110 protein-coding genes and 2 tRNA genes (2 of these 112 only partly in view) are annotated in these 112,995 nt (G+C 61.1%); 47 read left to right on the top strand and 65 right to left on the bottom strand.

Translation table 11 applies throughout. The annotated features are described in order from the left end of the window. The 3 genes in view from ACSSVY_RS03895 to ACSSVY_RS03885 are tightly spaced (at most 10 nt apart) and all read left to right on the top strand, a layout consistent with a single transcriptional unit that may run on beyond the window. Positions 1-419: the final stretch of a hypothetical protein gene (locus ACSSVY_RS03895; RefSeq protein ID WP_454268116.1), read on the top strand. The gene continues 1,405 nt to the left of window position 1, outside the view; 419 of the gene's 1,824 nt are visible here — the last part of the coding sequence; its start codon lies off the left edge, out of view; its stop codon occupies positions 417-419. After that, a complete protein-coding gene (locus ACSSVY_RS03890; protein ID WP_454268115.1) occupies positions 416-1,009 on the top strand; it encodes an SCO family protein in 594 nt (197 codons plus the stop codon). Before ACSSVY_RS03895 ends, ACSSVY_RS03890 begins: the two co-directional genes overlap by 4 nt. A 10-nt stretch (positions 1,010-1,019) precedes the next feature. Further along, complete coding sequence (locus tag ACSSVY_RS03885) at positions 1,020-2,243, top strand: c-type cytochrome (RefSeq protein WP_454268114.1); 1,224 nt, start codon at positions 1,020-1,022, stop codon at positions 2,241-2,243. 449 nt (positions 2,244-2,692) lie between these two features. Here ACSSVY_RS03885 and ACSSVY_RS03880 read toward each other — a convergent pair. Both ACSSVY_RS03880 and ACSSVY_RS03875 read right to left on the bottom strand, forming a co-directional pair. After that, a tRNA-His gene (locus ACSSVY_RS03880) sits at positions 2,693-2,769 on the bottom strand. A 41-nt stretch (positions 2,770-2,810) separates the two neighbouring features. After that, a complete protein-coding gene (locus ACSSVY_RS03875; protein ID WP_454268113.1) occupies positions 2,811-3,296 on the bottom strand; it encodes an N-acetyltransferase family protein in 486 nt (161 codons plus the stop codon). A 78-nt stretch (positions 3,297-3,374) separates the two neighbouring features. Between ACSSVY_RS03875 and ACSSVY_RS03870 the strand changes: the two genes are divergently transcribed. Continuing rightward, the gene (locus ACSSVY_RS03870; protein WP_009815586.1) at positions 3,375-3,557 is read left to right on the top strand and encodes a DUF6324 family protein; all 183 of its coding nucleotides are present in this window, start codon (positions 3,375-3,377) and stop codon (positions 3,555-3,557) included. On the opposite strand, the gene ACSSVY_RS03865 is transcribed toward ACSSVY_RS03870, so the two are convergent. The 6 genes from ACSSVY_RS03865 to ACSSVY_RS03840 form a co-directional block, all read right to left on the bottom strand. Then, positions 3,558-4,001 carry an MmcB family DNA repair protein gene (locus ACSSVY_RS03865; RefSeq protein WP_454268112.1) on the bottom strand — a complete coding sequence of 148 codons (444 nt, stop codon included), beginning with the start codon at positions 3,999-4,001 and terminating at the stop codon, positions 3,558-3,560. A gap of 353 nt (positions 4,002-4,354) precedes the next feature. Next, positions 4,355-4,690 carry a hypothetical protein gene (locus ACSSVY_RS03860; protein WP_454268111.1) on the bottom strand — a complete coding sequence of 112 codons (336 nt, stop codon included), beginning with the start codon at positions 4,688-4,690 and terminating at the stop codon, positions 4,355-4,357. A 146-nt stretch (positions 4,691-4,836) separates the two neighbouring features. Further along, the gene (gene nusB, locus ACSSVY_RS03855) at positions 4,837-5,319 is read right to left on the bottom strand and encodes a transcription antitermination factor NusB (RefSeq protein WP_009815589.1); all 483 of its coding nucleotides are present in this window, start codon (positions 5,317-5,319) and stop codon (positions 4,837-4,839) included. After that, positions 5,316-5,861, bottom strand: coding sequence for a 6,7-dimethyl-8-ribityllumazine synthase (locus ACSSVY_RS03850; protein WP_454268110.1), 546 nt, complete (start codon positions 5,859-5,861; stop codon positions 5,316-5,318). Before ACSSVY_RS03850 ends, nusB begins: the two co-directional genes overlap by 4 nt. Before the next feature lie 4 nt (positions 5,862-5,865). Further along, on the bottom strand, positions 5,866-7,017 hold the full coding sequence (ribB, locus tag ACSSVY_RS03845; protein WP_454268109.1) for a 3,4-dihydroxy-2-butanone-4-phosphate synthase: 1,152 nt from the start codon (positions 7,015-7,017) through the stop codon (positions 5,866-5,868). Between the two features lie 68 nt (positions 7,018-7,085). Beyond that, positions 7,086-7,886 carry a LysR substrate-binding domain-containing protein gene (locus ACSSVY_RS03840; protein WP_454268108.1) on the bottom strand — a complete coding sequence of 267 codons (801 nt, stop codon included), beginning with the start codon at positions 7,884-7,886 and terminating at the stop codon, positions 7,086-7,088. 189 nt (positions 7,887-8,075) lie between these two features. Between ACSSVY_RS03840 and ACSSVY_RS03835 the strand changes: the two genes are divergently transcribed. Beyond that, the gene (locus ACSSVY_RS03835; protein ID WP_454268107.1) at positions 8,076-9,392 is read left to right on the top strand and encodes an aminotransferase class I/II-fold pyridoxal phosphate-dependent enzyme; all 1,317 of its coding nucleotides are present in this window, start codon (positions 8,076-8,078) and stop codon (positions 9,390-9,392) included. 5 nt (positions 9,393-9,397) lie between these two features. Here ACSSVY_RS03835 and ACSSVY_RS03830 read toward each other — a convergent pair whose 3' ends face one another. Continuing rightward, positions 9,398-10,678 (bottom strand): DUF3422 family protein, encoded by a 1,281-nt coding sequence (locus ACSSVY_RS03830; protein ID WP_454268106.1) that lies wholly within the window; start codon positions 10,676-10,678, stop codon positions 9,398-9,400. Positions 10,679-11,000: 322 nt separating this feature from the next. Between ACSSVY_RS03830 and ACSSVY_RS03825 the strand changes: the two genes are divergently transcribed. Further along, complete coding sequence (locus ACSSVY_RS03825; protein ID WP_454268105.1) at positions 11,001-11,921, top strand: DMT family transporter; 921 nt, start codon at positions 11,001-11,003, stop codon at positions 11,919-11,921. A gap of 73 nt (positions 11,922-11,994) precedes the next feature. Here ACSSVY_RS03825 and ACSSVY_RS03820 read toward each other — a convergent pair whose 3' ends face one another. From ACSSVY_RS03820 to ACSSVY_RS03810, 3 genes are all read right to left on the bottom strand, one after another. After that, a complete protein-coding gene (locus tag ACSSVY_RS03820; protein WP_454268104.1) occupies positions 11,995-13,428 on the bottom strand; it encodes an NAD(P)(+) transhydrogenase (Re/Si-specific) subunit beta in 1,434 nt (477 codons plus the stop codon). A gap of 13 nt (positions 13,429-13,441) precedes the next feature. Beyond that, positions 13,442-15,016 (bottom strand): Re/Si-specific NAD(P)(+) transhydrogenase subunit alpha, encoded by a 1,575-nt coding sequence (locus ACSSVY_RS03815; RefSeq protein WP_454268103.1) that lies wholly within the window; start codon positions 15,014-15,016, stop codon positions 13,442-13,444. Between the two features lie 128 nt (positions 15,017-15,144). Next, complete coding sequence (locus ACSSVY_RS03810; protein WP_454268102.1) at positions 15,145-15,597, bottom strand: methyltransferase family protein; 453 nt, start codon at positions 15,595-15,597, stop codon at positions 15,145-15,147. A gap of 73 nt (positions 15,598-15,670) precedes the next feature. Here ACSSVY_RS03810 and ACSSVY_RS03805 point away from each other — a divergent pair, with 73 nt between their 5' ends. The 3 genes from ACSSVY_RS03805 (at position 15,671) to ACSSVY_RS03795 (ending at position 23,517) form a co-directional block, all read left to right on the top strand. Next, entirely contained in the window at positions 15,671-16,423 is a 753-nt protein-coding gene (locus ACSSVY_RS03805; RefSeq protein WP_454268101.1) for an SDR family NAD(P)-dependent oxidoreductase, read from the top strand. A 189-nt stretch (positions 16,424-16,612) separates the two neighbouring features. After that, the gene (locus tag ACSSVY_RS03800) at positions 16,613-18,865 is read left to right on the top strand and encodes a Hint domain-containing protein (protein ID WP_454268100.1); all 2,253 of its coding nucleotides are present in this window, start codon (positions 16,613-16,615) and stop codon (positions 18,863-18,865) included. A 374-nt stretch (positions 18,866-19,239) separates the two neighbouring features. Beyond that, the gene (locus tag ACSSVY_RS03795; protein WP_454268099.1) at positions 19,240-23,517 is read left to right on the top strand and encodes a Hint domain-containing protein; all 4,278 of its coding nucleotides are present in this window, start codon (positions 19,240-19,242) and stop codon (positions 23,515-23,517) included. A gap of 58 nt (positions 23,518-23,575) precedes the next feature. On the opposite strand, the gene ACSSVY_RS03790 is transcribed toward ACSSVY_RS03795, so the two are convergent. The 3 genes from ACSSVY_RS03790 to ACSSVY_RS03780 form a co-directional block, all read right to left on the bottom strand. After that, complete coding sequence (locus ACSSVY_RS03790) at positions 23,576-24,352, bottom strand: gamma-glutamyl-gamma-aminobutyrate hydrolase family protein (RefSeq protein ID WP_454268098.1); 777 nt, start codon at positions 24,350-24,352, stop codon at positions 23,576-23,578. A 181-nt stretch (positions 24,353-24,533) separates the two neighbouring features. After that, positions 24,534-24,728, bottom strand: a complete 195-nt coding sequence (locus ACSSVY_RS03785; RefSeq protein WP_454268097.1) for a DUF2256 domain-containing protein — start codon at positions 24,726-24,728, stop codon at positions 24,534-24,536. A 1-nt stretch (position 24,729) separates the two neighbouring features. Continuing rightward, positions 24,730-26,268 carry an FAD-binding domain-containing protein gene (locus ACSSVY_RS03780; RefSeq protein WP_454268096.1) on the bottom strand — a complete coding sequence of 513 codons (1,539 nt, stop codon included), beginning with the start codon at positions 26,266-26,268 and terminating at the stop codon, positions 24,730-24,732. A gap of 53 nt (positions 26,269-26,321) precedes the next feature. Here ACSSVY_RS03780 and pepN point away from each other — a divergent pair, with 53 nt between their 5' ends. Further along, positions 26,322-28,874, top strand: coding sequence for an aminopeptidase N (pepN, locus tag ACSSVY_RS03775; protein ID WP_454268095.1), 2,553 nt, complete (start codon positions 26,322-26,324; stop codon positions 28,872-28,874). 63 nt (positions 28,875-28,937) lie between these two features. Here pepN and ACSSVY_RS03770 read toward each other — a convergent pair whose 3' ends face one another. After that, positions 28,938-29,588 (bottom strand): transglycosylase SLT domain-containing protein, encoded by a 651-nt coding sequence (locus ACSSVY_RS03770; RefSeq protein ID WP_454268094.1) that lies wholly within the window; start codon positions 29,586-29,588, stop codon positions 28,938-28,940. 135 nt (positions 29,589-29,723) lie between these two features. Here ACSSVY_RS03770 and ACSSVY_RS03765 point away from each other — a divergent pair, with 135 nt between their 5' ends. Continuing rightward, entirely contained in the window at positions 29,724-31,025 is a 1,302-nt protein-coding gene (locus ACSSVY_RS03765; protein WP_454268093.1) for a hypothetical protein, read from the top strand. 12 nt (positions 31,026-31,037) lie between these two features. Here ACSSVY_RS03765 and ACSSVY_RS03760 read toward each other — a convergent pair whose 3' ends face one another. Together ACSSVY_RS03760 and ACSSVY_RS03755 are read right to left on the bottom strand one after the other, a co-directional pair. Next, positions 31,038-31,406, bottom strand: coding sequence for a hypothetical protein (locus tag ACSSVY_RS03760; protein WP_009815608.1), 369 nt, complete (start codon positions 31,404-31,406; stop codon positions 31,038-31,040). Positions 31,407-31,452: 46 nt separating this feature from the next. Further along, positions 31,453-31,767, bottom strand: coding sequence for an ArsC/Spx/MgsR family protein (locus ACSSVY_RS03755; RefSeq protein WP_454268092.1), 315 nt, complete (start codon positions 31,765-31,767; stop codon positions 31,453-31,455). A 207-nt stretch (positions 31,768-31,974) separates the two neighbouring features. Between ACSSVY_RS03755 and ACSSVY_RS03750 the strand changes: the two genes are divergently transcribed. Beyond that, positions 31,975-32,181, top strand: a complete 207-nt coding sequence (locus ACSSVY_RS03750; RefSeq protein ID WP_008280689.1) for a cold-shock protein — start codon at positions 31,975-31,977, stop codon at positions 32,179-32,181. A 146-nt stretch (positions 32,182-32,327) separates the two neighbouring features. On the opposite strand, the gene ACSSVY_RS03745 is transcribed toward ACSSVY_RS03750, so the two are convergent. The 11 genes from ACSSVY_RS03745 to ACSSVY_RS03695 form a co-directional block, all read right to left on the bottom strand. After that, positions 32,328-32,612 (bottom strand): hypothetical protein, encoded by a 285-nt coding sequence (locus ACSSVY_RS03745; protein ID WP_454268091.1) that lies wholly within the window; start codon positions 32,610-32,612, stop codon positions 32,328-32,330. A 102-nt stretch (positions 32,613-32,714) separates the two neighbouring features. After that, positions 32,715-33,227: a hypothetical protein gene (locus tag ACSSVY_RS03740; protein WP_454268090.1), complete on the bottom strand. Its 513-nt coding sequence runs from the start codon at positions 33,225-33,227 to the stop codon at positions 32,715-32,717. 77 nt (positions 33,228-33,304) lie between these two features. Next, a complete protein-coding gene (locus ACSSVY_RS03735) occupies positions 33,305-34,174 on the bottom strand; it encodes a sulfotransferase domain-containing protein (RefSeq protein WP_454268089.1) in 870 nt (289 codons plus the stop codon). Then, on the bottom strand, positions 34,171-35,001 hold the full coding sequence (locus ACSSVY_RS03730; protein WP_454268088.1) for a sulfotransferase domain-containing protein: 831 nt from the start codon (positions 34,999-35,001) through the stop codon (positions 34,171-34,173). The genes ACSSVY_RS03735 and ACSSVY_RS03730 overlap by 4 nt, the downstream gene beginning before the upstream one ends. A 96-nt stretch (positions 35,002-35,097) precedes the next feature. Next, positions 35,098-36,282, bottom strand: coding sequence for a porin (locus tag ACSSVY_RS03725; RefSeq protein ID WP_454268087.1), 1,185 nt, complete (start codon positions 36,280-36,282; stop codon positions 35,098-35,100). Positions 36,283-36,471: 189 nt separating this feature from the next. After that, positions 36,472-36,858 (bottom strand): carboxymuconolactone decarboxylase family protein, encoded by a 387-nt coding sequence (locus tag ACSSVY_RS03720; RefSeq protein WP_454268086.1) that lies wholly within the window; start codon positions 36,856-36,858, stop codon positions 36,472-36,474. A gap of 123 nt (positions 36,859-36,981) precedes the next feature. Then, on the bottom strand, positions 36,982-38,157 hold the full coding sequence (locus ACSSVY_RS03715) for a porin (protein ID WP_454268085.1): 1,176 nt from the start codon (positions 38,155-38,157) through the stop codon (positions 36,982-36,984). A gap of 206 nt (positions 38,158-38,363) precedes the next feature. Next, complete coding sequence (locus tag ACSSVY_RS03710) at positions 38,364-39,686, bottom strand: NAD(P)/FAD-dependent oxidoreductase (protein ID WP_454268084.1); 1,323 nt, start codon at positions 39,684-39,686, stop codon at positions 38,364-38,366. An 81-nt stretch (positions 39,687-39,767) separates the two neighbouring features. Continuing rightward, positions 39,768-40,550 (bottom strand): dimethylarginine dimethylaminohydrolase family protein, encoded by a 783-nt coding sequence (locus ACSSVY_RS03705; RefSeq protein ID WP_454268083.1) that lies wholly within the window; start codon positions 40,548-40,550, stop codon positions 39,768-39,770. 27 nt (positions 40,551-40,577) lie between these two features. After that, a complete protein-coding gene (locus tag ACSSVY_RS03700; RefSeq protein ID WP_454268082.1) occupies positions 40,578-41,765 on the bottom strand; it encodes a pyridoxal phosphate-dependent aminotransferase in 1,188 nt (395 codons plus the stop codon). Further along, entirely contained in the window at positions 41,762-42,403 is a 642-nt protein-coding gene (locus tag ACSSVY_RS03695; RefSeq protein WP_454268081.1) for a TetR/AcrR family transcriptional regulator, read from the bottom strand. Before ACSSVY_RS03695 ends, ACSSVY_RS03700 begins: the two co-directional genes overlap by 4 nt. Before the next feature lie 92 nt (positions 42,404-42,495). On the opposite strand from ACSSVY_RS03695, the gene ACSSVY_RS03690 reads away from it, so the two are divergent. The 5 genes from ACSSVY_RS03690 to ACSSVY_RS03670 all read left to right on the top strand — a co-directional run bounded on the left by ACSSVY_RS03690 (position 42,496) and on the right by ACSSVY_RS03670 (position 46,620). After that, the gene (locus ACSSVY_RS03690; RefSeq protein WP_454268080.1) at positions 42,496-43,293 is read left to right on the top strand and encodes an ABC transporter ATP-binding protein; all 798 of its coding nucleotides are present in this window, start codon (positions 42,496-42,498) and stop codon (positions 43,291-43,293) included. Between the two features lie 39 nt (positions 43,294-43,332). Then, positions 43,333-44,094, top strand: coding sequence for a transporter substrate-binding domain-containing protein (locus tag ACSSVY_RS03685; protein WP_454268079.1), 762 nt, complete (start codon positions 43,333-43,335; stop codon positions 44,092-44,094). 5 nt (positions 44,095-44,099) lie between these two features. Then, the gene (locus ACSSVY_RS03680) at positions 44,100-44,852 is read left to right on the top strand and encodes an ABC transporter permease (RefSeq protein WP_454268078.1); all 753 of its coding nucleotides are present in this window, start codon (positions 44,100-44,102) and stop codon (positions 44,850-44,852) included. Then, complete coding sequence (locus ACSSVY_RS03675) at positions 44,849-45,634, top strand: ABC transporter permease (RefSeq protein ID WP_454268077.1); 786 nt, start codon at positions 44,849-44,851, stop codon at positions 45,632-45,634. Before ACSSVY_RS03680 ends, ACSSVY_RS03675 begins: the two co-directional genes overlap by 4 nt. Before the next feature lie 122 nt (positions 45,635-45,756). Continuing rightward, on the top strand, positions 45,757-46,620 hold the full coding sequence (locus ACSSVY_RS03670) for a DUF2189 domain-containing protein (RefSeq protein ID WP_454268076.1): 864 nt from the start codon (positions 45,757-45,759) through the stop codon (positions 46,618-46,620). Between the two features lie 5 nt (positions 46,621-46,625). Here ACSSVY_RS03670 and ACSSVY_RS03665 read toward each other — a convergent pair whose 3' ends face one another. After that, on the bottom strand, positions 46,626-47,213 hold the full coding sequence (locus tag ACSSVY_RS03665) for a riboflavin synthase (RefSeq protein WP_454268075.1): 588 nt from the start codon (positions 47,211-47,213) through the stop codon (positions 46,626-46,628). Positions 47,214-47,351: 138 nt separating this feature from the next. Here ACSSVY_RS03665 and ACSSVY_RS03660 point away from each other — a divergent pair, with 138 nt between their 5' ends. From ACSSVY_RS03660 to ACSSVY_RS03650, 3 genes are all read left to right on the top strand, one after another. Continuing rightward, positions 47,352-48,644: a capsule biosynthesis protein gene (locus ACSSVY_RS03660; RefSeq protein WP_454268074.1), complete on the top strand. Its 1,293-nt coding sequence runs from the start codon at positions 47,352-47,354 to the stop codon at positions 48,642-48,644. 146 nt (positions 48,645-48,790) lie between these two features. Next, positions 48,791-49,891 carry a polysaccharide biosynthesis/export family protein gene (locus ACSSVY_RS03655; protein ID WP_454268229.1) on the top strand — a complete coding sequence of 367 codons (1,101 nt, stop codon included), beginning with the start codon at positions 48,791-48,793 and terminating at the stop codon, positions 49,889-49,891. Continuing rightward, complete coding sequence (locus ACSSVY_RS03650) at positions 49,888-51,909, top strand: capsular polysaccharide biosynthesis protein (protein WP_454268073.1); 2,022 nt, start codon at positions 49,888-49,890, stop codon at positions 51,907-51,909. The genes ACSSVY_RS03655 and ACSSVY_RS03650 overlap by 4 nt, the downstream gene beginning before the upstream one ends. Before the next feature lie 16 nt (positions 51,910-51,925). Here ACSSVY_RS03650 and ACSSVY_RS03645 read toward each other — a convergent pair whose 3' ends face one another. Genes ACSSVY_RS03645 through ACSSVY_RS03630 form a run of 4 tightly spaced genes read right to left on the bottom strand, consistent with a single transcriptional unit; the run spans position 51,926 to position 54,882 of the window. Next, a complete protein-coding gene (locus ACSSVY_RS03645) occupies positions 51,926-52,861 on the bottom strand; it encodes an OmpA family protein (protein WP_454268072.1) in 936 nt (311 codons plus the stop codon). A 6-nt stretch (positions 52,862-52,867) separates the two neighbouring features. Continuing rightward, a complete protein-coding gene (locus tag ACSSVY_RS03640; protein ID WP_454268071.1) occupies positions 52,868-53,440 on the bottom strand; it encodes a peroxidase-related enzyme in 573 nt (190 codons plus the stop codon). Between the two features lie 3 nt (positions 53,441-53,443). Further along, entirely contained in the window at positions 53,444-54,163 is a 720-nt protein-coding gene (locus tag ACSSVY_RS03635) for a GNAT family N-acetyltransferase (RefSeq protein ID WP_454268070.1), read from the bottom strand. Then, complete coding sequence (locus ACSSVY_RS03630; protein WP_454268069.1) at positions 54,160-54,882, bottom strand: competence/damage-inducible protein A; 723 nt, start codon at positions 54,880-54,882, stop codon at positions 54,160-54,162. Before ACSSVY_RS03630 ends, ACSSVY_RS03635 begins: the two co-directional genes overlap by 4 nt. A 45-nt stretch (positions 54,883-54,927) precedes the next feature. Between ACSSVY_RS03630 and sfsA the strand changes: the two genes are divergently transcribed. Together sfsA and map are read left to right on the top strand one after the other, a co-directional pair. Then, positions 54,928-55,659: a DNA/RNA nuclease SfsA gene (gene sfsA / locus ACSSVY_RS03625; RefSeq protein ID WP_454268068.1), complete on the top strand. Its 732-nt coding sequence runs from the start codon at positions 54,928-54,930 to the stop codon at positions 55,657-55,659. 40 nt (positions 55,660-55,699) lie between these two features. After that, the gene (gene map / locus ACSSVY_RS03620; protein WP_454268067.1) at positions 55,700-56,512 is read left to right on the top strand and encodes a type I methionyl aminopeptidase; all 813 of its coding nucleotides are present in this window, start codon (positions 55,700-55,702) and stop codon (positions 56,510-56,512) included. A gap of 205 nt (positions 56,513-56,717) precedes the next feature. Here the strand turns inward: map and ACSSVY_RS03615 are convergent, their stop codons facing one another. Then, positions 56,718-58,142 (bottom strand): FAD-binding oxidoreductase, encoded by a 1,425-nt coding sequence (locus ACSSVY_RS03615; protein WP_454268066.1) that lies wholly within the window; start codon positions 58,140-58,142, stop codon positions 56,718-56,720. A gap of 105 nt (positions 58,143-58,247) precedes the next feature. On the opposite strand from ACSSVY_RS03615, the gene ACSSVY_RS03610 reads away from it, so the two are divergent. Genes ACSSVY_RS03610 through ACSSVY_RS03600 form a run of 3 tightly spaced genes read left to right on the top strand, consistent with a single transcriptional unit; the run spans position 58,248 to position 59,793 of the window. Then, positions 58,248-58,700 (top strand): DUF3429 domain-containing protein, encoded by a 453-nt coding sequence (locus ACSSVY_RS03610; RefSeq protein ID WP_454268065.1) that lies wholly within the window; start codon positions 58,248-58,250, stop codon positions 58,698-58,700. Further along, a complete protein-coding gene (gene rnhA, locus ACSSVY_RS03605; protein ID WP_296627378.1) occupies positions 58,700-59,167 on the top strand; it encodes a ribonuclease HI in 468 nt (155 codons plus the stop codon). Before ACSSVY_RS03610 ends, rnhA begins: the two co-directional genes overlap by 1 nt. Next, a complete protein-coding gene (locus ACSSVY_RS03600; RefSeq protein ID WP_454268064.1) occupies positions 59,164-59,793 on the top strand; it encodes a trimeric intracellular cation channel family protein in 630 nt (209 codons plus the stop codon). Before rnhA ends, ACSSVY_RS03600 begins: the two co-directional genes overlap by 4 nt. Here the strand turns inward: ACSSVY_RS03600 and ACSSVY_RS03595 are convergent. The 5 genes from ACSSVY_RS03595 to def (ACSSVY_RS03575) are packed head-to-tail and all read right to left on the bottom strand — an operon-like array spanning position 59,790 to position 62,263. After that, the gene (locus ACSSVY_RS03595) at positions 59,790-60,029 is read right to left on the bottom strand and encodes a GlsB/YeaQ/YmgE family stress response membrane protein (RefSeq protein ID WP_296627386.1); all 240 of its coding nucleotides are present in this window, start codon (positions 60,027-60,029) and stop codon (positions 59,790-59,792) included. The genes ACSSVY_RS03600 and ACSSVY_RS03595 overlap by 4 nt on opposite strands. Before the next feature lie 3 nt (positions 60,030-60,032). Further along, positions 60,033-60,275, bottom strand: coding sequence for a hypothetical protein (locus ACSSVY_RS03590; RefSeq protein ID WP_296627373.1), 243 nt, complete (start codon positions 60,273-60,275; stop codon positions 60,033-60,035). 4 nt (positions 60,276-60,279) lie between these two features. Then, positions 60,280-61,188 (bottom strand): methionyl-tRNA formyltransferase, encoded by a 909-nt coding sequence (gene fmt / locus ACSSVY_RS03585; protein WP_454268063.1) that lies wholly within the window; start codon positions 61,186-61,188, stop codon positions 60,280-60,282. 58 nt (positions 61,189-61,246) lie between these two features. After that, positions 61,247-61,741, bottom strand: coding sequence for a peptide deformylase (def, locus tag ACSSVY_RS03580; RefSeq protein WP_296627368.1), 495 nt, complete (start codon positions 61,739-61,741; stop codon positions 61,247-61,249). A gap of 3 nt (positions 61,742-61,744) precedes the next feature. Then, positions 61,745-62,263, bottom strand: a complete 519-nt coding sequence (gene def, locus ACSSVY_RS03575) for a peptide deformylase (RefSeq protein WP_454268062.1) — start codon at positions 62,261-62,263, stop codon at positions 61,745-61,747. A gap of 98 nt (positions 62,264-62,361) precedes the next feature. Between def (ACSSVY_RS03575) and ACSSVY_RS03570 the strand changes: the two genes are divergently transcribed. From ACSSVY_RS03570 to ACSSVY_RS03555, 4 genes are all read left to right on the top strand, one after another. After that, on the top strand, positions 62,362-63,531 hold the full coding sequence (locus ACSSVY_RS03570; RefSeq protein ID WP_454268061.1) for a MalY/PatB family protein: 1,170 nt from the start codon (positions 62,362-62,364) through the stop codon (positions 63,529-63,531). Positions 63,532-63,551: 20 nt separating this feature from the next. Then, positions 63,552-64,565: an NAD-dependent epimerase/dehydratase family protein gene (locus ACSSVY_RS03565; RefSeq protein WP_454268060.1), complete on the top strand. Its 1,014-nt coding sequence runs from the start codon at positions 63,552-63,554 to the stop codon at positions 64,563-64,565. 110 nt (positions 64,566-64,675) lie between these two features. After that, positions 64,676-65,719: a patatin-like phospholipase family protein gene (locus ACSSVY_RS03560; RefSeq protein ID WP_454268059.1), complete on the top strand. Its 1,044-nt coding sequence runs from the start codon at positions 64,676-64,678 to the stop codon at positions 65,717-65,719. 314 nt (positions 65,720-66,033) lie between these two features. Further along, the gene (locus ACSSVY_RS03555) at positions 66,034-67,734 is read left to right on the top strand and encodes a GSCFA domain-containing protein (protein ID WP_454268058.1); all 1,701 of its coding nucleotides are present in this window, start codon (positions 66,034-66,036) and stop codon (positions 67,732-67,734) included. A gap of 27 nt (positions 67,735-67,761) precedes the next feature. Here ACSSVY_RS03555 and ACSSVY_RS03550 read toward each other — a convergent pair whose 3' ends face one another. Then, positions 67,762-69,612 (bottom strand): sulfotransferase, encoded by a 1,851-nt coding sequence (locus tag ACSSVY_RS03550; protein WP_454268228.1) that lies wholly within the window; start codon positions 69,610-69,612, stop codon positions 67,762-67,764. After that, positions 69,612-69,914 carry a hypothetical protein gene (locus ACSSVY_RS03545; RefSeq protein WP_454268057.1) on the bottom strand — a complete coding sequence of 101 codons (303 nt, stop codon included), beginning with the start codon at positions 69,912-69,914 and terminating at the stop codon, positions 69,612-69,614. Before ACSSVY_RS03545 ends, ACSSVY_RS03550 begins: the two co-directional genes overlap by 1 nt. Positions 69,915-70,314: 400 nt before the next feature. Here ACSSVY_RS03545 and ACSSVY_RS03540 point away from each other — a divergent pair, with 400 nt between their 5' ends. After that, positions 70,315-71,565, top strand: coding sequence for an IS256 family transposase (locus ACSSVY_RS03540; RefSeq protein ID WP_454268056.1), 1,251 nt, complete (start codon positions 70,315-70,317; stop codon positions 71,563-71,565). On the opposite strand, the gene ACSSVY_RS03535 is transcribed toward ACSSVY_RS03540, so the two are convergent. Further along, positions 71,566-72,276 (bottom strand): rhamnan synthesis F family protein, encoded by a 711-nt coding sequence (locus ACSSVY_RS03535; RefSeq protein ID WP_454268055.1) that lies wholly within the window; start codon positions 72,274-72,276, stop codon positions 71,566-71,568. A gap of 1,001 nt (positions 72,277-73,277) precedes the next feature. On the opposite strand from ACSSVY_RS03535, the gene ACSSVY_RS03530 reads away from it, so the two are divergent. Genes ACSSVY_RS03530 through ACSSVY_RS03520 form a run of 3 tightly spaced genes read left to right on the top strand, consistent with a single transcriptional unit; the run spans position 73,278 to position 76,286 of the window. Next, positions 73,278-74,141, top strand: a complete 864-nt coding sequence (locus tag ACSSVY_RS03530) for an SGNH/GDSL hydrolase family protein (RefSeq protein ID WP_454268054.1) — start codon at positions 73,278-73,280, stop codon at positions 74,139-74,141. Then, complete coding sequence (locus tag ACSSVY_RS03525; protein WP_454268053.1) at positions 74,138-75,979, top strand: carbamoyltransferase family protein; 1,842 nt, start codon at positions 74,138-74,140, stop codon at positions 75,977-75,979. The genes ACSSVY_RS03530 and ACSSVY_RS03525 overlap by 4 nt, the downstream gene beginning before the upstream one ends. 22 nt (positions 75,980-76,001) lie before the next feature. Continuing rightward, entirely contained in the window at positions 76,002-76,286 is a 285-nt protein-coding gene (locus tag ACSSVY_RS03520; RefSeq protein WP_454268052.1) for a hypothetical protein, read from the top strand. Between the two features lie 55 nt (positions 76,287-76,341). On the opposite strand, the gene ACSSVY_RS03515 is transcribed toward ACSSVY_RS03520, so the two are convergent. From ACSSVY_RS03515 to ACSSVY_RS03505, 3 genes are all read right to left on the bottom strand, one after another. Continuing rightward, on the bottom strand, positions 76,342-76,968 hold the full coding sequence (locus ACSSVY_RS03515; RefSeq protein WP_454268051.1) for a phage tail protein: 627 nt from the start codon (positions 76,966-76,968) through the stop codon (positions 76,342-76,344). Positions 76,969-77,039: 71 nt separating this feature from the next. Then, on the bottom strand, positions 77,040-77,663 hold the full coding sequence (locus ACSSVY_RS03510; protein ID WP_454268050.1) for a phage tail protein: 624 nt from the start codon (positions 77,661-77,663) through the stop codon (positions 77,040-77,042). An 87-nt stretch (positions 77,664-77,750) separates the two neighbouring features. Next, positions 77,751-78,338 carry a phage tail protein gene (locus ACSSVY_RS03505; protein ID WP_454268049.1) on the bottom strand — a complete coding sequence of 196 codons (588 nt, stop codon included), beginning with the start codon at positions 78,336-78,338 and terminating at the stop codon, positions 77,751-77,753. A 147-nt stretch (positions 78,339-78,485) separates the two neighbouring features. Here ACSSVY_RS03505 and ACSSVY_RS03500 point away from each other — a divergent pair, with 147 nt between their 5' ends. Continuing rightward, on the top strand, positions 78,486-79,472 hold the full coding sequence (locus ACSSVY_RS03500) for a sulfotransferase (RefSeq protein ID WP_454268048.1): 987 nt from the start codon (positions 78,486-78,488) through the stop codon (positions 79,470-79,472). 263 nt (positions 79,473-79,735) lie between these two features. Here ACSSVY_RS03500 and ACSSVY_RS03495 read toward each other — a convergent pair. Beyond that, a tRNA-Leu gene (locus ACSSVY_RS03495) sits at positions 79,736-79,821 on the bottom strand. A gap of 71 nt (positions 79,822-79,892) precedes the next feature. Beyond that, positions 79,893-80,372 carry an Lrp/AsnC family transcriptional regulator gene (locus tag ACSSVY_RS03490; protein WP_296633738.1) on the bottom strand — a complete coding sequence of 160 codons (480 nt, stop codon included), beginning with the start codon at positions 80,370-80,372 and terminating at the stop codon, positions 79,893-79,895. A gap of 104 nt (positions 80,373-80,476) precedes the next feature. Here ACSSVY_RS03490 and putA point away from each other — a divergent pair, with 104 nt between their 5' ends. The 3 genes from putA (at position 80,477) to ACSSVY_RS03475 (ending at position 85,139) form a co-directional block, all read left to right on the top strand. Continuing rightward, entirely contained in the window at positions 80,477-83,908 is a 3,432-nt protein-coding gene (putA, locus tag ACSSVY_RS03485) for a bifunctional proline dehydrogenase/L-glutamate gamma-semialdehyde dehydrogenase PutA (protein ID WP_454268047.1), read from the top strand. 119 nt (positions 83,909-84,027) lie between these two features. Then, positions 84,028-84,774, top strand: a complete 747-nt coding sequence (locus ACSSVY_RS03480) for a rhomboid family intramembrane serine protease (RefSeq protein WP_454268046.1) — start codon at positions 84,028-84,030, stop codon at positions 84,772-84,774. After that, positions 84,771-85,139: a GFA family protein gene (locus ACSSVY_RS03475; protein WP_454268045.1), complete on the top strand. Its 369-nt coding sequence runs from the start codon at positions 84,771-84,773 to the stop codon at positions 85,137-85,139. The genes ACSSVY_RS03480 and ACSSVY_RS03475 overlap by 4 nt, the downstream gene beginning before the upstream one ends. Positions 85,140-85,239: 100 nt before the next feature. Here ACSSVY_RS03475 and ACSSVY_RS03470 read toward each other — a convergent pair whose 3' ends face one another. The 3 genes from ACSSVY_RS03470 to ACSSVY_RS03460 form a co-directional block, all read right to left on the bottom strand. Beyond that, entirely contained in the window at positions 85,240-85,605 is a 366-nt protein-coding gene (locus tag ACSSVY_RS03470; protein ID WP_454268044.1) for a hypothetical protein, read from the bottom strand. Between the two features lie 78 nt (positions 85,606-85,683). Continuing rightward, positions 85,684-86,469, bottom strand: a complete 786-nt coding sequence (locus tag ACSSVY_RS03465) for an inositol monophosphatase family protein (RefSeq protein ID WP_454268043.1) — start codon at positions 86,467-86,469, stop codon at positions 85,684-85,686. 65 nt (positions 86,470-86,534) lie between these two features. Continuing rightward, a complete protein-coding gene (locus tag ACSSVY_RS03460) occupies positions 86,535-88,841 on the bottom strand; it encodes a DNA topoisomerase IV subunit A (RefSeq protein WP_454268042.1) in 2,307 nt (768 codons plus the stop codon). A 159-nt stretch (positions 88,842-89,000) separates the two neighbouring features. Between ACSSVY_RS03460 and ACSSVY_RS03455 the strand changes: the two genes are divergently transcribed. From ACSSVY_RS03455 to ACSSVY_RS03430, 6 genes are all read left to right on the top strand, one after another. Continuing rightward, positions 89,001-89,621: an SH3 domain-containing protein gene (locus ACSSVY_RS03455; protein WP_454268041.1), complete on the top strand. Its 621-nt coding sequence runs from the start codon at positions 89,001-89,003 to the stop codon at positions 89,619-89,621. 39 nt (positions 89,622-89,660) lie between these two features. Continuing rightward, positions 89,661-90,491, top strand: coding sequence for an SDR family oxidoreductase (locus tag ACSSVY_RS03450; protein WP_454268040.1), 831 nt, complete (start codon positions 89,661-89,663; stop codon positions 90,489-90,491). Positions 90,492-90,592: 101 nt separating this feature from the next. After that, positions 90,593-90,799 (top strand): twin transmembrane helix small protein, encoded by a 207-nt coding sequence (locus ACSSVY_RS03445; RefSeq protein ID WP_040650262.1) that lies wholly within the window; start codon positions 90,593-90,595, stop codon positions 90,797-90,799. 4 nt (positions 90,800-90,803) lie between these two features. Continuing rightward, on the top strand, positions 90,804-91,376 hold the full coding sequence (locus ACSSVY_RS03440; RefSeq protein WP_454268039.1) for a cob(I)yrinic acid a,c-diamide adenosyltransferase: 573 nt from the start codon (positions 90,804-90,806) through the stop codon (positions 91,374-91,376). Positions 91,377-91,543: 167 nt separating this feature from the next. Then, the gene (locus ACSSVY_RS03435; protein WP_045682167.1) at positions 91,544-92,302 is read left to right on the top strand and encodes an electron transfer flavoprotein subunit beta/FixA family protein; all 759 of its coding nucleotides are present in this window, start codon (positions 91,544-91,546) and stop codon (positions 92,300-92,302) included. Continuing rightward, positions 92,302-93,228, top strand: coding sequence for an electron transfer flavoprotein subunit alpha/FixB family protein (locus ACSSVY_RS03430; RefSeq protein WP_045682205.1), 927 nt, complete (start codon positions 92,302-92,304; stop codon positions 93,226-93,228). Before ACSSVY_RS03435 ends, ACSSVY_RS03430 begins: the two co-directional genes overlap by 1 nt. Before the next feature lie 49 nt (positions 93,229-93,277). Here ACSSVY_RS03430 and ACSSVY_RS03425 read toward each other — a convergent pair whose 3' ends face one another. After that, entirely contained in the window at positions 93,278-94,111 is an 834-nt protein-coding gene (locus ACSSVY_RS03425) for a DUF6473 family protein (RefSeq protein ID WP_454268038.1), read from the bottom strand. A 161-nt stretch (positions 94,112-94,272) separates the two neighbouring features. Here ACSSVY_RS03425 and ACSSVY_RS03420 point away from each other — a divergent pair, with 161 nt between their 5' ends. Further along, positions 94,273-95,148: a 3-hydroxybutyryl-CoA dehydrogenase gene (locus ACSSVY_RS03420; protein ID WP_454268037.1), complete on the top strand. Its 876-nt coding sequence runs from the start codon at positions 94,273-94,275 to the stop codon at positions 95,146-95,148. A 3-nt stretch (positions 95,149-95,151) separates the two neighbouring features. On the opposite strand, the gene ACSSVY_RS03415 is transcribed toward ACSSVY_RS03420, so the two are convergent. The 7 genes from ACSSVY_RS03415 to ACSSVY_RS03385 are packed head-to-tail and all read right to left on the bottom strand — an operon-like array spanning position 95,152 to position 100,586. Next, positions 95,152-96,039, bottom strand: coding sequence for a lysophospholipid acyltransferase family protein (locus tag ACSSVY_RS03415; protein WP_454268036.1), 888 nt, complete (start codon positions 96,037-96,039; stop codon positions 95,152-95,154). Between the two features lie 48 nt (positions 96,040-96,087). Next, positions 96,088-96,363, bottom strand: a complete 276-nt coding sequence (locus ACSSVY_RS03410) for an HPr family phosphocarrier protein (protein WP_009815666.1) — start codon at positions 96,361-96,363, stop codon at positions 96,088-96,090. 16 nt (positions 96,364-96,379) lie between these two features. Then, complete coding sequence (locus ACSSVY_RS03405; protein WP_454268035.1) at positions 96,380-96,772, bottom strand: PTS sugar transporter subunit IIA; 393 nt, start codon at positions 96,770-96,772, stop codon at positions 96,380-96,382. Between the two features lie 14 nt (positions 96,773-96,786). Beyond that, entirely contained in the window at positions 96,787-97,716 is a 930-nt protein-coding gene (gene rapZ / locus ACSSVY_RS03400; protein WP_454268034.1) for an RNase adapter RapZ, read from the bottom strand. Positions 97,717-97,727: 11 nt separating this feature from the next. Beyond that, positions 97,728-98,228: an HPr kinase/phosphorylase gene (locus ACSSVY_RS03395; RefSeq protein WP_454268033.1), complete on the bottom strand. Its 501-nt coding sequence runs from the start codon at positions 98,226-98,228 to the stop codon at positions 97,728-97,730. Beyond that, entirely contained in the window at positions 98,170-99,885 is a 1,716-nt protein-coding gene (locus tag ACSSVY_RS03390) for a sensor N-terminal transmembrane domain-containing protein (RefSeq protein WP_454268032.1), read from the bottom strand. The genes ACSSVY_RS03395 and ACSSVY_RS03390 overlap by 59 nt, the downstream gene beginning before the upstream one ends. Next, the gene (locus ACSSVY_RS03385) at positions 99,885-100,586 is read right to left on the bottom strand and encodes a response regulator transcription factor (RefSeq protein ID WP_454268031.1); all 702 of its coding nucleotides are present in this window, start codon (positions 100,584-100,586) and stop codon (positions 99,885-99,887) included. The genes ACSSVY_RS03390 and ACSSVY_RS03385 overlap by 1 nt, the downstream gene beginning before the upstream one ends. A gap of 367 nt (positions 100,587-100,953) precedes the next feature. Here ACSSVY_RS03385 and ACSSVY_RS03380 point away from each other — a divergent pair, with 367 nt between their 5' ends. Beyond that, on the top strand, positions 100,954-102,552 hold the full coding sequence (locus tag ACSSVY_RS03380; RefSeq protein WP_454268030.1) for a phosphoenolpyruvate carboxykinase: 1,599 nt from the start codon (positions 100,954-100,956) through the stop codon (positions 102,550-102,552). A gap of 65 nt (positions 102,553-102,617) precedes the next feature. Here ACSSVY_RS03380 and ACSSVY_RS03375 read toward each other — a convergent pair whose 3' ends face one another. The 4 genes from ACSSVY_RS03375 to ACSSVY_RS03360 form a co-directional block, all read right to left on the bottom strand. Then, positions 102,618-103,787: a DNA recombination protein RmuC gene (locus ACSSVY_RS03375; RefSeq protein ID WP_454268029.1), complete on the bottom strand. Its 1,170-nt coding sequence runs from the start codon at positions 103,785-103,787 to the stop codon at positions 102,618-102,620. Further along, entirely contained in the window at positions 103,784-105,619 is a 1,836-nt protein-coding gene (mutL, locus tag ACSSVY_RS03370) for a DNA mismatch repair endonuclease MutL (protein WP_454268028.1), read from the bottom strand. The genes ACSSVY_RS03375 and mutL overlap by 4 nt, the downstream gene beginning before the upstream one ends. 124 nt (positions 105,620-105,743) lie before the next feature. Further along, complete coding sequence (locus ACSSVY_RS03365) at positions 105,744-107,075, bottom strand: ammonium transporter (RefSeq protein WP_040650265.1); 1,332 nt, start codon at positions 107,073-107,075, stop codon at positions 105,744-105,746. Between the two features lie 25 nt (positions 107,076-107,100). Beyond that, positions 107,101-107,439: a P-II family nitrogen regulator gene (locus ACSSVY_RS03360; RefSeq protein ID WP_009815676.1), complete on the bottom strand. Its 339-nt coding sequence runs from the start codon at positions 107,437-107,439 to the stop codon at positions 107,101-107,103. A gap of 255 nt (positions 107,440-107,694) precedes the next feature. Between ACSSVY_RS03360 and ACSSVY_RS03355 the strand changes: the two genes are divergently transcribed. Continuing rightward, a complete protein-coding gene (locus ACSSVY_RS03355; RefSeq protein WP_454268027.1) occupies positions 107,695-109,836 on the top strand; it encodes a transglycosylase domain-containing protein in 2,142 nt (713 codons plus the stop codon). A 54-nt stretch (positions 109,837-109,890) separates the two neighbouring features. On the opposite strand, the gene ACSSVY_RS03350 is transcribed toward ACSSVY_RS03355, so the two are convergent. Both ACSSVY_RS03350 and ACSSVY_RS03345 read right to left on the bottom strand, forming a co-directional pair. After that, positions 109,891-110,496, bottom strand: a complete 606-nt coding sequence (locus tag ACSSVY_RS03350) for an MlaC/ttg2D family ABC transporter substrate-binding protein (RefSeq protein ID WP_454268026.1) — start codon at positions 110,494-110,496, stop codon at positions 109,891-109,893. Next, positions 110,486-111,214: an MlaA family lipoprotein gene (locus ACSSVY_RS03345; protein WP_454268227.1), complete on the bottom strand. Its 729-nt coding sequence runs from the start codon at positions 111,212-111,214 to the stop codon at positions 110,486-110,488. The genes ACSSVY_RS03350 and ACSSVY_RS03345 overlap by 11 nt, the downstream gene beginning before the upstream one ends. Before the next feature lie 248 nt (positions 111,215-111,462). Between ACSSVY_RS03345 and ACSSVY_RS03340 the strand changes: the two genes are divergently transcribed. After that, a protein-coding gene (locus tag ACSSVY_RS03340; protein WP_454268025.1) for a type I secretion system permease/ATPase crosses the window boundary here: on the top strand, positions 111,463-112,995 show its 5' portion. It continues 201 nt past the right edge of the window; only the first 1,533 of its 1,734 coding nucleotides appear in the window; its start codon is at positions 111,463-111,465; the stop codon falls past the right edge of the window.

Here is a 112,995-nt window from a genome sequence, read left to right as displayed (position 1 = left end):
CATGGGCCTTTCCCGCCGGCGAGTGGGAGCTGGTGATGACCACGGACGTGGGCAACCTGTCCACCTGCATCCCCTTCCGCGTCGAAGGCGAGGTCGAGCGTCGGCAACTCGTTCCGGTACGCCTCAGCACCACGCAGGGGCTGTCGCTGATCGCGGGCAGGCCGCAGGACGTGGCCTTCCGAGTTCTGGATGGCGACGGGCAGCCGGTGCCACTGGCCCGGCTCGAGCTCATGGTTCCGAGCATGACCAGCAGCTGGTCAACGCGGGTCTCTGCCGTGGCCGACGCCAAAGGTGTCTTTACGGCCCGCGTTTCGGTGCCCCATGCCGGACCCTTCGCGCTGCATCCGCTGAACCTGCCCGAGCCTTACCGGGTCGTCTCTGCAACAATCGTCACCGCCACGAAAGGACTGTCGCCATGAGGCCCCCTGCGCCCTTGATCGCGTCCCTCACGCTCGCCCTCATGGCGGGCGGAGGTCTCGCGGCCTATAGCCTCGCCGTCGCCGATCCGGTCGCCCAGATCGCGGTTGGCGGTTTCCAGATGGAGAGGCTGTCGCTACCCGATGTAACCCTGATCGATCAGGATGCCCGGGCCACGCCCTTCAAGGGACCGCTGACCGAGGGCCAGATCCTAGTCATCACCTTCGGCTACACGACCTGCGATACCATCTGCCCCCTCGGCAACGTGGTGATGGCGGATCTCGACATGGCCCTCGCCCCTGACCGCAGGATCCGCCTGATGTCGATCACCATCGACCCGGCGACGGATACGCCGGAGCTGATGCGAAAGGCTGCGGAAACCTTCGGTGCCAGCACCCGCTGGTCCTGGCTGACCGGTACGCCTGTCGAGATCGACCGCCTGCTCGAGGCCTTCGATGCCGATTATGCCAACATCGCGCTGCACGATCCGATGTTCCTCGTCGGACGGGTCGAGGACGGACGATTTTACCGGTCGCTTTCCATGCCCGATCCCGCCGACCTTGTTCGGATCATCGATGCGATGGATGTCTGAAACCTGCGCCGTGCTGACGACCCTGTGCCGGGCGCTGCCCCTGATTGCAGTGTGCCTCGGCTCGCCCGTTGTCGCCGATGACCTCGGGCGCGCCTTGTTCAACGGGCAGCCCGGAGCTGTGGCAGATGCGGGCACGGAGCGGCGGCTTCGCCTGCTGCCCTGCAAGTCCTGCCATGGGCGGGATGGCGGCGGCGGCGACGAAGGCCGGGCGCCCGCAATCACTGGGTCTGACTTGGGCCAGGCCACGGCCCTGCGGCCCGCCTACGACGCTGATCTGTTCGCCGCGGCGCTGCGCGACGGCACGGCCCCGTCCGGGCGCAGCCTGAACCGTCTGATGCCGCGGTTCGATCTGACGGATGCCGAGGCCGCGGCGCTGTTCGACTATCTCGATGTTCTGGAAAACGAGCAGCGGCGCGGACGCGATGCCGCGGAAATCCGGCTGGGACTCTCGACCGCGGTGGACCGCGCTTTCGGTTCAGGCTGGCGTCGGCAGTTCCAGGACCAGCTTGCCGCGGCGCTGGGCGCGCGCGTTTATGGCAGGCAGGTGTCGATTGTCTCGATCTCGGCCTCGGCGACCGACAATCCGGACGTGTTCGCCGTGCTGTTGGCACCGACCGACACCTTGCCGCACTGGGCCGACAGGGGCATCCCGGTCCTCTTTCCCCTCGGACAATTGGAAGGAGACGAGGATGCCGCCCTCGTGCGCAGCTTCCTGCCCACGAAACAGGATGTCGAACGGGCGATCGCCATGCGCATGGCCGAGACGGCGGCCGGTCCCGTCGCCGTCTGGCCGCAGAACGACGACGCAATGACGGCGGCGCTTGCGCGGGCAGGGCTCGACTCCGTGCCGCCGTCCGGAAAGGTGCCCGATCTTCTGGTCACCGACGGAGAGATCGCGACCGCTCTCACGCAGACCGAGCCCGAGAGGATCTGGAGCGTGGCATCGCGCCTCGGACCCGGAACGCAGTTGCCGCGCCTGGTTCCGATGGTGCTTGCGCTGGATATGCCCGGTCTCCTGACGCGCGACGCAAAGGCGGATCCCAGAGCCGAATACGCACGCCTGTCAGCCCTCATCCTGGCAGCGGTCCTCAAGGAGGCAGGCCGCGACATCACGCGCGCAGGTCTTATCGACGCCTTCGAGAATGCCTGGCTGGGCGACCATGCGCTGGATTACCGAAAGGTCCCGCTCAGCGGCACAAGCGCCATAGAATTCCTCGAACTGGCCGGACAGTGATGGGAGCAGATCCGCGGCATCATTATATATATTCGTCCTTCCCATCTAGCACGGTTCAACACAGGCGCCGGTTCGTAGGCTGGAACTGGTTCGGTGATGGCGGAATACGACCGTCTGTTATTGGTTTTTCCCGCGAGGCGATTTTGTAGCCTGGTGTGACTTGGGTGTGCCCGTGGCCAGACAATGTGTGCTTTCCGACCGGTGAGGTCGGCCTGTCTGTCGGTGGCACTCTTTGAACCTTCACGGTTCAATTAATCTATTTTAATCGCTCAACGGGAGAGTCTTAGGAGCGTCACCCGCGACTCACACTCCACGATAGATCCGAGAACCGCCCATTTTACGAGCTGGGCAAACTCGTTCGGTAGCCTAGAAGTAGCCTAGCCAGACCAGACCACAGTAGACCTCTGGATCATCACGGGCATAAATTCTTTATTTTATTGAGGTTTTTATGGTACCGCCTCCCTGGCTTGAACAGGGGACCTCTGGATCCACAATCCAGCGCTCTAACCAACTGAGCTAAGGCGGCACTGGAGGGCGATGTAACTTTACCGTTCTCCGAATGCAAGCCTAATGAAAGCTGATTTCCCAGGTTTGTTCCACAAGATCACAGCCATACGACCGCACTGGGCGCGAAGTGGCAATCCGCCAGCCGTTGCGCGCATATAGTGCGCAAGCGGCGCGGTGGCTTTCATGGGTCGCAAGCTGCATGCCCCGGTAGCCCGCCGTTCGGGCAAAGGCCATGCAATGACTCAACATCCGCTGGCCAAGGCCCCTGCCCCGCGCGCCGGGGTCCAGCAGAAAGAGCCGCAATTTGGCGATATCCTCGCTCAACGCGACGCAAAAGATTGATCCAAGTGGTTGCCCGCGTGCCTCCGCGACCCAGCCCGCTTCGCGCTCTGGATCATGCATGGCTATGAAGTCATTGATGATTTCGGCCACGAGCGGGGCAAAAGTTGCATCGAACCCCGCCTCCTGAGCATAAAGGGTCCCGTGACGCTCGATGAGCCAAGGGGCGTCGTTCGGGTGAAAGAGGCGCAGAGTGATTTCGTCCATATCCCTCACCAAAGCGCCAAGACGCTTGTCAAGCAAGTGGGAAAAGAGTAGCAAACCGGCTCTTTCAAGGAGAGCGCAATGGGTATCAATTCAGAGAGCGACGTCGAAGCCAACCTGCAAATCGGGCCCACCGATCAGGGTATGGTGCGCCTCTACATTGAGGCTCAAGGCCTTGAAATTCCTATGGATTTCACCCCAGATGAGGCCGAGGAAATCGCTCAGGAGCTCATCGCCTCAGCCACGGCTGCGCGGGCCAAGTGATCACAGGCGCGGGTCCAGCACCGATTGGAGACGCCGCGCCGCATGACGGGCGAATTTACGGGTGAGCGCGGCACGGCGCGCCCCGGCCAGTCGGGTTTCAGGCGCCATGCGAATGATCTCGGCATTATAGGCATCCGCCAGAATCAGCCCGGTGCCATCTGGCAGCAGGTCGATGGGAAACTCCGCGTCTACGGCCCAGAAATAGCGGTCACACCATTGCAGATACCCTTGCCATTTGGCGTCCCCCATGAAATCGGCGCGGCTTGATTTGCACTCGATCACCCAAATTTCACCCTTGGGACCAATCGCCATAACATCCACGCGCCGCCCCCGCTCCGGCACAAACTCTACAATAGAATCAAAATCATAGCCGCGCAGATGGCGGCACACTCCGCGCGCCAGAAGTTGCCCCGGTTGCTGGATTTGATCGGCGGTCCATTCCATGCGGCGATTATGAACAAACCACGAACGCGCGCAACCCCTTGTCGTGGCACCAGCAAAGGCTTAACTGTGAGGCGTGGCGGGTTCTGTTCTTCTCGATAACGGTTGCATTCCAGTGGCCTTAAGCAAATCCGAGGGAGTTGGCTCTGTCTGGGCCCTGGTCCAGTTATCCGATGCCCACCTGTACATACAGGTCCTCGGGAATCATACCACCGAACGGTTGCTACGGGCCCGTCACACCCAGATCCAACCTTTCACCTGCGTACGCCGTGTCCAGTGTGGACACACAATCTGTACGCAATGAAAACGCCCCGCGGGGGGCGTTTCAGGCTTCGGTTCGAACGCGGTGAACGGTCCTAGCGCTTGCGCCATGCCTCACGGGCGCGGCCATCATCCACCCGGACCGGGATAGCCATAAATTCGCGCTGCATCACATGCTGACGATGCCCACCGCGCGGCTCGTCGTCATCGTCATCTTTCATCCGCATCACGGCAATGGCGAATTGGACGCCAGCGAACACGATGCCGTTTGCAAACCACAGGATCACAACGGCCAGCAGCCCCTTGTCGGAATGGCTGACCAGATGCCAGAGGTTTGCGATATTGAACCACAGCAGCATGGCGACAAATGCCCCCGCGATGCCAAAGCCGATGGCAACCTGCGTGATGTAGAGGCGTATAAGCTTGGGCATGAAACGACTCCTTTGCTTTGTGCCCGAGTCTACGCCTTTGACACAGAATTACAAGTCGGCGCCCCGCGACCCTTTTACCTGTCGCTTTCATCTGGCCGTAAATGCCCCTCGGTTTGGGGCTGGCCCTCGCTCCGGCGGTGCCTCGTTCAGAACGCCTCGGGTCTCGCCTCGCGCGCCATGTGATCAAGCACGGCATTGACGAATTTCGATTCCTTGCCTGCCGGGTAAAAGGCCTTGGCAACATCGACATATTCCATAATCACCACCTTGGGCGGCGTGTCGGACTCGACCAATTCGGCCCCCGCGGCGCGAAACAGCGCCCGGAGGGTGGGGTCAATCCGCGCAATCGGCCATTTCGCCACCAAGGCGCGGTCGGTCATCTGGTCGATCTTGGCCTGCCAGTTCACCGCATCGTCGAGCAGCTTGCGAAACAGATCGACATCGCCCTCGGCCATGTCGACGCCCTCGTCCACCTCGGCCCCGAACCGGAAATCTAGGAACTCCTCGCGTACCACGTCAGAGGTCTGGCCGGAATGTTCCATCTGAAACAGCGCCTGCACCGCATAGAGGCGGGCTGCGGATTTCATCTGGCGTTTGCGGTTGCCAGAGAGAGCGGGATCGGTGGTCATGCGGTGGGCGTGCCTTTTGTCTGACCCGCGATCTGGATCTCTTCGGTCGCGGGTTTGAAGCCGACGCCTTTGCGCGGGCCGCCCCATTTACGGGCCAAGGCCACCAGATGCAAGGCCGCTGCCGCCGCCCCTGCGCCTTTGTTCATGGCCTTGGGATCGGCGCGCACCTCGGCTTGGGCGCGGTTTTCCACCGTCAGGATACCGTTGCCGATGCACAGCCCCTGCAACCCCAAGAGCGCAATCCCGCGCGAGCTGTCATTGCAGACGGTCTCGTAATGCGTGGTCTCGCCCCGGATCACACAGCCCAGCCCGACGTAGCCGTCAAAGTTGGACATGCGTTCCGCGATGCCGATAGCGGTCGGGATTTCCAGCGCACCGGGCACTTCGGCAATCTCATAGCTGCCGCCCGTGGCCTCGATCTCGGCGGTGGCCCCGGCGATCAGATTGTCGGCGATGTCGCGGTAGAACGGCGCCACGACGATCAAGAGCTTCACTGGCTTGTCAAACTCGGCACGCGGCAGGGTGTATTCATGCTCGGCCATGCTCTCACTCCTCGGTCAGGGGCTGGGTGCCGATGATGGAAATGCCATAGGCATCCAGACCCAGATAGCGGGTTTTCGGGCTGTCGGTCAGCAGAATCAACTCGTGAATGCCCATGGTCGACATGATCTGCGCCCCAAGCCCGGTGTGCTTGATGGTGCGCGGCGCATCCTCATCCTCCATCTCGCCCGCCAGCTTGGGCCGGGGTTGGCGGAACAGGAACACGGCACCGCGTCCCTCGCGGGCAATGATTTCCATCGCACGCGGCAGCTTGCCGGTCGGGCCCTGCGCGCGTTTGCTCAGGCCAATGCCCAGCACATCCTCCAGCGCATTGAGCGCATGGGTGCGCGCCAGCACGGGCTTCCCATCGGTCACATCGCCCTTGATCAGCACGACATGCTCGGTCTGGGTGATCTGATCCGCAAAGATCCGCATCTCCCACTCGCCCCCATGGCTTGAGGTCACAGTGTCCCGGCGCACCTCGGTGATGAGGTTGTCATGCTTGTGCCGATAGGCGATGAGATCGGAAATCGTGCCGATCTTCAGATCATGCTTGGCGGCAAACTCGATGAGGTCGGGCAGCCGCGCCATCCCGCCGTCTTCCTTCATGATCTCGCAGATCACACCCGAGGGGTTCAGCCCGGCAAGGCGCGCGATATCAACCGCCGCTTCGGTATGGCCCGCGCGCACCAGCACACCGCCGCGCCGCGCGCGCAAGGGAAAGACATGACCGGGCGTGGCAATCGCCGCCATGGTGTTCTGCTCATTGATCGCTGTCGCAATAGTCAGCGCGCGGTCGGCGGCGGAAATGCCGGTGCTCACGCCCTCGCGCGCCTCGATGGACACGGTAAAGGCGGTCTCATGGCGCGAGGAATTGTTGACCGCCATCAATGGCAGTCCCAGCCGGTCGATCCGCTCGGCGGTCATCGGCAGGCAGATCAGGCCGCGCCCATGGGTGGCCATGAAATTCACTGCCTCGGGCGTGGCGAATTCGGCGGCAATCACCAGATCGCCCTCGTTCTCGCGGTCCTCATGGTCCACGAGAATGAACATCCGGCCCTTGCGCGCCTCTGCAATGATCTCTTCGGTCGGCGCTATGGCGTGGCGCAGATCGGCCTCGACCGGGCCGGGTTTCTCGAATGGAACGGTGTCGGACATGAGCGCGCCCTCCGGGGTGTTGCAACCCGGCCCGGATACCGCAGCCGCGCGGCAATGGCCAGAGGGGATCAGCCCGCGACCGGTCCGCCAAGCAACGCCAACACCCGCGCCAGATCGGCGCGGGGTGGATCAAAGGCCGGATGCTCCAGCACCAGAGCCTTGCCCGTCGGCACAGCCAGATCAAAGGGCGCGATCAGGCTGCCATCGTCCAGCGCGCTCTGCACAAGGCTCTGATGCCCCATCAACACCCCCGCCCCATGCCGCGCCTCCTCCAACGCGATAGCGTAGAGCGAATAGCGCGGCCCGGTTGTGGGCAGGCGGATACCCGGCAGCATCGCCTGCGCCCAGAGCGTCCAATCCTCAGGCCAGAGTGCATCATGCAAGAGGGTCTCGGCCACCAAATCAGCGGGGCTGCGCAAACGTGCGGCAATCTCGGGCGCACTGACCGGCAGGATCATATCCTGCGCCAGCATCCGTTCGCCCCGGACGCCGGTCGGCGGGCGGATAAAGAGGCTGAGGTCAAAGAGATCGCGCGCCAGATTGGGCGGGCTTTCGATGGCCGAGACGGAAATACGCAGGTCCGGCAGCGCCGCGCGCACCGCAGGTAGGCGCGGCGAGAGCCAGAGTTGCGCCACAGAGGGCAGCGCCGCGATATGCAGCGTGCCATGCCGCGCGGCGCTTCGCATGGCATGCACCGCCGCCCCCATCGCATCAAAGGCCGTGGCAAACCCCGGCAGCGCCTCTGCCCCCAGCGCGGTCAGCCGCACCCCCTGCGAGCGGCGCTCAAAGAGGTCAGCGCCGATCCACGCCTCCAGCACGCGGATATGCTGCGAGATCGCACCGGGCGACGCAGAGCTCTTCGGCGGCATTGGCAAAGCCACCCAGACGCGCGGCGGCCTCAAACGCACGCAACGCATTGAGCGGCGGACCCTTGGGGCGCGGTGGCGATACAGACATTTTCTAGCCTTAGTTTTTCTATGCTGATTTTTACATAATCTCGTTTGCGCCGTCCAGCCCGTCAAAGCATCTTGCTGGAAACCGATCCTGAGGAGACCACCATGACACTTGCCCGCCGCGCTTGGGTGCCCAGCCTTTGCGAAGACCTGATCCAGACCCTTGCCACCCGCACCGCCACCCAAGACGCAGGCACCATCGCCGCGCGCATCGAGGCGCTGGCCCATAACAACCGCCGCATCCACGAGGCCGAGTGTTTCAACCTCAACCCCGCCACCAATGTGATGAACCCGCGCGCCGAGGCGCTTCTCGCCTCTGGCATCGGCTCGCGCCCGTCGCTGGGCTATCCGGGGGACAAATACGAAATGGGGCTTGAGGCAATCGAGGAAATCGAGGTCATCGCCGCGGAACTGGCCGCCGAGGTGTTTGACGCCCGCTATGCCGAGATTCGCGTCCCCTCCGGCGCGATTGCCAACCTCTACGCTTTTATGGCCACCTGCAAACCCGGCGACACGATCATTGCGCCGCCTGCCAGCATCGGCGGGCATGTCACCCATCATGCGCCGGGCTGTGCCGGGCTCTATGGCTTGCGCATCCTCGCGGCCCCGGTCAATGCCGATGGCTACACCGTTGATGTCGCAGGATTGCGCGTCATGGCCGAGGTCGAGCGCCCCCGGCTGATCACGCTTGGCGCGAGTCTCAACCTTCAGGAACATCCGGTGCGCGAGGTTCGCGCGATTGCCGATGACGTAGGCGCGCATCTGCTCTTTGACGCGGCGCATCAATGCGGGATCATTGCAGGTGGCGCATGGAAGAACCCCCTGCATGAGGGCGCGCATCTGATGACGATGAGCACCTACAAGAGCCTTGGCGGGCCTGCCGGTGGGCTCATCGTCAGCAATGACACCGCTCTGGCCGAGCGGCTGGATGCCATCGCCTTTCCGGGGCTTACCGCGAATTTCGACGCGGCAAAATCGGCGGCTCTGGCGATAACGCTCTTGGATTGGCGCACGCATGGGCGCGCCTATGCCGCGCAGATGGTCGCACTGGCGCAGGCGCTGGCAGCGGCGCTCGAGGCGGAAGGCCTGCCGGTCTTCAAGGCCGGGGGTATCGCCACGGCGTCGCATCAGTTCGCCATCGCGGCAGCCGGATTTGGCGGCGGTCAGGCGGCGTCCAAAACCCTGCGCCGCGCGGGCTTTCTCGCCTGTGGCATCGGCCTGCCTCTGCCCGCCGTGGCGGGCGACATGAACGGGCTGCGCATCGGCACGCCGGAATTGGTCCGCTGGGGGGTAACGCCAGACCATGCTCCGCGCATGGCCGCCCTGATTGCGCGGGCGCTGCGGGGCAATGACCCGGACGCGCTCTTGTCCGAAGTGTCAGACTGGCGACAGAGCTTTGACCGGCTGCATTACGTCACTTGAGCGGCTTAATGCAGTTTCTTGCGGATACGCTGCACCATCCACCACACGAGCACGATCACCGGCAGTGTCGCAACGGCTGTGACCATGCCTTTGCTGACCTCCAGCGCCTCCGCCACCGGATAGAGCAGATAGCCCGCGAGCGAGACGGCGTAATAGCTGATCGCCACCACTGACAGGCCTTCAACGGTCTTTTGCAGGCGCAATTGCAGATCGGCGCGTTTGTCCATGCTCTCCAACAGCGCCTGATTCTGGGCGCTGCGTTCCACATCGACGCGGGTGCGCAGCAACTCGCCCGCCCGCATCGCCCGGTCGGCCATCGCGGCCAGCCGGTCCTTGGTGGCGCGCACCGTGCGCATCGCAGGATCATAGCGGCGCATCATGAATTCCGCGAATGTCTGACGCCCCTCAAAGCGCTCTTCGCGCAAAACCGCAATCCGCTGATGCACGATCTGCTCATAGGCTGCCGTGGCGCCAAAGCGGAACGAGGATTGCGCCACCAGCGCCTCCAGTTCCGCCGACACCCGCAAGAGGCTTTGCAGGGTTTCCTCCGCCGGCTGACTGCCGCCGGTCATGTCATTGATGAGGCGGCTCAACTGGCTGTCGGTGTCGCCCATCTGGCGGCCCATTTCGCGGACGCGGGCAAAGCCCAGCATCGACATCGCCTTGTAGGTCTCGATCTCGCAGAGGCGCTGCACCACGCGGCCAATCCGGCGCGCACCGGTTGAGGGGGCGACATGCAGCGAGAACCGCAGATGCCCCGCCGGATCAATCCGGAAATCGCCCGCCATCACGGCCGCATCATCCAGCACCCGCGCCACAGCCACGCTCTCGGACACGAACCACTGATCAATCTCGTCGCGCGTCGCCTCGCGGCTTTTCCACGGGATCACCCGGATCATCGCCGAGGTGACGCGCAGCCCCGGCGCATCGGACAGCCAATCGGCGGGAAAGACCTCGAAATCTGCCGGATCAAAGGGGCGCGCGCTGACCCCGTCGGTAAAGACGGTATAGGTCACCATCTCGGTATGGCTTTCCCATTTCAGGCTGTGCCGCCCGATCTGACCGGAATAATGCGTGGCCCCCGGCTGCGGATGCTTGGCCCCGTAGCGATCGAGGAGCGCCGTCAGATGCGCCAGATCCGCCGCGCGGTCGCGCTTGGCCGCGTCATGCGGTTGCTTGACGGCCAGAAACACCGCCGTGCAAGGGGCCTCAAGCGACGGAAACGGCCGCGCATGCAGCTCATTGGCCAGCTCATAGCGCAGCGGGTGGTCCTGAATGGGGGGCATGCGCCGTTCTCCTGATCCTGACCGCTCCTTAGCGCGTGCTGCGCCCGCGAAAAAGAGGTTTTTCGTTCAAACCCAATGATTTAGCGGAACACAAGTGTATACAGCCTGACCTTTGGGCTTTTTCTTGGTCTAAATACTCAATTTTCAACGACAGCCAAAGACGAAAGCGTCAGAGGATGACACGCACGCCCCTAAAACCGCTTTAGAGCAGGAAACGGGTCGTCCGGCGCGCGCGTCGATGACAAGGTGGGATCAACCCGCTCTGCCGGAGCGCCAAGAAAAAGGACAGGATATGCCACCCCTCCCCCCTGCAAACCGCCCCATGACGGGACGGGAATGGGTCATGCTTTTGGCCCTTGCAACCGTCTGGGGCGGGTCTTTCTTCTTCAACAGCGTCGCGCTGCGGGAATTGCCGGTCTTGACAGTGGTTCTCGCTCGGGTGGCCCTTGCCGCGATCCTTCTGCTTGCGCTTCTGCGGCTGCGCGGCGAACGGATGCCGCGGGACCGGCGGGTCTGGGCGGCCTTTCTTGGCATGGGTCTTTTGAACAATGCCATTCCCTTCACCCTGATCGTCTGGGGGCAGCAGCATATCACCTCGGGTGCGGCCTCGATCCTGAACGCCTCGACGCCGTTCTTTGGGGTCTTGCTTGCGCATCTGTTGACGCAGGACGAGCAGATGACGCGCGGCAAGCTCTCGGGCGTGCTGATCGGCTTTGCCGGGGTCGCGGTGATGATCGGCTCAGGGGCCCTGCGCGATCTTGGCGTTCACGTCGCGGCCCAGATCCTATGCCTTCTCGCTGCGGTTTCCTATGCCGTCGCGGGCATCTTCGGGCGCAGGTTTCGCACTTTGGGCGTCAGCCCGATGAGCACCGCGACCGGTCAGGTCATCGCGTCCAGCCTGATCCTCTTGCCATTGGTGATGGTGGTGGACCAGCCCTGGACCCTGCCCGCCCCTGGATGGTGGACCATCGGCGCGGTGATCGGCGTCGCCGCCATATCGACCGCCTTCGCGTATACGCTCTATTTCCGTATCCTGTCGACGGCGGGCGCGACCAATCTGTTGCTGGTAACGCTTCTTGTGCCGATCAGCGCAATTCTGTTGGGGACGTTGTTCCTAGGCGAAGCGCTGCTTGCGCGGCACATCTGGGGGATGGCGTTGATTGCTGCGGGGCTCTGCGCAGTCGACGGTCGTCCGGTGACACACCTGCGCAGAGTTTTCACGCGACGCAGGAGATCTGTCTGACGATACATTGGCGCAGTAAAGCCAAAGGGCGCAGCCTTTCGGCCGCGCCCTCCGCAAGTCACAGCCCCAAGGCTCAGTCGATCTTGGGCAAGAGGCTCGACAGGCTCGCCTTGGCGTCGCCATAGAACATCCGCGTGTTGTCCTTGTAGAACAGCGGGTTCTCGATCCCCGAATAGCCGGTGCCCTGACCGCGCTTGGAGACAAACACCTGCTTGGCTTTCCAGCATTCCAGCACCGGCATCCCGGCGATGGGCGAGTTGGGATCGTCCTGCGCCGCCGGGTTGACGATATCGTTCGAGCCGATGACGATCGCCACATCCGTGCTGGGGAAATCCTCGTTGATCTCGTCCATTTCCAGCACGATGTCATAGGGCACCTTGGCCTCGGCCAGGAGCACGTTCATATGCCCCGGCAGACGGCCTGCAACCGGATGGATGGCAAAGCGCACGGTCTTGCCCTTGGCCCGCAGTTTCGAGGTCAGTTCAGAGACCGCCCCCTGCGCCTGCGCCACCGCCATGCCGTAGCCGGGGATGATGATGATGCTGTCGGCCTCGTTCAGGGCTGCAGCCACGCCATCGACGTCAATCGCGATCTGTTCGCCCTCAACCGCCATCTGCTCGCCCGCCGGGCCACCAAAGCCGCCCAGAATGACAGAGATGAACGACCGGTTCATCGCCTTGCACATGATGTAGCTCAGGATCGCACCGCTTGAGCCGACCAGCGCGCCCACCACAATCAAGAGGTCATTGCCAAGGCTGAAACCAATCGCCGCCGCCGCCCAGCCCGAGTAGCTGTTGAGCATCGAAACCACCACGGGCATATCCGCACCGCCAATGCCCATGATCAGGTGATAGCCGATGAAGAACGCCAGAAGCGTAATCACCACCAACGTCCAGATGCCGGCATCGTTGAAATACATGACCCCCAGAACAACCGACAGGAACGCCGCCCCGGCGTTGAGCATATGCCCACCCGGCAGCTTCTTGGCGGCGGTATCGACCTTGCCCGCCAGCTTGCCAAAGGCAATGATCGAGCCGGTAAAGGTCACGGCCCCGATAAAGACGCCGAGGAACACCTCGACCCGCAGGATCGCCACCTCGACGCTGGTTTTCTTGGCCAGCACGGCGGCAAAGCCCTCAAGCCCCTTGCGCGCGGTATCGTCCATCGCCAGCACGCGGCCCAGTTCGATATCGGCGTTAAAGCCCACAAAGACCGCCGCAAGCCCCACAAGGCTGTGCATCGCCGCCACAAGTTGCGGCATCTCGGTCATCTGCACCCGTGTGGCCACCACATAGCCAATCGCACCACCCGCCGCGATCAGGACCAGCGACAAGAGCCAGAGCCCCGCACCTGGGCCGATCAGCGTGGCGACAACCGCCAGCGCCATACCGGCCATGCCATACCACACCGCGCGCTTGGCGCTTTCCTGCCCCGAGAGCCCGCCCAGAGAGAGAATGAAGAGGATGGCTGCCACCACATAGGCGGCCGTCGTGAAACCGTAATCCATGATCCTCTACTCCTTATGACTTCTGGAACATGGCGAGCATGCGCCGGGTGACGAGGAAGCCACCAAAAATATTGATCCCGGCCATGAACACCGACAGCGCCGCCAAGAGGATCACGAGGAAAGACCCCGATCCGATCTGCATGAGCGCGCCCAGAATGATGATCGACGAGATCGCGTTGGTGATCGCCATCAGCGGCGTGTGCAGCGAATGCGACACGTTCCAGATCACCTGGAAGCCGACAAAGACCGCGAGCACGAAGACGATGAAATGCTGCATGAAGCTGGCCGGAGCAACGAGGCCCACGGCAAGGAGCAGCACCGCACCGACCACCAAGAGCGTGACCTGGTTCTTGGTCTGCGCCTTGAACGCCGCCATTTCAGCCGCGCGCTTCTGCTCAGAGGTCAGTTCCTTGACTTTTTCCTTGGGCTTCTGCGCCGCAATCGCGGCAACCTTGGGCGGAGGTGGCGGGAAGGTGACAGCACCGGCATGGGCCACGGTCGCACCCCGGATCACGTCATCCTCCATGTTGTGATTGACCTTGCCGTCCTTGTCGGGGGTGAGATCGGTCATCATGTGGCGGATGTTCGTGGCATAGAGCGTCGAGGATTGCGCCGCCATCCGGCTGGGAAAATCGGTATAGCCGATGATCGTCACGCCGTTGTCGGTGACGATCTTTTCGTCCATCACCGTCAGTTTGCAGTTGCCGCCCTTTTCCGCGGCAAGGTCGACGATGACCGAGCCGGGCTTCATCGCCTTGACCATATCCTCGGTCCAAAGCTCGGGGGCTTCGCGGTTGGGGATCAGCGCCGTGGTGATGACGATATCCATCTGAGGGGCCAGTTCGCGGAACTTGGCCAATTGCGCCTCGCGGAACTCGGGGCTGGAGACAGAGGCATAGCCGCCAGAGGCGGCCCCGTCCTGCTGTTCTTCCTTGAAGTCGAGATAGACGAATTGCGCGCCCATGGATTCGACCTGCTCGGCCACTTCGGGGCGCACGTCAAACGCATAGGTGATGGCCCCGAGGCTGGTCGAGGTGCCAATCGCCGCCAGACCCGCGACGCCTGCACCCACAATGAGCACCTTGGCCGGGGGTACCTTGCCCGCCGCCGTGATCTGGCCGGTGAAAAAGCGGCCAAAGTTATTGCCCGCCTCGATCACCGCGCGGTAGCCGGCGATATTGGCCATGGACGACAGGGCGTCCATCTTCTGCGCGCGGCTGATGCGCGGCACCATGTCCATCGCGATGACCGAAGCGCCTTTTTCGGCGAGCTGTTTCATCTGCGCCTCATTCTGCGCAGGCCAGAAGAAGGAAATCAGAAGCTGGCCTTCGGTCAGGCGCTTGGCCTCTGTCTCATTGGGGGGGCGGACCTTGGCCACCACATCGGCGGCTTTGTAAAGCGCCGCTGCGGTCTTGAGCACCTCGACGCCAGCCTCCTTATAGGCAGCGTCCGAGAACCCGGCAGCAGCGCCTGCGCCGCTCTCGATCGCGCAGTCATATCCCAGCTTTTGCAGTTGCAGGGCCGAGTCGGGCGTCATGGCGACCCGGTTCTCGCCCTCAAGCACTTCCTTTGGCGTTCCGATCTTCAATGCTGTCTCCCCCTCTGGCAGATGACGTGTTCTGATGGCACCGCATCTGCGGCATGCCGGTTTCTTTGTCCCGAAGGTCGTTATTTCACACTATTTCGTGAGTGACGAGATCAAGATTGTCGCGGTTTCTACAACCAACGTCTGGTTTTTTCACAGTATCGGGCAAAATCCATGCGGAATTTGCGCCGCATACGGTCCTCTTCCGGGATAATGAAGCGCTTTTCAATCACCCAGACGAAAATGGGAATCAGCGGCAGCGCCAAAACGGCGTCCCAGCGCAGAATCAGTCCGGTGAGAATCAGGGTATCGCCGAGATAGATCGGATTGCGTGAGCGGCGAAAGATGCCGGACTGGATCACTCGCTCTGGTGTCTGATGCGGGACGATGGTGGTTTTATGGCGGCGAAATTCCATTGCGGCCATTGCAACCAGCAAAATCCCCCCGCCGACCAGCAGCCCCCCCAAGAGATCGGCCCATGTCTCACCAAAGCTGAGACCCATGGCGTACTGACTGGACTGCGCCCATGCCACGGCCAAAAACCCCCCAAGCCAGACAGGCGGCATGTCGATCCATTTCAGCATGGGCCTGCAATCCTCTCGTGGTTGTCTCTGGAGCAAGAGCGGGTAGAGTAGCGTGAGATATGACGGAGGCAAGATGACAATAGCGGGCAAGCACGCTTTGGTGACGGGGGGCGGCAGCGGCATTGGCCTCGCCATCGCCCGCGCGCTCGCCGGGGCGGGTGCTCAGGTGACGATCACCGGACGCCGTGCGGCCGTGTTGGAGGAGGTGGCAGGCGTGGGCCTCTACCCGCTGTCCATGGATGTGACCCAAGAGCGTGAGGTCGCAGAGGGCGTGGCCGCCGCGGTCAAGGCACGCGGCCCGGTGCAGATCTGCATCCCCAATGCCGGCATCGCTGAAGGGCGCGCACTGCACAAGACGGATGCCGCATTCTGGCGGCAGATCATGGCCACCAATCTCGACGGCGCCTTTTATACGGTGCGCGACTGTCTGAGCGGCATGCGCCAGACCGATTGGGGGCGGGTGATCGCAATTTCCTCAATTGCGGGGATCAAGGGGCTCAAGGGGGCTGCGGCCTATAGCGCCAGCAAACACGGGATGATCGGTCTGATCCGCAGCTTGAGCGAGGATTATCTGGGCACAGGTCTGACCTTCAATGCGATTTGCCCCGGCTATGTGGACACCGAAATCATCAGCCGCAATGTCGCGGCCATCTCCGCGCGCGCAGGCGTGTCAGAGCAAGAGGCGCGCGCCATGATGATCGAGGCCAACCGCCACAAGCGCCTGATCAGCCCCGACGAGGTGGCGCAAGCGGTGCTTTGGCTCTGCGGTCCGGGATCATCCAGCATCAATGGCCAAGCTCTTGAAATCGCGGGCGGACAGGTCTGATCCACACCGGCACTCTTGGCTTTTTCTTGGCTGAAATACTCCGGGGGTCCGGGGGGCAGCGCCCCCCGCCACACACAAGACATGATTGACCCGATTTTAGACACACTCGTCTAAAATTCTCCTGAATCCGCGCCCATTGCCGCCGCAGAGGCTGTGTATCCAGTTTGGAAACAAAAGGGTGCCAATACTATGCCAACGACCTTCAACTGGATTTTTTTAGGCAACGAGCCGATAATTCTCGATCCGACCGAAGGCAACAGCAACGCCGAGAACGCAGGCCTGTTCGTCAACCGCACCTATGGCACCGCGATTGATCCGCTCTACCAGAATGTGACGCGCGTCACCACCATCGACAATGGTGGGGCTGCGGGCGCGCTGGATATGAACAATACCGCCTCGAATGATCAATTCTCGACCGACATAGGCAGTGGCACGCAGACCTTTACCTTTGACGGTCTGTCCACATTCAACGCAACGCTGACCTATACCGATGGCACGACGACATCGTTTCTTGCGATTCTGGTGCAGGACACCAATGGCAATCTCTTTCTGGCGCCGCCGCTCAATACCACGGCGGCGAATGCCGCGAATATCGCAGCCATGACCGCGCGCCCGATCGAGTCGGTCACCTTCAACTCGGTCAACACCTCCACCAATACCAACCTCGGGGCTGACCGGGCTGACATCGGCATCGACGATGGCATCGTCCAAGGCACCGGCGGCGCTGATCTCATCAACAGCGGCTATACCGAGCCGGTCGCCTCTGGTTCTGACCGGGTGGACAACAACGACGCACCGGGTGGCGGCAACGACGATGTCATCAACGCGGGTGCGGGCAATGACACCGTGCTGGCGGGTCTGGGCAACGATTCCGTCCAGGGCGGCACCGGCGCAGACAGCCTGAGCGGCGAGAGCGGCAATGACACACTCTTGGGTCAAGGCGGGGCCGATACGCTGATCGGTGGCGCGGGGGATGACAGCCTCGACGGCGGCACAGGCAATGACACCCTCTATGGCGATGGCGGCACCGCCGCACGCTGGAGCTATGACGTCTATACCCGCGATTTCACCTCGGCCAACGGGCAAGCCTTCAGCATCGAGAGCGGCACCTTGGCTGGCTCTGGCACCTCTGCCGCGTTCGACGTCACAGGCCACGGCCAACAGGCGACAGGTCAGGGCGATCCGAACGATTACGGCATCATCTACAGCTCAAACCTCATTGCCACGGCGGACGGGGTCTACCGCTTTGCCACCACCTCGGACGATGGATCGACCATCCGCATTCTCGACGGCAACGGCGATCCTGTCACCTTCACCAATCAGAACGGTACGACGGGATCGTTTCTCGACAACGATTTCCATCAGGGCGCGACGACCCGTTGGGGCGAGGTGACGCTTGAGGCGGGCCAGAGTTACACCATCGAGGTGAGGTACTGGGAAAACCTTGGCGGCAATGTGCTGTCGGGCACCGTGACCTTGCCGGGGGGGGCGGTGCAGGATCTGGCGACCAGCCCCTTGATCGTGGGCAGCGATAGCATTGCGGGGAATGATTACCTCGATGGGGGCGCGGGGGCGGATCTCCTCTTTGGCGAGGGCGGCAATGACACGCTGATCGCAGGCGAGAATGACACGCTCTATGGCGGCGATGGCGATGACCTCTTTGTCATCGGGCCACCCGCCGAAACCGGCACCGGCACGATCACCATCGTCGGCGGCGAAGGCGGTGAAACAAGCGGCGACACGCTCTTTCTGTCGCCCGAGGCGCGCAAGGCAGACATCACATTCTCCAACCCCGACGATGCGGCGGGCGGGCTCTCGGGCAGTTTCACCCTCACTGACGGCACGGTAGTGAATTTCTCCGAGATCGAGAACATCATCTGTTTCACCCCCGGCATCCGCCTTCTGACGCCCAACGGCGAGCGCAACGTAGAGGCGTTGCGCGCCGGGGATTTGGTAATCACCCGCGATCACGGCCCGCAACCCGTCCGTTGGACCGGGCGCAGGACGGTGCCGGGCATCGACCGCTTTGCGCCGGTGCGCGTGGCCGCGCATGTGCTTGACGGGGCGCGCGCGCCGCTCTTGGTCTCGCCGCAGCATCGCTTTCTGTTTACCGGCTACAAGGCCGAGTTGCTCTTTGGCTGCGATGAGGTGTTGATTGCCGCCACGCATCTGGTGGACGGACAGGCCGTCACGCAGGTCGCACAGGCGGCGGTGACTTATATCCACATCATGTTCGACCAGCATGAGGTGATCTATGCCGAAGGCGCCGCAACCGAGAGCTTTCATGCGGGCGCTGTCGGACTTTCGGCCGTTTCGGATCAGGCGCGCGAAGAGATGTTCGCGGTTTTTCCCGAGTTGCGCAGCAATCCCAACGCCTATGGCGACACCGCGCGGCCCTGCCTCAAGCGGCACGAGGCACGGCTTTTGCAACCCTGCGGATGAGACCCCTAAATTCTGCCAAACCCGGGCCGTTAAATAGTCTGACTCCAGACAACGTTAGAGCAAGCCACGCCATTAACAGAATTCCAAAGGGTTTTTCCTAAGATCGACGGGGCCATCTGACGCCGGTCTGATTGGTGCGCGGAAAGTGAGGTGAAATGAAATATGCGGTAGAGACAGCAGTAGGAATGCAGCCCGCCACTGGCGGGCGTGATGCATTTTGAGCCCGACAGTCCGACGTAAGAGCAGCGCCCCCTCCGACTGCTGCCGGATGACAGGATGGCATCCGACCTGCCCATTCTTCCCGCCCGACCTGAAACGACCCCACAGAGCGACACCGTCACGCCCCGCCCCGACAGACAGCGAGCATCTTGACCATGGCTACGACATTTGACCTTTTCTACCTTGGGGTTGCACCCCAGATCGACACGGTTGAGGGAAATCTAACGTCCGAAAATCATGTAGCCCTGAATGGTCAGGTGTTCGGCAGCGCGCTCGCCCCGGTGTCGAGCACTCTGACATCGCTCTCTCCCGCGAAAACTCTTCTGGGTCTTATCGACTCCTACACCGGCGGGGCCACGTCCAACGCCTATGACTCGAACAATTTCTCGAGCAACGAACAATTTATCATCAGCGGCGTGACCCACACGCATGACGCCACGATGATCTACACCAACACCGTGATCACCTATACCGATGGCACCACCGCGATCGTCGATGCGATCGTGATGCAGGATACCAATGGCAATCTCTATCTGATCCCACCACCCTCCGGGCCAAACACCTATTCTGTCGCGCTCGAGGCCAAGCCCATTCTATCGGTGACACTTGGCACGGCCGCACCGTCGAATGGCACGGATGTCTTTGGCATGACGGCGGACCGCTACGACCTCACCGTGTCGGATTACGTGGTCGAGGGGACGGCAGGCAACGACCTGATCGGCACCGCCTATCTCGGCGATCCCGAGGGCGACCGGATCGACGACACGGACAATCTCGCCGGGACCAACGACGATCTGGTGACGGCGGGTGCCGGCAATGACACCGTGCGCGCGGGCGCAGGCAACGACACTGTGTTCGGTGACGACGGCAACGACCTGCTGGATGGCGGCGCGGGCAACGATTCGCTCGTGGGCGGCAATGGGAGCGACACGCTGATCGGCGGTGCCGGAGCGGATACGATGAACGGCGGTGTCGGGCTTGACATCGTGGACTACTCCACCTCAGGCGCGGCGGTGACGGTCGATCTCGCGGCTGGCACCGCAACCGGGGGGGATGCCACAGGCGATGTTGTCAATCAGGGCATTGATGGGATAATCGGCTCGGCCTATAACGACACGCTCATCGGCTCGGATGCCAGCAGCACCTCTGGGTCGGACATCTACACCACCTATATTGATGGCGGCGCGGGCAACGATTTTATCGACGGGCGCAACGGTGGGGACAGCCTTCTTGGCGGCACCGGCAGTGACACGATTCTCGGCGGCGGCGGCAATGACCTGATCGACGGCGGCGCGGATGGCGACCTCATCGACGGCGGGTCTGGCGCTGATACCGTCTTTGGCGGTGCCGGCAACGACACGATCCTGACCTCGGGTGGCAATGACAGCATCACTGCAGGCGACGGCGCCGACCTGATCCGTGCCACCGCGACCGACCCTTCTGGCGTCTATAGTTTCAACGTCAATGGCGGCTCTGGCGGCACCGACAATGACACGCTGGACCTTTCGGCGTTGATCGCGGATGGCTGGACCGTCACGAGCATGACCAAAAACCCCGAAATCAATGGCAATCCGGGTTTCAGCGGTCAGATCACCCTCGGTCGGGGAAGTGACTCCGCGAACATCAATTACACCGATATCGAACGCTTCATCATTCCCGATTACATCGTCGAAGGCGACGCCGGGGCCAACCTGATCGACGCCAACTATGCCGGTGACCCGGATGGCGACCGGATCGACGCGCTCGACCATTCGGACGGAAGCAATGCGGATTCGGTGCAGGCGGGGGCTGGCAATGACACGATCGTCGCCGGGGCTGGCAATGATACCGTGCTGGGCGAGTCCGGGGCAGATGTCATCTTTGGTGGGGCCGGCAACGACGCCCTCTATGGCGGGACCGGTGATGACCTGATTCTGGGCGGCACCGGTGCGGACCAGATGTTCGGCGAAGGCGGTGACGATACGATCCGGATCGAGAATGGCTTTGGCTTTGATGCGATCACCGGCGGCGAAACCGGCGAAACCCTGGGCGATACGCTCGACCTCTCGGCCACGACCGGCCCGCTCGTGGTCGATCTCAGCTCTGCCAACCCCGAGAGCGGCACGGTCAGCGATGGCAGCGCAACCGCCACCTTCTCCGAGATCGAGACGATACTCCTCGGCAGCGGCACAGACACGCTGGTTCTGGCCGATGGTTCGGGCAGCGATGCGGTCAGCGGCTTCACCGCGCCCAGCGACAATGGCAACGGCACCTATTCCAGCGGCGATCTGCTGGATGTGTCGGGCCTCACGTCGGATGGCACAACGCCCGTGACCACCGCAGATGTGATCGTCACCGATACCAATGGCGATGGCACCGGCGATGCGGTCCTGACCTTTCCGGGTGGCGAGAACCTGACGCTGATCGGCGTGCCGATGATAGATGTCGACAGCACCGCCGCCCTCGTGGCCATGGGCATTCCCGACGCGCGCGATTTCGTGGTTGAGGGCAGTGCCAGCGCCGACCTGATCAACGTGGATTACACCGGCGACCCCGAGGGTGACCGGGTGGACGCCGGGGATGCCACCAACGGCTCTCAGGATGACGTGATCTTCGCGGGCGCGGGCAATGACAGCATCGATTCGGGCCTTGGCAACGATCTCATCAATGCAGGCGCTGGCGATGACGAGATTTTCCTCGACGGCAGCCTGCAAAACGACACCATCATCGGCGGTGAAACCGAAGAGACCGCAAGCGAAGGCGACCGGATCAACTTCTCCGCCATTTCCGACGGGCTGCTGATCAACTTCACCGCACCTGAAACCGGCACCATCACCGATGGCACCTCTGTCACCGAATTCTCGGAGATCGAGCGTTTTCAGATGGGCACTGGCGCGGATACCGTGATCGGCTCTGACGGGGTTGAGGAAATCATCGGCAACTACGGCGATGACAGCATTCTTGCGGGCGGCGGCGACGACACGATCTTTTCCGGCTTTGACAATGACTATGTCGACGGGGGCGCGGGCGATGACTCGATCCTCTCCTCCTCGGGGGCGGATACGGTCACGGGTGGCGCGGGCAACGATCAGATCGACCTCGGGCCGGGCGACGGCGAAACCGATCTTTTGATCTTTTCGGATGGCGATGGCACTGATGTGGTCTCCAGCTTTGAGATCCCCATCGACAACGGCGACGGCACCTTTACGGGACGCGATCAGCTTGATGTGTCGAACCTCTCGGACGCGGCGGGCAACCCGGTCAACGTTGCTGATGTCACGGTCGACAGCGATGGCAACGACAATGCCGTCCTCAGCTTTCCGAATGGCGAGAGCATCACCTTGGTCGGGGTCGATCCCGCCTCTGTGTCCAGCCACGATGCATTGGCCGCCATGGGCATTTTCCAGCCCGATTACATCGTGCAGGGCACGGCTGGCGATGATGTGATCGACGCAAGCTATAGCGGCGACCTCCAAGGCGACCGGATCGACAACGCCGACAGTCGCAGCAATGACAACGCCGATGTGATCGACGCAGGCGCAGGCAATGACGTGATCATGGCCGGACTTGGGGCTGACACCATCTTTGGCGGCACAGGCAATGACACGGTGTCTGTGGGTCAAGGCGACAGCGTTCAAGGTGGCGACGGCGACGATTTCTTTACCCTGACCGATACCGGCGAGACTGAGACCGGCGCAATTTCGATCCTTGGCGGCGAAGGCGACGAGACCAGAGGCGATACGCTCTGGCTGGGCGAGACCGCGAAGAAATCCGATATCACATTCTCCAATTCGGATGATGCGACGGGCGGTCTCTCGGGCAGCTTTTCGATGGTCAATGGCACGGTCGTGACCTTCTCCGAGATCGAGAATATCATCTGCTTTACCCCCGGTGCGCGGATCCTCACCCAATGGGGGGAGCGTCCGGTCGAGAGCCTGCGCTTGGGCGATATGGTGGTGACACGCGATCACGGGCTGCAACCGGTGCGATGGGTCGGCAAACGCACGGTGGCCGGTCTGGGCGATTTCGCCCCCATTTCCGTCGCCTCCAGCGTGATGGGCGGGCAAGACGCGCTCTTGGTCTCGCCGCAACACCGGCTGCTCTTTACCGGCTATCAGGCCGAATTGCTCTTTGGCGAAAGCGAGGTTCTGATTGCGGCCAAGCATATGGTGAACGGGCGTGATGTGACTGTCAGCCCCCGCGACGAGGTGACCTATATCCACGTCATGTTCGATCGCCACGAGATCATCTTTGCCGATGGCCTCGGCACCGAGAGCTTTTATGCCGGGGATATGGCGCTGACCGCCGTCGATGCTGCCGCGCGCGAGGAGCTGTTCGCCATCTTTCCGGAATTGCGCAGCGCACCGGGCAAGCACCGCGACACCGTGCGCCCCTGCCTGCGCCGTCACGAGGCGCAGCTTTTGTGCGGCTTGGGCGAACGAGAGGTGGCCTGAGCCCGCTCAGGTCGACGATTCAGGCCGGTGATTCAGGCCGGCGATTCAGGCCGGCGATTCAGGCCGAACGGCGCAGCGGGGCCGTGTCCCCCGCAGCCCAGGCCCGCACCGCATCGCCAAAGGCGGTAAACAGCGGGCGACTGACCGGATCATGCGCGGCATTGTATTCGGGATGCCATTGCACCGACAGGGTAAAGCCCGGCGCGCCGTCGATATAGAGCGCCTCGGGCGTTTCATCCTGCGCCCAACCGTCGATCACCACCCCCGCGCCAGGACGCAGGATGCCCTGACCATGCAGCGTGTTGGTCATCACTTCCTCGGCCCCCATCAGCCGGTTAAATACCCCGCCCGGCGCGAACCGCACCTTGTGGCGCAGCGCGAATTGTTCGTCCATCGTGCCCTCGGGGGGCATACGGTGATTGTCGCGCCCCGGCAGATCGCGGATTTCAGGATGCAGCGTGCCACCCATGGCGACATTCATCTCTTGAAACCCGCGGCAGATCCCCAAAATCGGCTGCCCCCGCTCGATACAGGCGCGCGCCAGTGGCAGGGTGATTGCATCGCGGGCGCGGTCGAATGCGCCATGCGCGTCGGTTGCGGCCTCACCATATTCCTCGGGATGTACATTGGGTCGCCCACCCGTCAGCAGAAATCCATCACAGATCTCCATCAATTCTGCCACCGAGACATAGCGCGGATCGGCCGGGATGATCAGCGGCATACAGCCCGCCACATCGGCCATAGCAGAGGAATTGATCGTGCCGCCCGCGTGGGTCGGATAGCGATTGTCGATCTGATATTGGTTGGCGATGACACCAACGACCGGGCGTTTCATTTTCGTCTTTCTGGGTTGCGCCACACTTTCATTCATTTGCCTAAATTATAGTGTGAAATGGAATAACAAAACATCAATTCCCGCACATATTTCCGTGCGATGATGCGGATTTGCCCAAAAACCCTGCACCGTTTGTTGATCTTTCAGCGGCAAACTGGGCCTTGTGGGCGGGGCTGCACCGTCACCGGTCAAACGCATCCCGACCGGTCGGGCTTTCCCCGTCCACACCAGCCGTCTTGCGGCTGCGCCGACAGCGTTCGCTGCAATGGCGCACCTCGTCCCAGACGCGCGCCCATTTGCGCCGCCATTCCATCGGCCGCCCACAGGTGGCGCAGATCTTGACCGGCAGATCGGATTTTCGGGGGGCGCGCGGCATCTCAGAGATCCAAACGCAATTGCGCCGACGCCGCCTTGGGCTTGGCCCGCCTTGGGCGTTTGCGGCTGGCATGGCGGCTCACGATCTGCGCGGTCATGGCATCCCCGCGATGCGCGCGCCGACAGGCCCAGACCGCCTCGCGCGCGGCCCGCGCCGCCGCGACCGGATCGACAATTGGCGCAGGGTAACCGCGCCCCAAAAGCGCCCCCGCCTCGGGCCAGTCCCACGGGCGTTGCAGATAGGTATCCGGCACGCTTGCCAATTCCGGCAGCCAGCGGCGGGTAAACTCTCCGGTCGGGTCCTGATCCAGCCCCTGTTTCACCGGGTTGTAAATCCGGATCGTATTCATCCCCGTGGTGCCCGATTGCATCTGCACCTGCGGCCAGTGAATTCCCGGCTCGTAATCGGTAAAGGCCCGCGCCAACACCGGCCCTGTGCTGCGCCAATCGAGCCAGAGGTGATAGGACGCCACCGCCATCAGCATCGAGCGCATGCGGAAATTGAGCCAGCCGGTCGCCAAGAGCGAGCGCATGCAGGCATCGACAAAGGGCAATCCGGTTTCGCCCCGCGACCACGCCGCCAGCCGTACGGCATCGGGTGCGCGCGGGCGCAGCCCCTCATAGGCAGGATGCAGGCAGCGCCGCTCAATCTCCGGCTCATCCTCCAGCTTTTGCATGAAATGGTCCCGCCACGCCAACCGCGCCTGAAACGACCGCATCGCGCGCGCCCAATCCGGCCCGCGCCCGGTGGGGGCCGCTGCCCCCGCCTGCACCGCCTCGCGCAGCGACAGCGTGCCAAAGGCCAGATGCGGGCTGATCCGCGAACAGGCCCGCGCGCCGTGCAAGGGCGACGACATCGCCCGCTGATAGCTCTCGCCGCGCGTGCTCAGGAACGAGGTAAGCGCGCGCATTCCCGCGCCGCGCCCACCCTTTTGCCGCAGCGGGCACGCGTCCATCAGCCCCAAACTCTCAGCGCGTGGCAGATCATCACTGACCAATGCCAGCCCCCGCGCGCCCTCGACCGGCCCCAGCATCGGCGCGCGCATCACCCCGTCGCGCGCCCCTTGCCAGGCATCGCGGCTCTTCAGCCGCCGCACCACGCCAGATTGCGGCATCTCGTGCCACCGCACCCCCTGCCCCCGCGCCCAGTCCGCCACTCGGCGGTCGCGCGCAAAACTCCAGAGATTGCCGGTTTCCTCATGGCTCACCAGATGCGCCACGCCCTGCGCGGCGCGCAGCGCCTCCAGCACCGCCACCGCATCCCCCACCCGCACCACGAGCCTCAGACCCAGACCCAGACCCGCCAGGTCCTCGCGCAAGCTCTCCAGACACTCGCATAGAAACGCATACTGCCGCCCTGAGGTATCCGGCTCTGCCCATAAGTCCGGCTCGACGATATAGAGCGGAATGATCGGACCCAGCCGCGCGGCATGGCTCAGCGCCGGATGATCCTGCACCCGCAAATCGCGCTTGAACCAAAGAATGACCGGGCGTTCCATGGCAAGCGAGATAGCGGTGCCGCGCCCAAAGGAAAGCCCCATTGCAGCCCCACGCGCCAGCACTTAGGGTCGCGCCAAAGCCAAAGGAGAGCGCCATGAAAGATGCAGCCCCACAGCCCGTTTATCTCGAAGATTACACGCCCCCCGCCTATCTCGTGGATGCGGTGCATCTGACCTTTCGTCTTGCCCCCAAGGCGACGCGCGTTCTCAGCCGCATCGAATTCCGACCCAACCCCGAGTCCACATCGCGGGACTTTTTCCTGCATGGCGAGGCGCTTACCCTCATCTCTGCGCGCATCAACGGGGCCGAAATCACACCAGAGGTGACACCCCAAGGCCTCCACGCCCAAGTGCCCGACGCGCCCTTCACTTTCGAGGCCGAGGTCGAGATCGACCCCGAGGGCAACACCGCCCTCGAAGGGCTTTATATGTCAAACAGCATGTATTGCACCCAATGCGAGGCCGAGGGCTTTCGCAAGATCACCTATTATCCCGACCGCCCCGACGTGATGGCCACCTTCACCGTGCGGATTGAGGGCGACATGCCGGTCATGCTTTCCAACGGCAACCCGACCGACAGCGGCGCGGGCTGGGCCGAGTGGCACGATCCCTGGCCGAAACCGGCCTATCTCTTTGCCCTCGTCGCGGGCGATCTGGTGGCGCATCCCGATAGTTTCACCACCCGCTCTGGCCGCGAGGTCGCGCTCAACATCTGGGTGCGGCCGGGGGATGAGGACAAATGCGCCTTTGGCATGGAGGCGCTCAAGAAATCCATGGCCTGGGATGAAGAGGTCTACGGGCGCGAATATGACCTCGATCTCTTCAATATCGTCGCCGTGGATGACTTCAACATGGGCGCAATGGAAAACAAGGGCTTGAACATTTTCAACTCCTCTTGCGTCTTATCCACAGCAGAGACCGCCACAGATGCCAATTTCGAACGTATCGAGGCGATTGTCGCGCATGAGTACTTCCACAACTGGACCGGCAATCGCATCACCTGCCGCGACTGGTTCCAGCTCTGCCTCAAGGAAGGGCTGACCGTCTATCGCGACAGCCAGTTCACCTCTGATCTGCGTTCCGCCCCGGTCAAGCGCATCTCGGATGTGATAGCACTCCGCGCCCGGCAATTCCGCGAGGACAACGGCCCGCTGGCGCATCCCGTCCGCCCCGAGAGCTTTATTGAAATCAACAACTTCTACACCGCAACAGTCTATGAAAAGGGCGCCGAGCTGATCGGCATGCTCAAACGGCTGGTGGGCGATGCCGCCTATCGCGAGGCGCTCGATCTCTACTTCAACCGCCATGACGGGCAGGCCTGCACCATCGAGGATTGGCTCAAGGTGTTCGAGGATGTCACAGGCCGCGACCTCAGCCAGTTCAAACGCTGGTATTCCGAGGCAGGCACGCCACGCCTGCGCGTCACCGAAGAGTTCAACAATGGCCGCTATACGCTTCATTTCGAACAGAAAACCCCGCCCACACCGGGGCAAGAGGATAAGCAACCGCGCGTGATCCCGATTGCCGTGGGCCTGCTCGGTCCCAACGGCGACGAGGTGCAGGCAACCTGCGTGCTGGAAATGACGCAAGCGCAGCAGAGCTTCACCTTCGATGGATTAGCTTCGCGCCCCATCCCGTCGATTTTGCGCGATTTTTCCGCCCCCGTGATCCTCGAGCGTGAGAGCAGCAATGCCGAGCGCGCCTTTCTTCTGGCGCATGACACCGACCCGTTCAACAAATGGGAGGCAGGGCGCGCGCTGGCCCGCGCCGGCCTCATCGCCATGATCACCGAGGGTGCCGCCCCCGATCCCGCCTATCTCGATGCGATTGCCCGCGTGGCGCGGGACGAGAGCCTTGATCCCGCCTTTCGCGCGCTGGCGCTTGGCCTGCCCAGCGAGGATGATCTGGCGCAGGCGCTCTTTGACGCCGGGCACACCCCCGATCCGCAAGCGATCTGGCAGGCGGTCGAGACCCTGCGCGACGCCCGCGCCGTGGCGCTGGAAAGCATCGCACAGGATCTCTACACCCGCCATCAGGTCACGGCCCCCTGCCGCCCTGACCCCGATCAGACTGGCGCGCGGGCGCTGGCCAATGCGGCGCTGGCGATGCTGACCCGCCGCGATGGCGGCGCGCGCGCGCAGGCGCAATATGACGCCGCCGACAACATGACGCAGCAATTGGCGGCTTGGTCCTGCCTCTTGCAGGCGGGAACAGGCGACCGCGCGACCGAGGCGTTTTATACCCAGTGGAAACACGACCGGCTGGTGATCGACAAATGGTTCAGCCTGCAAATCATGCAGGCCGCACCAGAGCGCGCGGCAGAGGTGGCCGAGCGGCTGACGCAGCATCCCGATTTCACGCTGCGCAATCCCAACCGCTTTCGCGCCACGCTGGGCGCGCTCAGCAGTTCGCCCGCAGGCTTTCACCACGCCTCGGGACGCGGCTATCGCCTGCTTGCGGATATGCTCATCCGGCTCGATCCGCTCAACCCGCAGACCACGGCGCGGATGTGCTCGGCGTTTGAAACATGGCGCCGCTACGATCCGGTGCGTCAGGGCATGATCGCGGCAGAGCTGGACCGCATCCTCGCCACCCCGGATCTCAGCCGCGACACGACCGAGATGGTCGGGCGCATACGAGGCGATTGAGCCGGGGCATTGGCCCCGCGTCGTGTTGGGCGCGGGGCGCTGAGCCTCAAGCCACCGCGCGCGCTAGTCGTCCACCTGCGCCACCCTTACCGGCCGTGCCCTTGGCCGTACCGAGGACAGCGGCTTGCAATAGCTCTGCGCTCGCGTCCAGCGCTGCATATCCTCACGCATCGCGCCATTGCTCAGCGGTCCCCAATCGGCCGCCACCCCGCGCCGTCCCTCAGAGACGACACCGTCGCGCAGCACCGTATGCGCCATGATCCGGATCGCACAGGACAGGTTGTCCGGCCCGTTGCGTAATGCCTCGCCACTGCCCGCCCTGCATTTATAGCCCCGCGCCGTCGCGGGCAGGATCTGCAACAGCCCGTGCCACCGCCCACCGCCTCCGACAGCTTTGGGATTATAGGTGCTTTCATACTTGGCGAGCGCTGACAGAAAGCCCACCCAAAAGGCGCGGCGGCGGGTTTCGTTTCCGGTCACATAGGCGGGGCACCAACTGGCAATATCGCGCGGCACAGTCCGTACCAGCGGGGCGCCATGCGCCTTGAGCGCCGAGAGCGCGCTGCGCGTCAAGAGCGGCGCGTCGCTGCGGTGCTCCCAGCGCGTGCGCGGAATATTGCCATCGCGGACGGGCGGAGCGGGCGGAACAAACCGGGAAACTCCCTCCTGAGCAACGCTCGGAAGAGAGAAAAATGCAATGAAAACAATCGTCAAAATTCTCTTCATCCGGTAATTTTGGCGCAAAGCGGATGACATGGCAATGTCCCCGTGCCGTTCCCTCATATTCCCCGCCTTCACCCAAGCATTGCCCTCTTTTGGTCGAAATCCAGAGGCAGATTCAGGGATAACATGCGAACCGGAGTCATCATGCCGTTTGAACCGATTGCCAAGCCAGAACCAAGCGACCCCACCCCGCGCAAGCGGCGGTCACAGGCAGCAGGACGCTGGCCGGATCTCTTGGGACTTTTGCGGCGCAAGCCCGAGACAGACCTCGACAGCCTGTCCAAACGAATCCTGCTTCCCTCCCTGCCCGTGACGGATGAGGAAATGGCCCGCGCCATGCATCAGGACCGGGGTCAAAAGCTCGCCCGTCAAGAAATGTGGCCGGAACTGGCGCAGGTGATCGAATATACCGATGCCGCGCGGCTGCGCACCCCCGGCGGCGAGAACGCGACCACGCTTTTGGCCGTGGGCGCGCGCGCCGATGTGGTGGCCGCCGCCGAGGACGCGCTGCATGACGGGGCAGAACCGGACCCCTTCGGCATCGACGCGCTCGAAGAGATGCAGTCAGACTGTCCCGACAGCTACCCGTGTGCCCTGATCGTGGCGCTGGCGCATATCGACATCGGCTGGGCGTGGCGCGCCACCGCGACCGACCGCACCCGCGCGGCGCATGAATTGCGGTTTCTCGAACATTTCAAACGCGCCGAGGATATACTTGCGCCCTTCGACGGGGTTGATCTCGATGCGCCATCCTTGGCCGCCGCGCAATGCGCGCTTCTGGCCGCGCGGCGACAGCCCCGGATGCGCGTCGCGGACGATTACGAGCGTCTGATCGACCTTGATCCCGACAGCCCGCGCCACATGCGCGCCCTTGGCGAGGCGCTCTTGCCCGCGCGCTATGGCAGTTACGAGCTGCTCGATCTCGAAGCGCGGCGCACGGCCTCACGCACCGGCGAAATTTGGGGCGCTGGGGCCTATGCCTGGGTCTATCTCGACGCTCTGGCGCTTGATCCCGATGCGATGGCCCGCTTGGACGCGGACTTCTTTGTGGACGGGCTGCGCGACATCGTAGCACGGCGGCGCGATCAGCATGTCATCAACCAGCTTTCGGCCTTTTGCGGCATCGTCATGGCCCCCAAGACCGGCAAACAGCGCGTCTCGGCCCCACAAGAGGCCGCGCGCCGCCGCATTCACGACTGTCTGGATTGGCTTTTGGAGAACCATTTGCAGGAATTGCATCCGCTCATCTGGTCGCAAACCCTGCTTAGCCCCGGCCTGACCCCGTCGCTGCCTTCGCGCCGCGCGTTGGTTCTCAAGGGCCGCCAAACCGCCCTACGCATCATCGCCCAATGCTTTGAAGAGGACATCGCGGACGGCAGTTCCATCGCCTTTTCCAGCTCCGGCATGTACCGTCTGCCCGCACTCTGAGGGCAGACGCGCTCAGAAATGCGCCTTTGGCTCATCCGGTTTGCCCGCCGCGATGGCCAGAATCCCGGCCAGCCCGGTAAAGCCCAGCGGGAACATGGTAAAGACGTTGAAGCCAAAGGCGTAATACATCAGCCCCGCCGACACGAGCAGCAACAGCCCACCCCATAGCGCGCGCATCTTGGCCATCGCCCCCCCGGCAATCGCCAAGAGTGGTGCCAGAAAGCTCGCGGTGCGGATCAGTGCCGGATCATGCACCTGATAGAACAATCCGTCCACCTCGCCGACCCGGTTGATCACCTCGGTATAGCCATAGCTGAAAAATCCGACCAGCACCGCCAGACAGCCGCCGATTACCCCCAACACCATTGCCGCACTGCGCATTCACCCGCCTCCTTAACCTCGCCCCGATATAGGCCGTCACGCCGCCTTAACCAAGCAGCGCGTTTTGTGTCTCCTTGCTCCAGCCCAGATAGAGCGTGCCGTCATCGTCAATCAACGGGCGTTTCATCAACGCCGGATACTCTTCCAATACGGTGAGAGCATCGCGCGCCCGCACGTCTTCGCTCAGCCCCCGCCACGTCGTTGACTGACGATTCACCAGCGCATCCCCGAACTGCGCCAGCGCCGCCTCTGCCACATCCTTGGGCAAGCCTTGCGCCCGGACATCGTGAAACGTCACGTTTTCAAGCGCTTTCAACGCCTTGCGGCAGGTATCACAGGTTTTCAATCCGTAGAGGATCATGGCACATTCCTTCATTTTTGCGTCATTATCAGTCAAAATCCCGCCCGTTATGGAGTTTTGCTTGATTTTTACAATGGCGATGCAATCATCGTCCTCGTAACGATGGGCATTCAGATTCCGCCTTTGCAACGCTTGGCCGGTCCCTGAGGGTCCGGAGTCACATGGCCCGGCATATTCCCGGGGAAGCGACGCAAAAGGAGAAGCGGAATGCCAACCGGCACCGTGAAATGGTTTAACACCACCAAAGGTTATGGATTCATCGCCCCTGATGGCGGCGGCAAGGATGTGTTTGTGCATATCTCTGCGGTCGAACGTTCGGGGCTGACAGGGCTCGCAGACAATCAAAAGGTCGGTTTCGAGCTTCAGGAAGGGCGCGACGGGCGGCAAATGGCATCTGATCTGCGGCTGCTTTAACGCATGTGACATCCTTTTGCAGTCCGGTGGGGTACCGTGCCAGCGGTCCCAAGCCCGATGCAGCCAGAACGGTCAAGAAAACAAAACAGGGCGCGCCGAGGCCCGCCCTGTTTGGTGACTTTTTTCTGCCACGGGCGTTTCAGACCTCAGTAACAGCCCTTCGCCCCTTCTGGGCAATTGAGATGCGACGTGGCACTATAGGTTTGATGCCGGACCTTGGTCACAGGATGGCGCAGCGCCTGTTGATAGCTCTGCGTCTGATTGGGTTGACCGCAACAGATCACGCCACTGATCGTCACCGGCTGCAATCCGGCAGGGCAATAATTGGCTTGGGACTCATAGGCATAGACCTTGGCACTCTGCGCCATGGCCGGCGCGGCCAGTATCGCAAGCGTCAGAGCTGAGATGATGGATTTCGTGGAATTACGCATTGTAACCTCTTGGGCAAACCGTGGAACATACTACGGCAACCGTATGGGATAAGCCTCCTCTGTCAATTTCTTTCCCGGCAAAAGAGGCGATGCAGTGCGATTTTAGCCCTCTGTTGCGGGTTTCGGTGCCCCGGCCCCCGGTCCGGTCTGCGTAAACGTCACCACAAAATGCCCAACGTCCCCTTCGACATGCACCACTTGGCGCGGCAGGCGGATCACCGGGGCGGCATTGGCATAGGCCGACTGCCAGACCCGCTCGGTCAGCACGCAGCCCGCTTCTTGCCCCGCGTAATCAAGAGCGGGCGGCACCTCGCGCATGAACACCAGCCCACGCACCAGCGCATCATTTCCCAGATAGACCGCGCCCGAGCCCATGACATCGACGGCCTTGCCCTTGGTCAGCACCGATTGCTGATGGCTCTGCGCCCAGACACCGCAGACCAGCACGCGGCCCTGATGCTGTCGGAGATCCGCCGCCACGCTCAGTCCACCACCGGAATCGTAACTGCCCCCAGAGACCACCGGATTAGCGCCCAGCCGCGCCACCATCTGCGGACCCACCGCCGTGCACCCGGCCAGCGCCACAGCTCCAAGGATCAAACTCTTGCGCATCATCTCAGACCCTCCCATCAGGCGGTTGATGTTCGTGCTTCAACATAGCGACACCGCGCGCGATTGCCAGCTATGCGGCTTCAGGCCCGCGCGGCAACAGCAGCAGTTTCCTTGAGCATCTCAGGATACCACCGCTCCAGCGTCGGCAAAAACGCTTCGTGCAATCGCGCCACCTGCGCCGGTGTCAGATCCTCGCGCCAAACCCCGGCCTGCCCTTTGGCAAAGAACGCGGTCATGCCTTTGGGCTTTTCGGCAAAGCCCAGCGTCTCTTCCTGCCGCTTCATCGCTTCGAAACTCGTGGCCTTGATGGCGCGCGCCAGCTTGGGACCGTCCACCTTGACCTTGAGGAATTTCTCCAGCAGGCCGCGCATCGCCTTGCCGGGATTGTGCAGCATATCCTCGTAGCGCACCACATGGATCGGCAAGCCCGGCGCATTGGTCCAGACGCGAATATGATCGTCCCAACGGCCAAGCAGGTCGATGATGCCATTCGGCGTGCCGGTGATCGTGTCGGCGTTGCACATCCGCTCGATCGCCAGATCCAGATCGCAATTCTGATGCCGGGCAAAGGACGGGGCCAGATCGAACGGGTTGCGGATGATATAAATCGCGGCGGCGGTCAATTCGGGCGGGATCACATCCTGATCGAATATGCGCACAGTCTGGCAATGGGTCTTGACGAAATGATGGTCCGGTTTTGAGCCCGCAATCAGGCGCAGCGCACGCCCCCGCACCCGCATCCAGTCTTCCACGCCCTGCCCTCGAAACGGTCCGCCATTGGCCGCGTCAAAGAAATCCTGCCGCGTGTCGCCAGTCGTGAACTGCCTCAAGTTGTTGATATCAGGTGCTTTTCCTGCGGGCATGAAATACTGCGCCAAGAGGCTCCGCATCCATGTATTCCCCGACTTGGGATAGCTCGCCAGCCAGATGATCCGCCGCAAATCGCTCATTCCAGATACCCGTATCGCTTCATCGTCTGCCCCATCTTGGTGCGGATCATCTCCGCCAGCGCGGGGTCGAGATCGGTTTTCCACTGATCCTTCTGTCCCTTGCCAAAGAATTTCTCGCTCTGTTCGGGGCGCTCGATGAACCCCTGTTCGTCTTCCTGCCGCGACAACTCGTCAAAGCTGCAAAACCGGATCGCCCGTTGGAGGCGCTCCTTGTCCACCGGCACGCCCACCAGATCCAGCACCTTGGCGAACTGCGTCTCGGGATCGTCCAACAGATCCTCGTAGCGCACGAGCAGACGCTTCCAGGGCGCATAGGCCATCCAGCTCTTGACGTGATTTTCCCAGGACGTCAGGTATTGCGCCACCGTGGTTTCGGTGGGTAGGTTCCCGTTGTCGGGATGACAGATCTTCTGCGCCGCATCCTCCTGCGTGATGCCGTAATGGCGCGCATAGGACAGCACCATATCCAGCGGATTGCGGATGATATAAATGGCAGAGCGTGTGTAGCGGTCGGGGATCAGGTCAATCTTGTCCGGAGCCACGCGAGCATTATGCGTTTTGACGAAGTTGACATCTGCATTGTTGGCGACGATGGCACGCAGGACCGGATCACGCAGACGCAGACACAGGGCCAGATCCTGCGGATCGATCTCGCGCCCGGCAACCCGGTTGTACATTTTGACCACTGCATCGCCCATGGCAAAGCGGTGCGCCTGATTGATCGGCACCGGCTCTTGGGCGTTCATAAGATAATTGGCGAGGAACAGCCGCGTCCACGTATTGCCGGACTTCGGATAAGAGGCCAGCCAGATGATGCTTCGCTTCATGCCCCGTCGGCCCCCGCAGTTTGTTCACATATGCGGCACACATAGAAAAGGCGGGGGGAAAAGTCACCCCCCGCCCCTTGTCTTGTAACCGGTCGATTAGAACGACAGGTTGATCGAGGTGCCGATGAGGGTACCTTCGGTCGTGGTGTTGGCAAGAGCCTGACCAGCAGCAGCAGAGAACGTGCCGCCGGCATCTGCGTTCACAGAACCTTCGATGTAGGCTGCGTACACGGCCCAGGTCACGCCAGCGCCGAGCGAACGGCTGCCGACCAGCTGGTAGGCTTCGTATTCGGCGGAGTCGCCGGAACCGGCGCCAACGCCATTGTACTCACCCTGATAGGTGTCGAAACCAACCGACCACGGGCCAGCGATGTCATAGGTCACACCGAGGCTCCAGCCTTCGGAGTCAAACGTACGCACGCCGCCGTTGTCGTTCTCGGAGTAGCCACCGCCGAAGGTCCAGCCGCTGAAGCCAATGCTTGCGCCAACGCCCCAAACTTCCGGATCGCTGGTACCAGCAATGTTGGACTCTGCAGTGCCCCAACGAGCCGACAGGTCAAGGTCAACACCGCTGAACGACTGGCTGTAGGCCAAACCGATGTCGAAGATGTCATTGACACCAGCGTTGCGGTTCACGCCGAAGTTGTTGCCAGCGTTCGCACCGCCACCACCAACGTTCGACGACGCAGCGTAGGACACGCCGAGGGTCAGACCGTTGAAGGAGGGGGTGTAGTAGGTGATGCGCGGAACGTCGTTGTTGCCGAGAACCTCAGCATAGGACGAAATGCCCGAGTCACGGAACAGCCACGGCAGGTTGCCGCCAGCACCGAACGAAATCGGAACGAAGCCCGAGATCGACGGAGAGTTGATGCCGATGCCGCCTTTGACCTGCGGTGCGCCCACAGTCATCTTGTAGCCAGCCGAGTTCTCGTTGCCGAGGTCGATCTTGCCGAGCGTGTCGCCCTTGATGGTCAAGTACGTTTCGTCGATGCCGGTCGCGCCGCCACCGTTGTTGGTGCCTTCCATCTGGATGTCAACACCGAAGGTCAGGCCGTTGTCCAGAGTAACCGACGGGGTGAAGTGGATTTCGGTGTTCGCGAACACGTCAACGCCGTCGAAATCTGCGCCAGCGTGGAGAGGCGTGTTCGAATCAACGGTCACATAACCGACGTGCGAGTTGTAGAACCCGCCCCATTTCATATCCCATTCTTGTGCCGATGCAGGTGCGGCGAATGCTACGCCAAGAGCAATCGCGCTGGTGCTCAGAAGTTGCTTTTTCAAGGGTGTCCCTCCTCAGAAGCAGGTTAATCAGATCCGCCGCACCAGTCATTGGAAACGGCTTGTGCTATGAAATGCGCCATTCCCCCCCAAACTGTCAACGCAACCCCCCTGCTCTCGCCGCATCCCGCCCGGATTGTGACGCAGAAACCACACCACAATTCCAGCGCCCTTTCAAACAAGGAGCTTCGCTCAGCCTTGCTCCTCGCTCAGGACTTTTTTTGCGGCCCGGAAACATTCAAGCGCCTGCGGCACCCCGCAGTAAATTCCCACCACATGAATGATCGCACGGATTTCCTCGGGCGTGACCCCGTTGTTGATCGCCCCCCGACAATGCAATTCCCACTCGTGCATTTTGCCCAACGCGCCCAGCATGGCCAGATTCATCATGCTGCGCGTCTTGGGGGGAATCACCGCGTCGCCCCAGCCAAACCCCCAACACCATGCGGTCATCGCCTCTTGAAACGGGCGGGTAAAGTCATCCGCAGCCTCCAGACTGCGCTCTACATACTCCGCCCCCAGCGTCGCCTTGCGCTGCTCCAACCCCTTGAGAAAGAGATCCTCGTCGAAAGTGCTCATCACCTGCTCCTTTTGATGCCTGCCTTGTCGCATCATCGCAGGGCTGCGCGATAGGACAAGCGCCAGACATGCAAAACGCGCGGGGTTTTATCCCCGCGCGCCTCAGTCAATCCAGATCCGGATTTAGAAGGTCAGGTTGATCGACGTGCCGATCAGAGTGCCTTCAACCTCGGTGTTGGCTGTGCCCGGTGCAAAGGTGCCGCCGGCGTTGCCGTTGACAGAGCCTTCGGCATAGACGGCATAGATCGCCCAGCTCACGCCCTCGCCAAGTTCACGGCTGCCGATGATCTGATAGGCTTCGAATTCGGCCTTGTCGCCAGAGGCCGCGCCGGTGCCGCTGTATTCACCCTGATAGGTGTCGATCCCGAATTTCCAAGGACCGGCCAGATCGTAGGTGACGCCCAGCGCCCAGCCCTCTTCATCCGGCAAAAGCCCGCCGTTGTCATTCTCCGAGTAGGAGCCACCAAAGGCAAAGCCGTTGAAGCCGACGGTTGCACCAACACCCCAAGTCTCGGGATCATCGGTGCCTGCAAGGCCGGTGTTGTTCTCGGCAGTGCCCCAGCGCGCCGCGGCATCCAGATCGAAACCGCCGAATGACCCGCTATAGGCCACTGCGACGTCAAAGATGTCCGTCACGCCCGCGTTGCGGTTCACACCAAAGTTGTTGCCCGCGTTGGCACCGGTGCCGACAATGTTATCCGAAGCCGCATAAGAGATACCCAGCGTCAGACCGTTGAAGGACGGGGTATAGTAGCTGATCCGCGCCACGTCGTTGTTGCCCAGAACCTCGGTATAGGCCGAGATGGCCGACTGACGGAAGTTCCACGGCAGGTTGCCGCCCGCGCTGACCGAAATCGGAATGAAACCCGAGATCGAGGGCGAGTTGATCCAGATGCTGCCGTCGATCTGCGGCGCCGACACCATCATCTTGTAACCAGCCGAGTTCTCGTTGCCGAGGTCGATCTTGCCCAGTGTGTCGCTGGAGATGGTCAGGTAGGATTCGTCGATACCGGTCGCACCGCCACCGTTGTTGGTGCCTTCCATCTGGACGTTGACGCCAAAGGTCATGCCGTTGTCGAGCGTCACCGACGGGGTGAATTCGATTTCGGTTTCGCTGTAGACATCGATGCCGTCGAAATCAGCGCCAGCATGGGCCGCGGTGTTCGTATCGACCTTGGCATAGGCCACATGGCTCGAGAAATAACCGCCCCATTTCATATCCCATTCCTGGGCCGACGCCGGGGTGACCAGGACGACGCCGAGGGCGATCGCGCTGGTGCTCGTGAGTAGATGTTTCAAGGAAGTCCCTCCAGAAATATTCTGATACGTGCCGTCGCGGAATTTCGCGACCGGCTGATGATCACCATGACGCTCACGAACGGTTCACAGTCAAAACACCGATTTGTGAATGTCACGAATCTGTAGCATATGATGCAGGGCCGACACACTCCTGCCCTCCAGCCGCAGACAACGCTCGCAAAAAAGGCAAAGCATGTCTCAGCCCCCTACCGACCGGCCCCCGCCTGCCAGTCCTCGACCCGGTCCACCACCTGCCGATACCAGAGATTCGCAGCCCGCAGGAAATGCGGCCGCTCGCCGGGATGCAGCCAGCTTCGGCTGAGCGGCGTGGCGCTATAGGCCGTGGCCCCCCGCGCGTCGCCAATCGCCTGATAGGCGGCTTTCGATCCCAACCAGGGTGCCATCACCGTCCCCGACCCCGAAAAGCCCATGGCGTAATGCACACCCTCATCATGCCCCACATGCGGCATATGCGAGAAGCTATAGCCGGTGAAGCCCTGCCACGAATGGCTGAGCTTGACGCCCGCCAGATCGGGCCAGATTCCCACCATGACCTTATAGAGCTGCGCCGCAGCCGCCTCCGGCCCCATCTCCGCCATCGACGCGCGCCCCCCGAACAGAACCCGGCGACCATCCGGCGAGATCCGGAAATAACTGTGCCGCGCCCGCGTCTCGACCATCATCCGGCGTCCCGGCGCGATATGACCGATCAGGTTCGACGGCAAGTCCTCGGTCGCGATGATATAGGACGGCAGCGGAAAGACGCGCGCCATGTGCCAGCGAAACGGGCGGCTGGTATAGCCGTTCGTGGTCAGTACCACCTTGGCCGCGCGAATCACGCCCTTGGCGGTCTGCACCCGGTATCCCGCACCCTCGGCCTCGCGCGCTGTCACCGCTGCATGCGACACCACCGGCACGTCCCGCCCGCGCACCGCGCGCAAGAGGCCCTGATGAAACTTGGCCGGATGAATCGCACCATGCTCCGGAAAGAGGAGCCCGCCGTGATATTTCTCGGTCGTGATCTCCTGCCCCAGATCAGCGCGCTCAATGATCCGCACGTTAACTTCTGATTTCTCGGTCACGACCTTGGCCATCCGCCGCTGATTGGCGAAATGCGCGGGCGTGTAGGCCAGTTGCACCCGCCCGGTGTTCTGAAAATCGCATTCGATCCCCTCGCGCGCGATCAGATCCTTGGCCCAGTCGAGCGCGGGCTTCGCCTCGGCAAAGAGCGCGTCCGCCACCCCGGCCCCGAACTTCGCCTCCAACTCGGCCCAGCCCAGACGGGGATGCGCCCCGAACATGCCGCCGTTGCGCGTCGATGCCCCATGCCCCGGTTCCGCTGCATCGACCACCACCACCCGCGTGCCGCCATCATGCGCCGCCAGCGCCGCCGACAGCCCGGCATAACCCGCCCCGATCACCAGCACGTCACAGGTGTCGGGCAGGTCCTCTCCCGCCTCGGGCGCGGCCAAGGCCGACCACCAGTAAGGGGTGCCAAGATCGGCCTCCCGTGCCCATTCGATCCGCATGATCTTCTCCTGATCTCACGCCTGATTGGGCGCGTCTGAATTGCGTCCACAACCCGCGTACAAAACGTACGTCATGTACATTCAGAATCGCAGCGAAAGACAAGACATCCCGCCATCGAGCTTGGCACATTCGATGTTGTCGATCTGGACAACCTCATAGCCATGTGCCGTCAGAATCTCGGCCGTGCGCGGGAACCCGGCGGCCATGACCACAAGATTGTTGAAGCGAATACAGTTACTTGCGGCTTCCTCGCCGTCAGGGACACGCAGCACCTCGTAGCCTTCAAAGCAGCCCGACGCCGATAGTCTGCGCGTGCTTAGGATCGTCTCGGGGGCCAAGAGACCGCAGTCAGTCTTGAAGTGCAAAACCCCTTCCGGGGTCTCGACCAGCCGCAAGCAATATCCATATTCACGAACAATATCAGAGAGTTGTGACACTCCCTCGCGATTGGTCCTGGCTGACAGCCCCACCAGAATCTCACGCCCCGTCACCAGAATATCGCCCCCCTCAATGGTCCCCGGCGCGGTGATCTCGGCAATCCTGTCCCCATAAAACTTGGCAATTGCCGGGCGCATCTCGGCCACTTCACCCATACGCGAAGGCGCGCCGGGGCGCATGGCGATGGCCAATTCGGGCAGGCAAAGCATTGTATCTTCTACGAAAACCGCATCGGGGTAATCCTCAAGCGGTGGCAATTCCACCACCTCCGCCCCGGTGCTGCGCAGGGTCGCCACATAGGCGGCATGCGCCTCCAGCATCCGCGCCAGATCCGGTGTGCCGATATCCTCGGCCCGCAACCCGCCCACAATGCTCTTGCCCGGTTTGCGGGTGATCGCCCGGCGGAATTCATAGCTGGAATTCATCGTATAACCCTCTGATTATATTATATTTCAGGCGATCTTGACGCGCCGCGCATTGGCATGGGCCACAATCCGGTCAATCGCTTGGGCAAAGGGCGCATCCTCGACCGTCAGCGCCAACCGCACCCATGTGTCGAGCGTCTTGCCAAAGGACGCCCCCGGCATCACCGCCACGCCGGTTTTCTCCAATATATCAAAGGCATAGCTTTCTCCGTCGAGCCCCGTCGCGGCAATATCCACCATCGCGAACATCCCCGCCTCAGGGCGATGCACCCGCAGAGCGGTTTCCCGCTCCAACCGCTTGGCCAAGAGGTCTGCGCGCGCCGCAAACCTCTGCCGCATGCCCGCCGCCACATCCGATCCCTCACGCACCGCCTGTTCCGTCATATCCGCGATAAACGGTTGATTTCCAAAGAGCATTGTCTCGGACAGGGCCAACAGATTGGCGGTAAATTCCAGCGAGCCAACGCACCAGCCGCTGCGAAAACCGGGTGCTGCGTGGCTTTTGGAAATCGACGACACCGCGACAACCCGCTCCGCCAAATCCGGATCGGACAGGGGCGAGACAAACTTGGACCCCTCGAACACCAGATCCTCATAAACCTCGTCGGAAATGATCCAGAGGTCATGCTCGACCGCCAACCGCCCAAGTGCTGCAATATCGTCACGGGTCAGAATCGCCCCCGTAGGATTATGCGGCGTTGTCAATAAAATCGCGCGTGTTCTAGGGGTTATCAGGGGTGCCACATCCGCTGCCGCCATCCGAAACCCATTCTCAGGCCGCAGCGGAACCGGCACCATCGTGGCCCCCGTAGCACGGATGACCCCCTCATAGGTGGCATACATCGGATCGCCCACCAGCACCTCTGCGCCCTCTTCGGCAACCGCCATCATCACCGCATAGAGCGCGGTTTGCGTGCCCGGAAAGCACATGACCTGATCGGGATGAAACGTGCGGCCTCTGGTTTTGCTGTATTTTTCCGCCAGTGCCGCCCGCAATCCCGGCTCGCCGCGCCCATCCGAATAGCCCGTGCGCCCCGCCTTCATCGCGGCATAGGCGGCGTCCTTGAGGCGCTCTGGCGTTGGCACATCCGGCTCGCCAATCGTGAGGCGGATCACGTCGCGGCCCGCGCGCGCCATCGCCTTGGCCCGCGCATGCACTTCCCACTTAGCCCCGCCAAGTCCGGCAAGCCGTTCATTTATCGAGGAAAATCTCATGTCTTCGCCGCCTCTTCCAAATCCAGTTGCAAAATCGCGCCCACCGCCGTGAGCGCAATTCCAGTCAGTTCATTCGGCTCAAACGCCTCGGGCAGCGCGCCCCCCTCCAGCCAGAGCCCGTCAATCACCGCGTTGCAGGCAATCGCCAACCGCCGCGCCTGCCCCGCATCCGGCGCGCGCCCCGCTTCCTCCAGCGCCGCCACGATCAACCGCTCCAGCCGGTCGCGGAAATCGTGATAGGTTTGCGCGTGCACCGCGCGCATCCGCGCATCCTGCCGCACATGGTTGAGAAACCCGGCCCAGAGCCCAACCGAGGCCGCATCAACCACCGGCGGCGTGACCGAGGCCACCACCAACGCCGCAAGCCGCCCGAGGGCCGTTTCCCGCTCCGCAACCCCGGCAAAGGTCTGCTCTGTCAGCCCCGCCATATGCGCCAGATAGGCCTCCTGCACCAGCTCATCCTTGGTGGAAAAGTAATGCCGTATAAGGCCTTGGGTGACGTCCGCACGTTCCGCGATGGCGCGCACGGTGGCCCCGCGCACGCCCTGTTCGGCGATCAGGTCAAGCGTGGCATGAACAAGCGCCTGACGGCGGCTGTCGGCCCCCTCGCGCCTGAATTTGCGGCGTTCTCCGGTCATGAGCGCCTCCATCTCCTGCGCGGTCAATTATACGCTTGCATAATTACGACTCTTCCGCCTTACTACAAGCCGAAAGTGACCCTGCCGGAGACATGCCCTTGACCGCAGCGCCCCGACCGTCCGACGCGCCCGACCCGGTGTCGCCCGCGATCCTCGTCGAAGACCTGCACAAGTCATTCGGGCCACTCGAAGTGCTCAAAGGCGTGTCGCTCACCGCACAAAAGGGCGATGTGGTGGCGATCATCGGCGGGTCGGGGTCGGGCAAATCGACCATGCTACGCTGTATCAATTTCCTTGAAACCCCCACATCAGGCCGGATCGTGGTCAATGGCGAGGCTATCGCCATGCGCTCTGACGGAAGCCCCTCGGACCGCCGCCAGATTGAGCGCATCCGCACGCGGCTTGGCATGGTGTTTCAGGCCTTCAATCTCTGGACCCATCGCACCCTCTTGGAAAACGTGATCGAGGTGCCGGTGCATGTTCTGAAAACGCCGAAAAATCAGGCGATTGAGCGTGCGCGTGCGCTGCTTGACCGTGTAGGGCTTGGTGACAAGGCAGATACGTTTCCCGCCTTTCTGTCCGGTGGCCAGCAACAGCGCGCGGCCATTGCGCGGGCCCTCGCCGTCGATCCCGCCGTGATGCTCTTTGACGAACCAACCAGCGCCCTTGACCCCGAACTCGTGGGCGAGGTGCTGAGCGTGATCCGCGATCTCGCCGCCGAGGGGCGCACCATGCTCATCGTCACGCATGAGATGAAATTCGCCCGTGAGGTGGCCAATCATGTGGTCTATCTCTATCAAGGGCGGATCGAGGAAGAAGGCCCCCCCGAGCGCGTCTTTGGCGCGCCACAATCGGCCCGCCTCAAGCAATTCCTGCAAACCGTCGGATAAGGCGGGGCAGATCAACCAGAACCAACAAGGGAGACTGACATGACACTGAAAACCATCCTCGCCGCCGCCACATTGGCAGCCCTCGGCACCGGGCTTGCCGCGCAAGAAGTCAAGATCGGCATCGCCGCCGAACCCTATCCGCCCTTTGCCTCGCTCGATTCCTCGGGCACTTGGGTCGGCTGGGAGGTCGAGGTGATCGACGCCGTGTGCAAGGCCGCCGAACTCAACTGCGTGATCACGCCCGTGGCGTGGGACGGGATCATTCCCTCGCTGACCGGCGGTCAGATCGACGCCATCATGGCCTCGATGTCGATCACCGAAGAGCGGATGAAAACCATAGATTTTTCAGACCCCTATTACAACACGCCGACGGTGGTCGTGGCTGCAAAGGCGATTGAAATGGACGCCACTCCCGAGAGCCTGAAAGGCAAGATCATCGGCGTGCAGGCCTCGACCATCCATCAGGCCTATGCGCAGGAATACTTCAAGGACGCCGCCGAAATCCGCATCTATCAGACGCAGGACGAGGCCAATCAGGATCTGGTCTCTGGCCGGATCGACGCCACGCAGGCCGATAGCATCGCCATGGCCGATTTCGTCGCCACCGAGGCGGGGGCCTGCTGCGAGATCAAGGGCAATGTCGCCGATGATCCGGCTATTCTGGGCCTTGGCGTAGGCGCGGGCGTGCGGAAGGGTGACGACGCGCTGCGCGAGGCGCTGAATAAGGGCATCGCGACCATTCTGACCGACGGCACCCATGAGGCGATCACCGCGCGCTACTTCAAAGCCAGCATCTACTGAGCCCTTTGGAGGCGCTGCTTGACACATTGGGGCTGGCGGACGCCGCCAGCCTGCTCGCGCTCGAGCCTCCGGGCTGGGGCGCCAACCTCTTGCGTGGGCTGGCGAATTCGCTCCAGATCGCGCTTGGGGCCTTCGGCTTTGGCCTCGTGATCGGACTGGGCGGCGCCTATGGCAAGCTCTATGGCGGGCCGCTCTTGCGCGATCTGCTGGCGGTTTATACCACCGTCATTCGCGCCGTGCCCGAACTGGTGCTGATCCTCATCCTCTATTACGTCGGCTCCGACCTGATCAATCAGGCCGCCATCGCCATGGGTTATGACCGGGTCGAGATCAACGGTGTTGTCGCGGGCATCTGGGTCTTGGGTGTGGTGCAGGGGGCCTATGCCACCGAGGTCTTGCGCGGGGCCATTCAGGCGATCCCGCCCGGACAGCTTGAGGCCGCGCGGGCCTTTGGCATCCCGCCGCTGATGACGCTGCGGCGGGTGACAATCCCGGCGATGATGGGCTTTGCCACGCCAGGGCTTGCCAATCTGTGGCTTATTGCCACCAAGGATACCGCCCTGCTGGCCATCGTGGGCTTTAGCGAGTTGACGCTAGAAACCCGACAGGCGGCGGGCAGCACGCGGGCCTATTTCACCTTTTTCCTTGCGGCGGGCGCGCTTTACCTGATCGTCACGCTGTTTTCCGGCGTGATCTTTGCCCGGATCGAGAAATGGGCACGGCGCGGTCAGCCTTCGCTTAGGGAGGGCGGACAATGAGTGACTTGCGCGCGCTGTTGAGCCCACGCCGCCTGTTCCTCATGGCGCTTTTCGCCGGGTTTGTGCTCTGGTGCGCCCTTTCCATGCGGTGGGACTGGCTGCCGCAATACCTGCCATTGGCGCTTGAGGGGCTGTGGCGCACGATCTGGATCTTGGTGGTGACGGTCGTGCTGGGCTTCATGCTTGCGGTGCCACTTGGTCTGGCACAGGCGGCGGGGCCTTGGTATCTGGCGGCCCCTGCCCGCGTTTTTTGCACCATCATTCGCGGCACGCCGCTCCTCTTGCAAATCTGGCTGCTCTATTACGGCCTAGGCTCTCTCTTCCCGCAATACCCGTGGATTCGCGGCTCTGAGCTTTGGCCCTATCTGCGTCAGGCCTGGCCCTATGCCGTTCTGGCGCTTACCCTGTCCTATGCGGGATACGAGGGCGAGGTGATGCGCGGCGGCTTTGCCAGTGTGCAAAAAGGTCAGCTTGAGGCCGCGCGCGCCTTTGGCATGCCACGCTTCACGATATTCCGCCGCATCTGGCTCCCGCAGGCCATTCGCAACGTGCTGCCCACGCTCGGCGGCGAAACCATCCTGCAACTCAAGGCAACACCGCTCGTGGCGACCATCACCGTGATCGAGATTTATTCAGTCTCCAGCCGCGTGCGTGCCGACACGTTCATTGTCTATGAGCCGCTTTTGTTGCTGGCCCTCGTCTACATGATCATCGCGGGTCTGATCGCCCTGATGTTCCGCTGGGTTGAAAATCGCGTGCCCTCCCGCAGACAGCAGGGCTAAATCTGCGCGGCATCGCCCCATCGTGATGTGACGGAGCGGGTAAAACGTGCTAGGATAGACCACGGCAACGCGACGGCGCGACGCCCCACTCTCGGCTTCCGCGCCCTAAATGGGAGGCCATCATGACCAAGACCATCGGCAATCCGCTGACGTGGTTGGCGGGGACAACCGTGAGTGCAAGTCGTAGCGCCTCAGACGCCGCCGACGCGCTCGGCAGTGAAATCACCACACCGCCCGAAGTGCGCCAGCTTGATATGGACGACGTGAGAACCGCGCTTCGCAAGGGGCTCGCAGATTTCACCGCCTTTCGGAGCGACGTTTTCTTCCTCATCGCCATTTACCCGGTGATCGGCATCACGCTCGCGCTCTTGGCCTTCAATTCAGCGCGACTGCCGATGCTGTTCCCATTGGCCGCAGGGTTCACCCTGCTTGGTCCGGTCGCCGCCGCAGGCCTCTACGAGATGAGCCGACAGCGTGAAACAGGACATGACCCGAATTGGGCCGAGGCCCTGCATGCGTTGCGTGCCCATGTCTTGGGACCAGTTCTGGTTCTGGCGCTCTATCTGATGGGGATTTTCGCGGTCTGGATGTTCACCGCCACCTATATTTACAACATCACGCTCGGACCGCTTCCGCCCACATCGATCATCGGTTTCCTGAGCGATGTCCTGACGACGACTGCCGGCTGGCAGATGATCCTGCTCGGGATGGGAACAGGCTTTGTCTTTGCCGCCCTGGTTCTGGTCATCAGTCTGGTGTCTTTTCCGATGCTGATCGACCGACGCGCAGGCATTCCGGTTGCGGTTATGACCTCTGTCGCCGTTGCGCGGCGAAATCCCCGCATCGTCGCGACATGGGGCCTCATCGTCGCGGTGAGCATGACCCTTGGCATGCTGCCTGCGTTCCTCGGGTTGGTGATCGTGCTGCCGGTTCTTGGACATGCGACATGGCATCTCTACCGCGCTGCCGTACCAAAACAGGGATAGAGCGGTCAGCCTGACTCGGCCAGCCGTGCCACATAGCGGGCCAATGTGTCGATCTCGAGATTGATCATATCCCCCAAGGCCACATCCCCCCAGGTGGTCACAGCCTTGGTATGCGGGATGAAGTTGATCCCGAAATCGCAGCCCTCAACCTCGTTGACTGTAAGCGAGGTGCCGTTGAGCGCCACCGACCCCTTGGGCGCGATGAACCGCGCAAGGGCGTCGGGCGCGCGCAGGATGACGCGGGTGCTGTCACCCTCGTCGCGCAATCCCACCACCTCGGCCAGCCCATCGACATGGCCCGACACGATATGCCCGCCCAATTCATCGCCTACCCTCAGCGCGCGTTCCAGATTGACCCTGCGCCCTGCATTCCAGCCTGACAGATTGGTCTTGGACAGGGTTTCAGCAGAGATATCCACGTCAAACCAATCAGACCCGAGAGCTACGACCGTCAAACAAACGCCGTCGCAGGCAATGGACGCGCCGATGTCGATCCGGCTCGTGTCATAGCCGGTGCCGATCCGCGCGCGCAGGTCGCCACGATGTTCGACCGCTTGAATGCGCCCCACATCGGTGATGATACCCGTGAACATGGCCGCTCTCCTCTTGCTCTCTCCCCGCCCTAGCGCCGCCGGGTCCGCATGACAAGGCACCGCGGCGGAAGGGGCTTATTTTTGCCTGATTATTGCAGTATCAAAGCACGATTGAGCGTAAAGGCAAGAGACCCCAGCATGACAGGTCTAACCGGCGAGGAGCGTGCGTTTCTGTTTCTGCAGGGACCGCATGGTCCGTTTTTCTATAAACTCGGGCAGATGCTGCGCCGGGCCGGTGCGGATGTCTGGCGCGTGGGGTTCAATGCCGGTGATCAAGTCTTTTGGCGTGACCGCTCGAGCTATTTGCCGTTTCTGAGCGACGCCGAAACTTGGCCCGCAACCCTGACCCAGATTCTCGACGACAAGCGCATCACCGATCTGGTGCTCTACGGCGACACGCGGCCCATTCACGCGCAAGCAGTCGAAATGGCCCGTGCGCGCGGTCTCACGATCCATGTGTTCGAGGAAGGCTACATGCGCCCCTATTGGGTGACGTATGAGCGCGGTGGCACCAACGGCAACTCCCGCCTGATGGAAATGAGCGTGCCCGAGATGCGGCAGGCGCTGGAAAACTCGGACATGGACACCGCCCTGCCCCCGGCCAGTTGGGGCGACATGCGCCAGCATGTGTTCTACGGCGCGCTCTATCACGGCTTTGTCCTTTTCCTGAACCGCCGCTATCGGCATTTCCGCCCACATCGCGCGCTGACCGTTGGACAGGAATTTAAGCTCTACCTCAAACGTCTGGTCCTGATGCCGGTTCAGGCGATCGAGCGGCGTCTGACGACATGGCGCGTCCGCACCGGCGGCTTTCCGTATCACATCGCCCTTTTGCAACTGGAACATGACGCCTCGTTTCAGGCGCATTCTCCGTTTGCCACGATGCCCGAGTTTCTGGAAACCGTAATCGACGGTTTCGCCAAGGGAGCGCCGCCGCATCATCATCTGGTGATCAAGGCACATCCGCTGGAGGATGGTCGCGCCCCCATCCGCAGCGAATTGCGCCGCCTGATCCACACCTACGGCCTGCGTGGCCGGGTGCATTACCTGCGCGGCGGCAAACTGGCCAAGTTGCTGGATGAGGCCAGATCGGCGGTCACGGTCAATTCCACGGCGGCGCAACAGGTGCTCTGGCGCGGCATTCCTCTGCGCACCTTCGGGCAGGCAGTCTATGCCAAGCCGCAGTTTGTCTCGACCAAACCCTTGCGCGATTTCTTTGCCGGGGCGGAGCGGCCGGATCGCCGCGCCTACACCGATTACCGCCGCTTTTTGCTCGAGACCAGCCAGATCGCGGGCGGGTTCTATTCCGCCAGTGGACGGCGGCAATTGCTGCGTCAGGCTGTCGACATGATGCTCTCACCCGAAGACCCCTACGACGCGCTGCGCTCTGGCACCGCGGCCCCTCGGCAACAGTTGCGCCTTATCCCGTAAGCCATCTCGATAGAAATGCTGGATTTTCGTAACCATGTTCGGTAGCTTAAGAAAAAAAGACCCGAGGCAGAACAAAAACAGGTCGAGGAGACCGAGCAGTGATACCCCGACATTCCCGATGGGCGCGGTCTGTCGCGCTTTTGGCCATTGCATCCATATTGGCCGGATGTGCCCTGCCTCGTGTAGGTCCCAACAAGCGTGAACTTTACGCAGGCTCCGTGCAGAAGGAGGGGGACGCCTTTGTCGTCACGGTGAATGATCGCGTGACCCGCGCCACTGCTGTCCAACCCGCCCTTGGATTCACGGATGAATTCAGAAATGCGGGGCTCTTGGGATCCGACATGATCAGCTCCGGCGATACTCTGGGACTGACCATCTGGGAGAATGTTGATGACGGGCTCTTGGCAGGAGAGGCCACAAACCAGACCCTGCTTGACGAGGTGCAGGTAGACGGATCAGGCTTTATCTTCGTGCCATACGCCGGGCGGATCAAAGCCGCAGGCAATACACCCGAAGGTGTGCGTCGCATCATTACCGAGAAACTCGAACAACAAACCCCTGACCCACAGGTCGAAGTGCGTCGCCTCGCGGGCAACGGCTCGACCGTTTCGATCAGCGGCGCGGTCAGCGGTCAGGGCGTCTATCCGATTGAGGCGCCCACCCGCACCCTCTCGGCCATGATCGCCTCGGCAGGCGGTATCGGCATTGCACCAGAGGTTGCGCAAATCACCGTGATCCGGGGCGATCAGCGCTCCAAAGTGTGGTTTCAGGATCTCTTCAAGCATCCGCAGTTCGACATCGCTCTGCGCGGTGGCGACCGTATTCTGGTCGAGGCCGATACGCGCGCCTATACCGCACTTGGGGCCACCGGCGCTCAGGCGCGCGTGACATTCGAGACTCAGACACTGAGTGCCTTGGAAGCGATAGCGCAGGTCGGCGGGCTGACAACCTCTGCCGCCGATCCTACGGGTGTGTTTGTGCTACGCAATGAACCCGCAGAGGTGGCAAATCAGGTTTTGGGTCGCAACGATCTGCAAGGCGCGCAGCGCCTTATTTACGTTCTTGATCTGACCAAGCCGAATGGCATGTTCATGGCCCGAGATTTTGCGGTTCGCGACGATGACACCATCTATGTGACCGAGGCACCGTTCACACAATGGTCGAAAGTCATCGGCGCACTGACCGGCACACTTGGGGCGGTTGGTTCGATTTCAACGGCGTCCTCGACGCTTTCGGGCGACTTTTGAGGCAGCCCTTAGACGGTAAACCCGCTGGCGAGGCGCAGGCCTCCCGGCGGGTTTTCTTTTTCAACGGCGGGTTTCTTTGGCAGGGCCGTGTGCGCCGTATTCTGGCACTGGCGGGCTATAGTCTAACCTTCGGGCGACCCGACGCGGAGGATCTCATCGCCGTCTGGGGCCGCAGCCCATATGCAAAACGTGGCGAGGCAATGGCCGCGCGGACCGGTGCGGGTCTCTTGCGGATCGAGGATGCGTTCCTGCGCTCGCTTCATCCGGGGCGCTCAGGGGAACCACCGCTTGGGTTGGTGATCGACCGGCGCGGCATCTATTTCGACAGCAGCCGCCCGTCGGATCTTGAACATCTGCTCGCCACGCATCCACTAGACGACACAGCCCTGCTCAATCAGGCACGCAGTGGCATGGCCCGAATGCAAGAGGCGCATCTGAGCAAATACTCCGGGTTCGATCCCCGCACTCCCTGCCCCGAACCGGGCTATGTGCTGGTGATCGACCAGACGCGCGGCGATGCCTCGGTGATCCACGGCGGGGCGGATGCCAATACTTTTCGTGAAATGCTCTATTGGGCACAAGAGGATCACCCCGGCGCGCGCATTGTGATCAAAACACATCCGGAGACGGCACAGGGCCATCGGCCGGGCTATTTCACAGATGCCGACGAGTCCGCGCGCATTTCCCTGTTGTCTGCTCCCGTCAGCCCATGGGCGCTGCTCGAGGGGGCTGTCGCCGTCTATTGCGTGTCCTCTCAGATGGGGTTCGAGGCTATCTTGGCGGGGCACCGACCTCAGGTCTTCGGCAAACCATTCTACGCGGGATGGGGTCTCAGCGACGACCGCCACCCCCTGCCCCTGACACGCCGGGGCCGCACGCTGACCCGCGCGCAGCTCTTTGCCGGGGCAATGCTGCTCTATCCCACATGGTATGATCCCTATCACGACAGACTGTGCGATCTGACAACAGCCATCGGGACTTTCGAGGCGATGTCCCGTGCATGGCGCGAAGATCACGCCGGATGGGCTGCCTATGGCATGCGCCTGTGGAAACGTGCGCCTTTGCAGCGGTTCTTTGGTCAATACCGGCGGGTCTCGTTCCCCAAGGGGCCTCAGACCGAGCGCCCAGCAATGGTCTGGGCGTCTAGCGCAGCCAAGACCCCAGAGGGCGCGATCCGCATTGAGGACGGATTTCTGCGGTCGCGCGGCCTTGGGGCCGATCTCATCCCCCCTCTGTCGCTCGTCTGCGACGATCTGGGCATTTACTACGATCCGACCCACGACAGCAGGCTGGAACATCTGATTGCCGCGCGCGCGCGTCTGCGTCCCGATCAAGAGGCGCGCGCAGGCGCGCTGATTGCCGCGCTGGCCCGGCATGGGCTGAGCAAGTACAACCAAGGAGAGCCTGCCCCCGATCTGCCAGAGGGCCACCGAATTCTTGTTCCGGGGCAGGTTGAGAATGACGCCTCGATCCGGCTTGGCGCTGGTGCGATCAATACAAATCTCAGCCTTTTGCACTCTGTGCGCCTGGCCAATCCGAAGGCCGTGATCCTCTACAAACCCCATCCCGATGTCGAGGCTGGCCTGCGACCCGGAAACGTGCCCCCAGAGGCGCTCTACGAACTTGCGGATATGGTCCTTATCCACACCGATCCGGCCCAACTCCTGCCATGGGTCCAAGAGGTGTGGACCATGACATCCTTGTTGGGTTTTGAGGCACTCTTGCGCGGGGTGCGCGTGACCACGACCGGCGCGCCCTTTTATGCCGGATGGGGGCTGACCCGCGATCTGGGCGAAATCCCCGCAAGACGCGGGGCACGGCCATTGCTCACTGGTCTCGTGCATGCCACGTTGATCGACTATCCGCGCTATTTCGATCCAAAGACGGGACGGCCCTGCCCGGTTGAGGTGGTGGTCCATCGGCTCGCGCATGGACCGTTGCCCCGTCCCGGGCCAGCCAACCGGTTGTTGGCCAAGCTGCAAGGTGCGCTGGCCTCTCAGGCAAGCCTCTGGCGATAAGGCACATCAGCCCTATCTACTCGGCGGCCGTATCCAACAACACGACTTCGACGCGACGGTTGCGATCCCGTCCGTCACCGGTGGTGTTGGGGGCCAAGGGTGCCAGATAGCCGATGCCATGCGCTTCGAGTTGGGTAGCAGGCACACCGTGAGTTTCCGTCAGATGGCTCAACACCGCCTCTGCACGCGACCGTGAAAGGGCTATGTTCCCCTCCAACCCGCCCGTGCTGTCCGTATGTCCAACCAGCGCAACGCGCGTGTTTGGTTTTGTCAGCAGATAGGCAGCAAGCGCCTCAAGGCTAGGATGCGATCCGGGCCCAAGCGCATTGTCCCCAGACCCGAAATCGAGCCCCTCCAGCACAGCATGCCCATCGCGTTTCAAGACCTGCACAACATCAGGAGGGGAGGTTTCGTCAACCTCAGGGCTGCGTGAACCTGTCGCATCTGCGTCCTGGCCCAAACCTGTCAGTTGAATTGCTTGCACGTACCCTGTTTGCCCACTCTGGCTGATGATCAGGGCGGCGTGCTCCAACTTGGCCTCAGGTCCACGGCGCGCCACAAGATAGCGATAATCAAAGAGATCAACGAACATGTCGGGCGCGGGCAAGACCGGCAGGGCAAAGCGGAAATCGAACCCGCCGCACTCCTCGGCCAGACAGTCGAACATCACCTCCCATCCGGAGTCTTCCAACTGGCGCCGCAATGGCATGAGGATTTGCAATGTCGTGACACCCTGGGCCGGAAACCGCCAAGCGCGGCTGATGATCCGACCGTCCAGCCGCAGGCGTGGAGCGCCTTGGGTCGAGTATGGACCGATGGGCAGGATTAGCGTATCCGCCTCGCGGATCACCTCGCGTGTCATGCTGGCATTGGCAGGCAATTTGAGGTCGAGCGCCTGCGCCGACCCACAGGCCAGTAACATCGAGAACAAGAGGGCGCCGGCGCTCCGCATGCCGGATCAACGGGCCTGTGCGTGATAGTCGGGATTCGGCTGCATGCCCGTGGCTGAGGCAACACGATTGGTCATATTGAAGAACCCCGCAACATTGGCGATGTCCCAGATGTCGCGATCGCTCAACCCCTGATCGCGCAGCGCTTGGCGGTCGGATTCGGTGATTTCCGCAGAGGCTTTGGTGACCTTTTCCGCAAACCCTAGCATGGCGCTCTGCCGTGCATCGAGCCGTGCCGCACGCCAGTTCATCACCATCGCTTCGCCCAATGCCGGATCATTCGACAATTGCCGCACCGCAGCCCCATGCGCCACCTGACAATACCAGCAACGGTTGATCGAGCTGACCACAACCGCAATCATTTCGCGCTCCAGCTTGGTCAGGCCACTTGGGGCGAGCATGAGATCATTGTAGAGCGTGGTGAATGCATTGAGCTTGTCGATATCGAACGCATAGGCCTTGAGCACATTGGGGATCATGCCCAGCCTTTCGACGCAGATATCGAAATATTTCTGCGTCGCGTCGGGCAACGGGTCGATCATTGGCAAATCAAGTGCGGTGGGCTGGTCCGGTTTTGTCATCTCTCACTCCTTTTGCCGGTAATGATAGTCCCCAACATGGGCAAAGCCCATCGCGGAATAAAGACCATTGGCACCCTGATTGCTCTTGGTGCAGATCACCGACAGGTACTGTGCGCCTTGCTCCTGCGCCCAATGCGCGGCCTGAAGCATCATCAGCCGCCCCATGCCCGCGCGCCGGTGGCGGACGTGCACCTCGAGCGCATGCACCATGGCAATCCCTTGGTGAATGGCGGCAAATCCGGTGGCGGCGGGCTGGTCCTTATGCCTGCCAAAGAGCCCGGTCTTGGGGCCGATGACACGCTCCATCACCGCGATCCGCGCCGGCCCGATGCCACCCTCGACCCAAATTTCGCGCATGATTTCTAGGGGTTCCCAGATTGAGAACGTGGTGACGCGCGGTGGCTTTTCAACCGTCAACGCATCCAATGAGGCGACATACAGATTGACCGGATCAACCACCTTGTAGCCTTTGGTCGCCAGCAACGCGTCCAGGGTGTCATCCCCTTGGCGCACCTGAAAGAGAGCGCTCTGACCAAGATCGTGCATCGCAGCCTCGGCGGCGTTCAACTCCTCGGTCGTGATCGGCCGCTCGACAGTAGCGGCGGACACGCGTTTGCCGCCTCCCTGCCCCTCGCGGAGGGTCACGGGGCCAAGGTGTTGGGTCTGCGCGGGCGGCCAAGTGGCCTCTGTCACCGCATAGAGCGTCTGCACATCGGGCGTCATGCCGGAAACATCCCCGCCAATTCGGATATCGCGGCATCGAGCCGTGCGCCGTCCTGACCGCGCATCACGATCTGTGCCCCGTAGCAGCCATCCCGAATGAACGGGTAAGACCCGATGCTGAGGTCCGGATACCGCTCCGCCAGATCCGAGAGTGGACCCGCGATGTCACCTTCGCCACGTCGGATCTCCAGCGTTTGCGACAGGATCGGCGCACCGCCGGTGAGTGTTGGCAGGAGAGAGGCCAGCATCGCCTGAAAGATCGCCGGCACCCCGGCCATCACATGCACATTCTCGATGGTGAACCCCGGTGCTGCGCTGATCGGGTTGTCGATCAGAACCGCCCCCTCGGGAATACGCGCCATGCGCAGGCGCGACGCGTTCAATTCCTGCCCGCGCGCGTCATAATGCGCAGCCAGAATGGCGCGGGCATCCTCTCGCACCGAAATCGGGCGATCAAAGGCCGCCGCCACATTCTCGGCGGTGATGTCATCATGGGTAGGGCCGATGCCGCCTGAGGTGAACACTTGGTCATATCCCGCGCTCAGCGCCCGCACGGCGGCCACGATGGCGCCGGGATCGTCGCTGACCACGCGCACTTCCATTAGGTCAATGCCCAGTTTCGTCACCTCGCCCGCCAGATAGTGCATGTTGGCATCGCGCGTGCGCCCCGAGAGAATCTCATCTCCGATGACAAGCATGGCAGCAGTCGGGTTGGGCATGGCAGACTCCTTGATCCGGGGACAGACACGGTATAGGCGCAGGTCATGCGCTTTCAAACCCCTCTTGTGCAGGCTGTACTGCTGCGCCGCTACAAACGCTTTCTCGCCGATATCCGCCTCATGGACGGGCGCGAGGTGACGGCGCATTGCGCCAATCCCGGCAGCATGCTGGGTCTGGCAGACCCCGGCACGACGGTCTGGGTCGAACCCAATGACGATCCGCGCAAAAAGCTCAAGTTTGGCTGGCGGCTGGTCGAGAGTGTGGCTGGGGAATTCGCCTGTGTGGATACCGCCTTGGCCAATCGCGTGGTCAAAGAGGCGCTTGAGACAGGGCAAATACCGGAGTTCGCCGCCTATGACCGGGTGCGCCCCGAGCAAAACTACGGCACCGCAAGCCGGGTGGATTTCCTGCTCTCGGGCGCGGGCCTGCCCGATGCCTATGTCGAGGTGAAATCCGTCACCCTCTCGCGCAGGCCCGGTCTGGCCGAATTCCCCGACAGCGTGACCGCGCGCGGCACGAAACATCTGGGCGAGTTGGCAGAGATGGCGCAGTCCGGACATCGAGCGGTCCTCCTCTATCTGGTGCAACGCACCGATACGCAGGCCGTGACCGTGGCCCAAGACCTAGACCCCGCCTATGCTGAGGCGCTGCAAACCGCACGCGCGGCGGGGGTCACGGTTCTGTCATATCGGGCCAATATCACCCCGCAAGAGATCACAATCGGTCACAGCCTGCCGCTTGCAGATGACCGCCCTCTGGTCCTTTCGAGCAAATAGCCCTAGATAAACGGAAATTGGACACCATACGAGGCCGGACGTGAACGAAACACATCGTGGAAGACTGACACGCGAGGGGATCCGCATCCATGAGGCTGCGGATTTCGCGGGCATGCACCGCGCTGGAGCCCTAGCGGCGCAGATCCTCGACGAGATTGCAGAGCATGTGTTCGTGGGCCAAACCACCGCGGCCATCGACAAGCTGATCGAGGACAAGGTCAACGCCTCAGGCGCGAAATCCGCCACCATCGGCTACAAGGGCTATCAGCACGCCAGCTGCATCAGCGTCAATCACGTGGTCTGCCACGGCATTCCCGGCGATAAGGTTTTGAAAGATGGCGATATCCTCAATGTCGATGTGACCGTGATCGTCGATGGCTGGTTCGGCGACACGAGCCGCATGTATGTGGCGGGCAAGCTCAGCCGCAAATCCGAGCGGCTGATTCAGGTCACGCATGACGCCCTGATGAAGGGGATCGAGGCGGTGCGCGCCGGCAATACCTTTGGCGACATTGGCCATGCGATCCAGAGCTATGTGGAGGCGCATCGCATGTCGGTGGTGCGCGATTTCTGCGGGCATGGATTGGGCCGGGTGTTCCATTCCCCGCCCAATGTGCTGCATTACGGGCGGGCGGGCAGCGGGCCGACCCTTGAAGAAGGCATGTTCTTTACCATCGAGCCGATGGTCAATCTTGGCCGCCCTGAAACCAAAGTGCTCGCCGATGACTGGACCGCCGTGACCCGCGACAAATCCCTCTCGGCGCAGTTCGAGCATTCCATCGGCGTCACGGCAAGCGGGGCCGAGATTTTCACCCTGTCGCCTGCGGGCAAGTTTCATCCGACTTGGGAGTGACAAGGGGCCAGCGATTGGCGTTGGGTGTGGTCTGAAGGGGACATTCGACTCGTGCGATGAGCCGCCCGGTGCCCGTCCGCCGGGTGGGCGCTGCCACTTCGTCGGCTGGCACTTTATGCCTGCAAAATATTCCAGCGTTATCAGTCTGTTGTGACGTTGCGCATTGGCGATTGGAGCCAACTTCAGCAAAGAGCCATCCGCCCCTTCACCCCCGCAAAACCGCCCCCGGATTCATAATCCCAAGAGGATCGAGCGCCGCCTTGATCGCGCGCATCGCGTCCAGCTTTACCGGATCGCCGTAGCGCTCCAGATCCTCGACCTTGAGCCGCCCGATACCATGTTCGGCGCTGACCGACCCGCCCATCGCATGCACCAGATCATGCACCGCGCGCTTGATCTCGTCACGCTCTGCCACGTGATCCGCACGGGCGCGCCCCGGCATGGGAAAGACATTGTAATGCAGATTGCCATCGCCCAGATGCCCGAAACAGTTGATCCGGAACGCCCCGATCCGGGCAATCACCTCGGCCCCTTTCACAATGAAGTCCGGGATTTCGGACATCGGCAAGGAGATGTCATGCGAACTGATCGAGCCGATGCGCCGGTTGGCCTCGGGGATTTGTTCGCGCACCTCCCAGAACTGATGTCGCTGCGTCTCGGACTGCGCAATGATCCCGTCGCTGACCAGCCCCGCCTCGAGCGCGTCGGCGAATAGCCCCTCCAGCGCCAAGGCCGGGTCAAGCCCGCGCGCGAGCCCCACATCAATCAACACGAACCAGTCCGGCATCTGGGCAAAGGGCTGGCGAATCTCGGGCAACGCTTGGGCCAGAAATTCGAGCCCCGCCCGGTGCATGATCTCAAAGGCACTTACCCCCTCGCCCATGCGGTCGCGCGCCAGTGCCAAGAGATCGAGCGCCGCACGCGGACCGTCCACCACCATCAGCGCCGTGCCCTCGCCCGCGGGGCGCGGAGAGAGCTTGAGTGCTGCGGCGGTAATCACCCCGAGCGTGCCCTCGGACCCGATCAAGAGGTTGCGCAGATCATAGCCGGTGTTGTCCTTGCGCAGGCGTTTGAGGCCATGCCAGATGCGCCCATCGGGCATCACCGCCTCCAGCCCCAGACAAAGATCGCGCGCATTGCCATAACGCAGCACATTGACCCCGCCCGCATTGGTGGCCAGATTGCCGCCAATCCGCGCCGATCCCTTGGCAGCGATGCTGAGCGGAAAGAGCCGGTCCACTTCGGCGGCAGCCTCATGGATGTCTTGCAGGATCGCCCCTGTCTCGACCACGATCACATTTTCGGCTGGGTAAATGCCGCGCACCGCGCGCATACGCTCAAGGCTCAGGATGACCGGGGTCGGCCCATCGGGGCTGATCTGCCCCCCCACAAGACCCGTGCCGCCGCCATAAGGCACCACCGGCACGCGCGCGGCAGCACAGGCGCGGACAATCTCGGCCACCTCTTCGGTGCTGCCGGGGGCCAGAACCACGCCCTGCCCCAGCCAGCGACCGCGCGGCTCCTCGAAATATCCTGGGTTTGCCGCGCGGAACACGGGCACAGGCAGATGCGCACGCAGCGCGTCGATGAATGTGGGGGTGGCTGGGGCCAAGGTAGGAGTCTGGGTCATGCGATTTACCTATCACGTTGCCCGCATCGGTCCAGCCCTTTGTCGCGCGCGCAAGCGCGGCTTTCCCTCTTGCCTCTGTCCGCCCTCCGGGCCATTTTGCGCGCCATGCAGATGATCCCCCGCGCCCCGCTCTTTCTTGGCCTTGCTGGCCTCTTGCCCTTTCTCTGGGGGGCGCTGACCGTGGTCCTGCCCGACCTCGGCCTCTGGACGGCCCAGACCATCGGGCCGCGCTTTGCCGGACCCTATGTGATGCTCTTTTACGGCGCGGTGATCCTGTCGTTCATGTCGGGCGTGCTCTGGGGGTTCGCCACGCGGGCCACGGGCACGATGGCAGCCGCCTGCTACGGCCTCTCGGTCATTCCGGCCCTCTGGGCGTTTTTCATGACCGGCGGCGGGCCAACCTCGGCGGGAATGAGCCTTATCTTCGGGTTTGCAGGCCTCTTGGCGCTCGACTGGCAATTCTCGCGATGGGGCCTCACACCGCCCTGGTGGATGGCGCTGCGGATGCTGCTGACAGCGGTGGTGATCGCCTGTCTCGCGGTGGGGGTGCTGCTCTGATGCCCGCGCTTTATGCCTATACCGACGGGGCCTGTTCCGGCAATCCCGGTCCCGGTGGCTGGGGCGTGCTCATGCGCGCCATGGACGGTGACACCGTGCTCAAAGAGCGGGAGCTTTCCGGGGGCGAGCCTGACACCACCAACAACCGGATGGAACTTTGCGCCGCCATCGCCGCCCTTGAGGCGCTCTCGCGCCCTTCGGCCATCACGATTGTCACCGACAGCGCCTATGTGAAAAACGGTGTGACCGGCTGGATGCACGGATGGAAGCGCAACGGCTGGCGCACCGCCGATAAAAAACCGGTCAAGAATGTCGAGCTTTGGCAACGTCTGGACGAGGCACAAAAGCGCCACACCGTCACATGGGAATGGGTCAAGGGCCACGCAGGTCACCCCGAAAATGAGCGCGCCGATGAATTGGCGCGCGCAGGCATGGCGCCCTTCAAGCCGACCAAGGCCAAGGGATGAGCGCGCTCATCCTCCTTGATTACGCCTCGGTGCTGATCTTTGCGCTGACCGGCGCGCTTGTCGCCTCGCGCCAGCAACTCGACATCGTGGGGTTTGCCTTTATCGCCTGCCTCACGGCGGTGGGCGGCGGCACGCTGCGCGATGTGCTCCTCGACCGCAACCCGATCTTCTGGCTGGGCAATCCGCATTACATCCTCATTGCCTGCGGCGCGGCGCTCCTTGTCTTTTTCACCGCTCATCTGGTTGAGAGCCGCTATCGTCTCTTGCTCTGGCTCGACAGTTTCGCCCTTGCTGTGGCGGTGCCTGCGGGGGTGAGTGCGGCGATGGTGATGGGGCAAAGTGCCGTGATCGTGGTACTGATGGGAATGGTGACGGGCTGCATGGGTGGTCTCATGCGCGATGTCGTCTGCAACGAAGTGCCCTTGGTGCTGAAACAAGGCGAGCTTTATGTCACCGCCGCCTTTGCCGGGGCGCTTGGCGCGGTGGGGGCGGCGATGCTCACCGACGATCCGCTCGTCATCTTGGGCACCTGTGCGGCGCTCACCTGGGCTTTGCGCGCCGGTTCGCTCAGCCTTGGCTGGCGGCTGCCGGTTTACCGCGCCCGCCCGCCGCGCAATCGCCCTTAACGGCGCTCGCCAATCATCTTCCACAGCCAGACCAGCAGCATCGCACCCAGAACCGCGCCAATCAGCCCGCCCACGAGGCCCGTGATCATCAGCACCATGCGAATGACCACCGCGCCGATCAACGTGCCCGCAATGCCGATGAGGATGGTGGGCACCACGCCCAACTCGACCCGCATCAACCGCGTGGCCAAGAATCCCGCCGCAATCCCCACGATCAAGAGCCCGATGATGCCCATCATCTACCTCCCCTTACGCCAATGGGTCGGCACGATGATCAGCGCGCCAATCGAGGACAGGATCGCATCAATCCCCGGCGCGCCAAAGCGGATGCCGAACATGATCCGGACAAAGTAAAAGAGAAACGCACCGCCGATACAGATGATGATCGACGGCAAATAGCCGTTGCGGGTAAAGCCGGTTTTCTCGCTCGCATAGCCCACGATGCCTGCAATCACCACCGTGCCAAAGAGTTGCATGAACATCGCGTCACCCCAGTTGCGTGCCACGCGGCAAGGGCATGCCGCGCAGGAACTCGTCTGCATCCTGCGCCGCGCGCCCGGCGCGTTGCAAGCGCAAAAGCCGCACTGCACCCTGTCCGCAACCCACAGTCAGCGCGTCATCCATCGCGACACCCGGCGCACCCTGCCCCTCGGCTATGGTAGAGCAGAGCAATTTTATCCGCTCTCCCCCCACCTCGCACCAGGCACCGGGAAAGGGCGAAAGCCCTCGGATCAGCCGGTCCACCTCTGCCGCAGGGCGGCTCCAATCCACCCGCGCCTCGGATTTGTCGATCTTGGAGGCATAGGTCACGCCCGCCTCGGACTGCGGGACGGCGCGCAGACCGTCCAACCGCGCCAACGCCTCGACAATCAACCGCGCGCCAAGGCTCGACAGCCGGTCATGCAAGCCGCCCGTCGTCTCCTGCGCCCCGATTGTCACCGCCTCGCGCAGCAGAACCGGCCCGGTATCCAGCCCCGCCTCCATCTGCATGATGCACACGCCTGTCTCTGCATCCCCCGCCATGATGGCGCGGTGAATGGGGGCCGCCCCCCGCCACCGGGGCAATAGGCTGGCGTGGATGTTCAGGCATCCGCGCGCAGGCGCATCCAGCACCGACTGCGGCAGGATGAGGCCATAAGCAACCACCACCGCCACATCGGCCTTGAGCGCTGCAAAGTCCGCCTGCGCGCCCGTATCCCGCAAACTCACCGGATGGCGCACCGGCAGGCCAAGCGCCTCAGCGCGCGCCTGCACCGGGCTGGGACGGTCTTTCTTGCCCCGCCCCGCTGGGCGCGGCGGCTGGCAATAAACGGCCGCCACCTCATGCCCCGCCGTCACCAGCGCGTCGAGCACCGGCACCGAGAAATCAGGCGTTCCCATGAAGATCACACGCATGCCCGCGCCTTTCATTGTTCCAAAAATACTCAAATCCGACGCCGCCCCCGGCGCAGCCTCAGCCGATCTTGCGCGCGCGCCTGAGCAGCATGTCGCGTTTTACCTTGCTGAGGCGGTCAAAATACATCCGCCCCTGCAAATGGTCGATCTGATGCTGCACGCTGGTGGCCCAGAGACCGACGAAATCGCGCTCCTCGACCTCTCCCGCCGCATTCAGAAACCGCACCGTCACCGCGCGCGGGCGCTCGATCACCGCAGAGACACCGGGCAGGCAGGGGCTCGCCTCGTCATGGGGGCGCAATTGCACACTGGCATGCAGGATTTCCGGGTTGGCCATGCGCACCGCTTGGCCCCGCGCCGTGCTGGCATCGACCACGGCCAACGCCTGCATCTCGCCCAGTTGTGTGGCGGCAAGGCCCACCCCCGGCATCGCCTCCATCACCGCGATCATCTCGTCCCAGAGGGCGCGCGTCGCCTCGGTAATTTCGGTAACAGGTGCTGCGGGTTGGCGCAGCCGCTTGTCAGGCCAGCGCAGGCAGGGGCGCGGCGCCACGGCTTAGCCCCGCGCCAATTCGCGCTTGAGCTTTTGCATGCGCCGAGTGATGAGCTGCCGCTTCATCGCGCCCAGATAGTCGATAAAGAGCTTACCATCGAGATGGTCGATCTCGTGCTGCACGCAGGTGGCCCAGAGACCGCCGAACCCTTCCTTGTGCTCCACCCCGTCAAGGTCCATCCACCGCACCTCGACCTCGGCAGGCCGGGTGACATCGGCGAACTGGTCGGGGATCGACAGGCACCCTTCTTCATAGACGCTTTTCTCGTCGGAAAAGGCCGTGATCTCGGGGTTGAGCATGGCGATGGGGCGCGGGGACGCGCCCTCGTCCTTGACACAGTCAAGCACGATCAACCGGTCCATCACCCCGACCTGCGGCGCGGCCAGACCAATGCCGGGCGCGTCATACATGGTCTCGAACATGTCCTGCGAGAGTTTGCGCAAGGCATCGGACACGTCCCTCACGGGCGTGCAGACCTTTCTCAGGCGTGGGTCGGGATGGATCAGAATAGACCGTTTCATGGCGGCTATTTAGGCGATGGTCGGGCATTCTGCAACGCCTCTTGCGCTCGGGCTGTGATCGGTTAGCCTGCGCCGCAATTGCCACACCGGAGAGCCCCATGAATTTTGACGAGATCATCGACCGCCGCGGCACCCATTCCGACAAATGGGACATGATGCAGGCCAAATATGGCGTCTCGCCCGAGGATGGGATTCCGATGTGGGTGGCGGATATGGATTTCCGCCCGCCCGCCTGTGTCACCGAGGCGCTGATCGGCATGACGCAACATGGTGTTTACGGCTATTATGGCGATGATGCCGCCTACCGCGCCGCGATCCAGTGGTGGATGCAGACCCGCCACGGCTGGACGGTTGAGGCGGATGCGATCTTTACCACCCATGGCCTCGTCAATGGCACGTCCATGTGCGTCGATACCTGGACCGCGCCGGGGGATGCGGTGGTGATCTTCACCCCCGTCTACCACGCCTTTGCCCGCGTCATCCGCGCAGCAGGGCGCGAGGTGCGCGAATGCCCGCTGGTAAACAATTCTGGCCGCTACGAGATGGATTTCGATGCCTACGACTCGCAGATGACGGGCAATGAGAAGATGCTCATCCTCTGCTCGCCTCATAATCCCGGTGGCCGGGTCTGGACCAAGGCGGAACTGGAGGGCGTGGCCGATTTCGCGCGCCGACATGATCTTATCCTCGTGTCGGATGAAATTCACCACGATCTGGTGATGCCCGGCCAAAAACATATCGCTATGCCTCATATCGACGGCATCGCGGACCGGCTGGTGATGATGACCGCCACCACCAAGACCTTCAACATCGCGGGCGCGCATCTCGGCAATGTGATCGTGCCCGATGCAAAGCTGCGCGCGCAGTTTGCCACCCGCATGGGCGCGATGGGGATTTCGCCCAATTCTTTTGGTCTCTTCATGGCCGAAGCCGCCTATAGCCCCGAAGGTGCGGAATGGGTCGATGCGCTCTGCACCTACCTTGATGGCAACCGGCAACTCTTTGAGAGCGGAATGCAGGCCATTCCCGGCGTGCGCGCGATGCCACTCGAAGCCACCTATCTGACGTGGATCGACTTCGCCGGCACCGGCATGGCGGCGGCGGAATATACCGAGCGGGTCGAGCGGGATGCGCGGGTCGTGGCCAACCATGGCCCGACATTTGGCACCGGCGGCGAGAGTTTCTTGCGGTTCAACATCGCCACGCCGCGTGCCCGCGTCGCAGAGGCGGTCGAGCGTATCCAGACCGCCTTTGCCGATCTGCAATGACCGTCCGGGGGGCGGGGTCGATGACGCGGGTCTTCATCACCGGAACCGCCGGGTTTATCGGCTATCATCTGGCCGAGCTCTTGCTCGATGAGGGCATGATCGTGCATGGCCTTGACGGCATGACCGATTATTACGACGTCAGCCTGAAACAGCGCCGCCACCAGATGTTGCTGCAAAGGCCGGGGTTCACCGCGACCGAGGCCATGCTCGAGGATCAGGCAGCGGTGGATGCCGCGATAGACGCCTGCGCGCCCGACATCATCGTGCATCTCGCGGCGCAGGCGGGCGTGCGCTACAGCCTCGAGAACCCGCGCGCCTATATCGACGCCAATATCGTCGGCACGTTCAATGTCATGGAGGCGGCCAAGCGCCACGCGGTGCGCCACCTGCTCATGGCCTCCACCTCTTCGGTCTACGGGGCAAATACCGACATGCCCTATGCCGAGACGATGAAGGCCGATGCCCCGATGACGATCTACGCCGCCACCAAAAAGGCGACGGAATCCATGGGCCATGCCCATGCCCATCTGTGGAACCTGCCCACCACGATGTTTCGCTTCTTTACCGTCTATGGCCCATGGGGCCGCCCCGACATGGCCTATTTCAAATTCGTCGAGGCCATTCTGGCAGGCCGCCCCATCGACATCTACAATCACGGCGAGATGTACCGCGATTTCACCTATGTGGGCGATCTCGTGCGCGGCATCCGCCTGTTGATGGACACCCCGCCCGCACGACCAGAGAGCCCCGAGGCCATCGCCCCCGGCGACAGCCTCTCGCCCGTTGCGCCCTACCGGATCGTCAATATCGGCAACTCACAGAAGGTGCGGCTTCTTGATTTCGTCGCGGCCATTGAAGACGCGTTGGGCCGCCCCGCCCTCCGCAACATGATGGAGATACAAAAGGGCGACGTGCCTGCCACTTGGGCCGATGCTCAACTCTTGAAACGGCTGACCGGCTATCAACCAAATACCGATGTCCACGACGGAATTGCCCAATTCGTGACCTGGTATCGTGCCTATTATCAGGTCTGAGCGGGATTGTGATGGCACAAGTCCGCGACAGGCATAGCGTAGGCCGGTCCGCACTGATAGCCTCTGGTTGAGCAGCCTCTGCGCGGCACAACGAAGGAATAGACCACCCTATGAGCAACACAGGCAAACCGATCAACTTGGCGCTTCAGGGGGGGGGCGCACATGGCGCGTTTAGCTGGGGCGTGCTGGATTACCTGCTCGAAGATGGGCGACTGCATATTGCAGGTGTATCGGGCACATCTGCGGGGGCGATGAACGCGGTGGCCTTGGCCGATGGATATACACGCGGCGGTCCGGACGGCGCCCGCGAGGCACTTGATCGTTTCTGGCGCGACATGAGTGGCAGCGTCAAGAACTCGCCGCTGCAACGCACTCCCATGGATCGGATCACCGGGAACTGGGGACTGGAAAACAACCCGTTCTATCATTTCATGAATGCCCTCACCGGCATCGCCTCACCCTATCAACTCAACCCGATGAACATCAACCCACTCCGCGATCTGGTGGAAGAGAGCATCGACTTTGAGATGGTGCGCAAATGCACCGCGTTTCAGCTCTTTGTCTCGGCTACGAATGTCGAAACGGGCCGCGTCCGCGTGTTTTCCCGCGAAGAGATGACAGTGGATATGGTCATGGCTTCAGCCTGCCTGCCGCAAATGTATCAGGCGGTCGAGATTGACGGAATTCCTTACTGGGATGGCGGCTATATGGGGAATCCCGCCCTCTTTCCGCTCTATGGCAAGACCGGAACCGATGACATCGTGGTCATCCAGATCAACCCGATCGAGCGCAAGGGCGCGCCGCGCACGGCGCAGGAAATCCAGAACCGCCTGAATGAGATCAGCTTCAACTCCAGCCTGCTCAAGGAACTGCGCGCGATCAATTTCGTTGACCGATTGATTGACCAAGGCAAGCTCTCGACCGATGAATACCGCCCGGTCAAGGTGCATCTGATCGAGAATGAGGCACTGCTCAATCCGATGGGGGCCTCGTCCAAAATGAATGTCGAATGGGCCTTTCTGACCCGTCTTCGTGACATCGGGCGTGATACGGCCAAGGCTTGGCTGGACAGCACTTTCGACCGGATCGGCACCGAGAGCACAGTCGATCTTTTCAAGATGTTTCAAGGGATTGGAGCAGAGCATCAAGGATAGAGGTGACCGTATCCGTCAGCGATCTGATGCGCCGGGTCCATAGCCAGGGGCCTCAAACACGCCACTCGGACTTGAACTCTCAGTCAATGTAAGCGATGGGGCACTATAGGCCAAACCAGTTGGGAGTATTCCAGTTGAAGGACATCCAAGCCTTGAATCGGCTCTTGCGACGGTTTCAAAAGCCTGCGGAGTCAGGACAAAAAGAAACCACAGTCAGGGCCGAGACGCCCCGCCAGAAGGATGGAAATCCCTATGCTGGGCTCTCGCCCGACCGGTTTTGGCGCACGGGCGTCCAGCAGTCTGACCCGGCGAACATGCCGGGTATCCACACTCCGAAATTCCTGATTACCCGCCAAGATACAATCGTGACGATGGGAAGCTGCTTTGCGCAGCATATCGCCAACTGGCTGCGCGACCGGGATTTCAACGTTCCGTACTATGACTCTGTTGACAACATCAGGGCAAAGTCCTTTTCCGCGAACTACGGCAATATCTATACGGTCAAGCAGGCACTTCAGCTTGTGCAGGAAGCACGCAGTGCGCGTGTCCCAAGCGAGGCCGCATGGCCCGTCGACGGGGGAGTCATCGACCCCCTGAGACCCGCACAATTCGAAGCCCCATTTCAGAACGAGAGTGCCTTGCGGGCAGCGCGTGCCACGCATTTGAAGGCGGTCCTGGCCGCGCTGAATGACCTTGATGTTCTGGTCTTCACCCTCGGACTGACCGAGGCGTGGCGTGTCAAATCCTGCGGCACCGTTCTCCCGGTGGCGCCCGGCGTGATCGCGGGCCGGTTCGATCAAGACGCGCACGAATTTGTCAACTTTCGCTATGATGAGATCTTAGCGGACCTGCGTGCCCTTCGCGACGAAATCCGTGATCTGCGCGGTGGTCGTGAGTTTCGCATCGTCCTGACTGTTTCTCCGGTTCCCTTGACGGCAACTGCCGCACCACAGCATGTCTTATGCGCCTCAACCTACTCCAAATCCGTTCTGCGTGCCGTTGCCGGGGACTTCTGCGAGGATCACGACCTTGCGGATTACTTCCCGTCGTTCGAATTGGTCACGAACCCGGGCGCATATTCAGCGAACTTTGAGGAAAATCTGAGATCCGTGCGGCCTGCCTCTGTTGCCAATGTGATGACGATCTTTGAGCGGCTCTGTCTGGAGGCGGATGCCGACACCCCGGCCACATCTGCCGGAATAGGGGATGTGGACTGTGAAGAGGCATTGCTTGACGCCTTTGCAGGAAACACTCGGCCGGCAGACCGCCCAAACACCACGCCACTGCTCGTGGTTGGCAACAGCCATCTGGGCGGGGCAAGAGACCATGCTCTGGCAAACCCTTTTGGCCAAACCGTGCAATTTGCGATGCTGAACTTCTTGAGAACCGATCCTTTCGCAAAGATTAAAACCACGCGGTTCCGGACGTTCAAATATCGTGACAATGTGCGAGACCAATTTGCCGATGTGTTCGCGGACAAGGCCCGCACCTTGATCATTGTAGGCTGTGGTTTGATGGGCGATGGGATCATTCGGGCACATGGTGACCTGCGTGCCGGATTTCCGGGGTGTGACGGGCGCAAGATTTCACCGAACGTGCCAATCGTTCACGAGGTCTCGGCTGACCTGATAAGATTTTACGACTCCGCCACACGCCAAATCGCGCAGAACATTCGCAAATTAGAAGATTTCTGCGATTTTGAACACATCTTCTGGATTGCATCTCCGGATATGTGCGAAGCGACCGCCCGTTTCCGGCTCGGAGATGAATTCGTCGAGTCCGGCTCACTTGTCCATCATCGCGAGGCATATGCTCGGTCCCTCCGCGCAGCGCTCAAGTCGTCCAACCGCGTTCAAGTGATCTGTCATCCGACGCAGGAGCTCTGCGAGGCCAGCGGCTTTTCGAAGGACAAGTTTGCCGCGCATAGGCACCCGTGGGACGTCCACTGCAATACCGCCTACTTCGACAACGCCTTTGACCAAGTCTGGAGCACACTCAGGACCGGCGCACCCTGATGCAAGCTGGCCATTTGCCATCTTCTCTTACGCTGGTCTGCGCTTTTCTCCCCGTCCATGACGGATGTAGTGATCTACAGGGTTCAATCCGCTCTTGAGAACATCGACGTAGCGCAGGAGATAGGTCAGGGGCTCAAAGTAAGCCCCATCCACCTCAACACCCGTGGCGGGAAGGTCAAACTGGCCAAGCCGCTGCTTTGCGAGCCCGATCCTGTCTTGCCAAAGCTGACCATATCTTGCGCGCTCAACCGGTCCTGCGAAGAACAAAGAGGCCAATTGCGTCGCTTCCAGAATGCGGGTCTGTAGCGCTTGCGGCAGAAGCCGATCGAATTCAATCACCTTTTCGAGGTCCATCGTCTCCGATGTGACATTGTCAAATCGGGATCGGGCGGACATCGGCTGAAACGGCGTGCCGCGCGCGAAATGCCCCAACACCTTCAGCCATGTCTGTTCCCGGCTCACCAATTCTTCGAAGGGAACAAAGAGTACATTTGGACGCTCCAAATGGGCGATGCAGCCGCAGAAATAGCTGAGATAGCGAGAGACAAAGAAGTCAAAATGCTTTTCAATGGTTTGGACGGCATCCAGTGTGGGCTCGATGCGTTTGGACATCGACGCGAAGACCGCCCGCGGATCGCGGTGGATCACGACGGCGCCGCGGGCAAAGGGTGCCCGATGCAGACACAATCCCAGCAGGTCCATGTATTTCGGCGTCTTGTCGAAATAGCCGCCGCTGTGGTCTGGAAAAGCAGCCGAAAATATCCTGTCATAGAAGGTTGCGACATCTCCCGAAATCGCGTCGTAAAAGGTTTCGGCGGAAAGGTTCCAATCTTTAGGCATGTTGTTCCAATAGGGCTGGATCTGCGGAAACTCTGCTGGCGCGTGTGCCATGAGAACTCCGCATTCCAAGCCTGACTCATAGCCATTCGCCCGAAACAACTCTGACAAAAGCGTCGTGCCGCCTCTCTCATAGCCAGCAATAATAAAGTCTGGTGTTCTCAACTCACCAGCAGCCTTGTGACGCGATGACTTGCGGTCCTGTGAGCTATCAGACTGCGCTCGGGAATCTGTGGACTGCCATTCAAGTGCGACAGACCTGCTGAGAGGCTTCGCTGCTTTTGGCGGCTCCGCACCAATCCTCTCACCGCGGTCTCTTATTCGCTGATAGAGGGCTAAATCGTTGCTGTGATATTCGGCCAGAAATTCCTGCATCTCTGGGGTGGCAAAAACTTTGCGATCAAAATGAGAGGTGCTATTATTTATCTTGTCTAACGCCAAGATATCTTTTCCGGTCATATACATAAGCAGCTTATCAAGATTTCCCTCATGCGCGATGAACTCATATTCGTCCAAGGCCTGGTCTAAGCCATCCTTTTCGTCGAGCCATACGTCGGCGCGTGCGAGTATCTTGCTCTGCTGGTTCAGAAACAAACCCGAAAACTCTTGTAATCGTTTAATGACAGCTTTTGGATCTGAATTCTGTGTTCGATTAATTGCGTGAGAGATTGCTTTGATGTGCTCTGGATGGTTCTCAAAGAATACCTCACCGCGATGCTGTATCTCGATGAGCCAATTGTAGTGCGATGCAATCTGTCTGATCGGTTCCCTGACAGCCGAGAAATATCTTTTGGGTCGTTGCGTTACGCGCTCAAGCGCCAGATGCATCGCAGGCTTTGATACGTGACCTGAAACCCAATCAAGACTATTCGCCATCAAGCTCAGGTCGTCAGGATGATCTATGCATGATTCGACATGGTCTTGGCCTTTTAGTCCAGCAGTGGTCAGGTGATGATTCACCATTGACCCCGCTGTCTTTGGAATATGAATGAACACAATCAGCGGATGTTCATCACTGGTTTGCGCACACTCAACCGGCATCAAATCAACCCCCGCATAAAGGCCGCACGCTTCCAGCCATAGAGCATTTGCCCGCCGTATGGACGCTCAAAGAGTAGCGAACTCATTTCTCCAGCTTCCGTTTCACAGAGTTTCTTTTGAAGACGTAAAATATCATAGTTGTTGAACATCCCTCTGTAGAGCCCGTCCAACTTGATCATCGGAAGTCCTAGCTCAACGAGAATGGCAGCATTTTGGTGAATTTGACTACCATGGAGAAAGACTTCTGACGCAACTGACGATAGCGCATCAGTCAGGATTTCATCAAAGTCCTTAGACTTCATATCGCCTGAGACGTGTCGGACGAGATAACGGGCCAGCTCGGATCTGTTTGTTATCAACACATCCTCACACCTCATGGAGATCTTTGATTGGTGCATCCAAGGCTATCTCGACATTACTTGCCATGCTGTACTTCGGCACGATTACGCGGCCCGACAATAGCTTGACTACATTAGAAATATCGAAGCGTGGGGCCAGTGTGTTAGTTCCCGTTCGACTGTCTTTCAAGATCAGGTCTTGTAACTTCCGATCTTGCTTTACCGAATTTAAGAACCAATCCGCGCTGTAGAGCGCGCGAAACTGGCTGGAGATATAGCTGAAAGTTGGTGATGGCCCCTGAGGGGCGGCATATCATGGCGTTGTTCACGCGCCGCAATTCTCGAAGAGAAAAGGATATGCCACATGACGAAGACTATCATCACGACCTTGCCCGATCCACATGGATTTTCACCTGACCCGTTGACTGACCTTCTGCGTTCAGGTGCGCGCAGCCTGATCCAGCAAGCAGTTGAAGCAGAGCTTTCAGTGTTGTTGGAGGCGTATTCCGGCGACCGGATCGAGGACGGTCGCGCTCGGCTGGTCCGCCACGGGCATCTGCCGGAACGCGAGGTGATGACCGGGATCGGTGCTGTGCCGGTCAAGGTGCCGCGCGTGCGAGACCGGGGCGACACCGCTGAGAAAGTCCGGTTCACCTCGACAATCTTGCCGCCCTATTTGCGCAAAGCCAAATCTATCGAAGAACTGCTGCCTTGGCTTTATCTCAAAGGCATTTCCACTGGCGACTTTCACGAAGCACTTGCCGCACTTTTGGGGCCCAATGCAGCGGGGCTGTCATCGACGACAATTTCTCGGCTTAAAGCCGACTGGTGGGACGAGTACGACCGCTGGCAACGCCGCGATCTCAGCACGCGCCGGTTCGTCTACATCTGGGCTGATGGCGTCTACTTCCGCCCACGAATGGCTGAGGAAAAACAATGTGTTCTGGTGTTGATTGGCGCGGATGAATGGGGTCGCAAGGAAATCATCGGCCTTGCGGATGGCTACCGCGAAAGTACCCAAAGCTGGCGAGAGTTGCTGCTTGATCTGCAGCGGCGCGGACTGACCCATGCGCCTGATCTTGCCATTGGCGATGGTGCTTTAGGGTTCTGGCATGCGCTGCGCGAGGTCTTTGGCGCGACGAAAGAACAGCGTTGCTGGTTCCACAAGACCGGTAATGTTTTGAACGCGATGCCAAAGTCAGTTCAGGCAAAAGCCAAAGGTCATCTGCACGATATTTGGCAGGCTGAAACCCGCGTGGAGGCTGAGGTCGCTTTCGATTTCTTCGTGGCATCCTACGGCGTGAAATACGACAAGGCTGTTGGCAAGCTGACCAAAGATCGCGACGTGCTCCTGGCCTTCTATGACTTCCCTGCCGAACATTGGAAGCACATTCGAACGACCAACCCAATCGAAAGCACCTTTGCCACCGTCCGACATCGCACTGGAAAAACCAAAGGATGCCTCAGCCGCAAAACCGGGCTTGCCATGGCATTCAGGCTGATGATGTCAGCCCAGACGAAATGGCGCAAACTCGACGGAGCCAACCGCATGCCCGAGATCATTGAGGGGATTGAATTCAAGGACGGGATCAAGCAACTTCAAAACGCCGCCTGATCACGCCGTCACCAACTTTCGGGCATAGCTCAACTGGCTGGGATTGGAGACGCATCGTTTGAGTGTCTTCGACAGCTTCATTTCGCCACGTTTGATCACCAACGGGCGGACATCCGTTAGCTTGTAATTCTTCCAGTATTTCTCGAACGGGGGAGCGTTCAAGACATTCTGCGACATCGAGATGCAGAAGGAGCCGAGGTGATATTCGATCTCGTAATTCTCGGTTGCCCCCAGCACCTCTACCTGTGTTCTCATCATGTCCTGTAGAAACTTATCCAACCCCCGGGTGCTGTAATACACGCTGTCATTGATCAAGAGCAAGCGCGGGCAGGTCTTGTGCCAATCACGATTGAAGAGATGAAGAAAGCCGGTCTGGTAGCTGCCAAAGTCACGCCCGAAGTTTGGGCGCTCGATATAGCAATCCGCCAGATCCTTCATCGCTTCTGGCTGATTCAGTTTGAGGGTATTGACCGCCAGCACATAGATACCCTGCGCCTTGGCCGCTCTGAGCATGCGCATGAGGTCGGGTCTCAGACTGGCTTTCTGATAGAGTGCCAAGAGCATGATCGGCTGACCAGAATAGGGCTGTTCAAAGTGGCAGATCGGTGCCTTGCCAAGCGACTTGACCTGCTGCACCCGCGATTGCAGTTCCACAACGGTGCGTGCCATGGGAAACAGCATCACAGTTTGCAGGCGGGATAGTAGTCTCATGTATCGTCTCCAAAGTTCCTATAGCTCGGGCATAGGGAAAAATGCCAGAACGCGCAGTCCAGAGGCGCGCAAAAGTAGCGCTGCATGGCGGTTGATCGTTGGCGAATACGCAGCCGTAATCTTTTAGGTCCCGTCGAGGCCTGCGCCTCCACAGGTGACCCAACGACGGGTCACTCTTCATTCTCACGTCGGTTCGCTGGTCGGATGTGATTAGGGACTTAGTTAGAGGGACAAATCAGACTGCCGAAATGCACTGACCCCGGCTCTACGGAAGTTGTCGTCAGCAAGTGAAGCGACCGGATTCAATTGAGAGGGACGAGCATCAGAAACACGACCACAATCTTTCCAGGTTTCAACGGCATTCTTCATCATTGCGTTCCGTACTCTATGATAATCTTTCGAACACACTCAGCTCAGTTCTCTTACCGGATCCACTCGCACGTACAGTCTGACTAATACGGCTCCGACACGAGCAATACTTAGTAACCCGGCAGTCTGTCAGAACCGGGCGGCTCCCATAAAACACGCAAAGAGTGTAAACTCGCCCGATGACTATTACCCTAGGAAGAACTCGTCAACCTGCGAAGCCCCTCTTTAAGCATTAAGAGATCAGCATCGGGAGGGGTGTGCGGTTTTGCCTTCGCCTCGGTTGATACAAGTCGATTGATTCCGGGAAATAGACCCTACTGTTATCGGCTTACCGCTGATCAGCCTGCGGCGATGATGCCACAGTCCATGGTTGAATGATGTGAGCTATATCACGATCCGGCCGCCGATGACCAAGTCTTGCTGCGCGAAAATCCAAGCGCATCTGCCAGACACAGGGGCAAGTACGAATGCCTTTGCCCAAGATCAGACACACCAGATAAAGAACTTATTCACCTATGTCATCGACTTACTTTCCAACTCTGGGAAGACGTGATTAAACTGCCCGGAGTGGTCGGCGTGCGCTGACCGGGCCAAACGATTATTGGGACGTGATGACTACGCCTCATCGAACCGTGCATAAAATCGTCAGCAAGCCTCGGCTCATGTTTCAGCCCGATCCTGTGCTCGGCTGGCGATTGACGCCGAACCATGCCGTTCATGTCAGCTTTCGCCACGACGTGCTCCAACATGTCGCGGCCGATGGATGGCGCGATGTACCGCGGCCGAATTCGGCATCTGGCCCACGCGTTGCCGTTTATGGTTGCTCGTTCACCTATGGCACCGGCTTGGCGGATGATGAAACCTACACCGCCCTCTTGCAACGCAACCTGCCATGGCTTCGTATTTTGAATCGGGGCATTGGTGGTCACGGCACCGTGCAGAATTTGCTGCAACTGCGCCACGACATTGCCACAGGGGCAATCGACGCGGCTGTCTTTGCCATTATCAGCGATCACCGATTTCGCAACATCGCGCATCCGCAACGCATGCGGCAATATCTCAGCCGCGAGTGGTATCAATTGGGGGTAGAACATGTGCCTGTCGCTCGGCTTGACACCATGGGACATGTGCGGATCGTTTACCCTCCGATCTGGCAGCCCGTTCTGCGCGAGGCTGATTTCCAGTTATTCTTGCCAGACGACCATATGATCAACTGCGCCACCTTTGCGGTTCTCGACATGGTCCGCGCTACGGCCGAAGCCGCGAGAATCCCGTTACAGATCGCCTTGCTCGATGCTCTGGACCCAGACTTCAACGCTGCTGTCATGATCCGATTTCCGCAGGCCCGTGATATTTCCACGCCCTACGACCGGGACCATACCTTTTTGCCCCAAGACCTTCATCCCAACGTCAGAGCGAACGCACTCTTTGCAGAGCGATTAACGCCGTTGATTGTCCGGCTCAGTGACGGGCTTTGCCGTCGGGGACACGCATGAGCAGCGCCCCATACACTCTCGGCATCTCCTCCCATTTTCACGACTCCGCAGCGGCTCTTGTGCAGGGTGATCAGATCTTGGCCGCAGCCCAAGAAGAACGCTTTACCCGCCAAAAGGCTGACTGGCGCTTTCCGGATCACGCAATACGCTATTGCCTTTCGCATCTGCCGGATGGGGCGGTGCTCGACAATGTTGCCTATTTTGAGGACCCCGGCCTCAAGGCACGCCGCATGGTGGAGATGGCTCAGATTCGGATGCCAACCGGGGCGCGGCTTTGGCCCCGATTGATCGAGACCTTGAAGAGCCTCACCGAGGAGTTGCCGCTTCAGTTGACCAAAGTTGCGGGTGATTCTGATCGGATCGTCTTTGTTCCGCATCATCGGTCGCATGCGGCGTCGGCCTTCTACCCTTCGCCTTTTTCCAAAGCGGCCGTCATGGTGTTGGATGGTGTCGGCGAATACTCGACGACAACGCTTTGGTCCGGAGATGCCAGCGGTCTGCATGCGCAGGCTGAAATCAACTTTCCCCATTCCCTTGGACTTTTCTACAGCGCGTTCACCCAATACTGCGGCTTCAAAGTGAATTCCGGCGAGTACAAGCTGATGGGCCTCGCTCCCTTTGGCACTCCAGAATTCCGCAAAACAATCTTGGACGAGTTGATCGAGCTGAAACCGGACGGTGGTTTTACGCTCAACATGGCGTATTTCGACTTTGACAAGGGGCTCAGCACCACCGGACCTCTCTTTGAAATGCTCTTCGGTCAGCCGCAACGCAGGGACTCCGAGCCAGTCACACTTATGCACATGAATCTCGCGGCGTCCGCTCAAGCGGTGCTCGAAGAGGTCGTGCTTTCTCTTGCCAATACTGCGCTGCACCGCGCCAGCAGTTCCAATCTCTGCCTCGCGGGCGGGGTCGCGCTCAACTGCGTGGCCAACAGTCGGCTCTTGCGCGACCTGCCCGGTCTCGAAGGTCTTTGGATACAACCAGCTGCCGGCGATGCAGGCGGGGCGCTCGGCGCGGCGCTCGAGGTTGCGCGGCGCGATCTGACCACGCACTCGGGCGTCACGAAGCGCGATGCCATGGCGGGCGCAGGTCTTGGACCAGAATATTCTGATGCCGCTATTCGCGCAGCACTGGACACTGCCGGTCTGGTTTATCAGGAAATCGGCAATCCAGACTCCTATGCCACCGCCGTTGCGGATGCCTTGGGCCAAGGCCAGATCGTCGGCCATTTTCACGGCCGGATGGAGTTCGGCCCACGCGCCTTGGGCAACAGATCAATTCTGGCCGACCCCAGAGGCAAGGACACCCTCAGCCGCGTCAACCAATCCATCAAGTTCCGCGAGGACTGGCGCCCATTTGCCCCGATGGTATTGGCAGATCAGGTTCCGCTGTATTTTGAGGAGCTAACCGATAGCCCCTATATGCTGCTCATCGCCCATCTAAAGCCCGAGTTTCGCGGCCAGGTTGACTTGCAACAGGCCCGTGCTCAGGGCTTACGCGGCCCGATGCAGGTGCAACAGGCGGTCACTTCGGATTTTGCGGCCGTCACCCATGTGGATTTCTCCGCCCGACTGCAAACTATCGATCCTGCCACCGGGACGCGCGCAGGCGCGATCCTGTCAGCGTTTCACAAGAGCACGGGTTGTCCGATGCTGCTCAACACTTCGTTCAATGTGCGCGGCGAACCCATCGTGTGCAGTCCCAAACATGCGATCGACTGCTTTCTCAATACCCATCTTGATGTGCTGGCCATCGGCGGATTTCTGGTCCGCAAGCTGGAACAGGCAGACTGGGTGCGCGAAAAAATCGGGAGAATGCGTTTTGCCGCAGATTGACCACCCAGAATTTCTGCAACGTATGATGACCCTGCTTGGCGCGCATCCAGCGGTCCGTAGCGCCAGCACGGGTGGTCTTGAGCCACCAATGGCTGCGCTCAACGCCCCTCCGCTCCAGTTTACCGAGGTCTATGGCCCAAACGGCCTCCTTGCGCAAACTGCGGTCCGCGCGGCAGCTTCTGGGGATATGGAAATCTCAAATCTCCTAACTGCGCTACACGACGCGCTGGAGAATGACTTGCTTGGTCTAGAGCCATCGCTGACGCCGGGGCGGCGACTGATCGGATATGTCTATCCGGTTGTCTGATCGCATTTGAAAATCTCTTGCGGCAAAAAGCGCACCGCAAGAGATCGCGCAAGCCTCAGCTTCGTGACGGAAACACCCCCTGAAGCGCGATACAGTAGCGTATGACCACCGTTGGGTCCTGAACGGACACAGGCTGTCCTCCCCCAGTAGGCGCGATCATTTGCGACGACATCTGAACATTAGCCGCTTGATCCGAATAGATCGTCTCTTGGCCACTACCGCCTTGGGGCGCAGCGCCCAGAATCTTGCCCCCCGGCCCCGGAAAATTTCCGTCACTATTGGTCGCGAGCACTGAATGGCTGTGAGATGCCAATTGATTGGGGGTCAAACTCACCCGTTCCTGCCCACCTTTCTGTCCCCAATCGCGCGAAGTCAGACCTGGGCCGGTGCCGTTACCCATCGGGATGCGTCCCCGCAGGTCCGGCAGCGCAAACGTGCTGACACCATCCCCGCCAAATGCGGTGCCGATCAGGGCAAACAGTACGTCATTCTGGCTGATTGCGAGTATTTGACCTTCAGCACTCGACCAGCCCACAGGACAGAAACCGACGATACCCATCGTCGCAATCTCGCCCACATAGGGTTGGGAATCGGCTCGGGCCGTCACAGGCAAAGCGAGGGAGGCCATCGTCAGGAAAAGCGCAGAAGCTGCGCAAGGAAACTTGGTTTTGAAACATGTCATGGACGTCTCCAAAGTCTTGATATGGATCAGAGTCTTGTCGGCTTGCGCACACCAGACCCCATAAGAACAGCTCAACTCCGCGGCGGGAAAATACCACGCGTTGAAATGCAATGATAAAGCGCCAGAGATGGGTCTTGGGTGTTGATCGCCGCGCCCCCTCCGGTCACACCAATCATCGCCGCACTCATTGTTACATTCGGACTGGCCTGCGAATAGATCGTCTCGTTTCCCGAGCCGCCTGTTGGTGCCGCCGCCAAGAGCTTGCTGCCCGGACCGGGCAGATTTCCGTCCAGATTGTTGGCATTCACCACATGGCTATGCGCCGGCATCGTGGCCTCGGTCATCACCTTGGTTTCGGTGCCAATCTTCTGTCCTGCCTGACGCGGCGTTAGACCGGGGCCAGTCCCTTGCCCAAGCGTTAGCCGACCGCGCAGATCCGGTAGGGCAAAGGTGGTCACACCATCACCGCCAAATTGCGTCCCCAAAAGGGAAAACAAGGCTTGATTCTGCGATATAGGCAACAATTGCCCTGCGGCTTCGGCCCAACCGACCGGACAAAAATTGAAGCCGACGATCATGATATCCCCGAGATACGGCTCAATACCCGCCTCGACGCGGTTTGGGCTGCTTCCCAAGCCGAATGTCAGTGTAACGGTGCAAACGACGGTACATAGGCTCTTTCTTGAATAGGTCATCTTGTCTCCAAATCATTGAATTGCATCTCAGCTGCGCCGCACAAGAGCCCCGGCACGGAACCCAAGGGTGCTGACACGACCGCTGGTTCATGGTCGTTGGGGGAAAACTCCCTCCGTCGCGATGCAAAAGCGCATGACCTGCGACGGGTCCTCGACGTTGAACGCTTGGCTCTGGCCTGCAGTGGCGATCATTGTGGGCGACATCGTGACATTGGGTCCTTGATCGGAATAGATTGTCTCGGAGCCGACACCACTCGGCGGGGCCGCCGCCAAAACCTTGCCCCCCGGTCCGGGTAAATTCCCGTCCAGATTGTTAGCATTCACCACATGATTATGGCTGGGCAACTCATTGGAAGTGAGCAACTGGCCTTCCACCCCAAAAATCTGACCCTGCGGTCGCTGTGTCAGGCCCGGCCCTGCCCCTTGGCCCATCGCCACTCGACCGCGCAGATCAGGTAGAGCAAACGTGCTGGTGCCGTTGCCGCCATAAGTTATTCCAATCAATGCAAACAAAGGTGTGAACTGGGATATCGGTAGGATTTGCCCCTCCGCACTCACCCATCCACGCGGGCAAAAATTATACCCAACTGCCACGATATCGCCAATGAATGGGTCAATCCCAGCCTCTGCCACGGTTGGTAAAATGCTCGTCGGCCCGAAAAGGGTCAGTCCCAAGGCGCAAAGACGCGCAGTCCTTTGAAAAGAATTCATTCAATACCTCCAAATCTCGATTAAACTTAAGGTTGAATTTGAACCTTCCTATGATTCCTCAAAAAACGCAAAAGTTATTCGCGTCGAGCTTTAGCCGCAGGAGGGCAGAGTTTGGGCAGCACAACCCCAAATCAACAGGAAGTAGAGATACAAGACGTGACGGACCGGCATGCAACGGGCATAAACGAACAAAAGAAACTCACCCGAGAGATCAGCGTGCCAGACCCCATTCCTGCAAATCCTTATGTCGCAATTGGAGGTCTGGGTGGCTCGGGAACGCGCGTCTTTGCCGCTGTACTCCGCTCGGTTGGTATCCACATCGGCACGCGCTTAAACGATCCGCTCGACAACCTCTGGTTTACGGTATTGTTCAAACGTGCCGAATGGGCGCAAGTCATACCGCCTGCCGCAGAGGTCACTCAGGCCGCCGACCTGTTTTGTCGTGCAATGACAGTGGGGCTGCGGGACACAGTGCGACCCAACGAGTACGAGGTACTGGCCGGGGTGCGCGATACCCTCCCACCAAACGGGACCTGGCATTGCGGAGCGGGTGCACGCGATGTCGACAGCCTTCTGGCCAGTGAACCGTCGTCTGACGCAGCACGTCAACCTTGGGGCTGGAAAGAACCGAACACACATGTCTTTCTACCGCATCTTGCGCAGTGCTTTCCCGAGATGCGCTACGTTCACGTGATCCGAAATGGGCTCGACATGGCATTCAGCAAGAATACATGGCAGGTTCGGAATTGGGGCCATCTTTTTGGAGTTACGCCACACTTGGATACAGTGCTGCCGATTCAGCAACTTCGGTATTGGATCGCTGCCAACCGCGTCGCGCTTGATTTTGGCACCGCGCAGATGTCTGATCGGTTTCTGATCCTGTCATATGACGCATTTTGCGCCAATCCAGACAATCATTGGCCCCGGTTGCGGCGCTTCTTGGACCTGCCTCCGTATACCACTCTCCCGGACAATCTGCTGCGCCCAACCACCATCGGGCGAAGCCAAGACCATGACCTCTCATTGCTTCCTCCTGAACTGCTCTCTGCCGCACGCCATTTGCAGGAAGAGATCGCAACCCTCAGTACCTCAGGCTGATCCCAGATGCGGACCCGCCTTCCAACTGCAAGGACGTGGTGCGGACCCTGCAGTTGGCGCCACCAGTCGAGGCGATCGATCCTATCGGGCTGATACAGTCTGACCACTCTTTCAAACCGTGCAGATGATCACGCCCTCTCATTGCGGCCGGCACCGCTTGGCCAAATGCTAAGCAACAAACGCATCGCGCCTGTCAAACCAAGACAATCCATCACAGATTTCTCATTCGGAAAGCTGCAAACCTATAATTCTCTGAGTTATCATGGTGCCCGCGGCCGGACTCGAACCGGCACGGCCATATGGCCGGGAGATTTTAAGTCTCATGTGTCTACCATTCCACCACGCGGGCACGGGGTCTGCGGAGCGGACAATATCCGCTTTGACGGGGGTGTAAAGCCAAAGGCGGGCCGGGTCGGTGTATCAGATCACATCCGACATCGCGTTTTCCTTGACCGCCTGCATCGCCACATAGGTCGAGGTATTGGCCAGATGCGGCAAGGTCGAGATATGTTCGGCCAGAACCCGGCGATAATCGGCCATGCTCTGCGTGCGGATCTTCATCAGGTAGTCGAAGTTTCCTGCAATGAGATGCACTTGCTCGATCTCGGGGATTTTCGACACGGCGGCGTTGAACTCTGCCAGCGCGGCCTCACGGGTATCATGCAACCGCACTTCGACAAAACTCACGTGATCAAGCCCGAGGCGAATGGGATCGAAAAGCGCGCGGTAGCCGGTGATGACTCCATCCCGCTCCAGCCGCCGGAGCCGCGCTTGGGTGGGCGATTTCGACAACCCGATCTCGCGCGCAAGCTCCGTGACGCTGATCCGCCCGTCCCCCGCCAGAACCCGTAGAATCGCCCGGTCAAAGCGGTCGAGGTCGAGCTGTTCGTTTTGATCCATGGCACGCTCCAAATTCAAACCATCCGGCCTGAAATTTCATTCTAATCAGGAAAAGTCACTGGTTCAATGATGCTATGATGCGCCATCCAACCATGGGGACCCGCATGCCATACGACACCGACATTCGCCGCGCCATCGACCTTGCCACCTACGCGGACGAGGCCGAAACGCTGGCGCGCCTGACCGCTGCTGCCAACCTCTCCGAGGCGGACCGGGCGCAGATTTGCGCGCGCGGCGCAGAGCTTGTGCGCGCCATTCGCGGGCAATCGAGCCCCGGTTTGATGGAGGTGTTTCTGGCCGAATACGGTCTCTCGACCGATGAGGGCATCGCGCTCATGTGTCTGGCAGAGGCGCTCTTGCGCGTGCCGGACGCCGACACCATTGATGCGCTGATCGAGGACAAGATCGCGCCGTCGGACTGGGGCAAGCATATGGGCCATTCCACCTCACCGCTGGTCAATGCCTCGACTTGGGCGTTGATGCTGACCGGCAAGGTGCTCAAGGACGAAAAACCCGGCCCCGTGGGCCATCTGCGCAGCGCCATCAAGCGGCTGGGCGAGCCGGTGATCCGCACCGCCGTGGGCCGCGCGATGAAGGAAATGGGCCGCCAATTCGTGCTGGGCGAGACCATTCAGGGCGCCATGGACCGCGCGGCAGCCATGGAGAAAAAGGGCTACAGCTATTCCTATGACATGCTAGGCGAGGCGGCGCGCACCGATGCCGACGCGACCCGCTATCACCTCAGCTATTCCCGCGCCATCACCGCGATTGCTAATGCCTGCACGCAGGCCGACATTCGCAGCAATCCCGGCATCTCCGTGAAACTCTCGGCGCTGCACCCTCGCTATGAGGTGGCACAGCGCGCGCAGGTGATGGAAGTTCTGGTGCCGCGCCTGCGTAGCCTCGCGCTCTTGGCGAAATCGGCCAAGATGGGCCTCAACATCGATGCCGAAGAGGCGGATCGCCTGTCGCTCTCGCTCGACGTGATCGAGACCGTTCTGGAAGAGCCGGCGCTTGCCGGTTGGGACGGGTTCGGCGTGGTGGTGCAGGCCTACGGCCAACGCGCCAGCCATGTAATTGATTTTCTTTATGATCTGGCCACACGTCTGGACCGCAAGATCATGGTCCGTCTGGTCAAGGGTGCCTATTGGGATACCGAGATCAAGCGCGCGCAGGTGGCGGGGATCGACGGCTTTCCGGTCTTTACCTCCAAACCGGCGACCGATGTCAGCTACATCGCCAATGCGCGCAAGCTCTTGTCGATGACCGACCGCATCTATCCGCAATTCGCCACCCATAACGCCCATACCGCCGCCGCCATCCTCGACACGGCAAGCGACAAGAGCACCTTTGAATTCCAGCGCCTGCATGGCATGGGCGAGGCGCTGCATGACATCATCCTCAAGGCCGAGGGTACCCGCTGCCGCATCTATGCCCCCGTCGGCGCGCATCGCGATCTCTTGGCCTATCTGGTTCGGCGTCTTTTGGAAAACGGGGCAAATTCCAGCTTTGTCAATCAAATCGTTGACGAAGAGGTCAGCCCTGAAGACGTTGCCCGCGATCCTTTTGTCGCCGTGAACGATCCGCAACCGCATCTGCCAAAGGGTCCGGACCTGTTCCAGCCCGAGCGCCCCAATTCGCGCGGCTTTGACTTGCGCCACCAGCCGACACTCGACACCATCGAAGCGGCGCGCGCACCCTACGCCCAACACCGCTGGGAGGCCGCACCGCTGATCGCAGGCACGCCCGCACCGCACGCGCCGGATGCCGTCGAGAACCCCGCCGATCCCGCCGACAGGCCCGGAACAGTGGCATGGGCCAGCAAGGACGATATCGAGGCGGCGCTAGCTGCCGCCACGCCTTGGAAAGCGAGCGCCGCCGAGCGTGGCGCGATCCTGAACCGTGCAGCCGATCTTTACGAGGAACACTATGGCGAGATTTTCGCCGTGCTCACCCGCGAGGCCGGGAAATCCATCCCCGATGCGGTGGCCGAGTTGCGCGAGGCGGTGGATTTCCTGCGCTACTACGCGGCCAATGCGCCCGAGGGCGCGCCCATTGGCACCTTTACCTGCATCAGCCCGTGGAATTTCCCGCTGGCCATCTTTACCGGCCAGATCGCGGCGGCCTTGGCCGCAGGCAATGCGGTGCTGTCGAAACCTGCCGAACAGACGCCGCTGATCGCACATCTGGCCGTGGGTCTCATGCACGAGGCGGGCGTGCCTGCCACAGCACTGCAACTTCTACCCGGTGCGGGGGATGTCGGCGCGGCGCTCACCTCTGACGCGCGTGTGGGCGGCGTAGCCTTTACCGGCTCGACAGAGACCGCCCTGAAAATCCGCGCGGCCATGGCCAAGCACCTTACCCCCGGCGCGCCGCTCATCGCGGAAACCGGCGGCATGAACGCCATGATCGTGGACAGCACCGCCCTGCCCGAACAGGCCGTGCAGGCGATTGTCGAGAGCGCGTTTCAATCCGCTGGTCAACGCTGTTCCGCGTTGCGTTGCCTTTATGTGCAGGACGACATCGCGCCACATTTTCTCGAAATGCTGACCGGCGCGATGGATGCGCTGACCGTCGGCAACCCGTGGCACCTTTCGACCGATTGCGGCCCGGTGATCGACGAAGAGGCGCGCGCAGGCATTGCGGCCCATATCCAAACCGCGCGCGCCGAGGGGCGGCTCTTGCATGAGCTGAAAACCCCCAACGCGGGCACGTATATTGCGCCAACGCTGATCAAGGTTGGTGGAATTGGTGATATCGAGCGGGAAATCTTTGGTCCCGTCCTACATGTCGCCACGTTCAAATCCGGCGATCTCGATCGGGTGATCGGGGCCATCAACGCCACCGGCTATGGCCTGACCTTTGGCCTGATGACCCGGATCGACGACCGCGTGCAGCACGTGACCGAAGCCGTGCATGCGGGCAATATCTATGTCAACCGCAACCAGATCGGCGCCATCGTGGGCAGCCAACCCTTTGGCGGCGAAGGCATGTCCGGCACCGGCCCCAAGGCGGGCGGGCCGCATTACCTTGCGCGCTTTACGGCGCACCCCGCGCCGGAACAGGGCGAAAAGTGGACTGAGGCCATGTCGGCCAATGCGGCCCAAAAGGCGCTCGATGCCGCCAATGCCGCCGCCCGTGCGCCCCGCACTGCCCTTGTTCTGCCGGGGCCGACGGGGGAATCGAACCGGCTGACCAGCCATGTGCGTCCCGCGCTGCTCTGCATGGGACCGGGGGCGGATTTGGCGGCGGCGCAGGCGCGTTCGGTCGAGGCGTTGGGCGGTCTGGCCGTGATCGCCACGGGCCGCGTCGATCCCGAGGCGCTTGTGACCATGGGCGGCCTCTCGGGCGTGCTCTGGTGGGGATGCGAGAGCGAGGCGCGCGCCTATGCCGGAGCCATGGCACGGCGCGCAGGTCCGATCCTGCCACTGATCACTGGCTTGCCTGACACCGGCCACGCCCTGCACGAGCGTCATGTCTGCGTGGATACCACTGCGGCGGGGGGCAATGCCGCGCTCTTGAGCGGCATGTCCTGACGCAAAGACTAGGGTCCGAAATCTTCAAAAGATTTCGGACCGCTTTCTTTTCAATAAACCGGTGCATACCTCGCGATTTGGCGCTTTCCGACCGGGCGAATGCGCGCTAGCTTTCGCCTATGTTCCCGATCCGCGATCATAACCCTTCGGGGCGCAGACCCTATGTTACCTACGGGCTGATTGCCCTCAACGTGGCGGTTTTTATGGCCTATTGGCCGCTTTTCGCGAATGAGCGGGCGCTCAATCTCTTTTTCTACGACTGGGCGATGATCCCCGCCAAAGTGACGCAACTGGGCGATTTCACCGGGCTTCTGACCTCGATGTTCCTGCATGGCGGGCTGCTGCATCTGGGCGGTAACATGCTGTTTCTCTGGATCTTCGGTGACAATATGGAGGATCGCATGGGCCATTTGCCCTATCTCGCCTTCTATCTGGCCACCGGCGTTGCGGCGGGGCTCGCGCATATCCTGGGCGGCCCAGGGTCGATGGTGCCAACCGTGGGGGCCTCGGGGGCGATTGCCGGGGTGATGGGCGGCTACCTCCTGCTCTTTCCCAAGGCGCGGGTCGATATCTTGCTCATATTCATCGTATTTTTCCGCGTCATCACGATCCCGGCGGCGATCTTGCTGGCGCTCTGGTTTGGCATTCAGGTGATGGCTGGTCTTGGCAGCGATCCCGACATGGGCGGGGTTGCCTATTGGGCCCATGCGGGTGGCTTTGTGGCGGGCGTGGTCCTGACCCTGCCAGTGTTTCTACGGCTTGGAGGGCCGCGCTTTTGGCACGAAACCCATGGCACCCCGCCCAATCCTCAAGCCGACTATCGCTTTCGCCGAAGTTCCATTCCAAAGGTGAGCAAACGCCGATGACCCATCCCCTCAAGGCCACCTGTCATTGCGGTGCGGTTGAACTGCGCGTCACGTTATCGGAGGGGCTGAACGCGGCGCGGCGCTGCGATTGTTCGTTTTGTCGCAGGCGGGGTGCGGCGGCGGTTTCGGCACCTCTAAGCGGGGTCGAAGTGGTCCGGGGCGCGGATAATCTGACGCTCTACCAATGGGGAACAGGAACGGCCAAGCATTATTTCTGCAAGACGTGCGGGATTTACACACATCATCGACGCCGCTCGGACCCAAATGAATACGGGGTTAACCTTGGCGCTATCGAGGGCGTAAATCCGCGCGATCTGGACCCGATCGGATGGGTGGACGGGGTCAATCATCCCTCGGATGCGTAATCAAACGCGCGTTGTAACTTGCCGATCAACCCTCTCAGACTGACGCCACAACAGTTCAAATAGTTAGATGTTTTAGTGCTCTAGTTTAAGTATCCTGACATCAGGGCGTCGATAGAACCCAGATGCCATCCACAAGGCAGCGCTTGGTCGTCAATGCCCGGACCGGACCAACACCCTTGGGACGAAAACCATGTGCGAGCGTCACGCAAGCGCCGTCAACGGCCCCAACCTTGACAATCCCGTCGGCGCGCGAAGCGGGATTGTTCCATCTGACTTCGTCACCCACCTTTGCGCGGCCCCCAGAATAGAGCGTGGCCGCGCTGCGCATCATAATGTTGACGTCCTCTTGGACCATTCCCGAACGATCCAACTCTCTCAGGATCGCATTCGCCGAGGCCGATCCAGCGGAAACCACCAGACTGAGACCGAACACTATGGCCTGTGTTAAATTGCGTGTCGGGATCATCTCTTGTCTCGCATCTGTATTGAAACCAATACATTTATGGTAGAGAGCAGATGTCAAACCGTCAACACAGCGCGGCTCTCAGCCCCGGATTACGCCCGCGAATTTGTCAAAGATCGCCTCGTTGGCGCAGATCACCTCGCCATCGGCCAGAATATTGCCACCGGAGCGCAGCGGTTCGACAAATCCGCCCGCCTCGCGCACGATGATCACACCTGCCGCCAGATCCCAGGCGTTCAAACGCCGTTCCCAGAACCCCTCGTAGCGCCCAGCCGCCACATAGGCCATATCGAGCGCCGCCGATCCCCACCGACGCACCCCCGCACACGTTGGCATCAATTTCGCCAAATCCTGCAAGGTTTCGGGCAGGTCGGCCCTCCCGCCAAAGGGCAGGCCAGTGGCAAAAATCGACTCGATCATCTTGCTGCGCCCCGAGACGCGCAGGCGGCTCTCGTTCATCCAGGCTCCCGCACCTTTTTCGGCAAAGAACGCCTCATCCTTGCTTGCGTCGTAGATCACGCCCGCCACAACCTCGCCCTTGTGTTCGAGTGCGATGGAGACAGCCCAATGCGGCAGGCCGTGCAGAAAATTGGTGGTCCCGTCCAGCGGATCGACGATCCAGCGGCGGGTGGGGTCTTGCCCCTCTTCCTCGCCGCCCTCTTCGGCCAGCCAGCCATAGGTCGGACGCGCGCCCATCAACTCGGTCTTGAGGATTTTCTCGGCGGCAATATCGGCGCGGCTGACAAAGTCGCCGGCACCCTTCATACTGACCTGAAGGTTCTCGACCTCGCGGAAATCCTTGGCCAGTGCCCGCCCAGCCTTGCGCGCGGCCTTGAGCATGACGTTGAGATTGGCACTACCTACCATGGCACGGGCTCCTTTTGGGTCAGGCCGGGGCTATACGCCGCCCATCCGCAACAGACAAGGCCCGATCAGGTAAAGCGGTTGTCACGGGGAAAACCGCGCGGCGCCATGCGGCCCGATCCAGCGCGCTTGCCCAGCCATTCCTCGAGATTGCTCTCGGTGCGGGTGCGCCCCGCCGGATCGCGCCATGTCAGCCCCTCGGCCAGATTAAAGGTGGTTGCATCACTCAGCCCACCATCCTTGTATTTCTGAAGCCGCACGCCCTTGCCGCGCCCAAGTTCCGGCAATTCATCCAAGCTGAAGACCAGCACCTTGCGGTTGTCACCCACACAGGCGACGTGATCCCCCGTCACCGGACGACAGACAGAGGCCCGTGCCGGGTCCTTGAGGTTCAGCACCTGCTTGCCGCTGCGGGTCTGGGCGATCACTTCATCTTCGGGCACGATGAATCCATCTCCGGCAGTTGAAGCAACCAGCAATTTGCGCCCCGGCTTGTGAATGAGCAGATCGACGATTCCCGCCTCGTTGGGCAGATCGACCATCAGGCGCAGCGGCTCTCCCATGCCGCGCCCGCCGGGCAGGTTCGCAGCACTCAGCGTATAAAACCGGCCATTACTGCCAAAGACCAGAATCCGGTCGGTGGTCTCGGCGTGGAACATGAAGCGCGGCGCGTCGCCATCCTTGAACTTCAACTCGCGGCTCAGATCGAGATGCCCGGTCATGGCCCTGATCCAGCCCATTTGACTGCACACCACGGTAATCGGCTCGCGATCGATCATCGCCTCGAGCGGCACCTCTTCGACGCTGCCTGCTTCGGCGAATTTCGTGCGGCGCGCACCTATGGGGTGGGTCTTGCCAAAGGTCTTCTTGACCTCTTTCAACTGATCCGCCACGGCCGACCATTGCAGGGATACATCCTCAAGCAGATCTTCCAACCCCGCACGCTCTTGCATCAGCGCATCACGCTCGGCCCGCAATTCCATCTCTTCCAGACGCCGCAAGGAGCGCAGCCGCATGTTGAGGATCGCCTCAGCCTGCACCTCGGTCAGCCCCGGCTCATCGGTGGGCGGGGGCGGCACATAGTCCGCCTCGGTCATCGCGCGCTTGACCACCCTCCCCCAATCCTCGCGCATCAGCGCGGACTTGGGGTCTTCATCATAGCGAATGATGTCGATCACCCGGTCGAGATTGAGAAAGGCTATGATCAGGCCTTCCAGAACCTCAAGGCGGTGGTCGATCTTTTCCATCCGATGCGCCGAACGACGCAAGAGCACCTCTTGGCGGAAATCGAGAAAGGCGCGCAACACCTCCTTGAGCGAGCAGACCTTGGGCGTGACCCCGTCAATCAGCACGTTCATGTTGAGCGAGAACCGCAATTCCAATTCGGAATTGCGATACATCATGCCCATCAGAACCTCGGGATCGACATTCTTGGATCGCGGCTCGAGGATCAGGCGCACATCATCGGCGCTCTCGTCACGGACATCGGCAAGGATCGGCACCTTGCGGGTCTGGATCAGTTCGGCGATGCGCTCGATCAGCTTGGATTTCTGCACCTGATAGGGAATCTCTGTGACGACGATCTGCCATTGACCGCGCCCCAGATCCTCCATCTCCCATTTGCAGCGCAGGCGGAACGCGCCGCGCCCGGTCAGATAGGCCTGCGCGATGCTCTCGGGCGGCTCAACAATCACACCGCCGGTGGGGAAATCGGGGCCGGGGATGTATTGCAAAAGCGTCTCGTCGCGGGCATCGGGCGACTTGATCATATGCAGACACGCATCAATCAACTCGGCGATGTTATGCGGCGGAATATTGGTGGCCATGCCCACGGCAATGCCCGACGACCCGTTGGCCAGAAGGTTCGGAAAGGACGCAGGCAAAACGATCGGCTCGCGCAGTGTGCCGTCGTAATTGTCGCGGAAATCCACCGCATCCTCGGCCAACCCATCCAGCAACGCCTCGGCAAAGGCGGTCATCCGCGCCTCTGTATAGCGGCTGGCGGCGGGATTATCGCCGTCGATATTGCCGAAATTGCCCTGCCCGTCCACCAGCGGATAGCGTACCGCGAAATCCTGTGCCAGACGCGCCATCGCATCGTAAATCGCGGCATCGCCATGCGGGTGATAGTTGCCCATCACATCACCGGAAATCTTGGCGGATTTGCGGAACCCCCCGGTGCTGGAGAGCCGCAACTCACGCATCGCATAGAGAATGCGGCGATGCACCGGTTTGAGACCGTCGCGCGCATCGGGCAACGCCCTGTGCATGATCGTGGACAGCGCATAGGTCAGATACCGCTCGCCAATCGCGCGGCGCAGCGGCTCCGACACAGCTTCGGGCTGCATATTGGGGTCGTCCAGTAAATCACTCATGGATGTGGTGATAGCCGCGCCACCTTTCGGCGTAAAGCACCCAGAGAGCACAGGTTCCAAACTTTTCCGATTTCCCCCTCATTCAAAGAGGCGAATCGGGTATAATGCACGGGCTGCCAAGCATTTATTCAAACGTATGGTAATTGGGGGGAACGCGCGATGTGGCGCTTAATTCTTGTGAGTTTTGCATTTCTCGGATGGTCTTTTTATGAATTGAGCGGCGGAGCCGACTATCGTCCCTCAGCCGACTCCTTTCAGGCGCGTGCTTTACTTGACAACCAGCGGCCCAAACAGCGCCCGCTTCGGGTCAATGTGATCGAACTGGCGCAGGATGCCGCACCTCAACCTGACGCAGAGGTCACGCGCACGATCACGTCGCTGCATGACCTAGGCCTCAACATGGGGCAAAAGGTCATGCTGACCCTTGCCTCCGCAGAGGGCGCTGCTGCGCCTGCGCCCACCGAGCTACACCTGCCAACGGTCAAGATGACAACGCCGGCGCAGCTTCCGACGACTCCAGAGGTTGCCGCAACCGCGCAATTGCCCGCCGCCACCGACGAAACATTGGCGACCTCGCCTGATTTCCGTCAGGTTTCGGGAACTTCGGTCAATTTGCGCACCGGGCCGGGCACCCGCTTTGATCGCATCACCAGCCTCGCACGCGGGACCAAGGTGATCGTCCTGCACAATCCCGGCGAAGGGTGGATCAAACTGCGCGTTGTGGACACGGACCGCATCGGCTGGATGGCCGACAGCATGGTCACATTGGCCTCCGACTAGCGCTTGCATCGCGGCGCGGCGCGCGCCACAAGGTCGGGCATGACACAACGCTCCATTCTGATCACCGGCTGCTCCTCTGGCATCGGCTATAACGCAGCCCACGGCCTGCGCGCACGCGGCTGGCGGGTCTTCGCCGCCTGCCGCAAGGAAACGGATTGCGACCGTCTGCGCGCCGAAGGGTTTGAGAGCCCGCGCATAGATTATGCCGATGAGGCCAGCATCTCGCAGGCTGTGTCAGAGGTGCTTGCGGCCACGGGTGGCCAACTCGATGCCCTTTTCAACAACGGCGCCTATGCCTGCCCGGGACTGGTCGAGGACCTGCCACGCGGCGCGCTGCGAGAGATCTTCGAAAGCAATTTTTTTGGCTGGCATGACCTGACCCGGCAGATCATCCCGACCATGCGCACCCAAGGACATGGACGTATCGTGCAATGCTCCTCGGTGCTCGGACTGGTGGCCCTTGGGTGGCGCGGGGCCTATGTCAGCACGAAATTCGCCCTTGAAGGGCTGACCGATACGCTGCGGATCGAAATGCGCGGCACCGGCATCCATGTCAGCCTGATCGAACCCGGTCCTGTCACCACCAAGATCCGCGAGAACGCCCGCGCGCCCTTTGAGCGTTGGTTCGATTGGGAAAATGCGCATCGCGCGCCGGAATACCGCGACAAACTCCGGCCCCGGCTCTACGGCGACTACAGCAAGGACAATTTTGAACTTCCCCCCGAGGCAGTGACAAACAAGCTCATTCACGCGCTCGACGCCGCGCGCCCCCGCCCCCGCTATTACGTCACCACGCCCACATATCTGATGGGAACCTTGCGCCGCATCCTGCCAACCGGCCTGCTCGACTGGGTGATCTCGAAAGGCTGAAATATCTTGATGCGCGCACAGCCCGCGTCACATTTTCTCTTTCGCTTTTTGCCCCGTGCCGCCTAGATGTGGCCCAATTGACCAATCGAAAAGGACGCCTCATGCTGCAAGACCCGCTTTTCATCCTCGTGGCGATTGGCTGCATCGCGGTGGCGGTGATCCTGATCAGGGGCATTTCCACCTTTGGCAAAGAAGGTGTGGAAAATGCCAAACGGTCCAACAAACTCATGCAATGGCGGTTGATCGCACAGTTTGTGGCGATCATCCTCATTCTGATCTTCGTCTATTTCCGCAGGCAAGGGGGGTAATCCTATGGTCGTTCTCAACAGAATCTACACACGCACCGGCGACGCTGGCGAAACAGCTCTCGGCAATGGCACGCGCGTGGCCAAACATTCGGCGCGTGTCACCGCCTATGGCACTGTCGATGAGGTCAACGCGACCGTCGGTCTGGCTCGGCTCTATGCCAAGGACGAGACTGACGATGCTCTGGCGCGCATCCAGAATGACCTCTTTGATCTCGGTGCCGATCTCTGCCGCCCCGAAATGGACCGCGACGCAGATGCCGAATACCCGCCCCTGCGCATGGCCCCCAGTCAGGTTGACCGGCTGGAGGCTGAAATTGACGCCATGAACAAACACCTCGAACCTCTGCGTAGTTTCGTTCTGCCCGGAGGTTCGCCGCTGGCAGCACATCTGCATCTTTGCCGCACCGTATCGCGTCGGGCCGAGCGGCTGACGGTGGAATTATCCACGCTCGAACATGTCAACGAGGCCGGGCTCAAGTATCTCAACCGCCTCAGTGATTGGTTTTTCGTCGCCTCGCGCATGGCCAATGACAGCGGCAAGGCTGATGTTCTCTGGATTCCGGGCGCAAACCGCTGAAACACTCTGGCAACAGTCTTGCGCTCAAAACCGAAAACGCGACGTCGCCGGACTCTAACGTGACGATTTTGCCCTGTTTTCCCCGCGCCTGACCCGGTATCAACGCGCAGGATAGTTAAGCCGAAGAGTCGTTCCGGCTCTTCACCACCATAAGGGAGACCATGCCAATGAAGGTGCTCGTGCCTGTCAAGCGTGTGATCGACTATAACGTGAAGGTTCGTGTGAAGGCGGACGGGAGCGGTGTCGATCTTGCGAATGTGAAGATGTCGATGAACCCGTTTGACGAGATTGCGGTTGAAGAGGCGATCCGTCTGAAAGAAGCGGGCAAGGCCGATGAGGTCATCGCGGTTTCCATTGGCGTCAAACAAGCGCAAGAAACGCTGCGCACGGCGCTGGCCATGGGGGCGGACCGGGCCATTCTTGTGATTGCAGCCGACGATGTGCATCAGGACATCGAACCGTTGAGCGTGGCCAAGATTCTGGCGAAAATCGTCGAAGAAGAGCAGCCCGGCCTCGTGCTCTGCGGCAAGCAGGCGATCGACAATGACATGAACGCGACGGGTCAGATGCTCTCGGCGCTTCTGGGCTGGTCACAGGCGACCTTCGCCTCGAAGCTCGATCTGGACGGCGACACAGCACTTGTCACCCGCGAGGTCGATGGCGGCTTGCAGACCATCAAGGTCAAGACACCCACCATCGTCACCGTCGATCTGCGCCTGAACGAGCCGCGCTATGCGTCGCTGCCCAATATCATGAAGGCCAAGAAAAAGCCGCTGGACGAGAAAACCGCCGCCGATTACGGCGTCGATGTCACGCCTCGGCTTGAAATCACCAGCACATCAGAGCCCGCCTCGCGCGCAGCCGGTGTGATCCTCGGCTCGGTCGACGAGCTGGTTGCGAAACTCAAAGAAGTGGGAGCCGTATGATGTCCGTTCTTCTTCTCGCCGAAGTCACCGATGGGGAACTGGCGCTCGACGCCACAGCCAAGGCCGTCACCGCCGCGGCCAAACTGGGCGATGTGACCGCGCTCTGCTGTGGGGCCTCGGCTGCTGCGGCAGGGGCCGCTGCGGCCAAGATCGCCGGTGTGAAAAAGGTGCTGGTGGCCGAAGATGCCTCCCTTGGTCACCGTCTGGCAGAGCCCACGGCTGCCCTGATCGTGTCGCTCGCCGGGGACTACAGCCATATCGTGGCCCCCGCCACCACCGACGCCAAGAACGTGCTGCCACGCGTGGCGGCGCTTTTGGATGTGATGGTGATTTCCGACGCCTCTGGCGTGGTCGATGCCGACACATTCGAGCGTCCGATCTATGCTGGCAATGCGATTCAGACCGTGAAATCGCGCGACGCGAAGAAGGTCATCAGCTTCCGCACCTCGACCTTTGACGCGGCGGGCGAACAGGCTGCAGCCCCCGTCGAGACCATTTCAGCGGCGGCCAACCCCGGCCTCTCTGAATGGATCGAGGACAAGGTTGCAGCCTCGGACCGTCCCGAACTCACCTCAGCCGGGATCGTGGTCTCGGGCGGGCGCGGCGTCGGCTCCAAGGACGATTTCGCGCTGATCGAAAAACTCGCGGACAAACTTGGGGCCGCTGTCGGCGCGTCCCGCGCGGCGGTCGACTCGGGCTATGCGCCGAACGACTGGCAGGTCGGGCAGACCGGCAAGGTCGTAGCCCCCAACCTCTATGTCGCCGTGGGCATCTCGGGCGCGATCCAGCATCTGGCCGGCATGAAAGACAGCAAGATCATCGTCGCCATCAACAAGGACGAAGAAGCGCCGATTTTCCAGGTGGCCGATTATGGCCTCGTGGCGGACCTCTTTACCGCCCTGCCGGAACTGACCGAGAAGCTCTGAGGCGACTCAAAGCCGCATTGAGACCCGTGCCTCACCGGCGCGGGTTTTTTCATTGAGCCAGCAGTGCTTCCAGAATAGGCGACACCGCCCGCGACGCTTCGGAATGCGCCAGAAGACCCGGCAGGTCGGCGGCAACGGATTCCTGCATCGCGCCGAAGCGCATGCCGCGCGTGCCCTGCGCACAGGCCTCGTCACTGATCACCACCTCGACCACATGGGCCGCCCGCCCCCCCACCGCGCGCAGCATGGCACGGCTGACAAAGGCCGGATCATCCGCCACACCAGAGGACTGATATCCCAGACCCGGCGCGTGCCGTGAAAACCACATCAGGATCACGGGTGCGTCGATCTCTTGCAGAAGGCGCTGCATACGCTCCACCCACACCTCTTGCAGCCCCTCGCGCAGAACGGCAAAGCGGTCGGTCGATATATCTTCCAATCGCCGCATCATGTGCCGTGTGAAATGAAACTCGGTGAAATCGACCTCTGGATAAAGACGCCGCAACCGTGGTGTCGCCTCGAGAAAGCGGTCGTTCCGTCGCGGATGCACTTTGTAGAACGGATTGGAAAGATTCATGGCGCCGGGCACCTGCAACACCACCGCCCGCCCGCGAGAGGCCATCCGCAGCAGCCCCTCATCCTTGAGGAATGCATCAACCCCGGCATTGGGCCAGCCAAAGTTGACACAGGACAGACCCAGCGACCGCTCCATCAGATCGGGATAGGGCCGGTCGATAAATGTGCCATAGGTTTCTGTGCCGCCAAGACAGGCGATGAAATCACCGCTCAATGTCCGTTGCGGACCGCGAAACTCAAGCTTGGACCCGTCGTAGCGGACAGGCCGATAGTCGAGGGGCCGTTGCCCCATGCGTTCAAATGCCATGAAACCCACCTTGATATACTCACCCGGACTAAGGAGTGACCGATTCATCTTGCTAAAAAGCTAAACGACCAATTCGCGGATTATTTTACCCATCACCGACCCTTGCGGCCCGCCCCCGCCGAAGCCTATGCTGGCGCAGCAATCGGACGAGGATCTGGCAGATGGAAATCGCGAAAATCGGTGTGGTCGGGGCAGGCCAGATGGGCAACGGAATCGCCCATGTCATGGCCGTCGCAGGCTATGACGTGCTGCTCAATGACATCAGTGCCGAGGCGCTGGAGCGCGCCTTGGCTGCGGTTCGCAAAAACATGGAACGTCAGGTCAGCCGTGGCAAAATCACGCAAGACGACATGGAAGCGGCCCTTGCCCGGATCGTCACCACCCAAACCCTCACCGATCTGGGCAAAACCGATCTCGTGATCGAGGCCGCAACAGAACGTGAAGCGGTGAAGCAGGCGATCTTCGACGAGCTTTTGCCGCATCTTGAACCCCATACCATCCTGACCTCGAACACCTCGTCGATTTCGATCACGCGACTGGCCAGCCGCACCGACCGCCCCGAGAAATTCATGGGCTTTCACTTCATGAACCCGGTGCCCGTGATGCAGTTGGTCGAACTGATCCGGGGCATCGCCACCGACAAGGACACCTATAACGCCTGTCTCGCCGTGGTCGAAAAGCTGGGCAAGACCGCCGCGTCAGCCGAAGATTTCCCGGCCTTCATCGTCAATCGCATCCTGATGCCGATGATCAACGAGGCGGTCTATACCCTCTATGAAGGGGTCGGAAACGTCAAATCCATCGACGAATCCCTGAAACTGGGCGCCAATCACCCGATGGGACCGTTGGAACTCGCGGATTTCATCGGACTCGACACCTGCCTTGCGATCATGAACGTTCTGCATGACGGGTTGGCGGACACGAAATACCGCCCCTGCCCCCTGCTTACCAAATATGTCGAGGCGGGTTGGCTTGGTCGCAAAACCGGACGCGGCTTTTACGATTATCGCGGCGAAACGCCGGTTCCCACGCGCTAAACTCTAGCTTTGGCCCTCACCCAACGAGAGCGTGTGGGCCCGCAGCCATTCCATGAAGCCGCGTGGGTCGCTGTCCAGCATGGCCATACGCTCGTCGCTGATCGGCGCGCCGACGATAGGCTTCTGCGGTCGGTTGCAGCTATGCACCACCTCATGTAGCAACAGCCCTTGCCGCAACGTGGCCGAAATACGATTGGCTATCTGATACCAGCGGGAATTGGCCCCCGGAAAGAAGATCGGAACCACCGTGGCACCCGAGCGGCGGATCATCTGCGCGGTAAAGACATTCCATTCCCGCTCGACCGCAGGTCCGAACATCGTATCGCTCGACGCCACAACGCCGGACGGAAACACGCTGATCACTCCGCCCTCCTTGAGATGGGCCATCGCCTTGGCCCGCATCTCGACCGATTTTCGCTGCGCATCGGGTTCATGCGGAAAGGGTACGGAGATCATGTAAGAGGCCGCGACCTCATCGATTCCGGTCAAAAGAGCGCGTGTCAGGATCTTGTAATCGCTGCGCCGCCGTCCAATCAGATCGGCCAATATCATGCCATCCACTAGACCATGCGGATGATTGGCCACCACCACAACCGGCCCGTCCAGAGGAATATGCGCCACCTCGGCATCCGGTGTCAGCAGCGGAATGCCCATCGTATCAAGCGCCGCCCGCCAGAATGCCTGACCTGTCGGCGCGCCACGCTTCTCAAATTTGCGGATCATGCGGAGAATGGTGATCTTGCCCGTCATCCATTCCATCATGCGAATGATAAAAGAGGTCAGCCCACTGTCAAAGCTGTTGGCATAGGTCAGGCTGCGACGGTCATATTTGGTAAAGAGGACCGTTTGACCGGCGTCTGCGCCGGGATCTGGCTGTGCCTTGGAATTCACTGCTTTGTTCCTGTCCCGCTCATGTCACCGCCGATTGATCTCGTGCGCTTACATGGTCTCACCAAATCTGTCAGCCACCAAGGCCGCAACCGCCTCGGCCAAAGGTGCTGCGTCCGGCCCCACGATTTCGACGTCAATAGTGCTTCCTTTGGCCGCTGCCAACATCAAAAGCCCCATGATGCTATCCCCCGAGGCTGACTGCCCGTTGCACGACACCTCGGCGCGGGCGTCAAATCCCTCGACGACTTCCACCAGTTTTGCAGCGGCACGGGCGTGCAACCCCTTTTCGTTGACGATCTTCATCTGGCGCGTCACCTTGTCCATACTCACCCTCGCCTCCTCACTCTTCTGATACATTATGACTGTCGATGTATTTCCGGCCCGCCTCCAGCGCGGCGCGCACCGCATCGGATAGCGCCATGTGTCGGCTTTTGGCCAGTTTGATCAACATCGGCAAGTTTGCCCCGTAGAGGATACGGCGATCATTGGGACGACAGGCGCGCAGCGACAGATTTGAGGGGGACCCGCCAAAAATATCCGTAACCAGAACCACACCCCCGCCCGTATCAACCGCGTCCGCAGCGGCACAGATTTCGTCCTGCTTGGCCGTGCGGTCGTGATCGCTCTCGATTGAAATGGCAAGTATTCCAGTCTGCGGACCGACCACATGCTCAACGGCCTTGAGATACTCACTGGCCAGCCCGCCGTGCGCCACGATCACGATCCCGATCAAGACTGTCCCACTCCTCAGACATCAGAGGCGTGACTCGAGGCCTCCGCCCCGCCACGCCGCTCCAGTTCCCGGTGTCTTATTGACACCTGCCAGCTGTCTTTCGCAAGGGTCGCCGCCAAAGTTTCTGCCATGACAACACTGCGGTGCTGCCCGCCCGTACACCCGAACCCGATAGACAGGTAGGCCTTGCCCTCAGTCTCATAGGCTGGCAGCAAGAGCGCAACCAACTCTGTCACCTGACGGCGAAACTCCGCAAAGAGCGGATCTCCCTCGACATGCGCCGCCACGTCTTTGGCGCGCCCATCCAACCCACGCAGCGTCGGCTGCCAATAGGGATTGCGCAGGAACCGACAATCGAAAACCATATCGAGCCCGCGCGGCAAACCGCGTTTGTAGGAAAAGGAATGGACAGACACCGCAAGCCGATGCGCCCCACCCGCGCCATACCAGCGGTCCAACTCAGCGCGCAGATCATGCGGTGACATGTCGGATGTGTCGATCAACATATCAGCCCGTGCGCGCACAGCGGACAGCAAATCGAATTCACGCGCAATCCCGGTCTCCGCAGTCTCATCGGGTGCCAGAGGATGACGCCGCCGCGTTTCCGAAAACCGACGTTGCAGGATCTCGGCACGGCAATCGAGATAGAGCACCTGCAAGGGCACGCCGGGATGCCAATCGCTCCGATCGATCACCTCGATCAGCGCAGTTGTAGAAAAGTCCCGGTTGCGCACGTCGATGCCAAGCGCCAGAGGCTTGTCCGGATGCGGCCCCTCCAGCAGTCGTGGCAAGAGCGACAGCGGCATGTTGTCGATGGCTTCATAGCCCATATCCTCCAGTGCACGGATCGCCGTGCTGCGCCCCGCCCCAGAGGGGCCCGTGACCAGAACAAGACGGTGACGCGCCTCCTCCGGGTCGCAGGCCGTGTCAGACGCGGCGGACATGAATGGCTCCTTCAGACAAGCGTTCCGTGTTTCAGATATAGCAGGATCGCAGCCGGAAAATGCGCATGCGGGGTTTTTTTTAGAATTGGCACCCTGAGGCCCATAATTTCGACCTGCGCCAGCGGCGGCACCCGCTCGCTGCTCTCGGCATCCATATCGATGATCAGAGAGACCGGCTGCGGCCCGACGCAAGGCAGACACAGGATTCCCATGCCGCGCGCCTCGATCTGGCCACGAATGGTGTCGGGGGCATCCGCCATGATACGCCTGTTCTCTGGCCAAATCCGCGTGCGGTCATCCGCGACCAACTCTGCCCCAAGCGCCAGAAGGTGCAGTGCAAGGCCCGACTTGCCTCGCCCCGAGGCCCCCCGGATCAACACGGCACGCCCTGAATGTGCCACGCAGGTGGCGTGGATGATTTCGTCTTTTGGGTCACTTGCGTCCGTCACCGGTTCAGACCGGCAAGCCCACGACAAACCGCGCCCCGAGCGGATCAGAAGTGGCATCAGCATGGGTTGGCCGAATATTCTCGGCCCAGATCACGCCATCATGTGCCTCGACGATCTGCTTGGAAATCGCCAGACCCAGACCGGAATTATTGCCGAAATCGCCTTCGGGTCGCTCGGAATAGAACCGTTGAAACACCTTTTCCAGCGCCTGTTCGGGAATACCCGGTCCAGTATCCTCGACCACCACAAGCACCCGATTGGCCCGCCGGCGCGCCCAGACCCGGATCGCGTCTCCGTCTTCACAGAAACTGATGGCGTTGGTGATCAGGTTAACGAACACCTGCGCCAATCGCCCCTCCAATCCGGTGATCACGATGGGTTGCGACGGGAAATCCATGATGAACTCGATCCCGTTCTTCTGCGCCTCTTCCCCTAGATAATTGCCAAGGTTCTGCAACATCTTGAGCAGATCAAAGGATTCCTGCTCTTCCTTGACCAATTCGCTGTCGAGCCGCGAGGCGTTGGAAATATCACTCACCAGCCGGTCGAGACGGCGCACATCATGCTCGATCACCTCAAGGAGCCGCTCGCGCTGATCCTCGCGTTTGGCAATCCGCATTGTACCCACCGCCGACCGCAGGCTGGCCAGCGGATTCTTGATCTCATGCGCCACATCTGCGGCAAATTGTTCATTGCCGTCGATCCTGTGATAGAGCGCTGAAACCATACCACGCAATGCGCCGCTCAGACGACCAATCTCGTCCGGGCGCGCGGTCAGGTCCGGAATACGAATGCGCCCCTTTGCCCCTTTTCCACGATTGCGATCCCGCCCGATTTCGGCCGCCGCAGCCAGATCGGCCAGCGGGTTGGAAATCGTCGAGGCCAAGATCAGACTGAGCCCCACCGACACAAGCGTGGCGATCAGAAACATCTGCAACACGCGCTCGCGCTCCACGCGGGCCAGCTTGTCGATCTCGCCGCTTGCATTCACGAGCGCCACCACCGCAATGGGCGTATCGCCCTGCATGACGGGGGCTGCCACGGTCAGCACAACGCCATGTGCAGTTTCAGCAGCTTGCATCTGAACGCCGCCGCCTCCGACGGTAACGTCGACCATGTCACGGGCCATATCCTCGACACTGCGGTTGCCATGTACCCGGTCAATCCCCGAAAACGGGCTCGAAATTCGCGCCCAAAGTCGGCTGAGAAAATCCGTCATCGGCGTCGCGGGCAGGTCTGCCGCGCGATCCATCCGCCGGGTTTCACCCACTTTGCGGCCGACCAACATGCCGGTGCGATCAAACAGCAATAGTTCCGTTCCCGCCTGAATATCGAGATATTCCAGCGTTGTGGTCATATCCACCCCGTCGCCGGTCACAAAGCTCACAGGCGCCCCCTCGGGGATACGCGCCTCGACCACGTTGGCAATCAACGCCGTCTGCACCATCAGACTATCGGCGCGCTGCATCGCCAGATTGTCGCGTGAGGAATTCAGGTAGAGGATACCGACAACCAGCACATTCAGCGCAATCAGGTTGAAGGTGATGATTTTGCGCGTGAGCGAGGAGTCGCGAAAACTGAACCAGCCGCGCTTTGCGCGACGGGCGTTCAATTCGCCTTCATCCAGACGATCGGGTGCGACAAAGTCATCGCCAAGAACAAGATCATTGTCCTTACGCGGTTGCACGTTCCGCATCCCTATCCTCTCGGCGAGCGCCATTATTCCTCGTTGTACCGGTACCCGATACCATAGAGTGTCTCAATCGCCGAAAACTCGGGATCGACCATCCGCAATTTCTTGCGCAGACGCTTGATGTGGCTGTCGATGGTGCGATCATCGACATAGACCTGATCGTCATAGGCGACATCCATCAGCTGATCGCGGCTCTTGACGAAACCGGGGCGTTTGGCCAGCGCCTGAAGCAGCAGAAACTCAGTCACCGTCAGCGACACATCCTGCCCCTTCCAACCCACCGAATGTCGCAGCGGGTCCATCACCAGATTGCCACGTTCGATCACCTTGGTCTCTTCGGTCTCGACCACGACATGGCCGTTCGCGGCATCCTGTCGACGCAACAACGCCCGTATCCGCTCGACCAGCAGACGCTGGGAAAACGGCTTTTTCACATAATCGTCCGCGCCCATGCGCAAACCCAGAACCTCGTCGATCTCATCATCCTTCGAGGTGAGAAAGATCACCGGCATCTGGGATTTCTGCCGCAACCGCTGGAGCAGGTCCATCCCATCCATGCGCGGCATCTTGATGTCAAGAACCGCCATATCTGGCAGCTTCTTGCTAAAGGCGTCAAACGCCTGTTGTCCATCATTATAGGTTTCAACCTCAAAGCCTTCGGCCTCAAGTGTCATGGAAACGGATGTCAGAATATTCCTGTCATCGTCCACGAGGGCGATCCTAGACATAATTCTATTCCTTTTACTGCTCAGTTTGCCTGCATTTTTTGTGCCACTATGCTCTCTTTCCCGCTTCGTTATCAATCCAAATCTGCGAATCAGACCCAGCGCCATCGGCTATTGACGCAAAAATATCTTGATAATGGCTAAATTGACTCACTTAACCCGTCAAAGAGGTGGCGCGTTTTCGCTAACATACGTCTGGTTGCGCTAACTTGCGCTTGGTTGCGCTAACCGCATGAAACCGCCCTATTATTTTACACAAGCGTCATGCTAAGAGCCGCCCAGCCGGGCAGATCGCCCGACCGACGCCGCTCGGCGGCGCCTGAAATGACACCGCATTTCCTGCGGGTCTGGCTAACAGGAGCTTGGCATCATGACATTTGGACGGGTCAACCCGCAATTTCGGCTCGAAGATCAAGGCATCTCCGACCTGGGCAATGTCTATTACAACCTGATCGAACCGGCGCTGATCGAGGCCGCGCTCACGCATGGAGAGGGCACTCTGGGTCAAGGGGGCGCATTGCTCGTGACCACGGGCAAATTCACCGGCCGGTCGCCCAAGGACAAACATATCGTCAAGACCGACAGCGTTGCCGACACCATCTGGTGGGAAAACAACGCCGCCATGTCGCCCGAAGGATTTGACGCGCTCTACGAGGACATGCTGACCTATCTCAAGGGCCGCGATGTCTTTGTTCAGGATTTGATTGGCGGCGCGGACCCCGCGCACTCGATCAATATGCGCATGATCTCGGAACTGGCTTGGCACAGCCTCTTCAACCGCACCATGCTGCGCCGCCCCGAACGCGAGGCACTCGATCATTTCACCGCCGATTTCACCGTGATCAACTGCCCCGGCTTCAAGGCCGACCCCGTGCGCCACAACTGCCGCTCGGAAACCGTGATCGCAATGAATTTCGACCGCAAGCTGATCCTTGTGGGCAATACCGAATATGCGGGCGAGAACAAGAAATCGGTCTTTTCGCTGCTCAACTACCTCTTGCCGGAAAAAGGCATCATGCCGATGCATTGCTCGGCCAACCACGCGCAGGGCAATCCGGTGGATACGGCCATCTTCTTTGGCCTCTCGGGCACCGGCAAGACCACGCTATCCGCCGATCCGGATCGTATCCTTTTGGGCGATGACGAACACGGCTGGTCGGATCGCGGCACCTTCAATTTCGAGGGTGGCTGCTATGCCAAGACCGTCAACCTCAGCGCCGAGGCAGAGCCGGAAATCTACGCCACCTGCTCGATGTTCGGCACTATCATCGAAAACATGGTGTTCGACCCCGAGACGCTGGAACTGGACTTCGAGGATGACAGCCTCACGCCCAACATGCGCTGCGCCTATCCGCTGCACTATATCTCCAACGCCTCGGATACAGCGCTTGGCGGGCATCCCAAGAATGTCATCATGCTGACCTGCGATGCCTTTGGCGTGCTGCCGCCGATTTCGCGGCTGACCCCGGCACAGGCGATGTATCATTTCCTGTCGGGCTTCACCTCCAAAATGGCGGGCACCGAGCGCGGCATTACCGAGCCGCAGCCGGTGTTTTCCACCTGTTTCGGTGCGCCCTTCATGCCCCGCCGCCCCGAAGTCTATGGCAACCTCCTGCGCGAGAAAATCGCCAAGCACGGCGCAACCTGCTGGCTGGTCAATACCGGCTGGACTGGCGGTGCCTTTGGCACCGGGTCGCGCATGCCGATCAAGGCCACCCGCGCGCTCCTGACCGCTGCTCTGGATGGCTCGCTGAACGATGTCGAGTTCCGCAAGGATCCGAATTTCGGCTTTGAAGTGCCCGTGAACGTTCCCGGCGTGGCCGAGGTGCTGCTTGATCCCCGCCGCACATGGGACAATCCAGACGCCTATGATGCCCAAGCCGCCAATCTGGTGCAGATGTTCACGGACAACTTCGCGCAATACATTCCGTTCATCGACGAGGATGTAAAGGCGGCATCGCTGGGCTGAACCCGCTTAACACGGGGCCCTCGCCGTCGATGGCGGGGGCTCAAACATCTGCCGCTTTGCCGCCGTCAACTGCCCTTTGCCAGCGGCACAATCGCAGGCTCAGTCTCGGGCGCCAATTCTTCGAAATCGAAATTGTCCAGCCGCCGTGCCCGCCGTCCCGCCTTGTCCGCCGAAATCCGGATCTCCGCCACATCTTTGGCCGCAAGGCTGAAATGCCGGTCCAGGTTTTCGACCCGCGCCCCCAAACGATCCACATCCGCAAACAAAAGACCCAATTCCCGCCTTATCGCCCCCGCCTGCTCGCGCATCCGCGCGTCCTTGAGGATCGCACGCATGGTGTTGAGCGTGGCCATACAGGTTGTCGGCGACACGATCCACACCCGCGCGGCAAACCCATCGCGCACCACCTCAGGGAAATTGGCGTGCAACTCGGCATAGACTGCCTCGGAGGGCAGGAACATCAGCGCCCCGTCAGCGGTTTCGCCTTCGATGATGTATTTCTCGGAAATATCCTTGATATGCTTGCGCACCGCCGTCCGCATGCCCCGCGCCGCTTCGGCCAATTCCGCATCGGTCTTGGCCCGGCGCAGCGCCTCATAGGCCTCTAGCGGAAATTTGCTGTCGACACAGATCGGCCCCGGCGGGTTGGGCAGATGAATGAGACAATCCGCCCGCCGCCCGTTCGAGAGCGTCGCTTGCAGCGTGTAGCTGTCCGACGGCAGCGCCTTGGTGACAATATCGGTGAGCTGGATTTCCCCAAACGCCCCCCGCGTCTGCTTGTTCGACAGGATATCCTGCAACGACAGCACATCACCCGAGAGCTTGGTGATATTGTCCTGCGCCTTGTCGATGACCTGCAACCTCTGCTGCAATTCGCCGAGCGATTGCGCCGTGCGCCGCGACGTGCCTTGCAGGTTCTCGGTCATGGCGTGGCTCACCTGCGCCAGCCGCTTTTCCATCAGTTGCAACAGATGCGATTGCGCCGCCGCCTGCGCCTCGGACACATGATTGAGCCCGCCCGCCAATTGATGCTGCCCATCCGACAAGCCCTGCACCCGCTGCCCCAATTGCCCCATCTGAGAGGCCAAAGGCTCCGCCAGCCGCGCCGACCGATTGGCCGCCCGCAGCGCGAGGATCAGCAGGAGGAGGATCAGCACCACCACACCCGCGCCGATCACCACCGCCAGAACAACCGGATCATCAAAGGCATAGGTCTGACCGCCAATCTGGATCATGTGCGCCCGAACAGCCGTTCAATATCTGACAGCCGCAATTCCACATAGGTGGGCCGCCCGTGGTTACATTGCCCCGACATCGGCGTGCGCTCCATCTCGCGCAGGAGCGCGTTCATTTCCTCGGCGCTCATCCGGCGGCCAGACCGGACCGAGCCATGACAGGCCACCCGGCTCAGGATCGCGTCGATCCGCAATTTGAGCGTGCCGCTTGCGCCCTGATCCTGCAACTCGTCAAGAATATCACGCAACAGCGCGCCCGCGTTGACCGGCCCCAGAATGGCGGGCGTTTCGCGCACCGCGAGGCTGCCCGGCCCAAACGGCTCGATCCCCAGCCCCAGCCCCGCCAGTTCCTCGGCATGATCCATCAGACACGCGCAATCGGCCTCTGAGAAATCGACAATCTCAGGGATCAAGAGCGCCTGCGCCGCGATGCCACTCTCGGCCATCTGGCGTTTCAGCCGCTCATAAACCAGTCGCTCATGCGCGGCGTGCTGATCGACGATCACCATGCCGGTTTCGGTCTGGGCGATGATGTAATTCTCATGCACCTGCGCCCGCGCGGCCCCAAGCGGCAACGCCGTGGCGGGTGGTTCCTCCACCTGCGGTTCGGGCGCGCTCTCAACCCGCGCACTCCAATCCTCGGCCATATCGGCAAAACCGGGCGCTTGTGCGCTATAGGCCAGGGCCCGCGCCTGTGGTGACGGGCGATCCATCTGATAGACGCGCCCCACCGGCTCTGCCCGGAACGCGCCCAAGGTCGCGCCCGCCACTGTGGTCGAGGCCCGATGCCCCGCCTCGGCCAAGGCATGCCGCAGGCCAGAAACAATCAACCCCCGCGCCAGCCCCGGATCGCGAAACCGCACCTCGGATTTTGCCGGATGCACGTTCACATCGACCAGCGTGGGATCACAGTCCAAAAACAGCGCCGCCGCCGGATGCCGGTCCCGGCTCAAAACGTCCTGATACGCGGCGCGCAACGCGCCGTAGAGCATCTTGTCCCGCACAGGACGCCCGTTGACAAAGAGATACTGCGCCACGGCTGATCCCCGCGAATAGGTGGGCAGCGCGGCATAGCCGGTCATCCTCACGCCCTCACGCGTCGCATCAATCTTGAGCGCATTCTCGGCAAATTCCGCCCCCAGCACCCGCGCCAACCGCCCATGCAACGCGTCAAACAGATCACCGTTTTCAGGATCGGCGCGAAACACGATCCGCCCCTCCCCCCCGCCCGACACATCGCGCAGCACAAAGCCCACAAACGGCTCTGCCATTGCCAACCGCTTGACCGTGTCGGCAATCGCCTGCGCCTCGGCCCGGTCCGAGCGCATGAACTTGAGCCGCGCGGGCGTGGCATAGAAAAGATCGCGCAGCGTGACCACCGTGCCGGCATTGAGGGCTGCAGGTTTCACCGCCCCCATCTGCCCGCCCGCCACCGTGATTTCCGCGGCCTCATCCCCTGCGCGCGACGCAATCGTCAACCGCCCCACCGCGCCAAGCGACGGCAACGCTTCGCCGCGAAACCCAAAGGTATGGATATTCAGCAGGTCCGATCCGTCAATCTTCGACGTCGCATGCCGCGACAAGGCGAGCGGCAGTTGATCCGGCGCCATGCCACAGCCATCGTCGCTGACCCGGATCAGCGTCTTGCCCCCATCCGCAAAACCCACCTCGATCCGGGTCGCCCCGGCATCAAGCGCGTTTTCAACCAGTTCCTTGACCGCAGAGGCGGGCCGTTCCACCACCTCACCGGCGGCAATGCGATTGACCGCAGCCTCGTCCAATTGACGTATTTGCGGCTGAGCGGCGCGTATATTGGGGTTTGGGCTGTTCATACCGCTAGACTTAGCACAGATCACCGCGATTCTGCCAGAGAAGCGATATCAAGCACCGCATATAAAAAGCCCGGGCGCGAACGCCCGGGCAAGCTCTCTCAAGATCTGTCAGGAAGGAGAAGGATCAGCTCTTGGAGAATTCAGGATAGGCTTCCATGCCCATTTCCGCCATGTCGAGCCCGTTGATCTCGGTCTCTTCATCGACCCGCAGACCCATCGTGCCCTTGATGATCAGCCAGACCACGAAGCTGATGACAAAGGTGAAGGCACCGTAGGCGAAGATCCCCAGAAGCTGGGTGCCGATGCTGGCATCGCCGTAGAACACAACAGCGATTGTGCCCCAGATACCGCAAAACAGGTGAACCGGGATCGCGCCAACAACATCGTCGATCTTGAACTTGTCGAGCATGGGCACGGCAAGCACCACGATCACACCGCCAACAGCGCCGATCCAGAGCGCACCGAACAGGCTGGGCGCGAGCGGCTCAGCGGTGATCGACACAAGGCCAGCCAAGGCACCGTTGAGAACCATGGTGAGATCAGGCTTCTTGTAGAGAACCTGTGTCATGATCAGCGCCGCAATCGAACCCGCCGCCGCCGCCATATTGGTGTTGGCAAAGATCCGCGACACGTCCGAGACATCGCCCACGGTGCCCATGGCAAGCTGCGAGCCACCGTTAAAGCCGAACCAACCCAGCCACAGGATGAACGTGCCCAGAGTGGCAAGCGCGAGGTTCGAACCCGGCATCGGCGTGACCTTGCCATCCTTGCCATATTTCCCAAGACGCGGGCCCAGAATGATTGCCCCCGCCAGAGCGGCCCAGCCGCCCACGGAATGCACGATGGTCGAGCCTGCGAAGTCGGAGAAGCCCGCTTCGGACAACCAGCCACCGCCCCACTGCCAGGACCCGGAAATCGGATACATAAAGCCGGTGAGAACGATGACAAAGGCAAGGAACGGCCAGAGCTTGATCCGCTCGGCCAGAGCGCCCGACACGATCGAGGCGGTGGCCGCGACAAACACCAACTGGAAGAAGAAGTCAGACCCGATCGAGGCATAATCCAGCGCCGCATCCGCCGCCGCAACGCCAACCGGATCCAGCTCTGTCATGGAAAAGAACGGTCCAACCCAACCGGCCATCAGCCAGCCGTCACCGGGATACATGAGGTTGAAGCCGACCAGCCAATACATGATCGTCGCAAAGGAATAGAGAACGATATTCTTGGTCATCTGCATCGTGACGTTTTTGGAGCGTACCAGCCCGCCTTCGAGCATGGCAAAGCCCGCCGCCATGAAGAAGACCAGAAAGCCCGCCATGCAGAACAGCAGCGTCGTCATGATGTAGGGGCCGATTTCATCGAAGCTCGGCGCAGCCTCCGCTGCGTCCTGAGCCAGCCCCATCTGCGGCAACGCAATCAGCGTTGCGGCAAGGCCGAGTTTTAACATGGAATTCATGGTAAGTATCCTTTCCCCTGCGCGCTCAGAGCGCGTCATCATTGGTTTCGCCGGTGCGCACGCGCACGGCTTGCTGGATGTCGAGCACGAAAATCTTGCCGTCACCGATCTTGCCGGTGCGCGCGGTCTTGGTGATGGTCTCGACCACCTGATCGGCCATCCCGGCGGAAACCGCGATTTCCAGTTTTATCTTTGGCACGAAGTTCACGGCGTATTCCGCACCGCGATAGATTTCCGTGTGCCCGGACTGCGAGCCAAAGCCCTTGATCTCGGTCACCATCATGCCGCGCACGCCGATATCGGTCAGCGCCTCGCGGACCTCTTCAAGCTTGAACGGCTTTATCGTTGCAATGATGAGTTTCACGTCTGCCCCTTTCGGTTTGCGGTGTCTCAGCGCGTTGTTTGCACATGCAGAAAAGGCAGAGATGGCAGAGTCTGGAAGGGTGAAGGCGGGAAATCGCCTGTTAAATCACCCCTGAGCGCTCAAAATATGTGCATATAAATTAGTAAGCCTAAAATTTATGCAAACTAGAAATCACGATCTGTGCTCAGCGGGTCTCTACTTTTGCAATCCCGCACTATAAACTGCGCCAAAGACACAAGGCCGAGCAGGGCAAGCATGAGCACGTCAGGACCGAGAAAACCGCCTTTGGTGGCCCCCAAGCGCACGCGCAAGGAGCCACCAAAAGCCGCGCGCAAAACCAAGACCAAGCGCGCGTCGCGCCGCCCTCGCGCGCGCAGCCGCAATCCCATCGTGCGAGTCCTCGGAGGGATCATCCGCTGGGTACTGCGCCTGATTTGGGGAATCGGTTGGCGACTGACCGCCGTCGTGGCTCTCGTTGTGGCGACATTCGTGGGTTACACCTACACGACCCTGCCCGATTATCAGACCCTGATGGACGGGCGCGCCAAAGGCTCCGTCACCCTGCTGGACAGCGCGAGCGAGGTCTTTGCCTGGCGAGGAGATCAATTCGGGGGCGTCGTCACCGCCGAGACCATCAGCCCGCATCTCAAGAACGCTGTCATCGCCACCGAGGACCGCCGCTTTTACCTGCATCCCGGCGTTGACCCTATCGGTATCGCCAGCGCCATTCGCATCAATCTCAGCGAGGGGCGCGGCCCGCTGTCGGGCAACGGTGGCTCGACCATCACGCAGCAAACCGCAAAACTTTTGTGCTTCGGCACCGCCTATAAAGAAAGCGAATGGGAGAGCGAGGCGGATTACATCGCCGACTGTCGCCGCACGTCGCTGGCGCGCAAGGCGCGCGAGGCGATCTATGCCATGGCGATGGAGGCGAAATACTCAAAGGACCAGATCCTGTCGGTCTATCTCAACCGCGCCTATCTGGGCGGCGGCGCTTACGGTGCCGAGGCCGCGGCGCAGCGCTATTTCGGCAAATCCTCGGCCAATCTCAACCCCGCCGAGGGGGCGATGATTGCGGGCCTCCTGACCGCACCCTCCACGCTTGCTCCCACCGCCAATCTGGAACGCTCGCGCAACCGCGCCTCGGTCGTGGTCGGGCTGATGCGTCGTCAGGGCTATCTCAGCGATCAAGAGGCCGCGCTGGCCCTCGCCAATCCCGCAGAACTCTCCGAGGCGGCAGAGCGGCAGGCAGGTGGCTACTTTGCCGATTGGGTGATGTCCTCGGGACCAGAGTTCTTCACCCGTGACACTACCGAAGATGTGATCATCCGCACCACGCTTGATCAGCGCGTGCAACGCGCCGCAGAAGACGCGCTGACCTATATCTTTGACGAAAAGGTCCGAGAAGGCTCCAAGGCGCAGGCCGCTATCGTTGTCATGTCCGCCGATGGCGCGGTGCGGGCCATGGTCGGCGGGCGCAAGTCAAAGGTCATCGGCGCCTTCAACCGCGCCACACAGGCCAAACGCCAGACCGGATCGGCCTTCAAACCCTTTGTCTATGCCACGGCGTTGGAACTGGGTAATTCCTACGATTCCGTCGTGGTGGACGAGCCCTATTGCCTCAACATCCCCGGCTCTGGTCGTTGGTGCCCGGAAAATTACACCCGCAACTACAAGGGTCGCGTCACCCTCACAGAGGCCCTCGCGCAATCCCTCAACATCCCCGCAGTCAAAATCTCCGAGAGCGTCGGGCGCGACCTTGTGCGCAAGGTTGCCAGCGATTTCGGTATCGACAGCGATCTGGCCGCTGGTCCCGCCCTGGCCCTCGGTGCCTCTGAGAGCACGCTTCTGGAAATGACCGGCGCCTATGCGGGCATCCTGAACGGTGGCTCCTCCGTAACACCCTACGGTCTGGTCGAATTGAAGCTGCTGGGCGAAGACACGCCTCTCATGGGCACCGGTGGCGGTATCGGCGAGCGCGTCATTCAGGAAAGCGCGGCGCAGGAGCTCATCTATATGATGACGAAAGTCATCGACGGCGGCACCGGCAGCCGCGCCCGCTTGCCCGACCGTGAGGCCGCAGGCAAAACCGGCACGACACAGGCCGCCCGCGATGCGTGGTTTCTGGGCTTTACCGCCGACTACGTGGCCGGCGTCTGGATGGGCTATGACGACAACACCCCCCTCAGCGGTGTGACAGGCGGCGGTCTCCCGGCGGAAATATGGCAGGAAACCATGGTGCGCGTGCATGAAGGGATTGATCCCAAACCCCTGCCCATGCTGCGCCCCAAACCGCGCCCGGCTCCGGTGCAGCCGGCCCCACAGCAGCGTCAGGCCCCCCAGCGCAGCAACAACCCGATTGAAAGCATCCTGCGGGGGATCTTCGGCGGCAACTGAAAACGGCGCCCGGATAGGGGCGCCGTTCACGATAGAACCGAACAGGTAAAATCCTCACCCGGCTTGTTTGAGATCCGCGATCAGTGCGTTCACGTCACCATTGCGACGATCCAGCATCGCCCCGATTTCGGTGCGTTCGCTGAGGCGCAGGCTGATCCCCTCGATGATCATATCAAAGAACAGATCCTTGCCCGACCGGTCCGACACCAGAAAACTCACTTCGAACGGCGATTGTCCGCGCAGATAGGCGGTGGATTTGACCTCATGCCAGGATTTCACCTGCTTGACCGAGTTCACTTCGATTCGGCCACCGACGAATTCATTGAACCGCTTGCCGTATTTCCGCGCGATATAGCCACGGAACGCTTCCGTGAAGGCACGCAATTGCGCCGACGACACCCGATTGGCATCCGCACCAAGCGTCGAACGGGCAATGATGTTCACATCAGCATAGGTGTTGAAGATGCGTTCAAAGTCCGAGATCATCCCTGACAGCGGCTTGCCTGAGGCGATTACACGGTTGATATTGCTCACAACAGCATCCACCAGCGTGCGCGCCCGTGCATCGTCAAGTGCCCAGACAGCTCCGGGGAATGAGGCAAGGCCAGTCAAAGCCAGACCTGCGGTGACAAAGTGGCGACGGTTCATGTTATTCAGCATAGGGATCCTCCAACGTGACGGATGGCTCAGATGTGCCGTAGGGGTCATCATAGACATTATCAGATGTACCGCCCAGCTTGAACCGCCGGTTTTGCAGGAAGATCGAGCGTGACTGCGCGTAACTGTCAGCACTCTCGTAAAGGATCGCATCAATCGTTTCCGAGAACCTATCGCGTTTGGACAGCCCTGCGGCCACCCCGGCCCCTGTGCCGATCAGGCTTTCAGGGGATTCGACGATATAGCTGAGCGGATTGGTAAAGAGATCAACGGCGATGCCCCAGGTGTCCCGCTCGGTCGACGGGCCCAAGAGCGGCAGCTCAACATAGGCCCCCTCGCGCGCGCCCCAGACATGCAGGGTCTGACCGAAATCGGTATTTGTGCCCGCAGGCATCCCCATCTCGCTCGCCGGATCAAAGAATCCCCCAAGGCCAAAGGTGGTGTTGACCACCAGCCGCGCCGTATCGTGAATTGCGCCTCGCATATTGAGCTGCAGCACATTGTTGACGATGTCGCTCGGCAAGGACAGATTCGTTGAAAACCGCCCAATCATGGTTTCAATATCGTCGGGAATAGCGGCACTATAGCCCTTGGCCACCGGGCGAACCAGAGATCTGTCCAGACCACGGTTGAACTGATGCACCCCCCGGTTCTGCGACTCGTAGGGATCGAACACCCCTCGTGTGGTCTCCGACGGATCAGGTCGCGCGCAGGCGGCCATCAAGGAAAGACCCACCAACGCGGTGACGCGCAGTGCAGGTCCGGAAGCGGAATTGAAACGTGACAGCAACAATGGAGTATCCGTTATTATACGAGTCAGAGATTTACATAAACCATAGCTTGAACAAACCCATCATCCCAAGGCCCATGTTCACAATGCTGTGGCAGAATGGTGACAGAGCCTGTATGGCAGGATCAGAAACGCTTTGGATCAACAGAACACTTAAACGATGACGGCAGGACATTCGATTGGATAAGTTGAAATTAGAAGCAGGTCGCGAAGAATTGCGCATCGCGCGGCGCGAAAGTCGTGGTCTCTACTGGTTTGTGGGCATTTTCAGTTTTTTCGTGAACCTGCTGATGCTGACCGGGCCCATCTACATGTTGCAGGTCTATGACCGCGTCCTGAGCAGCCGCTCTCTCGAGACACTGATCGCGCTCTCGGTGTTGGTGCTCTTTCTTTATACCATGATGGGCCTTTTGGACTATGCCCGTGGTCGGGTCATGGGTCGGGTTGGCGCGCGGTTTCAGGCCCGCCTCGATCGGCGCGTGTTCGACGCGGTGATTCGCAAATCCGCTGTGCAGCCCGATGCCAATACCGCCACCGGCCTCCGTGACCTCGAATCCATCCAACGTCTGATGACCTCGCCCGTGTTGCTGGCGATTTTCGATATGCCATGGGCTCCGTTCTTTCTGGCTGCAATCTGGGTGTTTCACCCTTGGCTCGGCATCCTTGCGCTGGTCGGGGGCGCGGTTCTGGTCTTGGTGACGATGATCAATCAGGTCGTGACCCGCCGCCCCACCGGACAGGCCAATACCGCAAGCGTTGAGGCCGAGGCGATTTCGCAGCAATTGCGCAACGAATCCGAGATGATACAAGCCATGGGCATGCGTGACGCCGCCTTTGACCGCTGGCAGGCCGTGCGCGGCCGGGCCCTTTCGACAGCCATTGAATCCGCGGATATCGGGGGCACCTTTACAACCTCGACCAAGGCGCTGCGCCTGCTGCTGCAATCGGCGATGCTCGGTCTTGGGGCATGGCTCGTGCTGCGCGGGGAACTGACACCCGGCGCCATGATCGCTGGCTCGATCCTGATGGGGCGTGCGCTCGCCCCAATCGAGCAGGCCATCGGCCAATGGGCTCTGGTCCAGCGCGCGATGAAAGGCTGGGACAGTCTCGCCGAACTCCTGGGCAGCGTGCCGCCCGAACAGCCCCGCACCCCCCTACCCCGCCCAAAGGCGCGGCTTGAGGTGCAGCAACTGACCATGGTTCCCCCCGGCGAGAGCCTGGCCGTGCTTAAAACCCTGACGTTCAAGGTGGAACCCGGTCAGGCCGTCGGCGTGATCGGACAGTCCGGCGCAGGCAAATCCACCCTGGCCCGCGCCATCACCGGCGTCTGGCGGCCTGCTGGCGGCAAGATCCGGCTCGAGGGCGCCACGCTCGACCAATATTCGCCCACTGTGCTTGGCCAATTGATCGGCTATCTGCCGCAGCGCGTGCAGCTCTTTGATGGCACCATCGCCGAGAATATCGCCCGGCTCGCCACCCAACCCGATGCCGCCAAAATCGTCGAGGCGGCGCGCAAGGCCGACGCCCATGAGATGATCCTCAAACTGCCCAATGGCTATGACACCCGCGTCAGCGCCAGCGGCGGACGGCTCTCGGGAGGGCAAATGCAGCGCATCGGCCTTGCCCGTGCGATGTATGGCGATCCCATGGTCCTCGTTCTGGACGAGCCGAATTCCAATCTCGACAATGAGGGCAGCGAGGCGGTCAATGCC

It is taken from the genome of Roseovarius sp. MBR-51 (assembly GCF_053628575.1).
Note: the sequence above shows the minus strand (reverse complement) of the source record. Positions and strands in the feature narration are given on the sequence as shown.

Bases quoted from the DNA above. Each gene is read 5' to 3' on its own strand.
- ACSSVY_RS03890 (WP_454268115.1), top strand. From the start codon at position 416: ATGAGGCCCCCTGCGCCCTTGATCGCGTCCCTCACGCTCGCCCTCATG.
- ACSSVY_RS03875 (WP_454268113.1), bottom strand. From the start codon at position 3,296: ATGGACGAAATCACTCTGCGCCTCTTTCACCCGAACGACGCCCCTTGG.
- ACSSVY_RS03870 (WP_009815586.1), top strand. From the start codon at position 3,375: ATGGGTATCAATTCAGAGAGCGACGTCGAAGCCAACCTGCAAATCGGG.
- ACSSVY_RS03865 (WP_454268112.1), bottom strand. From the start codon at position 4,001: ATGGAATGGACCGCCGATCAAATCCAGCAACCGGGGCAACTTCTGGCG.
- ACSSVY_RS03860 (WP_454268111.1), bottom strand. From the start codon at position 4,690: ATGCCCAAGCTTATACGCCTCTACATCACGCAGGTTGCCATCGGCTTT.
- nusB (WP_009815589.1), bottom strand. From the start codon at position 5,319: ATGACCACCGATCCCGCTCTCTCTGGCAACCGCAAACGCCAGATGAAA.
- ACSSVY_RS03850 (WP_454268110.1), bottom strand. From the start codon at position 5,861: ATGGCCGAGCATGAATACACCCTGCCGCGTGCCGAGTTTGACAAGCCA.
- ribB (WP_454268109.1), bottom strand. From the start codon at position 7,017: ATGTCCGACACCGTTCCATTCGAGAAACCCGGCCCGGTCGAGGCCGAT.
- ACSSVY_RS03840 (WP_454268108.1), bottom strand. From the start codon at position 7,886: ATGCCGCCGAAGAGCTCTGCGTCGCCCGGTGCGATCTCGCAGCATATC.
- ACSSVY_RS03835 (WP_454268107.1), top strand. From the start codon at position 8,076: ATGACACTTGCCCGCCGCGCTTGGGTGCCCAGCCTTTGCGAAGACCTG.
- ACSSVY_RS03830 (WP_454268106.1), bottom strand. From the start codon at position 10,678: ATGCCCCCCATTCAGGACCACCCGCTGCGCTATGAGCTGGCCAATGAG.
- ACSSVY_RS03825 (WP_454268105.1), top strand. From the start codon at position 11,001: ATGACGGGACGGGAATGGGTCATGCTTTTGGCCCTTGCAACCGTCTGG.
- ACSSVY_RS03820 (WP_454268104.1), bottom strand. From the start codon at position 13,428: ATGGATTACGGTTTCACGACGGCCGCCTATGTGGTGGCAGCCATCCTC.
- ACSSVY_RS03810 (WP_454268102.1), bottom strand. From the start codon at position 15,597: ATGCTGAAATGGATCGACATGCCGCCTGTCTGGCTTGGGGGGTTTTTG.
- ACSSVY_RS03805 (WP_454268101.1), top strand. From the start codon at position 15,671: ATGACAATAGCGGGCAAGCACGCTTTGGTGACGGGGGGCGGCAGCGGC.
- ACSSVY_RS03800 (WP_454268100.1), top strand. From the start codon at position 16,613: ATGCCAACGACCTTCAACTGGATTTTTTTAGGCAACGAGCCGATAATT.
- ACSSVY_RS03795 (WP_454268099.1), top strand. From the start codon at position 19,240: ATGGCTACGACATTTGACCTTTTCTACCTTGGGGTTGCACCCCAGATC.
- ACSSVY_RS03790 (WP_454268098.1), bottom strand. From the start codon at position 24,352: ATGAAACGCCCGGTCGTTGGTGTCATCGCCAACCAATATCAGATCGAC.
- ACSSVY_RS03785 (WP_454268097.1), bottom strand. From the start codon at position 24,728: ATGCCGCGCGCCCCCCGAAAATCCGATCTGCCGGTCAAGATCTGCGCC.
- ACSSVY_RS03780 (WP_454268096.1), bottom strand. From the start codon at position 26,268: ATGGGGCTTTCCTTTGGGCGCGGCACCGCTATCTCGCTTGCCATGGAA.
- pepN (WP_454268095.1), top strand. From the start codon at position 26,322: ATGAAAGATGCAGCCCCACAGCCCGTTTATCTCGAAGATTACACGCCC.
- ACSSVY_RS03765 (WP_454268093.1), top strand. From the start codon at position 29,724: ATGCGAACCGGAGTCATCATGCCGTTTGAACCGATTGCCAAGCCAGAA.
- ACSSVY_RS03760 (WP_009815608.1), bottom strand. From the start codon at position 31,406: ATGCGCAGTGCGGCAATGGTGTTGGGGGTAATCGGCGGCTGTCTGGCG.
- ACSSVY_RS03755 (WP_454268092.1), bottom strand. From the start codon at position 31,767: ATGATCCTCTACGGATTGAAAACCTGTGATACCTGCCGCAAGGCGTTG.
- ACSSVY_RS03750 (WP_008280689.1), top strand. From the start codon at position 31,975: ATGCCAACCGGCACCGTGAAATGGTTTAACACCACCAAAGGTTATGGA.
- ACSSVY_RS03745 (WP_454268091.1), bottom strand. From the start codon at position 32,612: ATGCGTAATTCCACGAAATCCATCATCTCAGCTCTGACGCTTGCGATA.
- ACSSVY_RS03740 (WP_454268090.1), bottom strand. From the start codon at position 33,227: ATGATGCGCAAGAGTTTGATCCTTGGAGCTGTGGCGCTGGCCGGGTGC.
- ACSSVY_RS03735 (WP_454268089.1), bottom strand. From the start codon at position 34,174: ATGAGCGATTTGCGGCGGATCATCTGGCTGGCGAGCTATCCCAAGTCG.
- ACSSVY_RS03730 (WP_454268088.1), bottom strand. From the start codon at position 35,001: ATGAAGCGAAGCATCATCTGGCTGGCCTCTTATCCGAAGTCCGGCAAT.
- ACSSVY_RS03720 (WP_454268086.1), bottom strand. From the start codon at position 36,858: ATGAGCACTTTCGACGAGGATCTCTTTCTCAAGGGGTTGGAGCAGCGC.
- ACSSVY_RS03710 (WP_454268084.1), bottom strand. From the start codon at position 39,686: ATGCGGATCGAATGGGCACGGGAGGCCGATCTTGGCACCCCTTACTGG.
- ACSSVY_RS03705 (WP_454268083.1), bottom strand. From the start codon at position 40,550: ATGAATTCCAGCTATGAATTCCGCCGGGCGATCACCCGCAAACCGGGC.
- ACSSVY_RS03700 (WP_454268082.1), bottom strand. From the start codon at position 41,765: ATGAGATTTTCCTCGATAAATGAACGGCTTGCCGGACTTGGCGGGGCT.
- ACSSVY_RS03695 (WP_454268081.1), bottom strand. From the start codon at position 42,403: ATGACCGGAGAACGCCGCAAATTCAGGCGCGAGGGGGCCGACAGCCGC.
- ACSSVY_RS03690 (WP_454268080.1), top strand. From the start codon at position 42,496: ATGCCCTTGACCGCAGCGCCCCGACCGTCCGACGCGCCCGACCCGGTG.
- ACSSVY_RS03685 (WP_454268079.1), top strand. From the start codon at position 43,333: ATGACACTGAAAACCATCCTCGCCGCCGCCACATTGGCAGCCCTCGGC.
- ACSSVY_RS03675 (WP_454268077.1), top strand. From the start codon at position 44,849: ATGAGTGACTTGCGCGCGCTGTTGAGCCCACGCCGCCTGTTCCTCATG.
- ACSSVY_RS03670 (WP_454268076.1), top strand. From the start codon at position 45,757: ATGACCAAGACCATCGGCAATCCGCTGACGTGGTTGGCGGGGACAACC.
- ACSSVY_RS03665 (WP_454268075.1), bottom strand. From the start codon at position 47,213: ATGTTCACGGGTATCATCACCGATGTGGGGCGCATTCAAGCGGTCGAA.
- ACSSVY_RS03660 (WP_454268074.1), top strand. From the start codon at position 47,352: ATGACAGGTCTAACCGGCGAGGAGCGTGCGTTTCTGTTTCTGCAGGGA.
- ACSSVY_RS03645 (WP_454268072.1), bottom strand. From the start codon at position 52,861: ATGCGGAGCGCCGGCGCCCTCTTGTTCTCGATGTTACTGGCCTGTGGG.
- ACSSVY_RS03640 (WP_454268071.1), bottom strand. From the start codon at position 53,440: ATGACAAAACCGGACCAGCCCACCGCACTTGATTTGCCAATGATCGAC.
- ACSSVY_RS03635 (WP_454268070.1), bottom strand. From the start codon at position 54,163: ATGACGCCCGATGTGCAGACGCTCTATGCGGTGACAGAGGCCACTTGG.
- ACSSVY_RS03630 (WP_454268069.1), bottom strand. From the start codon at position 54,882: ATGCCCAACCCGACTGCTGCCATGCTTGTCATCGGAGATGAGATTCTC.
- sfsA (WP_454268068.1), top strand. From the start codon at position 54,928: ATGCGCTTTCAAACCCCTCTTGTGCAGGCTGTACTGCTGCGCCGCTAC.
- ACSSVY_RS03615 (WP_454268066.1), bottom strand. From the start codon at position 58,142: ATGACCCAGACTCCTACCTTGGCCCCAGCCACCCCCACATTCATCGAC.
- ACSSVY_RS03610 (WP_454268065.1), top strand. From the start codon at position 58,248: ATGCAGATGATCCCCCGCGCCCCGCTCTTTCTTGGCCTTGCTGGCCTC.
- rnhA (WP_296627378.1), top strand. From the start codon at position 58,700: ATGCCCGCGCTTTATGCCTATACCGACGGGGCCTGTTCCGGCAATCCC.
- ACSSVY_RS03600 (WP_454268064.1), top strand. From the start codon at position 59,164: ATGAGCGCGCTCATCCTCCTTGATTACGCCTCGGTGCTGATCTTTGCG.
- ACSSVY_RS03595 (WP_296627386.1), bottom strand. From the start codon at position 60,029: ATGGGCATCATCGGGCTCTTGATCGTGGGGATTGCGGCGGGATTCTTG.
- ACSSVY_RS03590 (WP_296627373.1), bottom strand. From the start codon at position 60,275: ATGTTCATGCAACTCTTTGGCACGGTGGTGATTGCAGGCATCGTGGGC.
- fmt (WP_454268063.1), bottom strand. From the start codon at position 61,188: ATGCGTGTGATCTTCATGGGAACGCCTGATTTCTCGGTGCCGGTGCTC.
- def (WP_454268062.1), bottom strand. From the start codon at position 62,263: ATGAAACGGTCTATTCTGATCCATCCCGACCCACGCCTGAGAAAGGTC.
- ACSSVY_RS03570 (WP_454268061.1), top strand. From the start codon at position 62,362: ATGAATTTTGACGAGATCATCGACCGCCGCGGCACCCATTCCGACAAA.
- ACSSVY_RS03565 (WP_454268060.1), top strand. From the start codon at position 63,552: ATGACGCGGGTCTTCATCACCGGAACCGCCGGGTTTATCGGCTATCAT.
- ACSSVY_RS03560 (WP_454268059.1), top strand. From the start codon at position 64,676: ATGAGCAACACAGGCAAACCGATCAACTTGGCGCTTCAGGGGGGGGGC.
- ACSSVY_RS03555 (WP_454268058.1), top strand. From the start codon at position 66,034: ATGCCGGGTATCCACACTCCGAAATTCCTGATTACCCGCCAAGATACA.
- ACSSVY_RS03550 (WP_454268228.1), bottom strand. From the start codon at position 69,612: ATGCCGGTTGAGTGTGCGCAAACCAGTGATGAACATCCGCTGATTGTG.
- ACSSVY_RS03545 (WP_454268057.1), bottom strand. From the start codon at position 69,914: ATGAAGTCTAAGGACTTTGATGAAATCCTGACTGATGCGCTATCGTCA.
- ACSSVY_RS03540 (WP_454268056.1), top strand. From the start codon at position 70,315: ATGACGAAGACTATCATCACGACCTTGCCCGATCCACATGGATTTTCA.
- ACSSVY_RS03535 (WP_454268055.1), bottom strand. From the start codon at position 72,276: ATGAGACTACTATCCCGCCTGCAAACTGTGATGCTGTTTCCCATGGCA.
- ACSSVY_RS03525 (WP_454268053.1), top strand. From the start codon at position 74,138: ATGAGCAGCGCCCCATACACTCTCGGCATCTCCTCCCATTTTCACGAC.
- ACSSVY_RS03520 (WP_454268052.1), top strand. From the start codon at position 76,002: ATGATGACCCTGCTTGGCGCGCATCCAGCGGTCCGTAGCGCCAGCACG.
- ACSSVY_RS03515 (WP_454268051.1), bottom strand. From the start codon at position 76,968: ATGACATGTTTCAAAACCAAGTTTCCTTGCGCAGCTTCTGCGCTTTTC.
- ACSSVY_RS03510 (WP_454268050.1), bottom strand. From the start codon at position 77,663: ATGACCTATTCAAGAAAGAGCCTATGTACCGTCGTTTGCACCGTTACA.
- ACSSVY_RS03490 (WP_296633738.1), bottom strand. From the start codon at position 80,372: ATGGATCAAAACGAACAGCTCGACCTCGACCGCTTTGACCGGGCGATT.
- putA (WP_454268047.1), top strand. From the start codon at position 80,477: ATGCCATACGACACCGACATTCGCCGCGCCATCGACCTTGCCACCTAC.
- ACSSVY_RS03480 (WP_454268046.1), top strand. From the start codon at position 84,028: ATGTTCCCGATCCGCGATCATAACCCTTCGGGGCGCAGACCCTATGTT.
- ACSSVY_RS03475 (WP_454268045.1), top strand. From the start codon at position 84,771: ATGACCCATCCCCTCAAGGCCACCTGTCATTGCGGTGCGGTTGAACTG.
- ACSSVY_RS03470 (WP_454268044.1), bottom strand. From the start codon at position 85,605: ATGATCCCGACACGCAATTTAACACAGGCCATAGTGTTCGGTCTCAGT.
- ACSSVY_RS03465 (WP_454268043.1), bottom strand. From the start codon at position 86,469: ATGGTAGGTAGTGCCAATCTCAACGTCATGCTCAAGGCCGCGCGCAAG.
- ACSSVY_RS03460 (WP_454268042.1), bottom strand. From the start codon at position 88,841: ATGAGTGATTTACTGGACGACCCCAATATGCAGCCCGAAGCTGTGTCG.
- ACSSVY_RS03455 (WP_454268041.1), top strand. From the start codon at position 89,001: ATGTGGCGCTTAATTCTTGTGAGTTTTGCATTTCTCGGATGGTCTTTT.
- ACSSVY_RS03450 (WP_454268040.1), top strand. From the start codon at position 89,661: ATGACACAACGCTCCATTCTGATCACCGGCTGCTCCTCTGGCATCGGC.
- ACSSVY_RS03445 (WP_040650262.1), top strand. From the start codon at position 90,593: ATGCTGCAAGACCCGCTTTTCATCCTCGTGGCGATTGGCTGCATCGCG.
- ACSSVY_RS03440 (WP_454268039.1), top strand. From the start codon at position 90,804: ATGGTCGTTCTCAACAGAATCTACACACGCACCGGCGACGCTGGCGAA.
- ACSSVY_RS03435 (WP_045682167.1), top strand. From the start codon at position 91,544: ATGAAGGTGCTCGTGCCTGTCAAGCGTGTGATCGACTATAACGTGAAG.
- ACSSVY_RS03430 (WP_045682205.1), top strand. From the start codon at position 92,302: ATGTCCGTTCTTCTTCTCGCCGAAGTCACCGATGGGGAACTGGCGCTC.
- ACSSVY_RS03425 (WP_454268038.1), bottom strand. From the start codon at position 94,111: ATGGCATTTGAACGCATGGGGCAACGGCCCCTCGACTATCGGCCTGTC.
- ACSSVY_RS03420 (WP_454268037.1), top strand. From the start codon at position 94,273: ATGGAAATCGCGAAAATCGGTGTGGTCGGGGCAGGCCAGATGGGCAAC.
- ACSSVY_RS03410 (WP_009815666.1), bottom strand. From the start codon at position 96,363: ATGGACAAGGTGACGCGCCAGATGAAGATCGTCAACGAAAAGGGGTTG.
- rapZ (WP_454268034.1), bottom strand. From the start codon at position 97,716: ATGTCCGCCGCGTCTGACACGGCCTGCGACCCGGAGGAGGCGCGTCAC.
- ACSSVY_RS03395 (WP_454268033.1), bottom strand. From the start codon at position 98,228: ATGCTGATGCCACTTCTGATCCGCTCGGGGCGCGGTTTGTCGTGGGCT.
- ACSSVY_RS03390 (WP_454268032.1), bottom strand. From the start codon at position 99,885: ATGGCGCTCGCCGAGAGGATAGGGATGCGGAACGTGCAACCGCGTAAG.
- ACSSVY_RS03385 (WP_454268031.1), bottom strand. From the start codon at position 100,586: ATGTCTAGGATCGCCCTCGTGGACGATGACAGGAATATTCTGACATCC.
- ACSSVY_RS03380 (WP_454268030.1), top strand. From the start codon at position 100,954: ATGACATTTGGACGGGTCAACCCGCAATTTCGGCTCGAAGATCAAGGC.
- ACSSVY_RS03375 (WP_454268029.1), bottom strand. From the start codon at position 103,787: ATGATCCAGATTGGCGGTCAGACCTATGCCTTTGATGATCCGGTTGTT.
- mutL (WP_454268028.1), bottom strand. From the start codon at position 105,619: ATGAACAGCCCAAACCCCAATATACGCGCCGCTCAGCCGCAAATACGT.
- ACSSVY_RS03365 (WP_040650265.1), bottom strand. From the start codon at position 107,075: ATGAATTCCATGTTAAAACTCGGCCTTGCCGCAACGCTGATTGCGTTG.
- ACSSVY_RS03355 (WP_454268027.1), top strand. From the start codon at position 107,695: ATGAGCACGTCAGGACCGAGAAAACCGCCTTTGGTGGCCCCCAAGCGC.
- ACSSVY_RS03350 (WP_454268026.1), bottom strand. From the start codon at position 110,496: ATGCTGAATAACATGAACCGTCGCCACTTTGTCACCGCAGGTCTGGCT.
- ACSSVY_RS03345 (WP_454268227.1), bottom strand. From the start codon at position 111,214: ATGGCCGCCTGCGCGCGACCTGATCCGTCGGAGACCACACGAGGGGTG.